At 72.2% G+C, this 115343-nt stretch carries 101 protein-coding genes, 1 tRNA gene and 5 pseudogenes (2 of these 107 running past the window's edge); 77 read left to right on the top strand and 30 right to left on the bottom strand.

Translation table 11 applies throughout. The features are described 5' to 3' along the window. Positions 1–386, bottom strand: the 5' portion of a protein-coding gene (locus tag D9753_RS16905) for an SgcJ/EcaC family oxidoreductase (protein ID WP_240468195.1). It extends 88 nt beyond the left edge of the window; the window shows 386 of its 474 coding nt (coding positions 1–386); its start codon is at positions 384–386; its stop codon lies beyond the left edge, outside the window. Between the two features lie 151 nt (positions 387–537). Here D9753_RS16905 and D9753_RS16900 point away from each other — a divergent pair, with 151 nt between their 5' ends. The 7 genes from D9753_RS16900 (at position 538) to D9753_RS16870 (ending at position 9628) form a co-directional block, all read left to right on the top strand. Next, positions 538–1017, top strand: a complete 480-nt coding sequence (locus tag D9753_RS16900) for a MarR family winged helix-turn-helix transcriptional regulator (protein WP_338057981.1) — start codon at positions 538–540, stop codon at positions 1015–1017. Between the two features lie 48 nt (positions 1018–1065). Beyond that, a complete protein-coding gene (locus D9753_RS16895) occupies positions 1066–1746 on the top strand; it encodes a Crp/Fnr family transcriptional regulator (protein ID WP_121787763.1) in 681 nt (226 codons plus the stop codon). Positions 1747–1873: 127 nt separating this feature from the next. Next, positions 1874–2809, top strand: a complete 936-nt coding sequence (locus D9753_RS16890) for a hypothetical protein (RefSeq protein ID WP_121787762.1) — start codon at positions 1874–1876, stop codon at positions 2807–2809. Further along, the gene (locus D9753_RS16885; protein ID WP_205614178.1) at positions 2806–5238 is read left to right on the top strand and encodes a hypothetical protein; all 2433 of its coding nucleotides are present in this window, start codon (positions 2806–2808) and stop codon (positions 5236–5238) included. Before D9753_RS16890 ends, D9753_RS16885 begins: the two co-directional genes overlap by 4 nt. Continuing rightward, positions 5235–6149: a hypothetical protein gene (locus D9753_RS16880; RefSeq protein WP_205614177.1), complete on the top strand. Its 915-nt coding sequence runs from the start codon at positions 5235–5237 to the stop codon at positions 6147–6149. Before D9753_RS16885 ends, D9753_RS16880 begins: the two co-directional genes overlap by 4 nt. A 134-nt stretch (positions 6150–6283) precedes the next feature. Next, the gene (locus tag D9753_RS16875) at positions 6284–6712 is read left to right on the top strand and encodes a Pycsar system effector family protein (protein WP_163010719.1); all 429 of its coding nucleotides are present in this window, start codon (positions 6284–6286) and stop codon (positions 6710–6712) included. 237 nt (positions 6713–6949) lie between these two features. After that, the gene (locus D9753_RS16870; RefSeq protein ID WP_121787760.1) at positions 6950–9628 is read left to right on the top strand and encodes a type 1 periplasmic-binding domain-containing protein; all 2679 of its coding nucleotides are present in this window, start codon (positions 6950–6952) and stop codon (positions 9626–9628) included. Between the two features lie 37 nt (positions 9629–9665). On the opposite strand, the gene D9753_RS16865 is transcribed toward D9753_RS16870, so the two are convergent. The 5 genes from D9753_RS16865 to D9753_RS16845 all read right to left on the bottom strand — a co-directional run bounded on the left by D9753_RS16865 (position 9666) and on the right by D9753_RS16845 (position 12170). After that, positions 9666–10274 carry an alkaline shock response membrane anchor protein AmaP gene (locus D9753_RS16865; RefSeq protein WP_121787759.1) on the bottom strand — a complete coding sequence of 203 codons (609 nt, stop codon included), beginning with the start codon at positions 10272–10274 and terminating at the stop codon, positions 9666–9668. 28 nt (positions 10275–10302) lie between these two features. Then, complete coding sequence (locus tag D9753_RS16860) at positions 10303–10980, bottom strand: DUF6286 domain-containing protein (RefSeq protein WP_240468194.1); 678 nt, start codon at positions 10978–10980, stop codon at positions 10303–10305. A gap of 52 nt (positions 10981–11032) precedes the next feature. Next, on the bottom strand, positions 11033–11335 hold the full coding sequence (locus D9753_RS16855) for an Asp23/Gls24 family envelope stress response protein (RefSeq protein WP_240468193.1): 303 nt from the start codon (positions 11333–11335) through the stop codon (positions 11033–11035). Between the two features lie 102 nt (positions 11336–11437). Beyond that, the gene (locus D9753_RS16850; RefSeq protein ID WP_163010548.1) at positions 11438–11608 is read right to left on the bottom strand and encodes a hypothetical protein; all 171 of its coding nucleotides are present in this window, start codon (positions 11606–11608) and stop codon (positions 11438–11440) included. Positions 11609–11681: 73 nt separating this feature from the next. Further along, a complete protein-coding gene (locus tag D9753_RS16845) occupies positions 11682–12170 on the bottom strand; it encodes an Asp23/Gls24 family envelope stress response protein (protein WP_121791110.1) in 489 nt (162 codons plus the stop codon). Between the two features lie 155 nt (positions 12171–12325). On the opposite strand from D9753_RS16845, the gene D9753_RS16840 reads away from it, so the two are divergent. The 5 genes and pseudogenes from D9753_RS16840 to D9753_RS16820 all read left to right on the top strand — a co-directional run bounded on the left by D9753_RS16840 (position 12326) and on the right by D9753_RS16820 (position 15817). Then, on the top strand, positions 12326–12916 hold the full coding sequence (locus D9753_RS16840; protein WP_205614176.1) for an RNA polymerase sigma factor: 591 nt from the start codon (positions 12326–12328) through the stop codon (positions 12914–12916). After that, on the top strand, positions 12907–13566 hold the full coding sequence (locus D9753_RS16835; RefSeq protein WP_121787756.1) for a hypothetical protein: 660 nt from the start codon (positions 12907–12909) through the stop codon (positions 13564–13566). Before D9753_RS16840 ends, D9753_RS16835 begins: the two co-directional genes overlap by 10 nt. Continuing rightward, the gene (locus D9753_RS16830; protein ID WP_121787755.1) at positions 13563–13967 is read left to right on the top strand and encodes a hypothetical protein; all 405 of its coding nucleotides are present in this window, start codon (positions 13563–13565) and stop codon (positions 13965–13967) included. Before D9753_RS16835 ends, D9753_RS16830 begins: the two co-directional genes overlap by 4 nt. 187 nt (positions 13968–14154) lie before the next feature. Beyond that, positions 14155–14777 (top strand): annotated as a pseudogene (locus tag D9753_RS16825) (RNA polymerase sigma factor). Continuing rightward, a complete protein-coding gene (locus D9753_RS16820; protein WP_205614175.1) occupies positions 14774–15817 on the top strand; it encodes a CU044_5270 family protein in 1044 nt (347 codons plus the stop codon). Before D9753_RS16825 ends, D9753_RS16820 begins: the two are co-directional and overlap by 4 nt. Positions 15818–15940: 123 nt before the next feature. Here the strand turns inward: D9753_RS16820 and D9753_RS16815 are convergent, their stop codons facing one another. From D9753_RS16815 to D9753_RS37985, 3 genes and pseudogenes are all read right to left on the bottom strand, one after another. Further along, on the bottom strand, positions 15941–17635 hold the full coding sequence (locus D9753_RS16815; protein WP_121791107.1) for a transglycosylase domain-containing protein: 1695 nt from the start codon (positions 17633–17635) through the stop codon (positions 15941–15943). 5 nt (positions 17636–17640) lie between these two features. Then, a complete protein-coding gene (locus D9753_RS37990) occupies positions 17641–17979 on the bottom strand; it encodes a hypothetical protein (protein ID WP_240468532.1) in 339 nt (112 codons plus the stop codon). A 403-nt stretch (positions 17980–18382) separates the two neighbouring features. Further along, a pseudogene (locus D9753_RS37985) lies at positions 18383–18550 on the bottom strand (sigma factor-like helix-turn-helix DNA-binding protein); the annotation flags it as partial. A gap of 406 nt (positions 18551–18956) precedes the next feature. Between D9753_RS37985 and D9753_RS16805 the strand changes: the two are divergent. From D9753_RS16805 to D9753_RS16795, 3 genes are all read left to right on the top strand, one after another. Then, positions 18957–19514 carry a SigE family RNA polymerase sigma factor gene (locus tag D9753_RS16805; RefSeq protein ID WP_121787754.1) on the top strand — a complete coding sequence of 186 codons (558 nt, stop codon included), beginning with the start codon at positions 18957–18959 and terminating at the stop codon, positions 19512–19514. Then, positions 19504–20187: a hypothetical protein gene (locus D9753_RS16800; protein WP_121787753.1), complete on the top strand. Its 684-nt coding sequence runs from the start codon at positions 19504–19506 to the stop codon at positions 20185–20187. Before D9753_RS16805 ends, D9753_RS16800 begins: the two co-directional genes overlap by 11 nt. Positions 20188–20353: 166 nt before the next feature. Next, on the top strand, positions 20354–20941 hold the full coding sequence (locus tag D9753_RS16795) for a hypothetical protein (protein WP_121787752.1): 588 nt from the start codon (positions 20354–20356) through the stop codon (positions 20939–20941). Here D9753_RS16795 and D9753_RS16790 read toward each other — a convergent pair. After that, on the bottom strand, positions 20929–21906 hold the full coding sequence (locus D9753_RS16790; RefSeq protein WP_121787751.1) for a TolB family protein: 978 nt from the start codon (positions 21904–21906) through the stop codon (positions 20929–20931). The genes D9753_RS16795 and D9753_RS16790 overlap by 13 nt on opposite strands. Before the next feature lie 382 nt (positions 21907–22288). On the opposite strand from D9753_RS16790, the gene D9753_RS16785 reads away from it, so the two are divergent. Beyond that, positions 22289–23539 (top strand): serine hydrolase domain-containing protein, encoded by a 1251-nt coding sequence (locus D9753_RS16785; RefSeq protein ID WP_240468192.1) that lies wholly within the window; start codon positions 22289–22291, stop codon positions 23537–23539. A gap of 103 nt (positions 23540–23642) precedes the next feature. On the opposite strand, the gene D9753_RS16780 is transcribed toward D9753_RS16785, so the two are convergent. Next, positions 23643–24110, bottom strand: coding sequence for a DUF5990 family protein (locus D9753_RS16780; protein WP_240468191.1), 468 nt, complete (start codon positions 24108–24110; stop codon positions 23643–23645). Between the two features lie 283 nt (positions 24111–24393). On the opposite strand from D9753_RS16780, the gene D9753_RS16775 reads away from it, so the two are divergent. Further along, on the top strand, positions 24394–25446 hold the full coding sequence (locus D9753_RS16775) for an alpha/beta fold hydrolase (RefSeq protein ID WP_121787749.1): 1053 nt from the start codon (positions 24394–24396) through the stop codon (positions 25444–25446). Positions 25447–25654: 208 nt separating this feature from the next. Beyond that, positions 25655–26212 carry a CGNR zinc finger domain-containing protein gene (locus D9753_RS16770; RefSeq protein ID WP_121787748.1) on the top strand — a complete coding sequence of 186 codons (558 nt, stop codon included), beginning with the start codon at positions 25655–25657 and terminating at the stop codon, positions 26210–26212. Here the strand turns inward: D9753_RS16770 and D9753_RS37980 are convergent. Then, positions 26205–26360: pseudogene (locus D9753_RS37980) on the bottom strand (TetR/AcrR family transcriptional regulator); the annotation flags it as partial. The gene D9753_RS16770 and the pseudogene D9753_RS37980 overlap by 8 nt on opposite strands. A 276-nt stretch (positions 26361–26636) precedes the next feature. On the opposite strand from D9753_RS37980, the gene D9753_RS16760 reads away from it, so the two are divergent. From D9753_RS16760 to D9753_RS16735, 7 genes are all read left to right on the top strand, one after another. Next, entirely contained in the window at positions 26637–27986 is a 1350-nt protein-coding gene (locus D9753_RS16760) for an alpha/beta hydrolase family protein (RefSeq protein WP_240468190.1), read from the top strand. Positions 27987–28281: 295 nt separating this feature from the next. Beyond that, positions 28282–30195 carry a cache domain-containing protein gene (locus D9753_RS16755; RefSeq protein ID WP_240468189.1) on the top strand — a complete coding sequence of 638 codons (1914 nt, stop codon included), beginning with the start codon at positions 28282–28284 and terminating at the stop codon, positions 30193–30195. Continuing rightward, positions 30192–30533 (top strand): HAMP domain-containing protein, encoded by a 342-nt coding sequence (locus D9753_RS37975; RefSeq protein WP_240468188.1) that lies wholly within the window; start codon positions 30192–30194, stop codon positions 30531–30533. Before D9753_RS16755 ends, D9753_RS37975 begins: the two co-directional genes overlap by 4 nt. Positions 30534–30548: 15 nt before the next feature. After that, positions 30549–32012 (top strand): poly-gamma-glutamate synthase PgsB, encoded by a 1464-nt coding sequence (pgsB, locus tag D9753_RS16750; RefSeq protein WP_121787747.1) that lies wholly within the window; start codon positions 30549–30551, stop codon positions 32010–32012. Next, the gene (locus D9753_RS16745) at positions 32009–32491 is read left to right on the top strand and encodes a poly-gamma-glutamate biosynthesis protein PgsC/CapC (RefSeq protein WP_121787746.1); all 483 of its coding nucleotides are present in this window, start codon (positions 32009–32011) and stop codon (positions 32489–32491) included. Before pgsB ends, D9753_RS16745 begins: the two co-directional genes overlap by 4 nt. Positions 32492–32533: 42 nt before the next feature. Next, positions 32534–33613: an NlpC/P60 family protein gene (locus D9753_RS16740; protein WP_121787745.1), complete on the top strand. Its 1080-nt coding sequence runs from the start codon at positions 32534–32536 to the stop codon at positions 33611–33613. Positions 33614–33717: 104 nt separating this feature from the next. Then, a complete protein-coding gene (locus tag D9753_RS16735; RefSeq protein WP_121787744.1) occupies positions 33718–35652 on the top strand; it encodes an ArnT family glycosyltransferase in 1935 nt (644 codons plus the stop codon). An 864-nt stretch (positions 35653–36516) separates the two neighbouring features. Here the strand turns inward: D9753_RS16735 and D9753_RS39355 are convergent. Both D9753_RS39355 and D9753_RS16725 read right to left on the bottom strand, forming a co-directional pair. Beyond that, the gene (locus tag D9753_RS39355; RefSeq protein WP_394346715.1) at positions 36517–37656 is read right to left on the bottom strand and encodes a YaaC family protein; all 1140 of its coding nucleotides are present in this window, start codon (positions 37654–37656) and stop codon (positions 36517–36519) included. A 434-nt stretch (positions 37657–38090) separates the two neighbouring features. Then, positions 38091–38164 (bottom strand) — tRNA-Gly (locus tag D9753_RS16725). A gap of 280 nt (positions 38165–38444) precedes the next feature. Between D9753_RS16725 and D9753_RS16720 the strand changes: the two genes are divergently transcribed. From D9753_RS16720 to D9753_RS16710, 3 genes are all read left to right on the top strand, one after another. After that, entirely contained in the window at positions 38445–38630 is a 186-nt protein-coding gene (locus D9753_RS16720) for a hypothetical protein (protein WP_205614174.1), read from the top strand. Positions 38631–38703: 73 nt separating this feature from the next. After that, positions 38704–39279 (top strand): dCTP deaminase, encoded by a 576-nt coding sequence (dcd, locus tag D9753_RS16715; RefSeq protein WP_121787742.1) that lies wholly within the window; start codon positions 38704–38706, stop codon positions 39277–39279. A 13-nt stretch (positions 39280–39292) separates the two neighbouring features. Continuing rightward, on the top strand, positions 39293–39796 hold the full coding sequence (locus D9753_RS16710) for a phosphoribosyltransferase (protein WP_121787741.1): 504 nt from the start codon (positions 39293–39295) through the stop codon (positions 39794–39796). Positions 39797–39907: 111 nt separating this feature from the next. Here D9753_RS16710 and D9753_RS16705 read toward each other — a convergent pair whose 3' ends face one another. Both D9753_RS16705 and D9753_RS16700 read right to left on the bottom strand, forming a co-directional pair. Then, positions 39908–41032 (bottom strand): Yip1 family protein, encoded by a 1125-nt coding sequence (locus D9753_RS16705; RefSeq protein WP_205614173.1) that lies wholly within the window; start codon positions 41030–41032, stop codon positions 39908–39910. An 87-nt stretch (positions 41033–41119) separates the two neighbouring features. Then, the gene (locus D9753_RS16700) at positions 41120–42604 is read right to left on the bottom strand and encodes an FG-GAP and VCBS repeat-containing protein (RefSeq protein WP_121787739.1); all 1485 of its coding nucleotides are present in this window, start codon (positions 42602–42604) and stop codon (positions 41120–41122) included. A gap of 259 nt (positions 42605–42863) precedes the next feature. On the opposite strand from D9753_RS16700, the gene D9753_RS16695 reads away from it, so the two are divergent. Continuing rightward, positions 42864–43193 carry an antibiotic biosynthesis monooxygenase family protein gene (locus D9753_RS16695; RefSeq protein WP_121787738.1) on the top strand — a complete coding sequence of 110 codons (330 nt, stop codon included), beginning with the start codon at positions 42864–42866 and terminating at the stop codon, positions 43191–43193. A 283-nt stretch (positions 43194–43476) separates the two neighbouring features. Here the strand turns inward: D9753_RS16695 and D9753_RS16690 are convergent, their stop codons facing one another. After that, positions 43477–45771, bottom strand: coding sequence for a (Fe-S)-binding protein (locus D9753_RS16690; protein ID WP_121787737.1), 2295 nt, complete (start codon positions 45769–45771; stop codon positions 43477–43479). 208 nt (positions 45772–45979) lie between these two features. Here D9753_RS16690 and D9753_RS16685 point away from each other — a divergent pair, with 208 nt between their 5' ends. The 7 genes from D9753_RS16685 to D9753_RS16655 all read left to right on the top strand — a co-directional run bounded on the left by D9753_RS16685 (position 45980) and on the right by D9753_RS16655 (position 54114). Then, a complete protein-coding gene (locus D9753_RS16685; RefSeq protein WP_121787736.1) occupies positions 45980–47032 on the top strand; it encodes an MraY family glycosyltransferase in 1053 nt (350 codons plus the stop codon). A gap of 94 nt (positions 47033–47126) precedes the next feature. Continuing rightward, positions 47127–48971 (top strand): molecular chaperone DnaK, encoded by a 1845-nt coding sequence (dnaK, locus tag D9753_RS16680; protein ID WP_121787735.1) that lies wholly within the window; start codon positions 47127–47129, stop codon positions 48969–48971. Continuing rightward, a complete protein-coding gene (grpE, locus tag D9753_RS16675; RefSeq protein WP_121787734.1) occupies positions 48968–49621 on the top strand; it encodes a nucleotide exchange factor GrpE in 654 nt (217 codons plus the stop codon). The genes dnaK and grpE overlap by 4 nt, the downstream gene beginning before the upstream one ends. Before the next feature lie 33 nt (positions 49622–49654). Beyond that, on the top strand, positions 49655–50830 hold the full coding sequence (gene dnaJ / locus D9753_RS16670; protein ID WP_121787733.1) for a molecular chaperone DnaJ: 1176 nt from the start codon (positions 49655–49657) through the stop codon (positions 50828–50830). Between the two features lie 5 nt (positions 50831–50835). After that, on the top strand, positions 50836–51285 hold the full coding sequence (locus D9753_RS16665; protein WP_121791104.1) for a heat shock protein transcriptional repressor HspR: 450 nt from the start codon (positions 50836–50838) through the stop codon (positions 51283–51285). A 431-nt stretch (positions 51286–51716) separates the two neighbouring features. Further along, the gene (locus tag D9753_RS16660) at positions 51717–52823 is read left to right on the top strand and encodes a sugar ABC transporter substrate-binding protein (protein WP_121787732.1); all 1107 of its coding nucleotides are present in this window, start codon (positions 51717–51719) and stop codon (positions 52821–52823) included. 247 nt (positions 52824–53070) lie between these two features. Next, positions 53071–54114: a helix-turn-helix transcriptional regulator gene (locus D9753_RS16655; RefSeq protein ID WP_240468187.1), complete on the top strand. Its 1044-nt coding sequence runs from the start codon at positions 53071–53073 to the stop codon at positions 54112–54114. Positions 54115–54155: 41 nt separating this feature from the next. On the opposite strand, the gene D9753_RS16650 is transcribed toward D9753_RS16655, so the two are convergent. Then, complete coding sequence (locus D9753_RS16650; protein WP_121787730.1) at positions 54156–55166, bottom strand: helix-turn-helix domain-containing protein; 1011 nt, start codon at positions 55164–55166, stop codon at positions 54156–54158. A gap of 300 nt (positions 55167–55466) precedes the next feature. On the opposite strand from D9753_RS16650, the gene D9753_RS16640 reads away from it, so the two are divergent. Then, positions 55467–55802 (top strand): Rieske (2Fe-2S) protein, encoded by a 336-nt coding sequence (locus tag D9753_RS16640; protein WP_121787728.1) that lies wholly within the window; start codon positions 55467–55469, stop codon positions 55800–55802. A gap of 144 nt (positions 55803–55946) precedes the next feature. Here the strand turns inward: D9753_RS16640 and D9753_RS16635 are convergent, their stop codons facing one another. Next, on the bottom strand, positions 55947–56360 hold the full coding sequence (locus D9753_RS16635) for a pyridoxamine 5'-phosphate oxidase family protein (protein ID WP_121787727.1): 414 nt from the start codon (positions 56358–56360) through the stop codon (positions 55947–55949). Between the two features lie 136 nt (positions 56361–56496). On the opposite strand from D9753_RS16635, the gene clpB reads away from it, so the two are divergent. Both clpB and D9753_RS16625 read left to right on the top strand, forming a co-directional pair. Beyond that, positions 56497–59094 carry an ATP-dependent chaperone ClpB gene (clpB, locus tag D9753_RS16630; protein WP_121787726.1) on the top strand — a complete coding sequence of 866 codons (2598 nt, stop codon included), beginning with the start codon at positions 56497–56499 and terminating at the stop codon, positions 59092–59094. A 226-nt stretch (positions 59095–59320) separates the two neighbouring features. Next, complete coding sequence (locus tag D9753_RS16625) at positions 59321–59851, top strand: type III secretion system chaperone family protein (protein WP_121787725.1); 531 nt, start codon at positions 59321–59323, stop codon at positions 59849–59851. A gap of 43 nt (positions 59852–59894) precedes the next feature. Here D9753_RS16625 and D9753_RS16620 read toward each other — a convergent pair whose 3' ends face one another. Continuing rightward, the gene (locus D9753_RS16620; RefSeq protein ID WP_121787724.1) at positions 59895–61079 is read right to left on the bottom strand and encodes a pyridoxal phosphate-dependent aminotransferase; all 1185 of its coding nucleotides are present in this window, start codon (positions 61077–61079) and stop codon (positions 59895–59897) included. 777 nt (positions 61080–61856) lie between these two features. On the opposite strand from D9753_RS16620, the gene D9753_RS16610 reads away from it, so the two are divergent. The 17 genes and pseudogenes from D9753_RS16610 to D9753_RS16530 all read left to right on the top strand — a co-directional run bounded on the left by D9753_RS16610 (position 61857) and on the right by D9753_RS16530 (position 79876). After that, on the top strand, positions 61857–62402 hold the full coding sequence (locus tag D9753_RS16610; protein ID WP_121787722.1) for a DUF2617 family protein: 546 nt from the start codon (positions 61857–61859) through the stop codon (positions 62400–62402). Between the two features lie 79 nt (positions 62403–62481). Then, the gene (locus D9753_RS16605; RefSeq protein WP_121787721.1) at positions 62482–64116 is read left to right on the top strand and encodes a polyamine aminopropyltransferase; all 1635 of its coding nucleotides are present in this window, start codon (positions 62482–62484) and stop codon (positions 64114–64116) included. Positions 64117–64209: 93 nt separating this feature from the next. Then, on the top strand, positions 64210–64992 hold the full coding sequence (locus D9753_RS16600) for an SRPBCC family protein (RefSeq protein ID WP_121787720.1): 783 nt from the start codon (positions 64210–64212) through the stop codon (positions 64990–64992). A gap of 139 nt (positions 64993–65131) precedes the next feature. Further along, the gene (locus D9753_RS16595; protein ID WP_121787719.1) at positions 65132–65920 is read left to right on the top strand and encodes an aldose epimerase family protein; all 789 of its coding nucleotides are present in this window, start codon (positions 65132–65134) and stop codon (positions 65918–65920) included. Positions 65921–65930: 10 nt separating this feature from the next. Then, the gene (pyrE, locus tag D9753_RS16590) at positions 65931–66479 is read left to right on the top strand and encodes an orotate phosphoribosyltransferase (RefSeq protein ID WP_121787718.1); all 549 of its coding nucleotides are present in this window, start codon (positions 65931–65933) and stop codon (positions 66477–66479) included. Between the two features lie 152 nt (positions 66480–66631). Further along, complete coding sequence (gene fbaA / locus D9753_RS16585; protein ID WP_121787717.1) at positions 66632–67654, top strand: class II fructose-bisphosphate aldolase; 1023 nt, start codon at positions 66632–66634, stop codon at positions 67652–67654. Between the two features lie 181 nt (positions 67655–67835). After that, positions 67836–68249, top strand: a complete 414-nt coding sequence (locus D9753_RS16580; protein WP_121787716.1) for a DUF3151 domain-containing protein — start codon at positions 67836–67838, stop codon at positions 68247–68249. Positions 68250–68400: 151 nt separating this feature from the next. After that, positions 68401–69249 carry a tryptophan 2,3-dioxygenase family protein gene (locus tag D9753_RS16575; protein ID WP_121787715.1) on the top strand — a complete coding sequence of 283 codons (849 nt, stop codon included), beginning with the start codon at positions 68401–68403 and terminating at the stop codon, positions 69247–69249. Further along, on the top strand, positions 69242–70426 hold the full coding sequence (gene kynU, locus D9753_RS16570; RefSeq protein WP_121787714.1) for a kynureninase: 1185 nt from the start codon (positions 69242–69244) through the stop codon (positions 70424–70426). The genes D9753_RS16575 and kynU overlap by 8 nt, the downstream gene beginning before the upstream one ends. Positions 70427–70611: 185 nt before the next feature. Beyond that, positions 70612–71535: an alpha/beta hydrolase family protein gene (locus D9753_RS16565; RefSeq protein ID WP_121787713.1), complete on the top strand. Its 924-nt coding sequence runs from the start codon at positions 70612–70614 to the stop codon at positions 71533–71535. Positions 71536–71694: 159 nt separating this feature from the next. Then, positions 71695–72741 carry an alpha/beta hydrolase gene (locus tag D9753_RS16560; protein WP_121787712.1) on the top strand — a complete coding sequence of 349 codons (1047 nt, stop codon included), beginning with the start codon at positions 71695–71697 and terminating at the stop codon, positions 72739–72741. Beyond that, on the top strand, positions 72734–73990 hold the full coding sequence (locus D9753_RS16555; RefSeq protein ID WP_240468186.1) for an acyltransferase family protein: 1257 nt from the start codon (positions 72734–72736) through the stop codon (positions 73988–73990). The genes D9753_RS16560 and D9753_RS16555 overlap by 8 nt, the downstream gene beginning before the upstream one ends. A gap of 10 nt (positions 73991–74000) precedes the next feature. Further along, the gene (locus tag D9753_RS16550; RefSeq protein ID WP_394346714.1) at positions 74001–75386 is read left to right on the top strand and encodes a sensor histidine kinase; all 1386 of its coding nucleotides are present in this window, start codon (positions 74001–74003) and stop codon (positions 75384–75386) included. Continuing rightward, the gene (locus tag D9753_RS16545) at positions 75383–76057 is read left to right on the top strand and encodes a response regulator (protein WP_121787710.1); all 675 of its coding nucleotides are present in this window, start codon (positions 75383–75385) and stop codon (positions 76055–76057) included. The genes D9753_RS16550 and D9753_RS16545 overlap by 4 nt, the downstream gene beginning before the upstream one ends. 114 nt (positions 76058–76171) lie before the next feature. Beyond that, positions 76172–77521, top strand: a complete 1350-nt coding sequence (locus D9753_RS16540; RefSeq protein ID WP_394346713.1) for a sensor histidine kinase — start codon at positions 76172–76174, stop codon at positions 77519–77521. Then, positions 77518–78185 (top strand): annotated as a pseudogene (locus D9753_RS16535) (response regulator). Before D9753_RS16540 ends, D9753_RS16535 begins: the two are co-directional and overlap by 4 nt. Positions 78186–78655: 470 nt before the next feature. Further along, positions 78656–79876 carry a cytochrome P450 gene (locus D9753_RS16530; protein ID WP_121787708.1) on the top strand — a complete coding sequence of 407 codons (1221 nt, stop codon included), beginning with the start codon at positions 78656–78658 and terminating at the stop codon, positions 79874–79876. Positions 79877–79926: 50 nt separating this feature from the next. Here the strand turns inward: D9753_RS16530 and D9753_RS16525 are convergent, their stop codons facing one another. Next, positions 79927–80799: a diacylglycerol kinase family protein gene (locus D9753_RS16525; RefSeq protein ID WP_121787707.1), complete on the bottom strand. Its 873-nt coding sequence runs from the start codon at positions 80797–80799 to the stop codon at positions 79927–79929. 196 nt (positions 80800–80995) lie between these two features. Here D9753_RS16525 and D9753_RS16520 point away from each other — a divergent pair, with 196 nt between their 5' ends. Together D9753_RS16520 and D9753_RS16515 are read left to right on the top strand one after the other, a co-directional pair. Continuing rightward, positions 80996–82279 (top strand): adenylosuccinate synthase, encoded by a 1284-nt coding sequence (locus tag D9753_RS16520; RefSeq protein WP_121787706.1) that lies wholly within the window; start codon positions 80996–80998, stop codon positions 82277–82279. Between the two features lie 86 nt (positions 82280–82365). Next, positions 82366–82593: a hypothetical protein gene (locus D9753_RS16515; protein WP_121787705.1), complete on the top strand. Its 228-nt coding sequence runs from the start codon at positions 82366–82368 to the stop codon at positions 82591–82593. 64 nt (positions 82594–82657) lie between these two features. On the opposite strand, the pseudogene D9753_RS16510 reads toward D9753_RS16515, so the two are convergent. From D9753_RS16510 to D9753_RS16500, 3 genes and pseudogenes are all read right to left on the bottom strand, one after another. After that, positions 82658–83311: pseudogene (locus D9753_RS16510) on the bottom strand (hypothetical protein). A gap of 107 nt (positions 83312–83418) precedes the next feature. Beyond that, positions 83419–84114 carry a GntR family transcriptional regulator gene (locus tag D9753_RS16505; RefSeq protein ID WP_121787704.1) on the bottom strand — a complete coding sequence of 232 codons (696 nt, stop codon included), beginning with the start codon at positions 84112–84114 and terminating at the stop codon, positions 83419–83421. A 163-nt stretch (positions 84115–84277) separates the two neighbouring features. Continuing rightward, entirely contained in the window at positions 84278–85633 is a 1356-nt protein-coding gene (locus D9753_RS16500) for an aspartate aminotransferase family protein (protein WP_121787703.1), read from the bottom strand. 268 nt (positions 85634–85901) lie between these two features. Between D9753_RS16500 and D9753_RS16490 the strand changes: the two genes are divergently transcribed. Continuing rightward, on the top strand, positions 85902–87977 hold the full coding sequence (locus D9753_RS16490) for a serine/threonine-protein kinase (RefSeq protein ID WP_121787702.1): 2076 nt from the start codon (positions 85902–85904) through the stop codon (positions 87975–87977). A gap of 73 nt (positions 87978–88050) precedes the next feature. Here D9753_RS16490 and D9753_RS16485 read toward each other — a convergent pair whose 3' ends face one another. Further along, positions 88051–88800, bottom strand: a complete 750-nt coding sequence (locus D9753_RS16485; RefSeq protein ID WP_121787701.1) for an SLATT domain-containing protein — start codon at positions 88798–88800, stop codon at positions 88051–88053. 265 nt (positions 88801–89065) lie between these two features. On the opposite strand from D9753_RS16485, the gene D9753_RS16480 reads away from it, so the two are divergent. The 7 genes from D9753_RS16480 to D9753_RS16450 all read left to right on the top strand — a co-directional run bounded on the left by D9753_RS16480 (position 89066) and on the right by D9753_RS16450 (position 95503). Next, on the top strand, positions 89066–89407 hold the full coding sequence (locus tag D9753_RS16480; RefSeq protein WP_121791102.1) for a YbaB/EbfC family nucleoid-associated protein: 342 nt from the start codon (positions 89066–89068) through the stop codon (positions 89405–89407). Positions 89408–89480: 73 nt separating this feature from the next. Further along, entirely contained in the window at positions 89481–90080 is a 600-nt protein-coding gene (recR, locus tag D9753_RS16475; protein WP_121787700.1) for a recombination mediator RecR, read from the top strand. Continuing rightward, positions 90073–90735, top strand: coding sequence for a DUF5063 domain-containing protein (locus D9753_RS16470; protein WP_121787699.1), 663 nt, complete (start codon positions 90073–90075; stop codon positions 90733–90735). Before recR ends, D9753_RS16470 begins: the two co-directional genes overlap by 8 nt. A gap of 163 nt (positions 90736–90898) precedes the next feature. Continuing rightward, on the top strand, positions 90899–92170 hold the full coding sequence (locus tag D9753_RS16465; RefSeq protein WP_121787698.1) for an aspartate kinase: 1272 nt from the start codon (positions 90899–90901) through the stop codon (positions 92168–92170). Beyond that, entirely contained in the window at positions 92170–93237 is a 1068-nt protein-coding gene (locus D9753_RS16460; RefSeq protein WP_121787697.1) for an aspartate-semialdehyde dehydrogenase, read from the top strand. Before D9753_RS16465 ends, D9753_RS16460 begins: the two co-directional genes overlap by 1 nt. Before the next feature lie 326 nt (positions 93238–93563). Further along, positions 93564–94247, top strand: coding sequence for a SigE family RNA polymerase sigma factor (locus D9753_RS16455; protein ID WP_121787696.1), 684 nt, complete (start codon positions 93564–93566; stop codon positions 94245–94247). Positions 94248–94390: 143 nt separating this feature from the next. Then, positions 94391–95503 (top strand): hypothetical protein, encoded by a 1113-nt coding sequence (locus tag D9753_RS16450; protein WP_121787695.1) that lies wholly within the window; start codon positions 94391–94393, stop codon positions 95501–95503. 144 nt (positions 95504–95647) lie between these two features. On the opposite strand, the gene D9753_RS16445 is transcribed toward D9753_RS16450, so the two are convergent. Continuing rightward, the gene (locus D9753_RS16445; RefSeq protein WP_205614172.1) at positions 95648–96436 is read right to left on the bottom strand and encodes an SURF1 family protein; all 789 of its coding nucleotides are present in this window, start codon (positions 96434–96436) and stop codon (positions 95648–95650) included. A gap of 191 nt (positions 96437–96627) precedes the next feature. On the opposite strand from D9753_RS16445, the gene D9753_RS16440 reads away from it, so the two are divergent. Next, positions 96628–98433, top strand: a complete 1806-nt coding sequence (locus tag D9753_RS16440; RefSeq protein WP_121787693.1) for a S9 family peptidase — start codon at positions 96628–96630, stop codon at positions 98431–98433. A 255-nt stretch (positions 98434–98688) separates the two neighbouring features. Here the strand turns inward: D9753_RS16440 and D9753_RS16435 are convergent, their stop codons facing one another. Beyond that, entirely contained in the window at positions 98689–100551 is a 1863-nt protein-coding gene (locus D9753_RS16435; RefSeq protein ID WP_121787692.1) for an NAD-binding protein, read from the bottom strand. Positions 100552–100709: 158 nt separating this feature from the next. On the opposite strand from D9753_RS16435, the gene D9753_RS16430 reads away from it, so the two are divergent. Both D9753_RS16430 and D9753_RS16425 read left to right on the top strand, forming a co-directional pair. Next, positions 100710–101729: a permease gene (locus D9753_RS16430; protein WP_121787691.1), complete on the top strand. Its 1020-nt coding sequence runs from the start codon at positions 100710–100712 to the stop codon at positions 101727–101729. Beyond that, complete coding sequence (locus D9753_RS16425) at positions 101726–102436, top strand: TIGR03943 family putative permease subunit (RefSeq protein ID WP_121787690.1); 711 nt, start codon at positions 101726–101728, stop codon at positions 102434–102436. The genes D9753_RS16430 and D9753_RS16425 overlap by 4 nt, the downstream gene beginning before the upstream one ends. Positions 102437–102490: 54 nt before the next feature. Here D9753_RS16425 and D9753_RS16420 read toward each other — a convergent pair whose 3' ends face one another. After that, positions 102491–104542 (bottom strand): NAD(+) synthase, encoded by a 2052-nt coding sequence (locus tag D9753_RS16420; protein WP_121787689.1) that lies wholly within the window; start codon positions 104540–104542, stop codon positions 102491–102493. 193 nt (positions 104543–104735) lie between these two features. On the opposite strand from D9753_RS16420, the gene D9753_RS16415 reads away from it, so the two are divergent. Then, entirely contained in the window at positions 104736–105065 is a 330-nt protein-coding gene (locus D9753_RS16415; protein ID WP_121787688.1) for a hypothetical protein, read from the top strand. Positions 105066–105072: 7 nt separating this feature from the next. On the opposite strand, the gene D9753_RS16410 is transcribed toward D9753_RS16415, so the two are convergent. Continuing rightward, positions 105073–105939 carry a lamin tail domain-containing protein gene (locus D9753_RS16410; RefSeq protein WP_121787687.1) on the bottom strand — a complete coding sequence of 289 codons (867 nt, stop codon included), beginning with the start codon at positions 105937–105939 and terminating at the stop codon, positions 105073–105075. A gap of 47 nt (positions 105940–105986) precedes the next feature. Next, positions 105987–106598: a hypothetical protein gene (locus D9753_RS16405; RefSeq protein ID WP_121787686.1), complete on the bottom strand. Its 612-nt coding sequence runs from the start codon at positions 106596–106598 to the stop codon at positions 105987–105989. Between the two features lie 589 nt (positions 106599–107187). Here D9753_RS16405 and D9753_RS37970 point away from each other — a divergent pair. The 7 genes from D9753_RS37970 to D9753_RS16365 form a co-directional block, all read left to right on the top strand. Then, positions 107188–110232, top strand: a complete 3045-nt coding sequence (locus tag D9753_RS37970; RefSeq protein ID WP_240468185.1) for an NHL domain-containing protein — start codon at positions 107188–107190, stop codon at positions 110230–110232. After that, complete coding sequence (locus D9753_RS16390; protein ID WP_121787684.1) at positions 110225–111877, top strand: polyprenyl synthetase family protein; 1653 nt, start codon at positions 110225–110227, stop codon at positions 111875–111877. Before D9753_RS37970 ends, D9753_RS16390 begins: the two co-directional genes overlap by 8 nt. Beyond that, complete coding sequence (locus D9753_RS37965; RefSeq protein WP_240468184.1) at positions 111874–113184, top strand: hypothetical protein; 1311 nt, start codon at positions 111874–111876, stop codon at positions 113182–113184. Before D9753_RS16390 ends, D9753_RS37965 begins: the two co-directional genes overlap by 4 nt. Before the next feature lie 400 nt (positions 113185–113584). Further along, positions 113585–114100 (top strand): hypothetical protein, encoded by a 516-nt coding sequence (locus D9753_RS16375; RefSeq protein ID WP_121791101.1) that lies wholly within the window; start codon positions 113585–113587, stop codon positions 114098–114100. A 205-nt stretch (positions 114101–114305) separates the two neighbouring features. Continuing rightward, positions 114306–114485 carry a hypothetical protein gene (locus D9753_RS39025; RefSeq protein WP_338057980.1) on the top strand — a complete coding sequence of 60 codons (180 nt, stop codon included), beginning with the start codon at positions 114306–114308 and terminating at the stop codon, positions 114483–114485. Between the two features lie 31 nt (positions 114486–114516). After that, positions 114517–114756, top strand: coding sequence for a hypothetical protein (locus D9753_RS39020; protein WP_338057979.1), 240 nt, complete (start codon positions 114517–114519; stop codon positions 114754–114756). Continuing rightward, positions 114756–115343 carry the 5' end (the start) of a putative T7SS-secreted protein gene (locus D9753_RS16365; protein ID WP_240468183.1) on the top strand. 768 nt of this gene lie beyond the right edge of the window, so 588 of the gene's 1356 nt are visible here — the first part of the coding sequence; the start codon lies at positions 114756–114758; its stop codon lies beyond the right edge, outside the window. The genes D9753_RS39020 and D9753_RS16365 overlap by 1 nt, the downstream gene beginning before the upstream one ends.

Genomic DNA, 115343 nt, shown 5'->3' with positions numbered 1-115343 from the left:
ATCAGCCACCCGCCCGCGCTGTCGCGGTCGCGGACGACCGTGTAGGTGGCGAGTTTGCCCAGCCGCCCGGGCCGGCCCTTGCCGACATCACCGCGGGTGACGACGACGGCGGTGTCGGGGCCGTAGAAGCGGATGTCGGTGATGTCGAGGGTCAGCTCGGTGCCCTTGAGGAATCCGGTGAACAGCGCCTGGTGGGCGCGGCCGATCTCCCCGCCGCCGCGGTAGACGGTGCCGGCGAAGGTCACGTCGGACGCGTCCCGGGCGAAGCACCGGCCGTACGCGGTTCCGTCACCGCGGTTCCACGCCGCGCGGCTCTCTTCGAGGAGGTCACGGATCACGGCCGCATCGCTCTCACGGGTGGGGTCGGCAGGGGTGCGGATGTTCACTTCTTTGCCTCCGGTTCGCTGGAAGGTCCCCACGACGGGTCCCACGGGAACGCTGGCGACGCTCTCCCTGCTCTCCGTGATAACTTCACCGAGAATATCTGCTCAGAAGATGTATCTGCGCCAAGGAAGAGATTAGGGAGAGGAAGAGACCGTGTCAACGCCGCCCAAGCGCCCCGATGCCATGCGCCCCGATGCCGGCCAGGTCTACCGGCGCTACCTGAGCGCGGTCATGCTCCACGGCCACGCGAGCGCCAGAGCGTGCGAACTGGGTGCCACCGACCTGTACGCGCTGAACATCCTCCAGTTGTCCGGACCGATGTCCCCCGGCGAACTGGCCGAACGCACAGGCCTGACGACCGGCCCGACGACCCGGTTGATCGACAGGCTTGAGCAGGCCGGCTACGCCCGCCGCGCACCCGACCCCGGGGACCGGCGCAAGGTCGTCGTGCGGCCGGCCGGCGAACCGGCGGACCTGGACCGCGTCATGACGCCCGCGCGGCAGAAGGTCGGAGAGATCCTCGCCGATTACACGCCGGAGCAACTGGACACCCTCTTCGACTACTTCACCCGCGCCACCCGGGCCTATCAGGCCGCGACGGACGAACTGCGCGACACGAAGCCGAGCCGCTGAGGTCGGCCGATCGCCGATGTGCCCCCGGGATGCAGCATCATGAGGGGCATGACGCTGCATCAGCCCCCACGGCGAAGTCTCCGTGACTTCACCGGGGAAGCGGTCTGGGCCGACATGGTGGAGCGTTCCTTCGAGCGACGGCATCCGGCGGGCAGCGTCCTGCTGCGGCAGGGCGAGCCCGGTACGCACGTGCTCGCCGTCGTGACGGGCGTGGCCAAGGTCATCCGGCAGGAGCGGAACGGTGACCTGTCGCTCCTCGCCTTCCGCGGACCCGGTGAACTGCTGGGGGAGGTAGCCGTGTTGGACGACGGTGTCCGCTCGGCGAGCGTCGAGTCCATCTCCCGGTGCGTCGTGGGCGTCATGGGCAAGGCGGAGTTCCTCGCGTTCGTCGGCAGGCACGGCCTGTTCCCCGTGCTCGTGCGGTACGCCCTCACGCGATTGCGGGAGTCGGACGAGGCCCGGGGCGGCGGCGACGTCCGCACCCGGCTGGCCGCCGCGCTGGTGCACCTGATCGACATCTCGGGCAACCCTCACTCCGCCCACGGCCCGGGTGGCCCCGTGGAGCTGGCGCTGACCCGCCACGAGCTGGCCCAGCACCTGGGGACGTCCCGGAACACCGTCACCGCCGCCCTGAACGACCTGGCGCCCTGTGGTGTCCGCGTGGGACGGAAGCGAATCATCGTCGATGACCTGCCGGCTCTGCGGCTCACCGCCGACCGGGAGGCGTAGGGGAACAGCCGGTGGTAGATGTGGCGTCCGTCACGCCGCTTCCGCACTCCTCGGGCACACGGTCACCCTCCTTCCCGGCAGGCTCGAGGTCGTCCACGACGTACGAAGGCCCACGCGAGGAGTTCCCGTGTCGCACATCGACCAGCCCCACACGCACAGTCGTCCGCTGCCTCCCTATCGCGGGATCCTGGCCGTCGACGCCAAGGACTTCACCGGATACCCGGCCGTGCAGCACGGGCCGATCAGCCGGGCCGTCCCCCAGCTCCTGGAGACGTCGTTCGAACGCGCCGGGCTCGCGGAGGTGTGGAGGGACCGGCGGTTCCCCGACTCCACGGGTGACGGGTACGTGTTCGGATTCGAGCCGGCGGTCATGCCGTTCGTCGTCCATCCTTGGCTGGCCGTCCTCCAGGACGTGCTCACGGAGTTCAACCTGCACTCGGCCGGAGTCGTACGCATCCGCCTGCGGGCCAGCCTCAACATCGGACCGCTGCCCGACACGGGCGACGAGTTCGACGGCAACGGCACGCCGCGCAACGACACCCACCGGCTGCTCGACTCCCGCCCCGTCAAAGCCGTACTGGCGGCGTCGAGCGCCAATGTCACGCAGGTCGCGGCGATCCTCTCGGACCGGTGTTACCAGGACGTGGTGGCGAGCGGGTACACCGGACGCCATCCGGACCACTTCATCGAGGTGCCGGCGACGGTCGAGGGCAAAGCGTTCGCCCAGCGGGCCTGGCTGTACGTGCCCATGCCGTCCGGCAGTCTGTACGACCGTCGTGTGCTGGGCGATCAGGTCATCGACGACCAGGAGAAGCGCCGGCCGGACGGCGACCCCCGGCAGCAGGCGGCCGGCCGGGAGACGACCGCGGCATCCCGGTCGGTGATCAGGGCGGACCGCGGCATCGTCAACAGCGGCACGGTGTACGGCGGTCAGAGCGTCAGCAACCTCGACGTGGGCCGCGACCACATCGGCGGTGACTACGTCCGGGGCAACAAGGCGGGCACGGTCCACGGCAACCAGGGCGACACCGTCCACGGCGACAAGCACGAGGGCGACCGGTGAGCGCGGCCACCGATGAGCCGGCCCCGCCCGGCCGGCGGCCCGCGCTCACCTCCTCCGGGACCACGGCCGCCGCGGGACCGGAAGCCACCCGAGGGGCGGACAGCGGACCGACCCACCGGGCGGACATCGGGCAGGACTCCACGGGCGACGGGAGATCCGCCGAGGAGACACTCGACGACGGCTTCGACGACGGCTTCGGTGACGGCTTCGGTGACGGCCTCGGTGACGGCCTCGGAGACGGCTTCGGAGACGGGCCGCTCGGCGCGCCGGGCACCGACGGCGCGAAGATCACGTATATCCACGCGCCGTACGGCACCGTCAACTCCGGTTCCGTCCGCGGCGGACAGCGCGTGACCAACGGCGCGGGCGCGGCCGGCGCCGGTGGCGGCGGCCCGCGGGTCGTGGCCCATGAGGGTCCTGTCTCGGCGACGGAGATCATGGACGCGGTGAGCGGGTTCGCCGAGCCCGAGTGGTTCCCCACGGCCATGGCGGAACTCGACAGGCGTGTGCTGTTCCTGTCCGGTGAGCCGGGAACCGGCCGCCGGACCGCCGCGCTCAACCTGCTCCACCGCCACACGGGACACACCATGAGCCTGCGGGCCGTCGACAGCGACGAGGACCTCGCGGCCTGGCACCCCACCGACACCGGCACCCGTGGGTACCTGGTGGACGGCCTGTTCCCCGCCCGTCCGCTGAAGCCCGGGACGGTCGGCAACCTGCGGCGTCTGCTGAACGACGCCGACGCACGCATGGTGATCGTGCTGCCCGACGACCCGGTCGTCGTCCGAAGCCTGACGCGTGACCTCCACGTCACGCCTGTGCGATGCACGCCGCCTCCGCCGCGGGCGGTGTTCGAGGCGCGTCTCGAGGCCGAGGTGCCGAACCGGACGGAGCGGGCCCGACTGCTCGCGAACCTGGAGCCCGGCCTGCTGGACGAACTGCTCGCGGGCCGGCTGATGCCCGCGCAGGTCCGCGAACTGGTGGACGCGGTCGTCGGGACCACCGACGGGGGCACGACGGCCGGCGACATCCGTGACCGGCTGAGCTACCTCGCGGAGGAGGAGGTCCCCGACCTCCTGCGAAGCCTTCGCGACGACCCCGACGGCCTCGCCTTCCTCCTGGCGACCTGCGTCTTCGAGGGCCTCGATCACCGCATCGTGCGTGAACAGGCGGAGCGCCTCGTCGACCTGGCCGACGGCCGGCTGCACTCGGTCCTGCCGCAGGGCACCGGTGACCGGCCCGGCACCGGCACCGGCGCGGGCACGAACGCGGGCGCGGGCGGGGAAGCCGGGCAGCAGGGAGTGCCGGGGCCCGACGGGCCCGGAAGCCCGCGGAGGCCGGTGCCCAACCCACGGTTCGTCTTCCGGCGCTCGTTGGACGACCTGCTGCACACGGTGCGGGCGGAGTACGGGGCCAAGGAGTACCACTCGACGCACGGCTACACCTACGTGGTGGAACCGGTGAGGTTCACCCGCCATCGGCAGGGGGAGGCGGTGCTGCGGCACGTATGGCGGGAGTACGGCCGGCTCTCCGGGCTCCTGACGAGCTGGATGGGCGAGGTCAACGGCGAGAGCGACCTGACCCAGCCGGTCGGCCGGGTCATGGGCATGGCGGCCCGGTGGGGCGGCGGGCGCAGGGCTCTGCTGCACATCCGCGAACTGGCCGGGTCCGACCGCGCCACCGGCAGGGCCGTCGCCGCGTACGCGCTGGGCGTGGCCGCCGAGGATCCCGTCCTCGCCGGCGAGGTCAAGTATCGCCTCGCCCAGTGGAGCGTCCAGTCGAGCTGGCAGGTCCGCTGGACGGTCGCGCACGCGTGCGGGACGGGCTTCGGCGCGGCCCGGCCGGATCAGGCGATGCGGCTGCTGCGCAACGTCTTCCGGGGCGAGGGGGACCGGCAGGAGACGACGGTCGCGAAGGTGGTCCGACGCGCCCTGGTGAACCTCTTCGCGACGGGCAACCAGCCCACGGTCTTCGGGCACCTCATCGCGTGGGCCGAGACCGGGGGCAGTGGTGTCGCCCGCCTTCCGCTGGAGGTCTTCCCCCACCTGTTGGCGTCGGGCACCTGGTGCCGGGACCAGCTCCTGGACGACGGTGAGTTCGCCGGCCTCGTGGTGGGTCTGACCCGGCGGGTCATCAACGACCACGAACTGTCCGACCCGATGTGTCGGGCCCTGCTCCTGTGGTGCCGGGGGGCCGCCTGGGACGACCGGCAGAGGACGGCCGTGGAGACGCTTCTGACGGCGCTCGCCCAGGACGTGCGCCATGGTGTCCTGCGCCTCTTCGTCATGATCGACCGGGACGCGGATCCCGGCATCGCCGGACAGCGCATCGCGCGCCGGGCACTGCGCGCCTGGCGCGACGGTGAGCCGCCGGCGTCGTTCCCGGGGCCCGCGCACCGCCCCACGCGACCGTACGGGAGGACACCGTGACCATCGAGAAGAACCACCCCCTGTGCACCCGGGCGCCGCACGCTCCCTGGCGGGAGATCCTCCGGCAGCGCTGGTCCGGACGCCGGGACCGGGCCCTGGTCCTCGTGGCCGTGAACGGGGCCCATCACGTCCTGAGCTCCGGCGGGCCCGGCACGGGAACGGTGGACGACGTCCCGGCACCGAGTCTCTTCGGCGGGTACGACAGCGCCTTCCACGTGGATCTGGCGGAGCGGCCGGCGGCCCAGCCCGTCGCCCTGGCGACTCCGTACGGCACCGAACCGGTGGACGTGCGCCTGCTGTGGTGGGCACACGATCCCGCGCAGGTCGTACGGACCCGGACGACGGACGGCTGGGACGCCGTACGCAGAGACCTCAGCCGGCGCCTGTACGACCTGGCGGACAACTGCGAGGCCGACGGCCAGGCGCTCAGCGCTTCGGCGATGCTGCAGTGCCTCGCAGCGCCGAACGTACTCGACGGCACCGGCCTCACCTACCGCGTCACGGACGTCCAGGCCCGGGACACCGAAGGCGAACTGCGGCTGGGCAGGGCGGCCACCTCCGAGGCACCCTTCGCCTGGACCGCCGACCGCCGGGAGGAGTACCAGTTCTGCCTCCGGACCGTGCGCGACGGGCCGGTCTCCCTCGCGGCGCTGTGGCTCCTCAGGCACCCCGACCAGGTCAGCCAGGTACTGGACTGGTCCGTGCGCCACCAGAACCTGATCCGGCAGGAGACCACGTGGCAGGACGAGGTGGCCGGCCTGCTGGGCAAGCTCTCCGACGAGGAGCGCCAGGAACTGTCCGAGTTGCTGCGTGACCGCCTGCACGCACTCGGACGGCGCGTTCCCGAACAGCGGGACACGTGGACCTACGACGGCGGGCTGGACGGGGCGGCGGACGGGAGGACGCTGTGACGGGCGCCGCCGCCCCCCCTTCGCCGTACCGTCATCGACAACTGCACCGGACGATCCGGCACCGGCACCGCCGGACCGGTGTGCGCGTCCCGGACGCCGGCGGCCCGGAGACCGTGGCGGCGATGGAGCGGTTCATGACGGCGAACCGAACGGAGATCGGGCGGGCGGACACCAAGGCCGCCGTCCTGCTCGGGGTCACAGGAGCCGTGCTCGGCGCCTTCGTCGGGGTCTCCCCGAGCCCCGCGATCCTGCGGTGGAGCGCGGTCGTCACCTCACTCCTGGCCGTCCTCTGCTTCGTGTGCGCCATCATGCCGCGTCACCGGACCGACAGCCGGTACGACGCCGCCGGCCCCGCCTACTTCGGACACATCACGGCGGGGATGGGCAGCCAGAGGCTGAGCCGGGCCTTCGAACGTGCCTCGCGCGATCCCGCCGGCCCGCTGCTGGCCTCGCTGCTGGTCACCAGCGACATCATCCGCAAGAAGTACCGCTGGGTGGAACGGGGCACGTTCCTGCTGGTCGCCGCGCTCCCGCAGTTCGCCGCCGCCCTGTACACCGCATGACCGGGGCGGAGGGGGCGCACGGGGACGGAGCAGAGGGCGCATGCGCGGTCCGTCGGAACGCTTCCGACCACCCGTTGTGACGCCTGCCACACGGAAGGTATCCTCCGACTTCCGCTTCTCGGCTTCCTCCTGTCACTCGCTGCCCCCCTGACTCCGCATGTGGGCGCCAGAGTCGGTCAGGAGCCGGTGCCGATTCCCGGCGTAAGTCGTTCAGGTCGAACTTGGGGGAAGTTCCACATGACCACACCTCTTGGCGACCCCGGATTCCCCAACGAGCAAGCCACCGTCTTCGTGCGGGAGTTCCGGGTGACCGTGGCCCCCACGTACGAGAACCGGGCGAAGCTGGCGACCAGTCCGCCGTTGTTCCTCCTGCGCGTTCCGCGCGCGTCGTACCGGACCGGCGTGGACCGTGTCGTCGCCGCCCTGGCCGGAGCCCTGCGGCAGCGGGTGCCGTTCGCCCACCTGCCGGCCGGGACCGGAGAGGGAGCCGACGCCCGGCTGCTCTCCGCCGGCGCCGGAACGCAGTTGTCCCGCAGCGCTCCCCAGCACATGACTCCCGACCGCTTCCCGCACTTCCACGTCATGTGCGACCTGGTGGGGTACATCAGGTCGCACCCGCAGGAGTGGGCGGACAACGGCAACCAGGAAGCGGAGCTGCGGGCCCACGCCGGTGAGCGGCGGGCCCATCGCGGCGGCGCGTTGGCCTTCACCAGGATGGAGGGCCCGGCTCTCGACGGGCTCGCCGGATTCCTGGCCGGTCTGAGCTGGCTGTCGTTCGTCCAGCTACTTCCGCGACGGATCTGGGCCCGTCACATCTCCCGCAAGGTGATGCGGGCCTGGCTCGGCGCGGAACCGGTGGCCCAGGGCAGCAACAACCTCTTCCGCGTGATGGACCACCTGGCCGCCGAGCGCTCCGTCCAGCTCGTGGACGACGCGGCCCACGAGGAGACGCTCCAGGAGTTCGACTGGCTCCTGCTGCGCGCCCTGCTGGAAGACCTGCGCCGGCCCGCGATCGGCCGCGTCCTGCCCGGCCGGCGCCGCAGAACCAGCCGCCCGGTCCTCTTCCTGGAGCTACCCCCGGCAGGAGAGCCGGGGGCCCGCGCCGCGGAGCGCTTCCTGCGTTCCCTGCGCCGAGCCCGGGCCACCGCCGGGCCGCCGGGCCCGCTCGTCGTCGCCGTGGGCGTCCCGTCCGACGCCCTGCTGCGGGAGCTGGGCGATCCGGCCGAGAGCACGTTCCCGGAAGCGAGTGTGCACCTCGCCGCCGACGGCACCGCCGGCGAACCGCCCGTCCTGGTCACCGTCTCCGGAGCCGATCTGGCGGCGCGCGGCGTGCCCGTTCTGCCCGTCGATCCGAAGACCTTCAGGTTCAGCCGGTACGTCCCCGCCACGATCGTGAGCGGAGTGACCACGCTCGCCCTGCTCACAACGGGACTGCTGCTCCGGCCGGTCGTCTTCCCCCCGCCGCGCGACTGCCTCGGCGGCACCGGATCCGTGGCGGAGTCCGCTCCCACCGAGCCGGTACCGGTGCAGGCCACCGCCTGGTACGAGGCGGCCGTGCGGACCATCGACCAGCAGAACGCACGGGTCGAGCAGTACGCCGCCCAGGGCCGTAGGGTGCGGACGGTCGTCGCCTTCGTGTCCGATCCGCCGACGACCGACGACGAGACGCGCTTCGACGGGACGATCCCGGAGCTGCGCGGCATCGCGATGTGGCAGGAGCGGCTGATCCGTGAGGCCGCCGCCGACGACTCCCTGATACCCCTGCGCGTGGACGTACGCGAGGCGGGAGTCGCCTTCCACGACGCCGAGAGGGAGGCGGACAAGCTCGTCGCGGAGGTGGCCGACGAGAAGAGCGTCCCGGCGTCCGACCGGGTCGTCGGCGTGCTGGGTTTCGCGCAGAGCCGCACCGAGACCCAGGCGGCCCTCCAGGACCTCGGCGATGCGGGCATCCCCACGATCGGCACCACCGCGACCGCCGACGAGATGCTCACCGGCTCCGCCGCACTGACCTACTGGCCGTCCACGCCGTTCAATTCCCGCGAGGCACGGATCGAGGCGGACTTCGCGCGCACGGAGAACATCGTGGCGGAGCCCGGCTTCGAGGACCGCTGCGTCCCGGCCGAGCATGCGATCGTGATCGAGAGCTCCGCGGACCTGTACAGCCACAGCCTGGCCCGCCGGTTCGTCGGCGACTTCGACGGCACGCACCAGGTGTTCGACTTCGACCAGGAGGGCAGGTTCGGCTCCACACCGCTGAGCGGCGCCGTCAGCGAGCACGGCGCCGCCTCACTGGCACGGGCGCTGTGCGACGCGCTGGAGGACGAACCGGACTCGGTGGTGTACTGGTCGGCGCGGGCCAAGGACTTCACCGCCCTCATCAACTCCATGGACACCGCCGGGACGTGCACCTCGCGCGACGTGACGGTCCTCGGCGGCAACGAGCTGACCAACGTGGCGCAGACCGGCGCCTTCGCCAACAAGGACTGGCTGCGCCTGTACTACTCCGCGCACCGGCTGCCGACCGACGATCCGGGCGCGAGCGACAGGACCCGACAGTTCGTGGCCGACTACGACGCCTTCGTGAAGGCCACCACCGCGGGCACCGATCCCTGGCGGCAGGACGGCCACTCCGCGGTCTCGTACGACGCCTTCCACGTCCTGTCCCAGGCGGTGCGCCAGGCCGGACTGGCCGACCCGGACATCGAGCGCAAATCCGTCCTGCTGGTCCTCCAAGCCGGGATCGCCTTCAACGGGGCCACCGGATACGTCTCCTACGACGGCGCCAACGCCCCGCCCCGCGACAAGACCCTGGTCCTGCTGCGCCAGACGGGAGACAGACCGAAGGCGGTCCTCGCCTGCGGCGCCTATGACCAGCACCGGTCGAGCGAGGCCCAGGGCCCGCCCTGCGCGGGCTGATCACCCGCACGCCGGGACCGAACGGCCCGTCCCCTCCTCACTCCACGCGGTGTGGTGTGTGGCGGGCGACCTGGAGGCGGACCACGGTGGGCATGTCGGGGCGGCCGGTGGACCGGCGAGCGGTGCGGAGCGGGCCTTCGCAGAGGGCACCGAGGGTGGCGCCGGGCGCGCCATCGGGGGTGAGGGTGAGCCTGACGTGGGTGCGGGTGCGGGCGGGCCGGCCGGTGATGCGTACGGCCGCGTGCTCGACCCCCGGCAGGGCCCCGGCTTCGGTCGCGATCGCGTCGCTGAGGGCGTGGTCGCGCAGTTCGACGCCCTCCTGCGGTGGTGTGCCGCCGACGGACAGCGCTCCGGGGCGGCGCCGGCCCAGTTGGGCGAGCAGCCACCACAGGGCGAGCGCGGCGACGAGGACGAGCGCGGCGATGACGGCGGCCCACCACCACCAGCCCTGGCCGCTCCAGCGGACCCGGTCGGCGGAGCCGAGCAGGACGTCGTGCCGGGTGGTCAGGGGCCAGCCCGTGGGCGGGACCAGATCGCGTCGCCGGTAGAGGTCGAGCCCGGCGAAGAGGACCAGCAGCCCACCGCCGAGCAGGACCAGTCCGGCGAGGGCCAGCAGAGTGCGGTTGCGTGCGGATCGCGACGCCATGGCGGACTCCCGGTGCTGCGGTTGTCGGTCAGTCGGTGCGTCGCCGCACCCGTACGACGATGCGCGCGGGACGGGCGAGGGCCAGCCGGTCGCGTTCCTCGTCGAGGACGGCGGTGAGGTCGTCCTTCACCTGCCGGGGGTCGCGGAAGCGGACCTCGGCGCGCGCTCTGATGCGGTGACGGCGTACCCGGACGCGCGCCGCGCCGACTCCGGGGACCCGCAGCGCGGCGTCACGCAGCAGGCCGGCGGCGCCGTCGCGGTCCAGGGAGGCCCGCAGCCGCGGGCACTCGGCGGGGGAGCGCTGGGGCAGCCAGCGACGCAGCCCGGGGGTGAGGGCGAGGACGATCAGCCAGACGCCGACGGCGGCGGCCACGGCGGCTCCCGTCAGCATCCACACGTCGTCCACGGAGCGGGTGGCCAGTTCGGCCGCCAGGTGCCGCCGCCAGGCCGCCGCCGGGCGTCCCGCTCGTACGGCGATGACGTCGATCAGCGCCGCGACCGCCGCCACGAGGATCACCGAGGCGACCAGCGCGGCCGGAATACGGCGCGCGGACCACGGCCGGTGGGACCGGTGCCCCGCGTCGCGCCGACCGGACGTGGGGTCCGGCCCGGACACGTCGCGTTCGGGTGGTCCGGGCTCCTTCGTCAGCGGCACCGCGGCGGACGGCGTGGAGTCGCGGCCGGGAGGGCCGGAGGCGGAGGTCATCGCGGGGCCCCTTCCACCACGGCGTGCCCGGTGCGGCGGGCCGCGTGGCCGCTCACCGGACCCGCCCCCGGCTCGTGTCGGCGGCGGTCAGCAGCCGCCGGACGGTGAGGACGACCTCTCCCACGTCCAGGCCGGTCAACTGGGCCACTTTCTCGGCGACGTCCCGCTGGATTTGCTCGCACGCCCGGGGGATGTCGGTGGGGTAGGGCAGATCCATGGTCAGGTGCAGGCGTACCGAACCGGTGCGGACGGCGGCCGAGGCGCTGGGCGCCTCCGGGCTGTCCCGGTCGGGCGGTACGGCGGCGCGCCGGGACTGCGCCGTACGTGCGGCCTGGGCGGCTATACGGGCGACCACCCGGTCCGGGATGACGGTGGCGCCCCGCTCGGCGGGGGGCGGCAGGCCGGCGGCCCGCGCCCGTGGGTCGGACCCCTCGCCGGGGGAATTGGGGGTGGGTCCTCACCGCTGCCTCCGTGGCCGGAGGTCCAGGTCGCCCTGCACGACGAGGCCGACGATCAGCCCCGCCGCCCCCAGGACGAGGACCAGCAGAAATGCCCAGAAGCCACCGAAGTAACCGGCGAAGCCCAGGGCCATGCCGGCCGCGAGGCCCGTCGTTCCTGCGTTCATCATGCACTCACCCGTCTCGCGGACGTACGTCGCCGTCCGCGCGATCACCCGCGCCCGCACGGGGCGCGGTGGTGGATCACCTGACGCGACCCTCCTCCGGTTCGGCCGCCTCCTCCTCGTCCGGGAGATGGACGTCGTCGACGGCGATGTTCACCTCGACGACCTCCAGCCCCGTCATCCGCTCCACGGCGCCGATGACATTGGTGCGTACGCCGCCCGCGACGTCCACGATGGAGACGCCGTACTCGACGACGACGTCCAGGTCCACCGCGGCCTGACGCTCGCCGACCTCGACCTTCACCCCGCGCGTGACGGCCGCGCCTCCGCCTCCGCCGGGGACGCGTTCGCGCATGGCGCCGAAGGCGCGGGACATCCCCGCTCCCAGGTTGAAGATGCCCGGCACCTCGCGGGCGGCCATGCCCGCGATCTTGGCCACCACGCCGTCCGCGATGGTGGTCCTCCCCCGTGTCTCGGCCGGGGCCCCGGCCCCCGTACGGCCCTTCAGCGCACTCACGTCCGCATCCGGCCGGTTGCCCCCGCCGACGCTGGTGATGTTCTCCGTCATGGCGGTCGCCTCGATCGGTAGGTCGGGCACCGGTGCGGCACCCGTCGAACAGTTGGACATGCCCGGCCGCGGCTTCCTCACGCCCATCGAATGTGACGTGCATCACAGGTGGCCTTCCGGGTACTCGACCGGTCCGAGCCTTGTGTGGGGGCGCCATGATCGAACGCGCTGTATCCCCATCGCCGGATCCCGGCCTCTTGGGGCGCGACCTGCCGGACCGGCTGCTGGCCGTACGGGCGGCCGAGGGGGACGAGGACTCCTTCGCCGTACTCGTCCAGCGGCACGGCGGGGCCCTCCTCGCCCTGGCCCGCTGCATGCTCGGCAACCCCCAGGACGCCGAGGAGGCGGTCCAGGACGCCTTCGTCAGCGCGTGGCGGCGGCTGCCGGAGTACCGCCACAGCGCGGAGTTCCGCACCTGGATGTACCGGATCACCGTCAACCGCTGCCTGACCATGCGCCGGCGCCGGCCGCCGCCCCTCTCCCTGGAGACCGTCGTCGAGCCCGCGGCGGGGGACGCCTGGAGCCAGCCCGCCCGGTCCGCCGAGCAGGAAGCGGCCACCGCCGCCCTGTGCCACGCGCTCGCCGAACTGGACGCCGGGCAGCGGCTCTGCTGGATCCTGAGAGAAGTGCAGGGCCTGCCCTACAAGGAGATCGCCCACGTGACGCGGACCAGCGAACAGACGGTGCGCGGCAGACTGTTCAGGGCACGCCGATCCCTGCAGGAGGCGATGGGCCCATGGCGCTAGACGACCCGCACCCGCGGCCTTGCGAACCCCCCGGAGCCGACGGGTCCCGTACCGGCCCGGCCGCCGCCGGCGTTCCCCCGTTCGCGGGTGACGAGGTACTGCCCTGCGGCCGGCTGCTCAGCCGGGTCTGGGAACAGGCCCGCGACGCGGCGCCGGCCGAGGACCCGCACACCGTCTCCTGCCCCCACTGCCGTGAGGCCGCCGAGGGGCTGGCCACGGTGAACGCGGCCACCCGGGCGCTGCGCGCCGAGGTCCCCGGCCTCCACACACTCGCCGACCGCGTCATGAACATCGTCAGAGCAGAGGTACGGCTCGGGCGGCTGCTGCCCCTGGCCGACCCGGACCGGGCCCTGCGCATCTGCGAGAGCGCCGCGGCGAGGGTGCTGCGGCAGGCCGCGGACACGGTCCCCGGCGTCAGGGCCGCGACCTGCCGGCTCGCACCCGAGGGCGAAGGCGCCGACGTACGGGTGACCATGACCCTGGCCGCCGTTCTCGACGGCCCGCTGCCCGACCGGGTCCACCAGGTACGCCGAACGGTCCTCCACTCCGCCGCACAGGACCTGGGTCTCGCCTTGACGGCCGTGGACATCACCGTGGCCGACGTCCTGGAACCGGAGCCGCTCCTCCCGCCCGGCGGTGGTCCGTCATGACCGTCCTCCGCACGACCACCCTCCTCGGCGTCGCGGCCGAGGCGGCCCTCGCGGTTCCCGGCGTGACGGGCCTGCACCCGCGCCTCTCCCGCCGCCTCGCGGCAGCCGCCGCGCCCACCCTGACGGACGCGGCGCCCTACCGCACATCCCCCGAGGCGGGTATCCGCGTCGACCGGGCGCCGGACGGTTCGGGATGGCACATCGAGGTGCGCTGCGCCCTGGCCGAGGGCCGGCGGGCACTGGACATCGCCCAGAACGTCCACGACCGGGTCGGGGCCGCCGTCATCTCCCACCTCGCCACCCTCGACGCCGTGGCCCCGGTCACCGTCGAGGTCACCGTGACCCGCATCGCACCCGGCACGGCGGGGCCCGAGCCGGGCCGCGCGTCACCGGGTCCGTGAAGGAACCCGTACCGTCTCCCGTCGCGATCTTCCCCTGACGGGTCCTGCGGCGAGCCCGGCCCATGGCGTGATCCCCTGACGCCCACGGGCGGTCCCGGAAGCCCCCGGCGGTGTGGCGCGCGCCACAGGAACCGGGCCGGGGCGGCGGGGAGTAAAGAGTGTGAGCCATACAGAACCAGCGGAGTCGTTGCGCGCGCGCATACGGGCAGGGGATCGTGCGGCGTTCGCCGACCTGTACGACCAGTACGCGCCGGGCGGTCTACAGCCATGCCCTGCGGCTGACCGGCAACTGGTCGGAGGCCGAGGAGGCGATGTCCGAGACCTTCCTCGCCGCCTGGCGCACCCGCGAATCGGTGGAACCGGAAGGCGGCTCGCTCAAACCGTGGCTGCTCGGCATCGCCACGCACAAGGCACACAACGCCAACCGCGGTCTGCGCCGACGGCTCGCCTTCCTGGCACGCAGCCCCGAACCCCGTCCGGTCGAGGACTTCGCGGACGAGACGGCCGGCCGGATCGACGACGCCCACCGTCTCGCGGCGGTCCACGACGCCCTGCGCCAACTGCGGCGCCAGGACCGCGAGGTGCTCGCCCTGTGCGTGGGGGTCGGGGCTGGACTACCAGCAGGCCGCCGAGGCACTCGGCATCCCGGTCGGCACCGTGCGCTCGCGGCTCTCGCGTGCCCGGGCGCGACTGGCCCGGATCAGCTCCGGCCGACTCCGCGCCCTGAGAGCGGAACCGCCGGGCGCCCGCGGAGAGATGGAGAGTGAAGCCGCGTTCGCGGCCCTGTTTCTGCAGGAGGAAACCCGATGAACGCCGATAACCCGCCCCACGCCGGCTCCGCCCGGAGTGAGGCGGAGGAACTGCTGGCATCGGCCGGATGGGACCTCTCGCCGAGCCGTCATCTCCATCACAAGGAAGTCCTGATGCAGCAGATCGACAACCGCACCGCCTCCGCTCCGGCACCCCGCCGCCGACGCCTGCGCCCGGCCCTGGTGTTGCCCGTCGCGTCGATGGCACTCGCCGGGGCACTGGTGACCACGCTCTCCGGCGGCGGCCACGGCTCTCCCCCGGCGGCCGGCTCCTCCACCGCCCCCGCCAAGGCCACCACCGCGATCGTCACCCTCGACCGGATCGCCGCCGCCGCCATGAAAACCGACGTGACAGCGGTCGGGGACGGCCAGTTCGTGTACGTCGAGAGCCTGACCCGCGGCAACAAGGGCCACTTCGACGGCCCGGTGAAGCTCGGCGCACTGCACAGGTCGGAAGTGTGGACCGCGCAGACCCCCGGCCCCGTCACCAGGACCGGCTGGCTCCGTGAAACCGGCGAGGACGCCGTCATGCCCGGTGAGGAGGTGCCCATCGAATCCACCGACCCCGTCCGGGTGGGCATCGACCGCCCCACCTACAAGTGGCTGGCCTCGCTGCCCACCGACCCCGGCGCCCTGCTCGAGCTGCTCTACTCCCGGACCAAGGTGGTGGAGGGCGAGTCGAGGGACCAGGCCGTCTTCGGTACGGTCGGCGACCTGCTGCGATCGACGATCATGCCGCCCGCGACCGCCTCCGCCCTCTACAAGGCCGTCGAGAGGATTCCCGGAGTGACCGAGAGCCCCGACGCCGTCGACGCCGCCGGCCGCCACGGCATCGGCATCACCCGTGAGGACGCCGGTTCCGCGACCCGGGATGAGTGGATCTTCGACAGGGACACCCTGACCTACCTCGGCTCGCGGTCGTACATGACCAAGGACAAGGCCAGGGGGATCACGACCGACACGCTCTACGGCATCGACGCCGTCATGGAGCGCGCGGTCGTCGATCGGCACGGCGAGGAGCCCGCCAGGACCGACGGCTGACACCGGCCGCGCAGCGGGTCGGCGACGGCCACCGCGCCGGTGCCCAGGCCGGGAGGCCGGCCGGTCGTCCGAGAAGGCAACGCCGATCACTCAGCACTCGGCCGAGGAGCGGCAGTACTCGACCTACGTGGCGGCGGCCTCCCAGATCCCCGCCGCCACCCGCTGTGCGAACTCGGCCGGCGACGGTCCGTTCGGCAGTCGCGCGGGCACCGTCGTGCCTTTCCTGCCGCCTGCCCGGTCGGCGAACAGCGCGACCGTCAGGGCGAGCCGGTCGTCGTACCCGGAGGTCCACACGGTCCGCCGGGTGGTCCCGCCACCTGCTCCGCCGGTGGTGAACGCCTTCACCGCCGCCGAGCCGACGGCGACGGGCGTCGGCCCGGCCCCCGTCCGTGCGCCCGCCGTCATCGCCTCCTTCTCGTCCAGCACACGCCGTACCTCGGGACGCGCCCGGTAGACGGTGCGGCCCTCACGCGTGATGCGCGCGACGGTGTACGGGGTGGCGTACCTGCCGTCCGCCGCCACCGTCGCGTACGCCGACGCCACGTTCAGCGGAGTAGGCGCCGCCGTCCTCAGCAGTCCGCCCAGCGGCTCGCCCGCCCGCCTCACCTCGTCGAACGGCTCAAGGGCCGTCCCCGCTTCCACCGCCCCGCTCACCGCGTCGTTGAACGGCTGCCGCGCGTAGTCCGAGCCCCCGTACAGCAGCCGTACCGCTCCGTCACCGGGCACGATCCCCACGACGGCGGTGTGCACCCGGACGCCCTTGCCCCCGGGATTCCCCTCGGCCAGTTGCGTGGCACGGTCCTGCGCCGCCAGGTCGAAGGTGGTCGTCACGGTGTAACCGCCGCTCGCGAGCTGGTCCTCGGCGATGCCGAGCCGGTCGGCGGCCTCCTTGGCCGCGATGTCGATCAGGTACTGCCGCTGCCCCTCGGTCTCGCCCGGCGGATAGAACCGGAACGCCGGGAAACGCGCGGCGGCCCGCTGCCTGTCCGTGATGCTCCCGCTCGCCACCATCGCGTCGAGCACCCACTCCCAGCGGTTCTCCAGCTTCGCGGTCACCTTCGGATCGGAGCCCGCCTTCTCGTAGTAGGAGGGGATGTTGATGATGGACGCCAGCGCGGCGCCCTGTGCGACCGTCAGGCTCTTCGCGTCCACGCCGAAGTAGTTGCGCGCGGCGGACTGGATGCCGGCGGCGCCCGGCCCGAAGTACACGGTGTTGAGATAGCCCTCCAGGATCTCGTCCTTGGTGCGGGTGCGGTCCAGTTTGATCGCGATGAGCGCCTCGCGGGCCTTGCGGGACAGCGAATGCTCCGGGCTCAGCAGCGCGTTCTTCACGTACTGCTGGGTGATGGTGGAGCCGCCCTGTGGGTCACCGCCCGTCAGCGTCGCCAGCGCGGCCCGTGCGATGGCCTGCGGCGAGATGCCGCTGTCCGTACGGAAGGAGCGGTTCTCCGCGGCGATCACCGCTTCCTGCACATGCGCGGGAACCGCGGAGAGCGGGATGTCCTGCCGGTCGACCGGTCCGCGCCGGCCCAGATAGGCGCCGTCCGAGTCGAGGAACACGGTGCTCTGGGTGACGGTCTCGGGGTGCGGCTTCGGGATGGTCGTGAAGTGGTACGCCACGACGCCCGCCGCACACAGCGTCGCGATCAGCGTGAGGAAGGCGTAGAACAGCCGGCGAAGTCGCCGGCCCCGGGTGCGCCGGTACCGGGTCCGCAGCGGCGCGCGCCTTCCGCACCGGGGGACCGACTCCCTCCCCTTCCCCGGTCGCCGCACGGTGCGCGCCGTCGGCGGCCCGGCCGTCCCGTCGTTCCCGTTCATGTCCGTCACCACGTGCTGTCCGACCGTGCGGCGATCTTGCCCGAGGCGTCGTACACCGTGACGATCCGCTCGTGCGATCCCGCGTCGAGAAGCATCCGTACGTTCTTCTCGGGCAGCGGCGGGCTCGTGTACCAGACGCCCCAGCCCGGACTTCCCGCCAGGACGAGGACCTTCGCGGTGGCCTTGCCGTCGCCGGTGCCCACCTCGACACGGCCCGGCTCGCCGCCGAGGCCGTGGAAGAGGCCCGACAGGAGGAACCCGCCGTTCACGCTGTCCACCCGCGCGGAGACGCCGGGTTCGTCGAGTGGCCGGTCGCCGCCTGCCCCCGGGAGATGCGTGGGCACCGACCAGTGCCCACCGTCGGCCGTCAGCCACACCCGTATCCCCGGCCCGACGGTCACCCGCTCGCCCGGCGGCCACGACCCGGACCGGGCTCGTCACCGAACGGGCGCCGCCCCCTGCCCGGGCTCGGGGTGTCCCGTCCTGCGCACCGCCGCCCCCGACCCGGTCGGCCGCGAGCAGGGCGGCGGGCACGAGCAGCGCCGCGCAGGCGGCCGAGGCCACGACGAGGCGTCGTCGCCGCATGCGGCCCCCCGCTGCCTGGACATCGGCCAGCGGCACCTCGCAGGGGACGACGTCCCGGGCGGCACGGGCGTACACCTCGCGCAGCCGCCCGGGGTCGCCGCCGGCCGCCTTCAGACCGTGACGGGCACGGGCACGCACCGCGCCTGCCGAGCAGCCCAGCAACTGGGCGATCTCCGCATCCGTCAGCCCCTCCCAGATCCGCAGCACGAGAACCGTCCGCCGCCGCGCGGCCCGCCGCCCGCGCAGCCGGCGCAAGTGGCCCTGCACCAGACAGCGCCGCACGTGGAAGTCCGTGTCGTTGCGCGGAACGCGCCGCCACCGCGCGTACATCCGCACCAGGGTTCTCCGCACCAGTTCCTCCGCCGCACCGGGATCGTCGGTGAGCAGCCGCGCGGTCACGATCAGCCGGGACCAGTGCGTCCGGGCGTACGTGGCGAAGTCATGGCCGGTGGGGAGCACATCGTGGGTCGGTGGCACGTGGACGGTCCTTAGGCTCGGGAACCCCGTCCTGGCCGGACGTACGGGCGTCCGTCCTGGTCGGGTAACTGTTCGGTGTGCCGGTAGGTTGGTCAGCCGACGAGCCGACACCGGTCGAGGGAGAGGGAGCCTGGAACCTCCGCGCGCCGTCTTCCCGGTGGGTTGCGCTTCGCTGGATGCGACCTACGCGACTACGGGACCTGTACGCACGGCGGTGGCGGCCGGGTTGCAAGCAAAGGACAGAGATTTCGGTGGCGGCATGACCGAGGACGAGTTCGACGCCTTCTACGCGGCTGCGTTTCCCCGGCTCACCGGACAGCTCTACGCCTTCACCGGAGACCACGGCGAGGCCCAGGACGTCGTTCAGGAAGCCTTCGTACGAGCCTGGGACCGGCGACAGCGGTTCCTGGCGGACGGTGCTCCCGAGGCGTGGATCCGCACCGTGGCCATGCGGCTGGCGGTGAGCCGCTGGCGGCGCTCGAGGCGCTGGCTGGAACTGGTGCGGCGCACTCCGCCGCCCGACCCCACCCCGGGGCCGAACCCCGAGTACGCCGCGCTCGTGGCCGCACTGCGTGAACTGCCCGAGGCCCAGCGGATGGCGATCGTACTGCACCATTTGTGCGACCTGACTGTGGAGCAGGTAGCCTCCGAGACCCGTGCGCCCGTGGGGACGGTCAAGGCGAGACTGTCCCGGGGACGGGCGGAGCTGGCGAAGCGACTTGCGGGGGACGAGGCCGACGGGCGGCTCGACGAGGCCGACGGGCGGCTCGACGAGGCCGACGGACCGGTCAGGAAGGAGAGCGGCCGTGGCCGATGAACTTTCCTCCGCGCTGCGCGAGTTGGCCGCGGCACAGGAGACCGCTCCGGTCGTCGGCGGCCCCGCGACACGTGCCCGGGCGATGCGCCGCAGGCGCCGCCGCCGTGCCGCCGCGAACCTCGGCGCGGGGACCGCCGCCCTCGCGTTGCTGGGCTTCGCCCTGAGCCTGCACCCCGGCGGGGCCCCGGACCACCCGGCCGGGCACCGGCCCCCGGCCGCGGCCTCCCCGGCACCCTTCCCCAGCACGCTCTACCTGTCCGGTCGCACCCTCACGTTCGACGGCCGGGTGATGCCGGTCCTCTCGGAATCCGGCGCCCTGCGCGGGGCCACGAGCCCGATGACGGTGGTCGCGAAAGATGATCCGGGAGAGCTGAGCCACTACGTGTCACCCGAGGGCCCGACCATAGGCCCCACCGTGGTGAGCGTGCGGTATGTGGTCGAGCTGCGCGACGGGGAGCGCCGGCCGCACTACGTCGGTCTCTTCTCCCCGCAGCTCAAGACCCTGAGCGACGACACCAAAGCCGGCTGGATCGGCCTCGGCGCCGAGGACATCAAGTGGTTCTACGCCCGGGTCCGCCCCGGCGACACCTTCGCGGTGAGAACCGGCACGACGCCGACAGCCACGCCCTCGGCCGCCGCTCCGGCACCGGATGTGGAACACACCGCCAACTGAGACGGGCGGATGCGGAACACAGGGTCGCCCGAGACGGGCGGTCCTTGATGCCTTGAGCAGGTCCGCCATCCGGTGAGAGGCGGACACGGCTGGCGCATGCCTGAACAACCGTCGCGGTGGGCGGCCATGTGGCCGAACATGAGGTGTGCGATTCGATTCCGTTCCCATGCCGGCGACCGTCGAGGCCAGACCTCGTGACAGCCGTGGCTATCCCGTACCCGCCATCACCCCGTGGGAGGGCGACGAACCCCAGTTCGCGCTCACCGACTACGAGCGAAGCGCCGAGTGCGCACGCCGGCGTCTGTGTTCCGTCTGCAACACCCTGATGCCCAAGGGTCCCGTATGGCGGGTGGTCGGCGCCGCGGAGAGTTCCGCGATCCGCGAGGCGCTTGCCGCCGGGCGGCCGTACCGCAACATGGCGGCGACACTGGAGGCTCCGGGGCACCGCGCGTGCATGCTCTACGCCTCGATGGTCTGCCCGTACCTGGCCCGCCCCAACGCGCGGCGGGGGCTGACAGCGGAAAGCCCGGACGACCTGACCGCGCACGTCGTCCGGGGCGCCGTTCGTGGTGAGCTGGGTGCCGTGGTGGGGTTCGCCGATTACGAGTTCGCCGTCACCTCGGCCCAGGTCCTGTTCCGCTTTCTCGACGTGGTCGAGTACCTCCCGCACGACACGGCCGACCAGCATCTGCCGGAGCTCCAGGCCGAACTCGCCCGCGTTGGCGGCCGGTTGGGCGGTGATCAGCCGCGGTAGGCGGGCAGGCCCGTGTGCTCGGAGACCTTGACGAGCTTGCCGAAGCCGTGGGCGGTCTTCGCGATGGTGTACGTACCGGTCGGGGTGCGGAAGGCGATGGTCTTGCCGTTGGGCGACCAGGTGGGCTCGGTGCAGTCGGCGGTGGCGTTGGGGGTGACGTCCTTGACGGTCTTGGTGGAGCCGCCGAAGTCCTCGACGAAGAGGTGGTCGTGCCCGTGGACGGAGCGGACGAAGACGACCTCCTCGTTGTCGGGGGAGAGAGCCGGCTCGGAACCCTTGGTCAGCGCGCCGCCCTGCTGCCGCAGGTAGTCGTCGCGGATGTAGACCTCGCCGGTGTGGGTGTTCTCGTAGACGGCCGAGCCGTAGCTGCCGCCGACATTCGGCCAGGTGTTGCCGGTCTGGGGGACGTTGCCGTCTCCCGGGTCGCCGTTCAGGCTGATCCTGGCCGGCTTGCCGTGGTTGCTGGTGGCCTTGACGCCCTCCAGGACGGTGCTGCCGTGGATCTTGGCCGAGAAGATGAGGTTGTTCTTCGCGGGGATCTGGTTCTCCCGGTCGGCGGCGGTCACCTGCCAGGTGGGGTGGGACCAGGTCTGCCCGCCCGGGTGGCCGGCGACGGTGACGCGGTGGCTGCCGTCGGGGCTGGAGACGACGAGGTCGCCGTGCCCGTCGATGAAGGCGGCCTTGCTGCCGCTGGGGTTCCAGGCCAGGTCACGGACCGTGGTGCCGAAGTCGATCGACCTACCGTCGACCACGACGTGGCGGGTGCCGTTGCTGATGCTGAGTCCCCTGGGCACGGTGAGTGTGTGGGCGGACGCGGCCGCGGCGACCATCGCGGCGCTGCCCCTGGCGTCGCCGCCGGAGGACGGAGCGGCCATCGCGGGGGCGGCCGTGCCGCACAGGGTGAGCAGTGCGGCGGCACCCGTGGTGATGACGGCTGCGGCGCTCCGACGGTTACGAGCGGACATCGAGGTTCCCCCAGAGAGTGAATGACGCTGCGACGAGAGTCTCGCGGGAACCGCCCGCCGTCCCCGGAACCTGAACCGGTCCGCTCGGCCTGCTGTCCTTCGCGACAAGACGGAGTCTTCCGGCAGAGGGTGACGGAGTTGTGCGCTCGCCGTCACAACTGTGCAATAGCGGGTCACATGAGAGAAGAAACATCGGAAAGGGGCGCCGACGCACTGAACCGGCCGGCCTGGGGCAGACGCCGCACACGCAATCAGCTCTCGGGGCCCGGTCAGGGTTCGCTCAGGGACGTTCCCTGATGAGCCGGGCCGTGGGGTTGGAAGAGACTCGTGACCGGGCCGTTCGACCGCCGGTCTCACCCCCACCACTTTGGAGAGCCTCACTGTGAACAGCTCCACCATGCGCCCCCGTTGGTCCACCGTGGCCGCGTCCGGCGCCGTGCTGGCTGCCCTGGCCGCGGGTACGGCCGCGCCCGCCTCCGCCGCCACTCCGGCTCCAGCGCCCGCCGCCGCGACCGGCGCGCCGCTGCCCAGGCTCGACCCGGCCAAGCTCCAGGCAGCCATCGGTGGCCTGCCGGACGCGGACGTCACCGGCGCGTTGCTGCGGATCACCGGTCGCGCAGGCCACTGGTCGGGCACCTCGGGCGTGAGCGATCTGGAGACCGGTCAGGGCGTCCCGCCCGACGCGCACATCCGGATCGGCAGTATTTCCAAGGTCTTCACCGCCACCATCGTCCTCCAGCTCGCCGCCGAGCACCGCATCGACCTGGACAAGCCGGTCCAGCAGTACCTGCCGGGGGTCCTGCCCGCCGACCTCCCGTCCGTCACGGTCGGCCAGTTGCTCAACCACACCAGTGGTCTGCCGCGCGGCGCCTCCAGCGCGGATTTCGGCGACGGCAGCCCCGAGTGGTTCGCCGGCAACCGCCTCAAGAGCTTCACCCCGCAGCAGGTGGTCGACCTGATGGCAGGCCAGCCGATGCAGTTCGCGCCGGGCACCGCGCAGCAGTACAACGGGATGAACTACTACGTCGCCGGCCTCCTGGTCGAGAAGATCACCGGGAACACCTTCGGCCACGAGGCGCGATCCCGGATCACCCGGCCCCTCGGACTGCACGACACCCACGTTCCCGACGCCGACGACCCGCGCCTGCCCGGCCCGCGCTCCCACGGCTACCTGACGGTCACGTCCTCGGACGGCACCACGCGCCCGGTGGACGTCACGGAGCAGAGCCCCTGGCCCTGGGCCGAGGGCGGCATGATCTCCACTCCCGCCGACCTCGACCGTTTCATGACCGCTCTCTTCCGCGGCCGTTTCCTCCCGCCCGCCCAGCAGGCCGAGCTCTTCACCGTCCCCGACGTCCCCAGCTTCCACAGCAGCCAGTGCCGCACCGAGGCCGACGCCGGCCGTGCCTGCATGACCATGGGCATCATGAGGGTGAAGGCCTCCAACGGTGTCGTGGTCTGGGGCAAGACCGGCTCCCGCCCCGGCTACACCAGCGCTGTGTTCGCCACCCGCGACCTCTCCCGCAAGATCGTCTACAGCGTCAACCCGACCAACCTCAACGGCACCGAAATGCGCCACATCCAGCAGATCGCCGCCGCCTCCTTCGGCACCTTGGTCCCGGCCACGAACTGACCCTGCCAAAGGGCCCACACCTCGCGTGAGGCACGGTGTGGTGCGCCACGCGCCCACCGGCCCGGCCGACGAACGGCCCCGGGCCGATGACCTGGGAGGTCTCCTAGCCGGCGCGTGCGGCGGTCCAGGTGATGTGAGGGGGCTCGACTCGTGCGCACAGGGGCCCGCCCTGCGCGTCGGTCAGGCCGAGGCGTCCGACCAGCAGCCCGTCGCGTGCGGCGGCGGCGAGTAGGTCGGCGGGGATGACATCGAGCATGAGCTTGGCGCGGCGGAACATCGTGAAGGTGCCCGACTCGTCGACCGTGCCCCACGACAGGTAGATGAACCGTCGGCCCAGACGATCCTGCACGTAGGGCCCTTCGACCTCGGTGCCGGTCGGCGATGCGCTCGTGGCGCACTCCAGGGTCCATGTCGCGGACGGCGCGTCGCCGGGCTGCGGCTCGAGGAGTTCGGCCGGACGGTCGCGGCGTTGCACGGCGACGTGGATGTTGCCGTAGGCGGGCACTTTGCCGTCGGCAGAGGCGGGGCGAGTGAGGCCGGGCAGGTCGAAGGCGTCGATGCGGATGCGCATAACGGCCATCATCCCGTCTCTTGTGCAGTGGTGCTGCGTCCCCACCCACCGGTCTGGACCGGCCTGACCTTGCGCTCGGCGGCGGCGCGACGCGTGCGTAAGTCACTGGTTCAGGCAGTGGTCTTATGGTGGGTGTCACTAGTCAAGTACTTGCGACAGTACGCGCCAAGTAGACCGCGTCCGGAGTTGGAGCCAAAACGCCGTCACCTGCTTGACCGGTGATGTCACCCGTGGAACAGTCAGTCGTCCACAAGCCGGTGAAGTCGACACACGGAGGATGCGCATGATCAACAGGCGCAGTTTCGGTAAGGCCCTGGGCGTGGGCACAGGCGCGGCCGCCGCTTCACTGGCCGGCCTGCAGGCCGCGTCCGCCACCACCCGGAGCGCATCCGCGGCGTCGGCCGTTCCCACGGCCACTCCCGGCGCGCACGCCACCTTTGCGCGGCCGAAGCAGACAAGGGCCGGCCTGTTGGACGTCGGCTATGCCGAACTGGGCCCCGCCCACGGCCCCGCGGTCATCTGCCTGCACGGCTGGCCGTACGACATCCACAGCTACGTCGACGTCGCCCCACTGTTGGCCGAGAAGGGCTATCGGGTGATCGTCCCGTATCTGCGCGGTCACGGCACGACGCGCTTCCTCTCCGACCGGACGTTCCGCAACGCCCAGCAGTCGGTCATCGCGCTCGACATCATCGCCCTGATGGACGCCCTGAAGATCGAGAGGGCCGTTCTGGCCGGCTTCGACTGGGGCTCGCGCACCGCCGACATCATCGCCGCGCTCTGGCCCCGACGCTGCAAGGCCCTCGTGTCGGTGAGCGGATACCTCGTCACCGATCGCGAGGCCAACCTGAAGCCGCTGGCACCCGAAGCCGAACACGCCTGGTGGTACCAGTACTACTTCTCCACCGAGCGTGGTCGGCTCGCCATGGAGGACAAAACCCTGCGTCACGACCTGACCAGGCTCGTCTGGGACACCGTCTCCCCGACGTGGGACTTCGACGACGCCACCTTCGAGCGCACCGCGGCAGCCTTCGACAACCCCGACTACGCGGCCGTCGTCATCCACAACTACCGCTGGCGGCTGAGCCTCGCCGACGGCGAGCGCGGCTATGACGGACTCGAGAAGCGGCTGGCCGCGCGCCCGACGATCGGGGTACCCACCATCACACTCGACCCCGAGCGCGATCCCTTCACCGCTCCGGGTGCCGGAGCCTCGTACCGGGACAGGTTCACGGGCAAGTACGAGCACCGAACCCTGCTGGGGACCGGCCACAACGTGCCCCAGGAGGCGCCCGCCGCCTTCACCCAGGCCGTCATCGACGTGGACCGCTTCTGACGACACGCCTCACCGCCCCGACTGGTGATCCGACCGCCGCGAACCGAAGGAAGTTCCGCCATGGGAAGCGGGAAGGCCACGGACGGCGCCGCGGCGGCACGCCGTGACGCCGAGGGCTCGGAGAGATCCTTCTCGTGCCTCGCCACCGACCGGGGCCTCTGATTCGGCATTCTTGCCCGATGTGAAAGTCACCTGTCAGAATGGTGACGTGAATCTCGACCATGTCTTCGTCTGCGGAAACCCGGCACTCGACTTCGCCGCGACGCTGCGAGCGCGCCGTTCGGCACGCTTCGAGATGTTCGTGACCCCGGACAGGCTGAACGCTTGGTATGTGGAGTCCGGCATCGTCGACGCGGTCTCGCCCGGCCAGGAGGCCGACGTCGAGCAGGCGACGACCGTACGGGAAGCGATATACAAGCTGGTCGCCGCTCGTCGGCTCGGCGAGCGGTACGACGGAGCGGCGCTGACCGTAGTGAACAACGCCGCACGAAAACCGCCCGCGGTGCCGCAGCTCACTCCGTCGGGGCGATGGACGCAGGCGACACCGGAAGAAGCCCTCTCCATGGTGGCCCGCCGCGCCATCGAGCTCCTGAGCGGGCCGGACGTGCCCCTGCTCAAGGAGTGCGGCAACCCGGAGTGCACCCGCACCTACATCGACCGCTCGCGCGGCATGCGCCGACAGTGGTGCGGGATGGAGTCCTGCGGCAACAAGATCAAGGCGGCCGCGTACCGTGCCCGCAAGAAGAGCCCGACCGCGGCTACCTGACCTCACCCGCCGTCACGCGAAGGTGTTCGATTCCGGTGTCGAGCGCTGCCTTGAGGTGGGCCGAGTCGCCCGTTGACATCATGATGGCCACGCCTCCCTGGACGCCCGCCAGCAGCGCGGCGGCCGTCCGGTCCACATCGAGGTCGGCTTGGGAAGCGACGGCGTCTGCGCAGGCTCTACGGCTCTGACCTGCGCGGATGTCTTCTCCACGGGCGGTCGTGAGGCTCGCGTCGCACCGCTGTTGACCGTAGGTGTCCGGGGCTGATCCGGAGGGTCCGTCGCGACCGCATGCCCCGGGAGCCGGCACCATGCGGGCTCAAGGGATCGTGGCTGGCCGGGCGGGCGAATCCGCCCGCCGCCGCGGCGGTACGGTGTGCGGCAGTCGATCGCGCGTTCTGTGATCGCTGACCAACAAGGGGGTTTCATGAAACACCGCCGCCCGCCCCACTGTCGCAGAGCGATCGCCAGAGCGGTCGGCTCGGCGGGTGCGCTGGCCGTCGCGCTGAGTCTGGGGATGACGCCGGCGGTGGCCGCCGGGAAGACGTCCGACAAGCCTGCGGCCACCGGTTTCTCGGCCGACCAGCCCGACCCGAACACGCCCTTGGCGCCCGAGAACGACGAGGCGCCGCAGCACCACAAGCCCGTACACCCCGAGGCGCTCACGTCCGCCCGGACGGCCCCGTCCGGCCTGCAGCTCACCATGCCCGCGCCGACCGGGCAGAACAGCGTGGGCATGGTCGGCCTGCACCTCGTCGACACGTCCCGTACGGATCCGTACGTGCCCGGCAACAAGCCCCGCGAGTTGATGGTGTCGCTCTGGTATCCGGCCACCGCCACGTCCGGGCACTATCAGGCGCCGTGGATGCCGTCGGTCTCCGGCGCCCACTTCCTCGCCTCGCGCGGGCTGTCGCCGCAGCAGGTGACCCTGCCGAAAACCGCGGGCCATGTCCTCGCCCCGGTGAAGACCAGCCTCGGCAAGCTGCCCGTCCTGCTGTACTCGACCGGGCTGCACTCGGACCGCGCGATGGGCACCGCTCTCGCCCAGGATCTCGCCAGCCGCGGCTACCTCGTCGTCACCGTCGACCACACCCACGACGCCAACGAGGTGCAGTTCCCCGCCAACCGGCTCGAACTCAACAGGATGCCGTCGGGCACCCACTCCTCCGACACGCTCAAGGTGCGCGCGGCCGACATCAAGTTCGTCATCAACGCTCTCGGCAAGATCAGCAGTGGCGGCAACCCGGACGCCGGCCACGCGACGCTCCCCTCGGGGCTGTCGAAGTCGGTGGACACCTCCCGTATCGGGATGTTCGGCTGGTCGCTGGGCGGCGCGGCGGTCGACACCGCCATGCAGCTCGACAAGCGGATCGATGCCGGTGCCAACCTGGACGGCCAGTTCTTCGGGACGGCGCCGAGCAAGGACCTGGACCGCCCCTTCATGCTCTTCAGCTCCGGCGGCCACAACCGGAACAACGACAGCTCGTGGCGCACGCTGTGGTCGCACCTGAAGGGCTACCGGGTCGACATCAAGCTCAAGGGCGCGGCGCACCTGTCGTTCAGCGACAGCGAGTGGATGGTGCCGCAGTGGGCGGGCCTGCTCGGGCTCTCCCAGACTCAGGTCCAGCAGCAGTACGGCACGATCGACCCGAACCGGGCGGTCCAGGTCCAGCGTGTCTACCTCGCCGCCTTCTTCGACCAGGAGCTGCGTCACAAGCACAGCACCCTGCTCGACGGGCCCGCCGGCAAGTACCCGGAGATCTCTTTCGTCCGCTGACCGGACGGCTGACCGGACATCCGAAGGGCCGGGCCTGTTCGCGGGTCCGCCCTTCGGCGCGTGGGAGGGGTGGCGGACCCGCACGGGCCGCCGCCGCACAGGGTCCCGTGTCTCGTACGCCACTTGGGGCGCAAATGTGATGGGCACGTGATCGCAGGGAGCTAGAATGTTCGCATTGTCGAACATTTGGGCGCTCGCGCCGATTGAGGAAGGACCCGCTGCCCTGTCCTCCGCACCCCGGGCGCCGCGCCGACACCGCATCCGCCGCCGCGCCGACATGCCGATGCTTGGCGGGGTGCGCCCGCCGATAGCCTCGATCGTCGTACTCCTGCTGGTGGTCGCCGCCCTGACCGTGATCGGCCTCGAAGGCATCCACACCGCGGGCACCCCGCAGGCCGTGCTGAACGGGGAGCAGCAGATCGCCGCGGACACCGCGCTGTCTCTGCGCACCGCGATCGACGCCGAGGCGGGCACGGTACGCCGTACGGCCGACGCGTACCCGGCGACGAGCACCTCGACCCCCACGACCGCGCTCAAAGCGCTGACCTCTGCCAAGAAGGCGTTCCTCGGCCGTGCGCTGCTCGACGCGCACACCGGGAAACTGCTGGCGACCAGCGGCAGGACCGTGCCGCTGGCCGGGGTGGACGTCGCCAGGACGGCGTCCGGGCACGGGGAGATCCCGCCCCGGCTGGTGACGTCGGGCGGCACACGGCAACTGCTGTACTTCGCCAAGGTCACCCTGCCCGCGCAGCAGGACGATCCCGACCAGGACCAGTACCAGGCCCCGAGCCGGCCCGCCCGGCAGTGGCTGCTGGTGGTCTGCGAGCCGCTCCCCGCCCTCACGGCGTACGGCGACGGGCGCACCGCCGAAGTGCTGGACGCGAGCGGCAAGTCGCTCGCCACCGCGGTCCGTGGCACGGCCTCTCCGGCCGCCGCCCACAACGGTCTGCCCGCGGCTGCGGCGCGCGCGGCGCACAGGTCGGGGAGTGACACCGACGCCTCGGGAAGCCTGCTGGGCGCCACCACCGGCAGCCGGCGCACCGTGGCCGGCTGGGCCCAGGTCGCCTCGGCGACCGGTCCGGGCGAAACCGACGACCTCGGTCTGGTGGTGCTCACCTCCCGCGCGGCGCCCACCACGACCACCGCCGCCGACTACTCGGGCTTCGCGCTCGAGGCGGCCGGGGCGCTGGCCGCGGTCGCGCTGCTGCTCGGGATGGTGCTGTACTTCACCCTGCAACAGCCACTGCTGCGGCTGTACCTGTCCGCCGGCCGTCTGGCCCGGGGCGCGACCGGGGACGGGCCGGCCGCGCCGGCGGAGCTGTCCCGGCCGGTTCCGGTACACGGCTTCGGTGAACTGGCCAGGATCGGGCGGGCCCTGGACTCACTGCGCGGGCAACTGCTCGGCGAGAGCGGCCCGCGGGAGTTCCCGGCCCGGCGCGGACCGGGTTACCGGGCGCTGGCCGTGGCCGGCGTGGTGGTGGTGGCCTGCTGGTCGATGCCGATGATCTTCGTGCTGAACCGGGCGGACACCGCGACCGCGGTTCCGGCTCCGGTCCTCGCCGACCAGCAGGCGCGCACCGAGATCGCGACGAACCGGATCCGGCAGTCCCTCGACCGGTCGTACACCGACCTGAGCGAGGCGGCCGCGAGCCTGCCGGGCCGGAGCCGGGACGCCCAGACCGAGGTTCTGCGCAAATCCCTCGCCGACCACAAGCAGTACCGCTCGCTGTATCTCCTGGACCGCTCGGGCGGCATCACGCTGAGGGTGGGCGGCACACCGCTGCGCACCCTCGTCCACGTGCCCGGCGGCGGTGGGATCACCACCGTCAACACCTCGGGCCGGATACCGGCGATCGCCGCCTACGCGCAGGTCCGGGCCGGCAAGGGCAAGGCCCCGGCGGCCGGGGTGGTGCTGTTCGGCGAGATCGACGTGAAGGCGCTCAACTCCATTCTCCCCAGGCCGAAGCTGGGCAGCGTCTGGGTGACGGACCGCGACGACAAGGTGCTGGCGGCGAGCGTGGGCTACCGCGCCTTCCAGTCGCTGCCCGACTCCGGCCTGACCCGTCTCGCCCGCGCCACCCAGGGGCGCCCCGGGGACCACGGGCACCGCGACCTCGGCGGTGCACAACACGTCCTCCGGCCCATCGGTCGACCGCCGCGCCGCTGGCGCAGAGCGGCCCGACGGCCCGCCTCGGCTGGCACGTGGTGACCGCGGAGCCCGCGGCGGCGCTCCAGATCCCCGCGGTGCAGGCCGAGCAGCGCACCATGCTCGCCGGCATCCTGGGCCTCGCCGCGGGCGCGGCCGGCCTTGGCTGGCTGCATGTCGTGGTGGTCCGGCCGCTGCGCGCGGTCGCCGTGCTCGTCGAGCGGCTCGCCGGCGGAGACCGCCGCACCGTGCTGCATCCGGTCAACCACGACGAGATCGGCTCGGTCACCCGCAGCCTGGAGCTGGTGCGCCAGGCCCTGGCGGAACGCGACCGGGCGGCCAGATCAGGCCAGGCCGCCGGGCCCTCCCGGCCCCCGCGTGAGAACACCCTCCAGCGGTAGAAGGACGGAATCGGCGTGCTCTTCCTCTATGTCATCGTCCTGCTGTGCTGCGCCGCTCTGTGGATCGCCGGAATCCTGGAGCAGCGGCGGCACTTCGCCTCGCTGGAGCAGATACCCACGCGGGTGCTGGTCAACGGCATCCGCGGCAAGAGTTCGATCACCCGGCTGTGCGCGGGCGCGCTGCGCGGCGGCGGCCTGGTCACGGTGTCCAAGACCACCGGCACCGCGGCCCGGTTCATCCATCCGGACGCCACCGAGGAGCCGGTGTACCGCAAGTTCGGCATCTCCAACATCGTCGAGCAGATCGGCATCGTACGGCGGGCGGCGACCTACCGGCCGGACGCGCTGGTGATCGAGTGCATGGCGGTGATGCCCGCGCTGCAGGAGATCAACCAGGAGAAGCTGATCCGTTCCACGATCGGCGTGCTGTGCAACGTCCGCGAGGACCATCTGGAGGAGATGGGGCCGACGCTGGACGACGTCGCCCGCTCGCTCTCCCGCTCGATGCCGGTGGGCGGGGTGTGTGTGACGGCGGAGAAGGACCGGCTGCACATCCTCCAGGAGGAGGCCGACAAGCGGAACTGCCGGCTGATCGCGGTCGATCCGGAGTCGGTGACCGACGCCGAACTGCGCGGCTTCAGTTGGTTCACCTTCAAGGAGAACGTGGCGATCGCGCTCGCCGTCGCCGAACTGCTCGGCGTGGAGCGGCAGACCGCGATGCAGGGCATGTGGGACGCGCCGCCCGACCCGGGCGTGCTGTCCGTGGAGCGCTACGTCACCCACGAGGGCAAGCGGCTGCGGTTCGCCAACGTCTTCGCGGCCAACGACCCCGAGTCGACGCTGATGAACGTCAAGCAGCTGGAGGATCTGGGCGCGATCACACGGCCGATCGGCGTGGTCATCAACTGCCGCCCGGACCGGGTGGAGCGCAACGGCCAGATGGGCACGATCGTCCCCGACCTCGCCGCCGAGACGGTGTTCCTGATCGGCCACCCGACCAAGAGCGCCCGCGACGCGATCCCGGACGGCTTCACCGGGCGGGTGGTGGATCTCGGCGGCGACCGCCGGGAACCCGAGGAGCTGACCGCCGCGATCCTCGCGGAACTCGGCCCGGATTCCTCGCTGGTGGCGATCGGCAACATCCACGGCCAGGGCGAGCTGTTCCTGGAATGCCTCGCCGAGCTGCCGCTGGACGAATCCGAGGACCCGCTCGACGCCGTTCCCGACGGCGACGGCCTGGACCAGGAGACCATGCAGATCGCCCTACCCCGGCCGCGGGTCTCGGTGGCAAGGCCGCCCGAGCCGGAGCCGTATAGCTGGGTGGCGCCTCTGGAGACACCGACGTACGCCTTCCGCGTCCCGGAGCAGCGCGAGCTCGCCCGCCGGTTCGCCGACCGCCAGGGCCGGCCCGACGACCAGAGCACCGCGGACTACCCGCAACACTCCTACGATCCGTCCCAGTCCACGAGGAACCCGTGATCCCCGCCAACCTCAACGCACAGACCGCCGCGCTCGGGATCGCCCTCGGGCTGGTCTTCTCGCTCGTCTGCTATCTGACCACCAACCTCTCCCCCGGGGGCATGATCACCCCGGGCTGGATCGCCCTCACGCTCGTCACCGACGTGCGGATGGCCGGGCTGATGGTCGTTGTAGCGGCGGGAACGTACTTCCTGATGAAGCTGGTGCAGCGCACGGTGATCCTCTACGGCAAGCGGCTGTTCGCCGCCATCGTGCTGTGCGCGGTGCTGATGCAGACCACCGTGATGCTCACCCTCAGCCACGAGTTTCCGCTGCTGTACACGTCACAGACCCTTGGCTTCATCGTCCCCGGCCTGGTCTCCTACCAGATGGCCCGTCAGCCGCTGGCGGCCACGGTCATCTCGACCACGGCGGTGACCCTGGCCACCTACGTGGTGCTCGTCGCCGGTCTGTTGATCGGGGCCCTGCCCACCGGCTGACCCGCTCACCCCTCTCACCCCACAGTCCCAGGAGGATCGGCCATGCACTCCGCACCTGACGGCAGGCGAAGCGGCCCGACTCGCCGCGCCGTGTTCCGGACGATCGCGGGCGTGGCGGCCGCCGGGGCGGCGGGCGGGTACGCCTGGGACCGCCTCGGGCACGGCAGCCACGACAACGGCGGTACGGCAGGCGCGGGCTCCGGCCCGAGCGCCCGGCCCACCGGGCCCCACACCTTCGAGCGGCTGTCCGCCCCCGGCCGCACCGTGGTCCGCGCCGGCGACGGCGGCACGCTCGCCACTTTCACCGACGGCGCCCGTACGGCCGTACTCACCGGGCCCAGCCGCACCTTCAGCGAGCCGCGCACCACCGAGGCCAAGGTGACCACGGACGCCTGGGTGCGGGTGCTGCCGCACGCGTGGCAGCAGGGCATGGAGAAGTCCGCCTGGTTCGAGGGCTGGTTCCGCAAGGCGCTCGTCGACAGCAGCCCGGACGTCTTCGCCGTGGCGTTCCAGTACAGCAGCGCCGGGGCGCCCGACAAGCACAACGCTGCCGGCGTGCGCTACGCGGGCACCGCGCACTTCGGCCCGCGCAATGCCGAGGTCAACAACCCGCTGGACTTCGCCTTCCACGACGAGCAGTCCGACTTCTACGACTATCTGGGCACGGACTGGACCTTCCCGGACGGCACGCGTGTGCAGCCGGAGAAGGCCCGCTACGGCGATGTCGACTGCTCCGGCTTCCAGCGTCTGGTGTGGGGCTACCGCATGGGCATCCCCCTGCACAACACCAACGCCCGGGGCACCGGTCTGCCGCGCCGCGCCTTCGCCATCGCCGCCTACGGTCCCGGCCGCCTGGTGATCCCCCACACCGGCAGGCAGCAGGCCACCGACCTGGGCGTCCTGCAACCCGGCGATCTGGTCTTCTTCGCCATCATCAAGGACCGGCCGGACTTCATCGACCACTGCGGCATGTACATGGGCCTCGACGACCAGGGCCGGCACCGCTTCTACTCCAGTCGCTCCGCCGCCAACGGCCCCACTCTGGGTGACCTGTCGGGCCGCTCACTGCTGGACGGCACCGACTTCTACGCCCGCGGCTTCCGGGCGGCCCGCCGCCTGTGACTCCGCCGCGTTCGCTCGATGTCGCCGCGTGTGACTTCGCCGCGTGCGATGTCGCCGCGTGTGCACCGCCGCTTCACCTGACCTGCTGACCGAGGACCACTGCCATGACCGCCATCCCCGCCGCCCAGCCCACCGGAGCGCAGCAAGCCCGCCGGGCGGCGACCCGCCGCTCCGGCCTGCCGGAGGACGCCCCGCGCTGGGAGCGCCCGGCGCTCGCCGCGGTGCTGGCCGTCGCCGCGGTGCTGTACTCCTGGGGCATCGGGCAGGCCGCGCTCCACCCCTTCTACGGTGCGGCGATACGCTCGATGGCCGGCAGCCGGCGTGCGTTCTCCTTCGGTGGGCTCGACGCCGCTGGTTCGATCAGCATCGACAAGCTGCCCGGCGCCTTCTGGCCCGACGCCGTCTCCGTCTGGCTCTTCGGCCCGCACACCTGGGCGGCCGCGCTTCCGCAGGTCGTCGAGGGCGTGCTCACCGTCTGGCTGTTGCACCGGATCGTACGGGCCTGGGCCGGTCCGTTCGCCGCGCTGATCGCCGCGCTGGCGCTCACCCTCACCCCGGTCACCGTGGCGCTCAACCGTGCCACCATCCCGGACACCGCGCTCACCCTGCTCCTGGTGGCGGCCGCCGGAGCGCTGCAGAAGGCGGTGCGCACCGAGCGGCTGCTGCCACTGATCACCTGCGGGATCTGGGTCGGACTCGCCTTCCAGGCGAAGATGCTGCAGGCGTGGCTGGTGCTGCCGGTCTTCGCCACCGTGTACCAACTCGTCGCGCCGGGAACGGCGTTGAAGCGGGCTGTGCGCGTCCTGCTGGGCGGTGCGGTCGCGCTGGCGGTCTCCTGCTCCTGGATGCTGATCGCCTGGGTGACACCGGCAACCGACCGCCCGTACTTCGACGGAACGTCCGACAACAATCCGTTCGCCCTGGTCTTCGGCTACAACGGCTTGAGCCGTTTCAGCAGCGATCCCACCGCGTTCGGCGCCGTCCCGGGCACCGCCGCCAGCCGCACCACCGGCAACACCGGCTGGGACATGCTGATCAACCACACGGTCGGCCCGCAGGTCGCCTGGCTGCTGCCGCTCGCTGTGGTCGCCGCGGTCCTGGGCGTCGTCCGGCGCGCCGGACGACCGCGAACCGACCTGCCGCGCGCGGGGTTTCTGATGTGGGGTGGCTGGCTGGCCGTGCACATCGTGGTGTTCAGCGTCTCCAACGGCAACCACGCCTACTACACGGCCGTCATCGCCCCGGCGCTCGCCGCGCTGGCCGGCGGCGGGCTCGCGCTCTTCCGAGCGGAGTACGAGGCGAAGTACGAGCCGGAGCAGGAGGCGGAGTACGAAGCGGCCGGCCGGCGGCACATGGCGCTGCCGACGGTGATCGCGCTGACGGTGGCGTGGGCGCTGATACTCGACTGGCCGACCCGATTCCTCTCCTGGCTGCTGCCGGTCGCTGTGATGCTCGCGCTGTGCGGCGTGGTGGGCCTGTGGAGCCGCGGGCCGCGCACCTCCCCACGGATGATCCACGCCGCCCTCGCCGCCGGGATCGCGGCCACCCTGGTCGTACCGGCCGGCTGGGCCGTCTCCAGCCTCGACCCGCTCTACGCGGGCGCCGCCACCTCTCCGATGGCCGGTCCGGTCGGCAAGTCGTACAACGAGCATCACCGTCACGCTCCGCGGAGGGCAGGGCTCGACCGGCCCAGCGCCCGCGACACCGCCCTGCTCGACTACCTCACCACGCACCGCCACGGCGAGAAGTACCTGCTCGCCACCCAGGCCGCCTACACCGCCGAGCCCCTACTGCGCGCGAAGTCCGAACCCATCCTCGTCATGGGCGGCTTCACCGGCAGCACCCCCTTCCCGACCGCCCGGCAGCTCGGCGGCCTCGTCACCGCCCACCAATTGCGCTATGCGCTGCTCACCACCCAGCGCCCCACCACTCCCGCCACCACCTGGGTGAAGTCCCACTGCACCCGCATCCGGCCCACCGCCTACGGCCTCCGCACCGACGGCAGCTTCACCCTTTACGACTGCGCCCGCCCGAGGTGAGGCGACGCCCGCCCGGTCAGAGCCCCGGCCCTTTTCGCTGTCCCCGGTGATCACCTGGGCCAACGGACCACGAGTTCCGGATGGTCGGTGCCGGGTGCCGGGTGCCGGGTGCCGGTGCTGCCCGTGCCCGGAGTGCGCGTGGTGTGGACAACAAGCAAGTCCCAGGCCGCTGACCCGGGGCTCCGATAAGAGCGGGTGACGAGAACCGAACTCGCGCTGTCAGCTTCGGAAGCTTGGGTACTTGGGTCGCGCCTACCCTCTTGACCTGAGGCGGAGCGCCCCGGTTCCCAGCCTGCCCACCGCTTCGGTACCCGCTATTGCCCGTGGTTCCCCACACAACCTGGCACGCATCTGGCACGGCCGTCCTGGACAGGACTGTTGACCCGCTTTGAGCACTCGCGGCGAGTGGTCCATGTACGCTCGGTGCGTCGTCAGTTGAGACTAGGGGCAGGAGTTGGGGGTTCGATTCCCCTTGCGTCCTTCCTCGTCCTCGCTTCGGCCGCGTAGGCACTGAGGTTCGCTGCACTGGTCCTAGGAAGCACTACGCCAGGTAACGCAACTGCCCGCGCTACTCGAAGGGAGAGCGCCATGAGTAAAATGCGAAAGTCACTTGAGGCCGTTCTGATGGTGGCCGCGGCGGTCGCAGAAGGTTCCGCAGACTGGTCTGCTGCTTCCTGTCTGAGCTGACGACCGGAAGGGCCTTGATGCCGACCTCCGGCATCAAGGCCCTCGCTGTGTCTTAGGTGACGCGACTTGGGTAGCTGCGATCATTCCGGCGGCTGTCACTGTGGTTATCCGTTGTTCCCCGCTCGATTTGGCACGGTCCTGGAGGTTGGAAACGGCTCCCTGTCCGGCTTTACTTGCCTACTCGGGGGCTTGTTTCTCGCCTTTCTTTGTCAGTGGCGACTTGTGACGAAAATCAGCGATCATGGAACGGCCGATTTCAGAGAAAGTTCTGTATTCTTTCCTCTTGTATTTCTCCTCTTCGTTCGCGCGCGCTTGCCGCCTCTCGTGATCGCTTAGAGGGCACTCACTCATTATCTCTAGGGCCAAAGTGGGTACTGCGTCAAGTGCTTCATCCAACAAGTACTCAATAGGGACTGCTTGTTTGCTTGCGTCGACGTTTACAGTAGTCGCCCACGCTGCAGGTTCATAGCGCGCCAGCATGGAAAGTACGTATAGAACCGCCCACCATGTAAGGAGCGGATGAAGGGGGAGGGAATTTCCAGTAAGTGCTGGAAAAGCCATCGAGCGCCCGCGATATCGCGTCCCATGCAGCGCGGCAAAGCCACCTGCGGCGTACTTGCGTAGAGGGTTCAGGTAGATTTGACCATCCAGGCCGCCTCTTGGAGACCCTAGAAAGCTGGACTCCTGCAAGCCTTCTAGAGGCCACACTGTTGGATACCGCTTGAGGAAATTTCCGAGCGAGGGTAGCCCTCTTGGGACTCCAGTTAGCGCAAGTGCACGCGGTGGACCAAAGTCACCCCAGTCCTCGCGCGTACGGTCTGCACCTTCTGAAATTTCCAAGGCTGGGTAATGTTCGCCATCGGATAACCTGCGCCCTCCCATTTCGGGGATAGAGTCCCATACCTCAGAGAGTTGCACTGGAGTGGGAAGTGACGGGGAGTCTAGAAATCGGGCTAGTTGAGTAAAGGCGCCCTTGCCCTGATCGCGAACCGTGAGTCTGCCGATATCCCCTTGTGCGGCGGCTTGGGATATCCCTGGTACTCTGATTCCATGACCGGAAAGTTGCCAATCCTCGGGAGAGGGGCACCTGTCGACATGTGTTGCTGCCGCAATAGCTCTTCCCATCTGGGAAAGGCCGTAAAAAATAAGTACGGGGCGAGTTTCGTATCCGACTGCTTCTGCCGCCCTAAAGTATTGTTCTGACTGCTCCAGTGAGGCAGAAAAAACTTCCTTTCTCCTTCCGCTGTTCCTGACAGGAGCAGGTGGGGCAGAACGTAAGGAACGTAGAGATCTCCACGTCTGCTGAATATCCTTCATCTGCCCTCCAGGTCGCTCTGCACTCGCCCCATGATTGCCGGTCTCCGTTGGCCTGTCGATAGGTTTGCGCGCTTCTCAAATAGTGTTGCAGCATCTCGCTCGGGATGGAGCCTCTGTTAAGGCAACCGCAACCCCAGTTGCTCTCCGTGTCGCGCTGCCGGCTGCTCGTGCTCCTGGCGACCTTCACCACTCCGCGGTTCGGGGAGCTGACGGCCCTGCGGTGCCGGGACGTCGACCTGGAGGGGCTGACGGTCACCGTTCGCCCGACGAGCGACAGGAAGAGGTCGCCGCCGGCCTCGATGCGACCGTACGGAAGGCGCGGGCCGCCGCAGCCAAGCAGGTGCCCGACAGGCCTTCTGGCACGGATCTGGCGCGCGGCGAGTGATCGTCAAGCACAGCAAAAAGGCCCGGGTCGCTGACCTGGGCCTTAATCATGGAGCGGGTGACGAGAATCGAACTCGCGCTCTCAGCTTGGGAAGCTGATGTTCTACCATTAAACTACACCCGCGTAAGTACGGACGGGCCCGTGTGGGGCCGGTGTCCGACGCTCGCTCACCTTACATCATCGCGGAGCCCCGGTGTCGGCAGGTCAGGGGTTTGAGTCGGGCGTGGGCTGGGATACGGCTACGGGCGACCCGAGTTGGGGCGTACCGTTGCGGACCGGCGGTGGGGTTCGGCGGGGCCGGAGTGCCGCCTGGAGAGTCGTCTCTTTGATCCCGTAATGTGGCTTTTGTCGTCCGGGCAGCGAGGCCGGACGCGGCTCTTGGGGAAGGGACTTGAGGGACTTGATGGAACGCACCGTTGTCCGATGCGCGGACGGGCACGTCTTCAGCACCGCTTCGTTCCCGATGCAGCAGGCCGGGCGGCTCGGCCCCGGCCGGCTCGTGCGGTGCCCGCGCTGCGCCCGGCTCCGCAGCGCCGTTCCGGTCGTGGTGGAGCAGCGGCAGATGGCGGTGACGCAGAACGCCTCGTAGCCGGGGCGTCACAGCAGGCGCGCGGAGCCGTCGTGATTGTCGTGGCTCCGCGCGGCTTGCGTATCCTCGCTACGTGCTTCTCTCAGACAAGGACATCCGGGCCGAGATCGACGCCGGGCGGGTACGGATCGATCCCTACGACGAATCCATGGTGCAGCCGTCGAGCATCGACGTACGGCTGGACCGGTACTTCCGGGTGTTCGAGAACCACCGGTACCCGCACATCGACCCCTCCGTCGAGCAGGCGGACCTGACGCGGCTGGTGGAGCCCGAGGGCGACGAGCCGTTCATCCTGCATCCCGGGGAGTTCGTGCTGGCGTCGACGTACGAGGTCATCTCGCTCCCCGACGACCTGGCCTCGCGGCTGGAGGGGAAGAGTTCGCTCGGCCGGCTGGGGCTCGTCACGCACTCCACCGCCGGGTTCATCGACCCCGGTTTCAGCGGGCACGTCACCCTGGAGCTGTCCAACCTGGCCACGCTCCCCATCAAGCTGTGGCCGGGGATGAAGATCGGGCAGCTATGCATGTTCCGGCTGACCTCGCCGGCCGAGTCGCCGTACGGCAGCGAGCGGTACGGGTCCCGGTACCAGGGGCAGCGCGGGCCGACCGCCTCGCGCTCCTTCCTCAACTTCCATCGGACCCAGGTGTGAGGGCGACGACGACATGAGTGACGCAGACGTGCGGGAGAACCTGACCTACGAGCGGTTCGGGTCCGCCATCCGTGAGCTGGCGCAGACCATCGCCGACGACGGGTACGAGCCCGACATCGTGCTGAGCATCGCGCGCGGCGGCGTCTTCGTCGCCGGCGGGCTCGCCTACGCCCTGGACTGCAAGAACATCCATCTCGTGAACGTCGAGTTCTACACCGGTGTGGGCACCACCCTGGAGATGCCGGTCATGCTCGCGCCCGTGCCGAACGTGATCGACTTCTCCGACAAGAAGGTGCTGATCACCGACGACGTCGCCGACACCGGCAAGACGCTGAAGCTCGTACGCGACTTCTGTCTCGACACGGTCGCCGAGGTGCGCTCCGCGGTGGTCTACGAGAAGCCCCACTCCCTCGTGAAGTGTGAGTACGTGTGGAAGCGTACCGATGACTGGATCAACTTCCCGTGGAGCGTCTTGCCGCCCGTGGTGAAGCGGGCCGGGCAGGTTCTCGACGCCTGAGTCGCTGCCGCTGCGGCGAGTCCCGCCGTCCACGCGGCGAGTCCCGCCACGCGCGCGGAAGAGCCCCTGGCGATGTGCCGGGGGCTCTGTCGTGTGCGGATGGTCAGGCGGTCAGAACGTGCCCAGCTTCACGATCGACAGCAGCGCGACCAACTGGATCGCCGAGGCGCCCAGCGCCTTCGGCCAGGGCAGGTCGTGGGAGCGGGAGACCATCAGGGTCAGCAGGGCGCCCGCGCCTATCCAGGTGGCCCAGCCGAGGATCTGGACGAAGCCGGCGTCGCCGCCGAAGAACATGGCGAAGATCAGGCGGGGTGTGTCCGTGAGGGCCGTGATCAGCATGGACAGGCCCACCGTGGGCTGCCAGGCGCCGTCGCCCCCGAGCTGGCGGGCCAGGGTGTGGGTGACCACGCCCAGGACGAACAGGCCCAGCACCATCACGACGGCCGTCATCAGCACGATCGGCACCGCGTTGGACAGCGTCGCGCTGATCGCGTCCGCGCGGGCGCCGTCGAAGCCGAAGACGGCGAGCAGGCCGTAGAGGAAGGTCACGACGAGGGCGGGGACCCACATGGTGTAGTCCCGCATGCGCAGGAAGGTGTCGTTGGGGGAGAGGACGATCCCCCGCAGCAGTTCCTTCCAGTGCAGGGGCGGGCCGAGCGGCGCGGCGGGTGCGGCGGGCGAACCGGCGTGGTAGGTCGCGCCCTGGGTGTAGCCGGCGGCCTCGTCGACGGAGAACGCCTGGGTGTGGCCCGGGTTGTCGGCCGCGTAGGGGTCGTGTCCGCCGTGGCCCTGGCCCGGGTGGCCGTCGTCGCCGAAGTACTCCGGCCCGTCGTCGGCCGGTCCCGGATAGCCGTACTGCTGCCCGGCCCGTGGGTACTGCTGCCCGGTCTGTGGGTACGGCTGTCCGGCTTGCGGGTACGGCGGCTGGGGCGCCGACGGGTAGCCGTACGAGGGGCCGCCGCCCTGCCGTCCGCGCGGCGGCTGGCCGTGCGGCGGCTGGCCGTACGGCGACTGGCCGCGGGACGGCTGACCGTGCGGCGGTCCCCCGGCCTGAGCGGGGCCGCGTCCGCGTCCGTACGGCGGTCCCTGCGGCGCCTGTTGTCCTTGGGGGGTGCGGTTGTTTCGGCCCCCGCGTCCGATCCTGAATCCAGCCACGTCATCGAACGTACCCGGTCTGGGCGGCCGACGTGCCGGGCCCGGCGGTCCGGGCCCGGCTTTGCGGCCGACCTGTGACATCCCCTAAGGGACCGTCAGCAGGACAACCAGGGGTTCTTGGGGGCTTCACCGGTACGTGCCCGGTCCCCGGCCCCCCGTGGTGGTGGGTCAGTCCGCGAAGGCGGCGCTGAACTGCGGGGTGCCGGTGGCCGAGACGCCGACGGTGGACGCGCCGACGGCACGCGAGCCGGTCGTGGTGATCCTCGTGCCGTCGGACGGCAGGTAGGTGACCGCGCCGTCGCCGCTGTTCTCGTACGAGCCGATCACCAGGTCGGCCCTGCCGTCGCCGGTGACGTCGTCGAGCTTGACGTCGGCGCCGAACAGGTCGGACTTCTCGTCGCCGCCGGGGACGCCCGCGGAGTCCTGGGAGAAGGCCTGGGTGCCGGAGGCGGTGTTCACGCCGGACGCGGAGCCGTACAGGACGGTGACGCTGCCGGTGTCGGGGACGCCGTCGATGTCCTCCTGCGGGCTGCTGACGACGAGGTCCTGGCAGCCGTCGCCGTTGATGTCGCCGAGGTCCAGCTCCCAGCCGAAGGCGTCGCCCTTCTCGGAGGCGCCGGGCACGTTGCCGGTGTTCTGGGTGATACCGGTGGTGGCGGCGGGGCCGGACGCGGAGCCGTAGGTGACGTTGACCTTGCCGCCGGTCGCGGAGTCCGGGATGGCCGTGCCGTCGCTGGTCCTGGTGTCCCAGTCCGCGCCGCTGACGATGTCGCCGAAGCCGTCGCCGTTGATGTCGCCGATGGCGGTGATGATGCCGGCCTTGAGGGCCTTGGCCGAGGCGCCGCTCAGGCCGCCGGTGGTGCCCGGCAGCCAGTAGTTGGTGTTCCAGCCGTACTGCGTCTTGGTCTCGTAGCCGTCGACGACGAGGTCGGTGCGGCCGTCGCCGTTGATGTCGCCGGCGGTCAGGTTCAGCGGTCCGTAGGGGCAGTCGTTGGTGCCCGACCGGATCGGCGGCTTGACGGTGGTCCGGCTGCCGTAGCCGCCGGAGGTGGTGAAGCCGCCCTTGTACAGGTACAGGGTGCTGGCGGAGCTGCCGACGACCAGGTCGGCCCTGCCGTCACCGTCGAAGTCGCCGGCGGCCAGGTTCTGGCCCCAGTAGTCGTGGGAGGAGGCGGCCGGGTCGGGCACGTCGATGCCCTTGCCGGTCAGGCCGGCGCTGGAGCCCCAGAGGATGGCCAGGCCGCCGCCGCTGGTGTCGGTGCCCACCTTCTCGTCCGGGGTGCCGACGGCGAGGTCGTCGTAGCCGTCGCCGTTGAAGTCGGCGTACGCCAGCTCGGCGCCGAAGAAGTCGCCGGCCTCGGCGGTGCCGGGGACGCCGGAGGTGTTCTGGCTGATGGTGGTGCGCTTGGCGGAGGAGACGCCGGTCGGGGTGCCGTACAGGACGACGAGCTGTCCGGCGTTCTTGTGGCCGCTGACGTAGGCGCCGGCGGCCGCGGCGGCGATGTCGCCGATGCCGTCGCCGTTGAAGTCGGCCTTGGCGACCTTGGCGGAGTCCGCGGCGACGGCGGGGGAGGCGGCGAACGTGAGCAGACCGCCCGTCAGCGCGGCGGCGACGGCCGTCACGAGGGCCGGTCGCGGCTGGTGCGTGTGCATGCGTTCTCCTGCGGCATGCGGGGGACGCCTGGCGGGGCATCCGCAGTTGATGGGGTGCGTCCGTCCGTGTTCATCGCGGGTTGTTCCGCGGTTCACGGGCGGTCGGCGATCAGGAGACCCGCCGTGCGGCACAAGGGTTGTACGTGTGTTCGGTAACGGTATGGGATCGCCGTGACGGGTGGGGCGAAGGGGGCGAGGGGTGGGCGCGCCCGCGACGCCGTCTTCCCGTGCGGGCCGGGGCATGGTCCAGGATGGGTCCATGAGCGTAGTGAAGATCAACGTGCTGACCGTGCCCGCCGAGCAGCGGGAGACGCTGGAGAAGCGGTTCGCCTCGCGGGCCCACGCCGTGGAGAACTCCGACGGCTTCGAGTGGTTCGAGCTGCTGCGGCCCGTCGAGGGCACCGACCAGTACCTCGTGTACACGCGCTGGCGTGACGAGGAGTCCTTCCAGGCGTGGATGGAGGGCCCGATGAAGTCCGCGCACCAGGGCGGCGGCGAGGGCGGCGGCGAGCGGCCCAAGCCGGCGGCCTCCGGGTCGACGCTGTGGTCGTTCGAGGTGGTGCAGCAGGCGGGCGCCAAGAACGCCTGACCGGCCGGCCGGGGGCGATACGACCGTCCCCGGCCGACCAGGGCCGATACGACCGTCCGTCGGGTTCCTGGTTACGACCGTCCGTCGGGTTCCCGGGTCACGACCGCCGGTCGGGTCCCTGGTTACGACCGCCGGTCGGGTCCCTGGTTACGGCCGCCGGTCCAGTCCCGGGGCACGGCGGCCGTCCCCTTCCTGGGCGGGGGTGACCACCCCGCACACGACGACACCCCCTGCCTGTGCGGGTCAGGGGGTGTCGCCGGGTTCCGGCAGGGGCCGGGGGCCGTTACTTCACCGGCTCCGGCTCCGGCTCGTTCGCCGAGTCGGCCGTGCCCGCCGGGGGCTCGTCGTCCGGGACCGGGATCCGGACGGAGTCCAGCAGTAGCTGGGCGACGTCCACGACCTGGATGGACTCCTTGGCCTTGCCGTCGTTCTTCTTGCCGTTCACGGAGTCCGTGAGCATGACCAGGCAGAACGGGCAGGCGGTGGAGACGATGTCCGGGTTGAGGGACAGGGCCTCGTCGACGCGCTCGTTGTTGATGCGCTTGCCGATGCGCTCTTCCATCCACATCCGGGCGCCGCCGGCGCCGCAGCAGAAGCCCCGCTCCTTGTGGCGGTGCATCTCCTCGTTGCGCAGGCCCGGGACCTTGCCGATGATCTCGCGCGGGGGCGTGTAGATCTTGTTGTGGCGGCCCAGGTAGCACGGGTCGTGGTACGTGATGATGCCCTCGACCGGGGTGACCGGGATCAGCTTGCCCTCGTCCACCAGGTGCTGGAGCAACTGGGTGTGGTGGATGACCTCGTAGTCGCCGCCGAGCTGCGGGTACTCGTTGCCGAGCGTGTTGAGGCAGTGCGGGCAGGTGGCGACGATCTTCTTCGCCGACCTGGGCTTCCTGGACTCCGCCGTGACCTTGCCGTCGTCGTCCAGCTCCTCGCCGAACGCCGTGTTCAGGGCCATGACGTTCTCCATGCCCAGCTCCTGGAACAGGGGCTCGTTGCCGAGACGGCGGGCGGAGTCACCGGTGCACTTCTCGTCGCCGCCCATGATCGCGAACTTGACGCCCGCGATGTGGAGGAGTTCGGCGAAGGCCTTGGTCGTCTTCTTGGCGCGGTCCTCCAGGGCGCCGGCGCAGCCGACCCAGTACAGGTACTCGATCTCGGTGAGGTCCTCGATGTCCTTGCCGACGACCGGGACCTCGAAGTCGACCTCCTTGGTCCACTCCAGGCGCTGCTTCTTGGCCAGGCCCCAGGGGTTGCCCTTCTTCTCCAGGTTCTTGAGCATCGTGCCCGCCTCGGACGGGAACGCGGACTCGATCATCACCTGGTAGCGGCGCATGTCGACGATGTGGTCGACGTGCTCGATGTCGACCGGGCACTGCTCGACGCAGGCGCCGCAGGTGGTGCAGGACCACAGGACGTCCGGGTCGATGACGCCGTTCTCCTCGGCGGTGCCGATCAGCGGGCGCTCGGCCTCGGCGAGGGCGGCGGCGGGGACGCCGGCCAACTGCTCCTCGCTCGCCCTCTCCTCGCCCTCCATGGTCTTGCCGCCGCCGGCCAGCAGGTACGGGGCCTTGGCGTGGGCGTGGTCCCGGAGGGACATGATGAGGAGCTTGGGGGAGAGCGGCTTGCCGGTGTTCCAGGCGGGGCACTGCGACTGGCAGCGGCCGCACTCGGTGCAGGTGGAGAAGTCGAGCAGGCCCTTCCAGGAGAACTGCTCGACCTGGGAGACGCCGAAGACGTCGTCCTCGCCGGGGTCCGCGAAGTCGATCGGCTTGCCGCCGGAGGTCATCGGCGCCAGGGCGCCGAGGGCGGTGGAGCCGTCGGCGTTGCGCTTGAACCAGATGTTCGGGAACGCCAGGAAGCGGTGCCAGGCCACGCCCATGTTGGTGTTGAGCGACACCGTGATCATCCAGATCATGGTCGTGCCCAGCTTGATCATGGCGGCGAGGTACGTGAGGTTCTGGAGCGTGGTGAGGCTCAGGCCCTTGAAGGCGAGGACCAGCGGGTACGAGGCGAAGTAGGCGGCCTCGTAGTGGTCCACGTGGTGCAGGGCGCCCTCAAGGCCGCGCAGGGTGTAGATCGCCAGGCCGATGATGAGGATGACGTACTCGACGAAGTACGCCTGGCCCATCTTCGAGCCCGCGAACCGGGACTTGCGGCCGGGCCGCGAGGGCAGGCTCAGCAGGCGGATGACGATCAGCGTCGCGATGCCGAGGGTGGTCATCGCGCCGATGAACTCGATGTACAGCTCGTACGGCAGGAAGCCGCCGAGGACCGGGAGGGTCCAGTCGGCCTGGAAGAGCTGTCCGTAGGCGTTGATGATGGTCGGCGGCAGCGTCAGGAAGCCGATGGCCACGAACCAGTGGGCGACGCCCACGATGCCCCACCGGTTCATCCGGGTGTGCCCGAGGAACTCCCGGACCAGGGTCACGCTGCGCTGGTAGGGGTTGTCGGTCCGGGTTCCGGCGGGGACGGGCTGGCCCAGCTTGAAGTGCCGGACGAACTGGCCGATGGCACGGGCGAGCAGCGCGACGCCGACCACGGTCAGGACCAGCGACACGATGATCGCGGCGAGTTGCATGGGGGCTCCTGAGGCGGCCTCGAATTAACCGAGCAACATTACTAAGCGGTAACTTATGCAGTCCGTCTGAGACTACCCCCATCATCCGCCGGGACGCAGCAGGGTGAGGGGTGATCTGGGTCGCTGAGGGTGGCCTGCGCCGCGTTCCCCCGGCAATCCGATCGTGTTATTCATCCCGGATTGCTACATTCGCCCCTACCTTAGAGCCGTGCTCTACGGGATCGCCGCCGCAACAGCAGCCCTGCTTCTCGCCGCCGTGCTGGCGGCGCTGCTCCGGGTGCCCGCGCTGCGGCTGGGCCTCCTCGACCGGCGCCGGCAGCGCCCCCTGCCGGTGCTGGGCGGGCTCGCCGTCGTGGTCGTCACCTGTCTGGTCGCCTGGATGGGGGAGTGGACCCGGGTCGCCCCGCTCGGCGACGGGGTGGGGAGGCTGCTGGCCGCCGCCGCCGCGGTCGCCCTGCTCGGCCTGGTGGCCGACGTCTGGCGGCTGCGCGCGCGCGTGCTCGTCGCCGGTACGGCCGTGGCGGCGGCCTGTGTGGTGCCCTACGACGAGACGGGCGTGCCGGGCGGCATGCTCGCCGTGGGCTGCGTCGTGCTCGCCTCCCTCGCCTTCAAGGGCCTCGACCACGCCGACGGCCTGGCGGGGACGGTCGGGGTGGTCACCGCGTTCGGCGCCGGGGCCTGCGCCGCCGCGGAGGTGATGGACGGGCTCGCCGTACTGCTGAGCGTGTTCGCCGCCGCCCTCACCGGTTTCCTGATGCACAACTGGCATCCCGCGCGGGTGGGCATGGGTGCGTGCGGATCGCTGTTCACGGGGTTCCTGCTGTCGTCGTCCGTGGTCTTCACGCGCGCGGGGTACGCGCTCGGGCCGAGCGCGGCGGTGGCGTTCTGCCTCGGCGCGGTCGCCGCCGCCGACGCCGTCCTCGTGGTCCTCGCCCGGCTCCTGGCCCGGCACCCGCTGCTGCGCCGGCGCCCGGACCACCTCGCGCACCAACTGCGCCGGATCGGGCTGACCCCGCAGGGATCCGTCGTCCTGCTGGGGGCAGGCTCCTTCTCGGCGGTGCTCGTCGGGGTGCTCGTCCACACGGGGTGGACGGGTGACGGAGCCGTGCTGTGGGTCGCGGGCGTGTCGCTGCTCGCCGTCCTGGTGCTGCTGCGCGTCCCCGTCCAGCCGCCCCGGCGCGGGCCGCGCGTACCTGTGCAGCCGCCCCGGCGCGGGACATCCACGCAGGTCACGGGACACATGCGCGTAAGGAACGGATAAGACTTGAGTCTTATTGACTCAGGTCTGTTGACCCATCGCGTCTCCTCGTGCACACTTGAGTCTGTTCCACTCAAGTCAGCTGGAGGAATCAACCATGGCACGTGCGGTCGGCATCGACCTGGGCACGACTAACTCCGTCGTCAGCGTTCTGGAGGGCGGCGAGCCCACCGTCATCACCAACGCAGAGGGCGCCAGGACCACGCCGTCCGTCGTCGCCTTCGCGAAGAACGGTGAGGTGCTCGTCGGCGAGGTCGCCAAGCGCCAGGCGGTCACGAACGTGGACCGGACCATCCGCTCGGTGAAGCGTCACATGGGCACCGACTGGAAGATCCAGCTCGACGGCAAGGACTTCAACCCGCAGCAGATCTCCGCGTTCATCCTTCAGAAGCTGAAGCGTGACGCCGAGTCCTACCTGGGTGAGAAGGTCACGGACGCGGTCATCACCGTCCCGGCCTACTTCAACGACTCCGAGCGTCAGGCCACGAAGGAGGCCGGCGAGATCGCCGGCCTGAACGTCCTGCGCATCGTCAACGAGCCGACGGCGGCGGCGCTGGCGTACGGCCTCGACAAGGACGACCAGACGATCCTCGTCTTCGACCTCGGTGGCGGCACCTTCGACGTGTCCCTCCTGGAGATCGGCGACGGCGTCGTCGAGGTGAAGGCCACCAACGGTGACAACCACCTCGGTGGTGACGACTGGGACCAGCGTGTCGTCGACTACCTGGTCAAGCAGTTCCAGTCCGGTCACGGCGTGGACCTGTCCAAGGACAAGATGGCTCTCCAGCGCCTGCGCGAGGCGGCGGAGAAGGCCAAGATCGAACTCTCCTCGTCCACCGAGACCTCGATCAACCTGCCGTACATCACCGCGTCGGCCGAGGGCCCGCTGCACCTGGACGAGAAGCTCACCCGCGCCCAGTTCCAGCAACTGACGGCCGACCTGCTGGAGCGCTGCAAGACGCCGTTCCACAACGTCATCAAGGACGCCGGCATCCAGCTCGGCGAGATCGACCACGTCGTCCTGGTCGGCGGTTCCACCCGTATGCCCGCCGTCGCCGAGCTCGTCAAGGAGCTGACCGGCGGCAAGGAGGCCAACAAGGGTGTGAACCCGGACGAGGTCGTCGCCATCGGCGCCTCGCTCCAGGCCGGTGTCCTCAAGGGCGAGGTCAAGGACGTCCTGCTGCTCGACGTCACCCCGCTGTCCCTCGGTATCGAGACCAAGGGCGGCATCATGACCAAGCTGATCGAGCGCAACACCACGATCCCGACCAAGCGCTCGGAGATCTTCACGACGGCCGAGGACAACCAGCCGTCGGTGCAGATCCAGGTCTACCAGGGCGAGCGCGAGATCGCGGCCTACAACAAGAAGCTCGGCATGTTCGAGCTGACCGGTCTGCCGCCGGCGCCGCGCGGCGTCCCGCAGATCGAGGTCTCCTTCGACATCGACGCCAACGGCATCATGCACGTCACGGCGAAGGACCTCGGCACCGGCAAGGAGCAGAAGATGACCGTCACCGGCGGCTCCTCGCTCCCGAAGGACGAGGTCGACCGCATGCGCGAGGAGGCCGAGCGCTACGCGGAGGAGGACCACAAGCGCCGCGAGGCCGCCGAGGCCCGCAACCAGGGCGAGCAGCTCGTCTACCAGACCGAGAAGTTCCTCAAGGACAACGAGGACAAGGTCCCCGGCGAGATCAGGACCGAGGTCGAGGCCGCCGTCGGCGAGCTGAAGGAAGCCCTCAAGGGCGAGGACACCGGCGAGATCCGCTCCGCCACGGAGAAGGTCGCCGCCGTCTCGCAGAAGCTGGGCCAGGCGCTGTACGCCGACGCCCAGGGCGCCCAGGCCGCCGGTGGCGCGTCCGCCGGTGCCGGTGAGGCCAAGGCCGACGACGACGTCGTCGACGCCGAGATCGTGGACGACGAGCGCAAGGACGGTGCCGCGTGACGGAGGAGACCCCGGGTTTCGAGGAGAAGCCCGACGTCCCCTCCGGCGCCACCCCCGACGACGCCGAACCGAAGGCCGCTCCCGATGAGGGAGCGGCCCCGGCCGGGGACGTAAGTGCAGATGCAGGCCTGGTGGCCGAGCTGGACCAGGTGCGTACGGCGCTCGGCGAGCGCACGGCGGACCTCCAGCGCCTCCAGGCCGAGTACCAGAACTACCGCCGCCGCGTCGACCGGGACCGGGCCGCGGTCAAGGAGATCGCCATCGCGAACCTCCTGACCGAGCTCCTGCCCGTGCTCGACGACATCGGCCGCGCGCGGGAACACGGCGAACTGGTCGGCGGCTTCAAGTCGGTGGCCGAGTCGCTGGAGACCGTCGCGGCCAAGATGGGCCTCCAGCAGTTCGGCAAGGAGGGCGAGCCCTTCGACCCGACGATCCACGAGGCCCTGATGCACTCCTACGCGCCGGACGTCACCGAGACGACCTGCGTGGCGATCCTCCAGCCGGGGTACCGCATCGGCGAGCGCACCATCCGCCCCGCGCGGGTGGCCGTCGCCGAGCCGCAGCCCGGCGCGCAGACCGTCAAGGCGGAGGATGCCGAGGAGACCGCGGCGGCCGACGACAAGGAGAGCGGTGGCCCGGACGAGGGCTGACGTGAGGACCCGGGGGAAGGAGGGACGTCGAGGATGAGTACCAAGGACTTCATCGAGAAGGACTACTACAAGGTCCTCGGCGTCCCCAAGGACGCCACCGAGGCCGAGATCAAGAAGGCGTACCGCAAGCTCGCCCGCGAGTTCCACCCGGACGCCAACAAGGGCAACGCCAAGGCGGAGGAGCGCTTCAAGGAGATCTCCGAGGCGAACGACATCCTCGGCGACGCCAAGAAGCGCAAGGAGTACGACGAGGCACGCGCCCTGTTCGGCAACGGCGGCTTCCGCCCCGGGCCGGGCGCGGCCGGCGGCTCCTTCAACTTCGACCTGGGCGACCTGTTCGGCGGCGGAGGGGGCACCACCCAGGCCGGCGGCTTCGGCGGCGGCATCGGTGATGTCTTCGGTGGCCTCTTCAACCGCGGCGGCACCGCGGGCACCCGTACCCAGCCCCGGCGCGGCCAGGACGTCGAGTCCGAGGTCACGCTGAGCTTCACGGAGGCCATCGAGGGCGCCACGGTGCCCCTCAGGATGTCCTCCCAGGCGCCCTGCAAGGCCTGTTCGGGCACCGGCGACAAGAACGGCACACCGCGCGTGTGCCCGACCTGCGTCGGCACCGGGCAGGTCGCCCGGGGCTCGGGCGGCGGCTTCTCGCTCACCGATCCCTGCCCCGACTGCAAGGGCCGCGGCCTGATCGCCGAGCACCCCTGCATGGAGTGCAAGGGCAGCGGGCGCGCCAAGTCCTCCCGCACGATGCAGGTCCGCATCCCGGCGGGCGTCACCGACGGGCAGCGCATCCGGCTGCGCGGCAAGGGCGCGCCCGGCGAGCGGGGCGGCCCGGCGGGCGACCTGTACGTGGCCGTGCACGTCGGCGAGCACCCGGTGTTCGGGCGCAAGGGCGACAACCTCACCGTCACCGTGCCGGTGACGTTCGCGGAGGCGGCCCTCGGCGGTGAGGTGCGGGTGCCGACCCTGGGCGGTCCGCCCGTCACCCTGAAGCTGCCCCCCGGCACCCCGAACGGTCGTACGATGCGGGCGCGGGGCAAGGGCGCGGTCCGCAAGGACGGCACCCGCGGCGACCTGTTGGTCACCGTCGAGGTGAGTGTCCCGCAGGACCTGTCGGGGAAGGCTCGTGACGCACTGGAGGCGTATCGCGAGGCGACCGCGGGCGAGGACCCGCGGGCGGAGCTGTTCGAGGCCGCGAAGGGAGCTTGAGAGTGATGGACGGCCGTCGGCGCAACCCCTATGAACTGACCGAGGAGACCCCGGTCTACGTCATCTCGGTGGCGGCCCAGCTCTCCGGACTCCACCCGCAGACGCTGCGCCAGTACGACCGCCTGGGCCTCGTCTCGCCGGACCGCACCGCGGGCCGGGGCCGGCGCTACTCGGCCCGTGACATCGAACTGCTCCGCCAGGTGCAGCAGTTGTCGCAGGACGAAGGCGTCAACCTGGCCGGCATCAAGCGCATCATCGAACTGGAGAACCAGGTCGCCGCGCTCCAGTCCCGCGTCGCGGAGCTGGAGTCGGCCCTGGACGGCGCGGCGACGGCCATGCGGCAGCGCGAGGCCGCCGTGCACGCCTCCTACCGGCGCGACCTGGTGCCGTACCAGGAGGTCCAGCAGACCAGCGCGCTGGTGGTGTGGCGGCCCAAGCGGCAGCAGCAGGACTGAGCTGAGCGGACCGAGCGGCGGCCGGCAGGACCGGACGTGGCCGACAGGGGCCGGCGGGAGCGATCCCGCCGGCCCCTTCCGTGTGCCCGGCGGCGTCGGCGCCCCGCCCGTGACGGCCTTGGATCTGGCTGGGTTTGTTCGCTCTCCTGATCGAGTCGATGTGCGTCCCGGACGTCCTCGATCACGGGACGTAGCGGACCGGGCAGGTTGTACGGAACTTTGCCGACGCGTGAACTCCCCTTGGATGAAGGGTCCGTAAAGGGCATTTGAAGGGGGTTTCGCGGAACCTCCACAGGGTCACCTGTGCGTGGCGTTGCGCACTCGTTAAGTGATTCTTCTTGACGCCGGGTAGGGCCTCCGCGTTGTCTTTTCAGACACCTGGGTCGTATTGCAGCACCCACGTCCGGAACGCACCTGAAGTGAGCCCTCGCATGCGCCGTATCGCCATATCCGTGGCCGCGTCCACGATGACCCTCTCGCTCGCCGGCTGTGGCGTGCTGAACGCGACGGGGGACGGAGCGAGCGCGAGCCCGACCAAGGGCAACGACATCACCGTGGGCCTGCTGCTTCCCGAGACGGCCAACACCCGCTACGAGAAGTTCGACTACCCCATCATCAAGGACAAGGTGGCCGAACTCACCAAGAAGCAGGGCAAGGTGGAGTACGCCAACGCCGACGCGAGCGCCACCCGCCAGGCCGAGCAGCTCCAGAACATGATCGACGACAAGGTCGACGTCATCCTGCTCGACGCCGTGGACGCGCACGTCATCGCCCCCGGGGTGAAGAAGGCCAAGGACGCGGGCATCCCGGTCATCGCCTACGACCGCCTCGCCGAGGGCCCGATCGACGCCTACGTCTCCTTCGACAACGAACTCGTCGGCGAGGTGCAGGGCCGCACCCTGCTGGAGGCGCTGGGTTCGGGCGTCGACACCTCCGACAAGATCGTCATGATGAACGGCTCGTCCACCGACCCGAACGCCAAGCAGTTCAAGGAGGGCGCGCTCTCCGAGCTGAACGGCAAGGTGGACATCGCGGCGAGCTTCGACACCGTGGGCTGGAAGCCGGAGAACGCCGAGACCAACATGGCCAAGGCGATCGCGCAGATCGGCAAGGGCAACATCGCCGGTGTCTACTCCGCCAACGACGGCATGGCGGGCGGTGTCATCAAGGCCCTGAAGGCGGCCGGCGTCACCGCGCTGCCCCCGATCACCGGCCAGGACGCGGAACTGGACGGCGTCCAGCGGGTCGTGAGCGGCGAGCAGTACATGAGCGTCTACAAGTCCTACCCGGACGAGGCCGCCGCCGCCGCGCAGATCGCCGTCACCAAGATCCAGGGCAAGGACATCCAGTTCGACGCCCTCACCCAGGACCGGGTCGACAGCCCCACCGCCAAGGGCATCCCGTCCAAGCTGGTCCAGGTGAGCGCGCTGACCAGGAAGACCGTCAAGGGCACCGTCATCGAGGACGGCATCTACAGCGTCGAGGACATCTGCACCGCCAGGTACAAGGCGGCCTGCGCGGCGATCGGCCTGAAGTAACGGCGACGCCCCCGAGCCGTACGGCCGCCGGCCGTGCGGCTCGCCGGCATGTCACCGCCGCGGGTGACGGCCCCGCAGTGCCGACCGCACCAGCAGCTTGTTGCGGGGTGAGGCGCGGAGCACGGGAAAAACCCGGGCAGAGCGGCCTGTTCCGGCGTCCGGTGTCCGGGGAGCCGTGTTGCGGACCCGGTCGGCGCCGCGCATAGTTGCGCTGCGGAAGGGCAGCACACCGGGGGTGGAATGGGCGATGGCCGGGCACGGGACGGAGGAACATCCTCACGGTGCCGACCGGCTGTGCGAGGCCGGGGATCGGGTGTATTCCCGGGCCGTACGCCGGGGACGGGTGCCCCGCACGGACGCCGGGCCGGTGCCCTGCCTGCTGGAACTGGCCCTGCTGCACCCGGACCCCGATGACATGGACTGGCTGGTGCCGACCTCCCCGCAGGAGGTCATGACCCGGCTGCTGCGCGGGGTCCACGACGAGGTCAGCGCGAGTCAGCGGCGGGTGGGCTCGGCGGTGGCCGCCTTCGAGTGGTACGCGGGCCTGGGCCGGCAGCCGCAGCCCCTGACGGCGTCCGCCGAGGGCAGCGCCATCCGGGTGCTGGACGGGCTCTCCCGCATCCAGGCCGCGATGGACGAGGCCACCGAGGCGTGCACCACCGAGGTGCTCACCGTGCAGCCGGGCGGCATCCGGCGCGAGGCCGAGCTGACCGAGGGACTGCACCGGGCGCTGGCCCTGCGCGGCCGGGGCGTGCGCATGCGGGACCTCTACACGCACGTGGCGCGGCACGGCCAGGGGCTGCTCAACTACCTGGAGCTGATGGGTGACACGGTCGAGGCCCGCACCCTGGACGAGGTCATCGACCGGCTGATCCTCTTCGACCGCACGGTGGCCTTCATCCCCGCCAACACCGACCGCACGATGGCCCTGGAGCTGCGTCACCCGGCCCTGGTCGAATATCTCGTGACCGTCTTCGAACGCCTGTGGCGGCTGGCGATCCCGCTCACGGCCCCGCTGCCCGACACGGGGATCGAGGGCATCTCGCACCGCGAGCAGTCCATCGCGGCGCTGCTCGCCGAGGGCCACCAGGATGCGGTGATCGCCGAGCGGCTCGGCATCAGCGTGCGCACCTGCCGGGCCCATATCGCCCGGCTGTCGGAGACGCTGGGCGCGGCGAGCCGTACCCAGCTCGGCGTGCGCATCGCCCAGGCGGGCCTGGACGGCCTCAGGCGCCCCGCCCCGACCACCGCCCTCACCGGTTCCGACCGGGAGTCCCCGAGGGCGCGCTGAGGCGGGCGGACGGTGTCCCCGGGCGGACCCGGGGGCAGGCCTCACTGGTCCCGGTCGAGGATGCCCGACTGGGCGATGAGGTAGCCGAGCTGGGCGCGGCTGCCGCTGCCGAGGGCCTGGGCCAGTTTGGCGATGTGGGCCCGGCAGGTGCGCACGTTCATGCCGAGGCGGCGGGCGATGGCTTCGTCCACGTGGCCCTCCACCAGGAGCTTGGCGATGGAGTGCTGGATGTTGGTGATGCCGTCGGCGGCGGTCTCGTAGGGGGCGCCGGCGCTCAGCGGGACCGCCCGGTCCCACATGAACTCGAACACCTTGATCAGGTAGCGGACGAGACCCGGGTGGCGCAGCTCCAGGGCGACCTGCTGGTCGTCCCGCGTGGGGATGAAGGCGACGGTCTCGTCGCAGATGATGAGGCGCTCCACCAGTTCGTCGATGGTGCGGTACTCCGCCTTGCCGTTGGTGAGCTGGGCCACGTACGCCAGCTTCTCCGGGTTGTACCGCGCGGTGTGCTGATACAGCGTCCGGATCTTCACACCACGTTCGATCAGCGGCCGGTCGCGTTCCAGCCCCCGCAGCAGGCTGCGCTCGGAGTAGCGGTTGCTCGGCTGGACCGTGAGCACCTCGGCCTGGCACTGGGCCGTGGCCAGGTTCAGCGCCGCGTTGATGCGCTCCCCGCCCTCCAGCACCGTGATTGAATCGGTGGTCGCGGTCATGTGGCTGCTGAGAGCCATGAACGGCTCGAAGACGTCGGCCAGTTGGATCGACAGCCGCCGGCGCTCGGTGATCTCGCGCTCCAGGGGGCTGAGCCGCTGGGCCAGCGCCACGGGCGCAGGTACCGGACGGAGCCATTCCGGATCGTCGGGATCGGGGTGCAGAAGGGCGAACTCCAGCAGGCACGGGGCGGATTCCGCCTCGGCGCGGGCGACGCGTCCGGCACGCAGCGCGTCGGCGTAGAGACGGGCCCCTTGCTCGCACATCTCCGTCACAGCATGGGGATGTGCAGCTTTAGTCTGATTCGTTGCCAAATCTCCACCCCCCAGGGTCCTGAACATGCAGGAACATGATGCATTGATTATGTGGCCACGACGTGCCCGAATGAGCCATCGTCGTACCCGACGGGGGAAGAGGGGACCTTCAAGTGAGGACGAAGCCGACTATGGGTAAGAGACTGCTTCGCTCGATACTTGTCGCCGCCTTCTCCGTTGTGGCGGCCGCGGGAGCGCTGGGCGGCCTCACCGGTGAGAAGAGCGACGCTCGAGCGGACACCAGCTGGCCGTCGGTGGCCACGACTACCGTGGTCGCCAGTGATACCAGTTGGCCGGTGATTCACACGGATGCTGTGAGGAGCTGACGTGACGACCCCGCCAGACGACCGCTCCTTCCGTCGCGAGATGGCCACCGCCTACCGCTCCGGCTGGCACTTCATCGACCTGGTCACCGCCATCCCCCACAGCGGTGACTCCCTGATGGTGCCCGTGTTCGGCGAACCGGTCGTCGTCACGCGGGACGAGGACGGGGACGTGCGGGCGTACCGGTGTCTGCGCAAGCCGCGTGGTGCGCCGCAGCCGGTGCGATGCGCCATCCGATACGGAATGATCTTTGTGAACCTGGACCAGCGCGACCACCGGCTGTGCGAGCCGCCGGAGACCGACCTGAGGACCATCTCGGCCACCCCCCGCAGTGCCTGACGCGATTCCCCCGTCGTAACAGATCGCTCAGGCGCTTCCCCCCGCAGCGGCGTCACCGTGACCTGAACACGGTGACGCCGCTGTAATTTCCGGGGGTTTCTCCGGGTACGGGCGCCCTCGACGGTGGCCGGAACCAGCCGTTCCTCAACCGTGCCCCAGCGCCCGCTCGACCTCGATCTCGATGACCACCCGGGACGGGTTCGGGCCCGGCGTCCGCCGGTAGCGCTCGGCGTACCGCCGCTCCGCCTCCCCGACCCGCTCCGGCTCGGTCCGCACGTGCGCGCGCCCCTCCAGCGTGGCCCAGCGCCGGCCGTCCACCTGGCACACCGCCACCCGCGCCCCGTCGGCCCCGGCGGCGAGCACGTGCGCCGCCTTCGCGCTGGACCCGTTCGTGATGACCCGGGCCAGCCGCGCCCCGGGGTCGTACGTCACCCCGACCGGTACGACGTGCGGACTGCCGTCCGGTCGCAGGGTCGTCAGCGTGCACAGATGCCGCTCCCGCCAGAAGGCGAGGTACGGCTCGTCGGGGGAAGCCGGGTCTACGGAGTACGAGGACATGCGGGAAACCTAGCCGACCCGGGTACACCTCTTGCCTTGAGTGGAATAGACTCAACTTTGTGCACGTTGGTTGAGGCAGGACCGTCGCGCTGGGAGAGGCGGTCGTCGCGATGACGCCGAGGAGGAGAACGGACACGTGGACGCCGAGCTGACCAACAGGAGCCGGGACGCGATCAACGCGGCGAGCAGCCGCGCCGTGACCGAGGGGCACCCGGACCTCACCCCTGCCCACCTGCTGCTGGCTCTGCTCCAGGGGCAGGACAACGAGAACATCACCGACCTGCTCGCGGCCGTCGACGCCGACCAGGCCGCCGTACGCTCCGGCGCCGAACGCGTCCTCGCCGGCCTGCCCAGCGTGACCGGGTCCACCGTCGCGCCGCCGCAGCCCAACCGCGAGCTGCTGGCCGCGATCGCCGACGCCGGCGAACGCGCCCGAGCGCTCGGTGACGAGTACCTGTCCACCGAGCACCTGCTCATCGGCATCGCCGCGCAGGGCGGCGCGGCAGGGGACGTGCTCGAGAAGCAGGGCGCCGACGCCAGGAAACTGCAAGAGGCCTTCCAGAAGGCCAGGGGAGGACGCCGCGTGACCACCGCCGACCCGGAGGGCCAGTACAAGGCCCTGGAGAAGTTCGGCACCGACTTCACCGCCGCCGCCCGCGAGGGCCGGCTGGACCCGGTCATCGGACGGGACCAGGAAATCCGGCGGGTCGTGCAGGTGCTCAGCCGCAGGACCAAGAACAACCCCGTGCTCATCGGCGAGCCCGGCGTCGGCAAGACCGCCGTCGTCGAGGGGCTCGCCCAGCGGATCGTGAAGGGCGACGTGCCCGAGTCGCTGAAGGACAAGCGGCTGGTCGCGCTGGACCTCGGCGCGATGGTGGCCGGCGCCAAGTACCGCGGCGAGTTCGAGGAGCGGCTCAAGGCCGTCCTCGCCGAGATCAAGGACTCCGACGGGCAGGTCATCACCTTCATCGACGAGCTGCACACCGTCGTGGGCGCCGGCGCCGGCGGGGACTCGGCCATGGACGCGGGCAACATGCTCAAGCCCATGCTGGCCCGCGGCGAGCTGCGGATGGTGGGCGCCACCACCCTGGACGAGTACCGGGAGCGGATCGAGAAGGACCCCGCCCTGGAGCGCCGCTTCCAGCAGGTGCTGGTCGCCGAGCCGAGCGTCGAGGACACCATCGCGATCCTGCGCGGCCTCAAGGGCCGGTACGAGGCCCACCACAAGGTGCAGATCGCGGACAGCGCGCTGGTGGCCGCCGCCACCCTCTCCGACCGGTACATCACCTCCCGCTTCCTGCCGGACAAGGCCATCGACCTGGTGGACGAGGCCGCCTCCCGGCTGCGCATGGAGATCGACTCCTCGCCCGTCGAGATCGACGAACTCCAGCGCGCCGTCGACCGGCTGAAGATGGAGGAACTGGCGATCGCCAAGGAGACCGACCCGGCCTCCGTGGCCCGCCTGGAGAAGCTGCGCCGCGACCTCGCCGACAAGGAGGAGGAGCTGCGCGGCCTCACCGCCCGCTGGGAGAAGGAGAAGCAGTCCCTCAACCGCGTCGGTGAGCTGAAGGAACGCCTCGACGACGTGCGCGGGCAGGCCGAACGCGCCCAGCGCGACGGCGACTTCGACACCGCCGCCAAGCTGCTCTACGGCGAGATCCCGCAGCTCGAGAAGGAGCTGGAGGCCGCCTCCCAGGCCGAGGAGGAGGTCGCCCGGGACACCATGGTCAAGGAGGAGGTCGGCTCCGACGACATCGCCGACGTCGTCGCCGCCTGGACCGGCATCCCGGCCGGCCGCCTGCTGGAGGGCGAGACGCAGAAGCTGCTGCGCATGGAGGAGGAGCTGGGCAGGCGGCTCATCGGCCAGGGTGAGGCCGTACGCGCCGTGAGCGACGCCGTACGGCGCTCGCGGGCCGGGATCGCCGACCCCGACCGGCCCACCGGGTCCTTCCTCTTCCTCGGCCCCACCGGCGTCGGCAAGACCGAACTCGCCAAGGCACTCGCCGACTTCCTCTTCGACGACGAGCGGGCCATGGTCCGCGTCGACATGTCCGAGTACGGCGAGAAGCACAGCGTGGCCCGGCTCGTCGGCGCGCCCCCCGGGTACATCGGCTACGAGGAGGGCGGCCAGCTCACCGAGGCGGTGCGGCGGCGCCCGTACAGCGTCGTCCTGCTGGACGAGGTGGAGAAGGCCCACCCCGAGGTCTTCGACATCCTGCTCCAGGTGCTGGACGACGGGCGCCTGACGGACGGTCAGGGCCGCACGGTCGACTTCCGCAACACCATCCTGGTACTCACCTCCAACCTGGGCAGCCAGTTCCTGGTCGACCCGCTGCGCAGCGAGACGGAGAAGAAGGAGCAGGTGCTGGAGGTCGTCCGGTCCTCCTTCAAGCCGGAGTTCCTCAACCGCCTGGACGACCTGGTCGTCTTCTCGGCGCTGACCAAGCCCGAGCTGGAGCGGATCGCCCAGTTGCAGATCGAGCGGCTGGCCAGGCGGCTGGCCGAGCGCCGGCTCACGCTGGAGATCACCCCGCCGGCGCTGGCCTGGCTGGCGGAGGAGGGCCTGGACCCGGCGTACGGCGCCCGCCCGCTGCGCCGCCTGGTGCAGACCGCGATCGGCGACCGGCTCGCCAAGGAGATCCTGTCCGGCGAGATCAAGGACGGCGACACGGTCCGCGTGGACCGCTTCGAGGACGGGCTGCTGGTCGGCCCCGCCACCGGCAAGACCCTGTAGGGCCGCTCACGGTCCCCTCTCCCGGAACGCCGGGAGAGGGGACTTCCACGTTTCGGCGGGCGTGCGGGGTTCACTCGGACCGGCGTACGGGCGCACCCCCGCGTCACCGCCCACGGCACCCCCTGCCGGATCATGTCCGCCACGGGCTGACAGGCCCCGTCAGGGCTTGCCACCCCCCTCCCCGCATGGGGGAGGATGGCGGCATCCGCATGAAGGGAAAAACACGGTGAGCATCGACCCGTCCTCGATTCCTAATTTCGGGGGCCAGCCCGAACCGCAGCCCCAAGGACCGGCGGGCCCCGTCCTCCCGGATCAGGACCTGGTGAAGCAGCTCCTCGAGCAGATGGAGCTGAAGTACGTCGTCGACGAGGAGGGTGACCTCGCGGCGCCGTGGGAGCAGTTCCGCACCTACTTCATGTTCCGCGGGGAGGCCGAACAGGCGATCTTCTCGGTGCGGACGTTCTACGACCGCCCCCACCCGATCGACGAGAAGCCGCAGCTTCTGGAGTCCATCGACGACTGGAACCGCCGCACCCTGTGGCCCAAGGTGTACACCCACACCCATGACGACGGCACCGTCCGCCTGATCGGCGAGGCCCAGATGCTGATCGGCACGGGCGTCGACATCAACCACTTCGTCTCCTCCACGGTCAGCTGGGTGCGGGCCGCGATCGAGTTCGACAAGTGGCTGGTCGAGCAGCTCGGCCTGGAGCAGGAGGTCGACGAGGCGGAGAAGCCCGAGGACGACGGGGAGTAACCCGGTCCGTGGGGTCCGGGGGCGGCGGCCCCCGGACCTCGGCTCACATGGCCCGCAGCCGCTCCACCGCCTCCCGCAGGACCTCCTCCCGCTTGCAGAACGCGAACCGCACGAAGGGCGCCCCGGCCTCCCGGTCGTCGTAGAAGACCGCGTTGGGGACGGCCACCACGCCCGCGCGCTCGGGCAGGGCGCGGCAGAAGGCGAACCCGTCCTTCTCGCCGAGGGGGCGGATGTCGGCGGTGACGAAGTAGGTGCCGGCGGGCCGGAACACCCCGAAGCCCGCCGCGGTCAGCCCCTCCGTCAGGATGTCCCGGCGGGCCAGCATGGTGCGGCGGTACTCCTCGAAGTAGGAGTCGGGCAGGGCGAGGGCCTCGGCGATCGCGTACTGGAAGGGCCCCGAGGCGACGTACGTCAGGTACTGCTTCACCGTGCGGACCGCGCCGACCAGCTCCGGCGACCCCGTCACCCAGCCCACCTTCCAGCCGGTGAACGAGAACGTCTTGCCGGCCGAGCCGATGCCGACCGTGCGCTCGCGCATCCCGGGGAACCCGGCGAGCGGCAGGTGCTCGGCGCCGTCGAAGACCAGGTGCTCGTACACCTCGTCGGTCACCACCAGCAGATCCCGCTCCACCGCCAGCTCGGCGATCGCGGCGAGTTCCGCGCGGGTGAGGACCGTGCCGGTCGGGTTGTGCGGGGTGTTGAGCAGCAGCAGCCGGGTGCGGCCGGTGACGGCCGCGCGCAGCTCGTCCAGGTCCAGCCGGAAGTGTCCCTCGTGCGGTCGCAGCGTCACCGGCACCCGCGTGCCGCCGGCCATCGCGATGCTCGCCGCGTACGAGTCGTAGTACGGCTCCAGGGCCACGACCTCGTCCCCGGGCTCGACCAGCGCCAGCAGCGCCGCCGCGATCGCCTCCGTCGCGCCCGCGGTGACCAGCACCTCGGTGCCGGGGTCCCAGGACAGGCCGTACCGGCGCTGCTGGTGCGCGGCGATCGCGGCGCGCAGTTCGGGGACGCCGGGGCCCGGCGGGTACTGGTTGCCGCGGCCGTCGCGCAGCGCCCGTACGGCCGCCTCCCGGACCTCCTCGGGCCCGTCCGTGTCCGGGAAGCCCTGGCCCAAATTGATCGACCCGGTCGCCACGGCGAGCGCCGACATCTCGGCGAAGATCGTCGTCCCGAACGCGGCGAGCCGGCGGTTGAGGTAGGGGCGTGCGCTGGAGGTCATGGCGGTCATCCTCCGCCCAAGCTCTGGACTTCCTCAACTGTGCTTTGCGCGCGGACCGGGGTGGGCATCTCCCGGTCACCGCGCGAGACGCGGCAACGGCGAGGCGCCCACGGGGGGCCGCTTCGGGGGAACGGAAGGAGGGTGACGCCATGGTCATCGGCATCATCCTGGTGGTGGCGGCGGTTCTTGTCAGCGCACGGGTGGCGAGTCGCAACCGCCAAAACCGGCAGGCCGGGCTGTCGCTCGGCAAGGGCGGCGGGCGCGGCCGGCCGTCCCGCTCGTCATCGGCATCGTCGTCATCGTCCTCCGACGGCGGCAACACCAGTTGGTGGGCGGGCGGCCTGGGCGCGGCCTCCGGGTCGGACGGCGGGCACCACGGAGGTCACTCCTGCGGCGGCGGCCACTCCTGTGGCGGGGGATCGTCGTGCGGCGGCGGCGGGGGCGGATGCGGGGGAGGCGGCTGACACGGGGCAGAGCTTCCGGAAGCGGGGGGAACCGCATCCGGGCCGCACCCGGACGCCCGTCGGATACGAACATCCGGCGGGCGTTCGCCCGTTCCGGTCGCGCGCCCGCCGCACGGCCATGGTTGAACAGTTGAGCTGTTGAGCCCCCCGGGGGATGGAAACCCGGCGGAGTTGGGTAAAAACGCTGTGGCGTCACCACAGTTCGTGGTTCTCTCTACAACGCCGACGCAGCCCCTCGGCGTCCCCCTGGCCCCCCTGCGGCCGGGCCGACCGGACTGACAGGCCGATCTCCCTCCTCCTTGCGCGTTAGCGGAGCCGACCCATGCTCACGACCCTGAACACCTCCTACACCGATACACGGGCTGCCGACCTCGCCTGGGCCCTGGGACGCGAACCGCTGCCCGCCCTGGCCACCCTCGACCTCGAACTCACCGGAGCCAAGCTCCAGTTGCGCCTGCTCGGCGCGTCCCACCAGATCCTCCTCGAGGAGCGCCGCAGTAGCTGCTCGGAGACCGTCGCCTGCATCCCCGGCTCCAGCACCCCGCTGCCGGTGGGCGTCGCCAAACGCGTCGGCGACTGGGAGTACGAGTTCGCCGCCCGCGTCGAGGTCCTCCCGCCCGGCTCCTTCGAGGGCCGCGCCCAGGAACTGCTGGCCCTCGTCTGCGACCATCCGCACGGCCTGGCCGGCGTCTTCCCCGGCAGCCCCCACGCCTTCACCGCGATGCTCGCCCAGCGCCACGAGGGGCAGGTGCACTGGCGCACCTGGCACGCCTACCCGCAGGACGGGCAGCTAGTGGCCACCCGGACCCGGGTCGGTGCCCGGACGGCGGCGGGACGGCCGGGCAGGGACCGGTCCCGGGCGGCATAAACCCGAAATCCGTCAACTGCCGTCAGATCCACACGTGTGGGTGACGAGGCGTACCCATTGTGTGACGTAACGTCGCAATGTGATCGAAACGCACACCCCCGCGCCCCCGGGCGCCCCGCCCGCCCGGACGGGCCCCGCGCGGCTGCCCGTCCGGCCCGGCACCGGGCGGTTCCTGGTCCTCGTGTGCGTGTTCGTCTGCGCGGCCTGCGGGCTGGTGTACGAGCTGGAACTCGTCGCGTTCGCCTCGTACCTGACGGGCGACTCGGTCACCCAGGCCTCCGTCGTGCTGTCCGTCATGGTGTTCGCCATGGGCATCGGCTCCCTCGGCGCCAAACGGCTGCGGCGGCACGCGGCCGCCGGGTTCGGCGCGGTCGAGTCGGCCCTGGCCCTGGTCGGCGGATGCAGCGCCATGGCGCTGTACGCCGTGTTCGCCTGGACCGGCGGCTGGGGCGGCATGTGGGCCGGCGGCCCGCGCTGCCTGCTGGTCGCCCTCTCCCTCATCATCGGCCTGCTCATCGGCGCCGAGATCCCCCTGCTCATGGAGCTGACCCAGCGCATCCGCCGGCAGGACGCGGGCGGCGCCGTGGCCGACCTGTTCGCCGCGGACTACGTCGGCGCCCTCGTCGGCGGCCTGGCCTTCCCCTTCCTGCTCCTGCCGTACCTGGGCCAACTGACCGGCGCGCTGCTCACCGGCACGGTCAACGTGGTCGCGGGCGGCGCCCTCGTCCTCGGCCTCTTCCGCCGCGACCTCACCCGCCGCGCCCGCTGGACCCTCCTCCTCGCCGGCCTCCTCGTCCTCGGGATCCTCGCCACCGCCGCCGCCCTCAGCGGCGACTTCGAGCGGGCCGCCCGCCGCGCCGTGTACGGCACGGACGTCCGGGCGGCCGTGCGGACCGGCGTCCAGGAGATCGTCCTGACCGGCGGCACCGGCGGCACCGGCGGCCGGCCCCTCGGCCTCTACCTCGACGGCCGGCTCCGGGCCGGCGGCCGGGACGAACCCCGCTACCACCAGGCCCTGGTCCACCCCGCCCTCGCCGGCCCCCACGCGCGCGTCCTGGTCCTGGGCGGCGGCGACGGCCTGGCCGCCCGCGAGGTGCTGCGCCGGAGCGGCGTCCACCGCGTCGACGTCGTCGAACTCGACCCCGGCCTGGTGGACCTCGCCCGCCGCGACCCCGGCCTGTCCGCCGCCAACGGGCACGCCCTCGCCGACCCGCGCGTCCACGTCACCACCGCCGACGCGCTCACCTGGCTGCGGGAGGCCCAGGGACCGGCGTACGACGTCGTGATCGCCGACCTCCCCGGCCCCGGCGTCACCGCCGGCACCAAGCTGTACTCCCAGGAGTTCTACGGCCTCGTCCGCCGGGTCCTGGCCGCGGACGGCCGTCTGGCGGTGCACGCCGGGCCCGTCACCGGCCGGCCCCGCGCCTTCTGGACCGTCGCCGCGACACTCCGTGCGGCCGGCTTCGCCACCTCGCCCTACCGGGTCCCCGGCGACGGCTCCGGCCCCGCGGCCGGCCCCGACCGCACCTCCGGCGCCCCGCACGACTGGGGCTTCCTCCTGGCGGCACCGGGCCGCACCCCACCAGCCCTGCGCCCGGGCCCCGGTCACCCGCCCAGCCCGGCCCTGGCAGCCCTCGCCTCCGACGCCGAGGCGGCGGAACGCACCCGCGTCGGCGGCCTGCGGGCGTCGACCCTGCTCCGTCCACGGTACTGAGAGCCGGCCGGGGCGGACGGGTTCCGCGAGCGGGGGTGATGCCTGTGGCGGAGCCGGGTGCGTATCCGTGGGGACTGGGTAGGCTCACCGGACATGGAGCACCAGGTCTTCGTCCCGGTTTCCGCCGAACGGCTCAGGGCGGCGCTGGCCGACCCCGCGCGCGTCGCCCGGGCGGTTCCCGGACTGCAGCAGGACGCCGGTGCCGCACCGATCGCCGGCCGGCTGAAGCTGCGCGTCGGCGGACACTCCGTCACCTACCGGGGCGCGCTGCGGGTGACGGCCCGGGCGGACGGCACGTACGCCGTCGACGCTGAAGCGGGCGAGGCCCGCGGCGACGGATCGGTCAGACTCGCCCTGACCCTGCGCCTCGCGGACGGCGACGGCGGCTGCACGGTCACCGTACGGGGCACCGCGGACGCGGACGGCCGCATCACGGAACTGCCGTCGGAGGCGGTGACCTCGGCGGCGACACGACTGCTGAACCGCTTCGTGGCCGCCCTGGCGACGGACGGGGCCCAGGAGCCGGAACCCGGCGCCGGGGTCCGCGGGTCCCGGTACGAGGCCGAGGTGCCCGCCTCGTCGCCGGTTCCCGGCGCGGACGACGAACCTGGCGGCGACGACGCGTGCCCCGACCGCCTCACCGACGACTTCACCGACACCGGTGATCCGCCGGCCGAGGCCGCGCACGCCCGCCGGACGATGATCGGCCGCAGCGCCGAGGAGGTCGACCACGCCCCGCCGCGCGGCCGCTACGCTCCCGTACCGGCCCCCCAGACCATTGCCGGCAACCCCGCCCTGCGCTGGGCGGCCCCCGCCGCCGCTCTGGCCCTCGCCTCGGCGGTCGTCCTGACCCGCGCCCTCCGCAAACGCCGCTGACCCGCGCCGTGGGTGAGCGCCGTCGGCCCGCGCCGTGCGCCAGCGTCGCTGACCCGCGCCGTGCGCGACCCGTGCCGTGGGTGAGTGTCGCCGAGTCGCTCGGGCGTGCCCTCTTGATCGCCCCAGTAGGGTCGGTCCCGTGAGCGACGAAGACATCACGCTGACCGCGGGCGACGCGGAAGTGAGCGTAAGACCCGGCAACGGCGGCCGGATCGGCGGACTCCGGATCGGCGGTACGGAGCTGCTGCGGCAGGGCGAGCGCTACGGCTGCTTCCCGATGGTGCCCTGGTGCGGCCGGATCCGGGAGGGCCGCTTCCTGGACGGCGCCACCCTCCGCCGGATGCCGCTCAACGCCCCGCCGCACGCCATCCACGGCACCGCGCGCGACGGCGCCTGGCGCACCGCGCGCGTCACGGAGAACGAGGCGGTGATCACGTACGAGCTGACCGATCCCTGGCCGCACACCGGCCGCGTCACCCAGATCGTCGCGCTCGCCGAGGACGCCCTGACGCTGACGGTGTCCGTCGAGACGTACGACGACTCCTTCCCGGCGCAGATCGGCTGGCACCCGTGGTTCCACCGGAACCTCGGCGGCGAGGACGTGCGGCTGGACTTCACGCCCGCCTGGCAGGAGGAGCGCGGTGACGACCACCTGCCCACCGGCCAGCGCGTCGATCCGAGGCCCGGCCCCTGGGACGACTGCTTCGGCATGCCGGACGGCGTCGGCGTCACCCTCACCTGGCCCGGGCAGCTTGAGCTGGCGGTGACCAGCCGGGAGAAGTGGGTGGTGGTCTACGACGAGCAGGCCGAGGCCGTCTGCGTGGAACCGCAGACCGGCCCGCCCAACGGCCTGAACACCCACCCGCGCCTGGTCACCCCGCTGGAGCCGCTGGAGGCGACGACCACCTGGAGCTGGCGGCGCCTTTAAGCTGGCTGCCATGACGGACGTACGTGGCGCGCTGCTTCAGCAGATCAAGGACAAGGCCGTGGTGCACGGCAAGGTGACTCTCTCCTCCGGTCTGGAGGCCGACTACTACGTCGACCTGCGCCGCGTCACCCTCGACGGCGAGGCCGCCCCGCTGGTCGGCCAGGTGCTGCTGGACCTGACCGCGGACCTGGAGTTCGACGCGGTCGGCGGCCTCACCATGGGCGCCGACCCGGTCGCCGCCGCCATGCTGCACGCCGCCGCCGCGCGCGGGCGCACGCTGGACGCGTTCGTCGTCCGCAAGGCGGCGAAGGCGCACGGCCTGCAGCGGCGCGTGGAGGGCCCGGACATCGCGGGCCGCCGTGTGCTCGTCGTCGAGGACACCTCCACCACCGGCGGCTCCCCGCTGACCGCCGTGGAGGCGGTGCGCGAGGCCGGTGCCGAGGTCGTCGCCGTCGCGACCATCGTGGACCGGGCGACCGGCGCGGCCGAGAAGATCCAGGCCGGCGCGGGTGTTCCGTACCGTTTCGCCTTCTCGAAGGATGAACTGGGTCTGGACTGACGGACCGGTATGACCTGGACTTGGCCGGGGTGCCCACCATCGCGCCGGCGGGCACGTCGTGTCTGGAAGGATGGGGCCGACGATGACGTCGCACCCCAGGTCTAGGTCAGGGCCGTAACGCAGAATCCACCCGCAACACAAGGAGCGGACAGATGCCCATCGCAACCCCCGAGGTCTACAACGAGATGCTCGACCGGGCGAAGGCAGGCAAGTTCGCCTACCCGGCCATCAACGTCACCTCGAGCCAGACCCTGAACGCGGCGCTGCGCGGTTTCGCGGAGGCGGAGAGCGACGGCATCGTCCAGATCTCGACCGGTGGTGCCGAGTTCCTCGGCGGCCAGTACAGCAAGGACATGGTGACCGGCGCGGTCGCGCTCGCCGAGTACGCCCACATCCTCGCCGAGAAGTACCCGGTCAACATCGCCCTGCACACGGACCACTGCCCGAAGGACAAGCTCGACGGGTACGTACGCCCGCTCATCGCGCTGTCGAAGAAGCGCGTGGACGCCGGCCTCGGCCCGCTGTTCCAGTCGCACATGTGGGACGGCTCGGCCGAGACCCTCGCCGACAACCTGGAGATCGCGCAGGAGCTGCTGGAGCAGGCCCGCGCCGCGCACATCATCCTCGAAGTGGAGATCACCCCGACCGGCGGCGAGGAGGACGGTGTCTCGCACGAGATCAACGATTCCCTCTACACCACGGTCGACGACGCGATCCGCACCGCCGAGGCCCTGGGGCTGGGCGACAAGGGCCGCTACCTGCTGGCCGCCTCCTTCGGCAACGTGCACGGCGTGTACAAGCCGGGCAACGTCGTCCTCCGCCCGGAGCTGCTCAAGGAGCTGAACGAGGGCGTCGCCGCCCGCTTCGGCAAGGCGTCCCCGTTCGACTTCGTCTTCCACGGCGGCTCCGGCTCCACCGAGCAGGAGATCCAGACCGCGCTGGAGAACGGCGTCGTGAAGATGAACCTCGACACGGACACCCAGTACGCCTTCACCCGTCCGGTCGTCGACCACATGTTCCGCAACTACGACGGCGTCCTGAAGGTCGACGGCGAGGTCGGCAACAAGAAGGCCTACGACCCGCGCACCTGGGGCAAGCTGGCCGAGGCGAGCATGGCCGCGCGCGTCCTCGAGGCCACGCAGCACCTCCGCTCCGCGGGCAACAAGATCAAGTAAGCGGGTACCCCCCGGTGGGCCCGGCGGCCGTCACGGCGCCGGGCCCTGCGCCTGCCCGCCCCCGCGCCTGCCCTCTGCCTGCCCGGCCCGGGCCCTCCGTCTGCTCCGCCCCGGGCCGCTCACCTTCCCGGCATCCGGCCCGGGCGCCGTCGGCCGTGTCCGCGTGCGCGAGACTGAACCCATGACGATTCACGAGAACCTCCTCGGCGGCCCGCCCCCCACGCACCTCCCGGACGATCCGGAGCCCCGCCGGCTGCTGGCGGACGGCACCGCGCCCGCCGACGTCGCCGCGCGGTACCCCACCTCCTCCCTCGCCTGGGCCCAGTTGGCCGACGAGGCGTTCGAGCGGGGCGCGGTCGTGGAGTCGTACGCCTACGCCCGTACGGGTTACCACCGCGGTCTGGACGCCCTGCGCCGCAGCGGCTGGAAGGGACACGGCCCGGTGCCGTGGGAGCACGAGCCGAACCGCGGCTTCCTGCGGGCCCTGCACGCCCTCGCCCGCGCCGCCGGGGTCATCGGTGAGCAGGACGAGCACGAGCGCTGCGCGAAGTTCCTGGAGGACTCCTCGCCGACGGCGGTCCGCACGCTGGGCTGACCCCGGGTGCGACCACCGGTGTGGCCCGTCCGGCAGCGGACGGGCCTTGCCGTTTCCGGGGGGAATGCGGAGGATGCGGTGTGGGGACCGGGGCCCCCGTGCCGGCATCGGCAGGGGCGGACCGCTACCCGGAGTAACACAGGAGACAGCGATGTCCCACCAGGCTCACCCCCCTTCCGAGGCCACTGAGCCCGAGACCCCGCATCTCGACTTCGCGGGTACGACGCCGTACGAGGACTACGTCAAGGCGGACGTGCTCACCCATCTCCAGCACACCCTCTCCGACGACCCCGGAGAGATGGTCTTCCTGGTGACCACCCAGGTCATGGAGCTGTGGTTCACGGTCCTCGTGCACGAGTGGGAGACCGCCGCGAAGGCGCTCCGCTCGGACGACGTGCCCACCGCGATCGCCGCGCTGAAGCGGTCCGTGCGCGAGCTGGAGGCGCTCAACGCCTCCTGGAAGCCGCTCGGCCAGCTTACCCCCGCGCAGTTCAACAGCTACCGGAGCGCGCTCGGCGAGGGCTCCGGCTTCCAGTCGGCGATGTACCGGCGCCTGGAGTTCCTGCTCGGCGACAAGTCGGCGTCCATGCTCGTCCCGCACCGCGGCGCCCCGCGCGTCCACGCGGAACTGGAGAAGGCCCTGCACGAGCCGAGCCTGTACGACGAGGTCGTCCGGCTCCTCGCGCGCCGCGGCCACGCGATCCCCGACTCCGTGCTGCACCGCGACGTCACCCGGCGCTACGAGCCGTCGGAGGCCGTGGAGACCGCCTGGGCCGCCGTCTACGCGGACGACGAGAGCGACGAGATCGCCCGGCTGGGCGAGGCGCTGACGGACGTGGCCGAACTGGTGTGGCGCTGGCGCAACGACCACCTCGTCGCCACCCGGCGCGCGATGGGCGCCAAGGCCGGCACGGGCGGTTCGGCCGGCGTGGCCTGGCTGGAGAAGCGCGCCCGCAAGAACGTGTTCCCCGAGCTGTGGACGGCGAGGTCCCATGTCTGAGCTGCGCCTGCTCGCGGAGAAGCTGGACGCGGCGGACGAGCTGGCCCCGCTGCGCGACCGTTTCGTCCTCGACGACGTGGTCTACCTGGACGGGAACTCGCTCGGCGCCCTGCCCGCGCACGTACCGGGCCGGGTCGAGGACGTGGTCCGCCGCCAGTGGGGCGAACTGCGGATCCGCTCCTGGGAGGAGAGCGGCTGGTGGACGGCGCCCGAGCGGATCGGCGACCGGATCGCCCCGCTGGTCGGCGCCGCCCCGGGCCAGATCGTCGTCGGCGACTCCACCAGCGTGAACGTCTTCAAGGCGCTCGTGGCGGCGGCCCGCATGGCCGGCGAGGACCGCACCGAGATCCTGGTCGACGCCACGACCTTCCCCACGGACGGCTACATCGCCGAGTCGGCGGCCCGCCTGACCGGGCGCACCCTGCGCGCGGTCACCCCGGCGGAGGTGCCGGGGCTCCTCGGCGGCCGTACGGCGGCGGTCCTGCTCAACCACGTCGACTACCGCACCGGCCGCCTGCACGACCTGCCCGGGCTCACCGCCGCGGTCCACGCCGCCGGCGCCCTCGCGGTCTGGGACCTGTGCCACAGCGCGGGCGCGCTGCCGGTGGGCCTGGACGAGCACGGGGTCGACCTGGCGGTCGGCTGCACCTACAAGTACCTGAACGGCGGCCCGGGTTCACCGGCGTACCTGTACGTGCGCGGCGCGCTCCAGGACCGCTTCGACTCCCCGCTGCCCGGTTGGAACTCCCACGCCGACCCCTTCGGCATGAGCCCGGCCTACGCCCCGGCACCTGGCGCTGCGCGCGGCCGGGTCGGCACGCCGGACATCCTCTCCATGCTGGCCCTGGAGGCCGCCCTGGAGGTCTGGGACGGGGTGTCCCTCACCGCGGTCCGCGCGAAGTCCCTCGCCCTGACGGACTTCTTCCTGCGGTGCGTGGCCGAGTACACCGGGCCGGGGCGGACGGAGTGCGTGACACCCGGACGCCACGAGGAGCGGGGCAGTCAGATCGCCCTGCGCTGCCCGGACGCCGGCGAGGTCATGAAACGCCTCGTCGAGCGCGGGGTCGTCGGGGACTTCCGCCACCCCGACGTGCTCCGGTTCGGGTTCACGCCGCTGTACGTGGGCTTCCGGGACACCGAGCGGGCCGCGCGCATCCTGGCGGAGGTGCTGGCCTAGGGAACGGGACGGGGCGGGACGGCCGGACCTCGTCACCGGCCGGCCCGCCCCACCGCACCGGGTGCTCCTCACCGGGCGTGACATCTCGGTATCCCCGCACGTCACCGGCCTGATACCGTCCCCGCCAACGGCCGGCCGCCCCCGCCCGGTCCGCCGATCCCGTTCCGTCGCTGAGAGGTTGGAGCATGCCGGACGACGCCGCCGCAGCCCGCGCCGCCGCCGAAGAGGAGTCGGCCTTCTCGCACCCTGCGGTCGACCCCGACGTCACGGCCGCCTACGGTGACCACCCCGACCAGGTGATCGACTTCTACGCCCCGCGCCCCGGCGCGGGGTCCGCCGCCTCCCCGGCCCCCCTGGTCGTCGTCCTGCACGGGGGTGCCTGGCGCGCCCGCTACGACCGCCGGCACATCACCCCCTTCGCGGACCACCTGGCCCGCCGGGGCTTCGCGGTGGCCAACGTCGAGTACCGGCGCGGTGGCCGGCCCCTGATCCCCGCACAGGACGCCGGGACGCGCGAGCCGGATGCCGAGGACGGGGACACGCCTCCCGCCGGCCGCTGGCCCGACACCCTCGACGACATCGCGGCGGCCCTGGACGCCCTCCCCGCCCTGGTCCACGAGGCGCTCCCGCAGGCGGACACGGGCCGTACGGTCCTCACCGGCCACTCGGCGGGCGGCCACCTGGCCCTGTGGGCGGCGGCCCGCCATGTCCTCCCCGCGGACGCCCCCTGGCGCACCGGCGGGCCGGCGGCGCTGCGCGGAGTCGTCGCGCTCGCGCCGATCGCGGACCTGGAGGTGGCCGAGAAGCTCGGCGTCTGCGGGCACGCGTCCCGGCAACTCCTCGGCGGCAACGCCGTGTTCGCGGAACGCCGGGCCTACGCGGACCCCGTCCTCCTCCTCCCGACCGGCATCGCCACGACCCTGGTCCAGGGCCGCGCGGACCTGGTGGTGCCGCCGGCGGTCGCCGAGTCGTACGCCGAGGCCGCGGCGAAGGCGGGCGAGGTCGCCGGGCTGACGCTCCTGGCTGACGTGGGCCACTTCCCGCTGATCGACCCGGCGGCGGACGCCTGCGCGGTGGTGGCGGAGGAGATCGCCCAGCTCGCCTGGTGACACACCCGCTTCCCACGTAGGGGCCGGCCCCGGTCATACCCGTAGTACCTGAGAGCTACGGCGCCGAACAGCTCCCTGGCGGGACGCCGACGACGGTCCTCCCCTCCTAACTTCCTTCTCGGACAAGCCCGATGGCCGGGCCCCGAAAGGAAGCCACCCATGGGGCAGCCCCACACCGACGTCCCGCGCCCGCCGGTCCCGGATCCCACCGGCGTCCCCCGACCACCGGCACCGCTCCCGCGCCCGGGAGCACGCCGCGCCCGGCGGCGCGCTCTGCTCCCCCTGCTCCTCACCGCCGGGCTCGTCGTCCCCCTCGCCGGGGCGGCCCGGCCGGACATCCCCGCTCCGGCTCCCGCCGTCCTCACCCGCCTCACGCCGGCAGCCCTCCCGTCCGCGTACGAGGCGAACCGGGCCGACGCCGCCGAGGCGGCCCGGATGGCCGCCGCGCACGGGGACACACACCGTGCCGGCGCCGAACGGGCCCTGGCCGCCCCCACCCGCCGGCTCCTCTCCTTCGACGGCCGGGGTCCGGGCCTGGCCACGGAGGTCCTCGGCGACCTGGTCCACGCCGACCGGGTGGCGGTCCTCGTGCCCGGCTCGGACACCTCCCTGGACACCTACGCCCGCTTCCACCGGGCGGCGGCGTCCCTGTACGCGGACCTCGGGCACCGCGCCCCCGCCGGCGCCCGCGTCGCGGTCGTCGCCTGGCTCGGCTACCGGACCCCGGCGACGATCGGTACGGCGGTGGCGACCCCGGACCGCGCCGACCGGGCGGCGCCCCGCCTGCGGGCGCTCGTACGACGGCTGCGGGCCCTCACCCCCGCCCGGACCCGCGTCGCCCTCCTCTGCCACTCCTACGGCTCGGTGGTCTGCGCCCGCGCCGCCACGGGCCTGGACGTCGACGACATCGCCCTCGTCGGCAGCCCCGGCACCGGCGCCGACACGGTCGCGGGCCTGCACACGCCCGCCCGTGTCTGGGCGGCCCGCGGCAGCGACGACTGGGTGGCGTACGTCCCGCACGTCCGCGCCGACCTCCTGTTCACCACCGTCGGCTTCGGCACCGACCCGGTCTCCCGCGCCTTCGGCGCCCGGGTCTTCGACGCGGCCGGCGCCGACCACAGCGGCTACTTCCGCCCGGGCTCGGCCGCCCTCGCCAACCTGGCCCGGATCACCCTCGGCAGGGGTCCGGAGGTGTCCCGTGGCTGAGCCCGCCCCGCGCGCCCGTGCCCCGCGCCGCGCGCTGCACGCGATCCGCCGGGGTGCCCGGCGCGTGGACGCGGCCACCCCCGCCTCCCGCGACCGGGCGGTGGACGCCCTGCGGGCCTTCGCGATCCTCGGTGTCGTTCTCGGCCACTGGCTGGTCACCGCCCTGGTCGCGGAGGACGGCGCGCTGCACACGGCGAGCCCGCTGCAGCACCTGCCGCGGCTGACCCCCCTCTCCTGGGCGTTCCAGACGCTGGCCGTGTTCTTCCTGGTCGGCGGCCATGTGGCGACCCGCGGCCTCGTCTCGGCCCGCGCCCGCGGCGTGCCGTACGGCGTCTGGCTGCGCACCCGTCTGACGCGACTGCTCCGGCCGGTCGCCGCGCTGCTCGGCCTGTGGGCGGCGGCGGCGACGGTCCTGCTGCTGAGCGGCACCTCCCTCGTCACGCTGCACACGCTGGTGAAACTGGCCCTGTCACCCCTGTGGTTCCTGCTGGTCCTCGTAACCCTGACGGCGGCCACCCCGCTGGTCGCCCGCCTCCACCCGCTGTGGCCGCTCGCCGTCGTCCTGCACGTGGACGTTCTCCGCTTCGGCCTGCACCTCGGCCCGTCCTGGCTGGGCTGGGTGAACCTGGCGGCGGGCTGGCTGGTCCCGTACACCCTGGGCGCGGCCTGGGCCCGCGGCGAGCCGGTGACCCGCCGCGCCGCCTGGACCCTGCTGCTCGGCGGTACGGCGGCCACGGTCGCGCTCGTCCTGTGGGCGGGCTATCCCGCGTCCATGGTCGGTGTGCCGGGCGCCGCGGTGTCCAACCTCGGCCCGCCGACGCTGGCGGCCGTCACCTTCGGCGTGGCCCAGTGCGGTCTGGCCCTGCTGCTGCGCGACCGGCTGCGCTCGGTGATGCGCCGCCCATCGGCGTGGGCGGGGGTCGCGCTGGTCAACCTGTCCGCGATGACGGTCTTCCTGTGGCACCAGACGGCGCTGTTGGTGACGACGGTCGCCACCCTCCCGGCCGGTCGCCTGCCGGGCCTGCACACGCTGCCCGACGGCGCCGCCTGGGTGGCGGCCCGGCTCCTCTGGCTCCCGGTCTTCGCCCTGGTCCTGGGCGTGTGCCGGACCGCGTTCCACTCCCTGGAGGAAGGGGCCCGCCGCCCCCGTCCGGGCCGGGGCACGCCGGGCGCGCGGAGACGCTCGCGGGTGGTGCGGGTGCACCGGGACACGGACCGGGAGGCCGCGCGGGTGGGGCGCCGTGTCTAAGGTGGGGCGCGTGAGGGGAACGGGGGGCCGCCGGGTGTCCGTGGTGCGCACCGGCTGGATCCGGCGCTGGCCGCGGAACCTGCGTGCCGATCTGTGGACCGTCCGGCCGGATCCGCTGCCCCTGTCGGTGTGGCTGCGCTGGCTGCCGCACGGCCTGCTGTGCCTGGCCGCGTTCGGGGTCACGCTCGGCGATGCGGCACAGCTCAGGGACAACGGGCACCTGGGTGCCTGGCCGGCTTTCCTGGTCGCTCTCGCGTCGGGCTGCGCGGTCGTCCTCGCGCTGCGGCGGCCCGTCGCGGGCTGGTGGCTGTCCATGACGAAGACCCTGGTGGGTGCCGTCGCGGTCCACGGGAAACTGGGCAGCGTGTCCGGGGTGGCGTTCACCTGGCCCTGGACCGCGGCCGGCATCATCGCGCACCTGCTCGTCCTGCTGCTGCTCGCCCTGCGGGTGCGGACCCGGGCGGCGGTCGAGGCGCTGGCCCTGACCGCGCTGCTCACCTACCTCCTGGAGGCCGGGTGGGGCGGGGCGCACCACCAGTCCACCGGGGTCGTCACGGTGGTGCTGTCCACGGTCGTCGTGGTGCTGGGCAGCGCCCTGCGCGGCCGTCGGGAGGCCCGCGCCCAGCTCGTCGAGCAGACCACCCTCACCGCCGGGGAACGGGCCCGCCGCACCTTGCTCGAGGAGCGCAACCGCATCGCGCGGGAGCTGCACGACGTGGTCGCGCACCACATGTCGGTCATCTCCATCCAGGCGCAGGTGGCCCCGCACCTCGTCGAGCGGCCGCCGCGGGAGCTGGTCGAGAACCTCGCGGGCATCCGGCAGAACGCGCTGGAGGCGCTCACCGAGCTGCGCCGGGTGCTCGGCGTGCTGCGTTCGGAGAACCCCGAGGACCCGTACGGGCTGGGGCACCCCGGCAACGGGGCGGCGCCCCACGCCCCCCAGCCCACGCTCGACCGGCTCGACGCGCTGATCGAGAACACCCGCGCGGCGGGCCTGGACGTGACCTGCGAGGTGACGGGCAAGGTCCGGCCCTACGCTCCGGGGGTGGAGCTGTCGGCGTACCGGATCGTGCAGGAGGCGCTGAGCAACGCCCTGCGGCACGCGCCGGGCTCCCGGGTGCGGGTGGAGGTCGCGCACCTCCGGGGCGGGGTGCGCCTGGCGGTGACCAACTCCCGTCCGCGGCACCCCGGCCCGCCCTCCACGGGCGCCGGGCACGGGCTGCTCGGCATGCGGGAGCGGGCGGCGATGCTCGGCGGCACCGTCACGGCGGCCGGAACCCCGGCCGGCGGCTTCGCCGTGGCGGCCTTCCTCCCCCGGGACGGCACGCCGTCCGCGCCCCCGCCCGGCCCGGCCCCGATCCCCTCCCCGTCCCCGTCAGGAGAACCGACCGCATGACGAGCGGCTCCATCCGCGTACTCATCGCCGACGACCAGCAGATGGTCCGGCAGGGCTTCACCGTGCTGCTCGACACGAAGCCGGACATCGAGGTGGTCGGCCAGGCGGTGGACGGCCGGGACGCGATCGCCCGGGTCGCCGAACTGTCCCCGGACGTGGTCCTGATGGACATCCGCATGCCCGAACTCGGCGGCATCGAGGCGACCCGCCGCATCACCGCGGACCACCCGGGCATCAGGGTCCTGATGCTGACCACCTTCGACCTGGACGAGTACGTGTACGAGGCGCTGCGCGCGGGGGCCTCCGGTTTCCTGCTCAAGGACGCCTCCGCCGACCAGCTCGCCGAGGCGGTGCGGGTGGTGGCGGCCGGCGACGCCCTGCTCGCCCCGGGGATCACGCGCCGGCTGATAGCGGAGTTCTCCCGGCTGGACGGCTCCCCGCGGCCCCCGCTCAGGCAGCGCGTGGGCGAACTGACCGACCGGGAGACGGAGGTGCTGGCGCTGATCGCGCAGGGCCTGTCGAACGCGGAGATCGCCGGGCGGCTCGTCGTGGCCGAGCAGACCGTGAAGACGCACGTGGGCCGGATCCTGGTGAAGCTGGGGCTCAGGGACCGCACCCAGGCGGCGGTCTTCGCCTACGAGTCCGGCCTGATCCGCCCCTCCGGCTACTGACCCACGCCGGGCCTGCCGCCCCCGCTCCCGGCCTCCGTAGTACTTCAGGCGGACCCCCGAGAACCCCCCTCACTGCTGACGACCGCGCTCCCGCCCGCGCCTACCGTTCTTCTCGTGACCGAGACGACGTATACGCAACCGATGAGGCCGTCCGTGTCCGGCAGGCCGCGCAGCCCGGAGTTCCGGCTGGTCGTGGACGCTCTGCGCGGGCTGTGGCAGGACCTGTTCCGCGACGCCTTCGCCTACCGTCCGCTGCCCTCCGCGGCCGTGGACGGCCCGCTGACCCGCCACCTGTCGGGCCGGCCGCGGGCGTACGCGGTCTGGACACCGCACGCGCTGGTGGTGGCCGGTGCGCTGGTGGCGCTGCTCGTCGGGGCGGTGAACACGGCCGTCGGCGGGCCGTCCGTCCTCGGTGGACTGCTCGCCGCGGCCCCGGTCCTGCTGACGCTGGTGCGCCCGGTCGGCGCGTTCTGGCTGTCGCTCGCGGCGACCGGCGTCGTCAACGTCCTCGGCAGCAGCAGATGGGGGAGCTGGCCCTGGCTGCCGGGCAGCTTCGTGTCCCATCTGCTGGTGCTCACGATCGTGGCGGCCCGCACCCGCCCGCGCACGGCGGCCTGGATGTGGGCGCTGACCGGCCTGTACGGCGTGTGGACCGACGGCATCTTCGGCTGGGAGCACGACGGCACCGACGTGGGCCCGATGCTGGTGGTCTCCGCGTTGGTCCTGCTGGTCGTAGCCGTCCGGCAGATCCGCCGGCAGGCCCAGCGGGAGGTGACCGCGCAGCGGACGGCCACCGCGGCGGAGCGTTCGCGGCGCACGCTGCTGGAGGAGCGCACGACCATCGCCCGCGAGCTGCACGACGTGGTCGCCCATCACATGTCGGTGGTGGCCATCCAGGCGGAGGCCGCGCCCTACCGGGTCCAGAACCCGCCGCCGGAGCTGGAGAAGGCCTTCGTCACCATCCGGGAGAACGCGGTGGCGGCCCTGACCGAGCTGCGCCGGGTGCTGGGCGTCGTCCGCGCGGAGGACTACGAGGCGCCGGACGCCCCGCAGCCCACCCTCGCCGACCTGGACGGGCTGCTCGCCAACGTCCGGGCGGCCGGGCCGGACGTGACCCGGACGGTGACCGGCGCGGTGCGGGAACTGCCGCAGGGCGTGGAGCTGTCGGCGTACCGGATCGTGCAGGAGGCGCTGAGCAACACGTTGCGGCACGCGCCGGGTGCGGACGCGCGGGTCGAGATCGCGTACGTCCTCGGCGGCCTGGGCCTGCGCGTCGTCAACGACCCGCCGCCGGCCCCGCACCTCGTCAAGGCCTCGCCCGGCGCCGGACACGGCATCACGGGCATGCGGGAGCGCGTCTCCATGCTGAACGGCGAGATGACGGCGGGCCCGACGGCCGACGGGGGATACGAGGTGACGGTGTTCCTGCCGGTGCCGGCGGCCGTGAACGAGGGTGAGGCATGACGATCCGCGTACTGGTCGCCGACGACCAGATGATGGTGCGCGAGGGCTTCTCGGTCCTGCTGAACGCGATGCCGGACATCGAGGTCGTCGGCGAGGCCGTCAACGGCCGGGAGGCGGTCGCCGAGGTGCGGCGGCTCGCCCCGGACGTGGTGCTGATGGACATCCGCATGCCCGAGCTGAACGGCATCGAGGCGACCCGCGAGATCGTGGCCGCGGACGCGGCGGCGAAGGTGCTCGTGCTGACCACGTTCGACCTCGACGAGTACGTGTACCAGGCACTGCGGGCGGGGGCCTCCGGCTTCCTCCTGAAGGACGCCTCGGCCCGGCGGCTGGCCGACGGCGTCCGGGTGGTGGCGTCCGGCGAGGCACTCCTCGCGCCCACGGTCACCAGACGGCTGATCACCGAGTTCTCCCGGCTGTCCGAGGCACCGCGTCTGATGCCGGCGGCGCGGGCGGCGTACGGGGACCTGACGGAACGCGAGACTGAGGTGCTCTGGTCCTGATCGCCCAGGGCCTGTCCAACGCGGAGATCGCCGAGCGGCTGGTGGTGGCGGAGTCGACGATCAAGACCCATGTGAGCCGCGTCCTGGTGAAACTCGGCCTCAGGGACCGCACCCAGGCGGCGGTGTTCGCGTACGAGGCGCGACTGGTGACGCCCGGCTGACGCGACCCGCCCCGCCCGCCCGCCCGCTCCGCTCCCCACCACCCCGCCCGGCCGGAGGCCCCGCCTGCCCGAGACCGCGCCTGCCGGAGGCTCCCCCCGGACGGAGGCGGCGCCTGCCGGAGACCCCGCCTGACTCGAAGCCGCGCCTGGCCGCTGGCCGAAAGCTCCGCTTGCCCCGGAGCTCCCCCTGGCCGGAGGCCCCGCCTGGCCCGAAGCCGCGCCTGGCCGCTGGCCGAAGGCCCCGCCTGGCCGCTGGCCGGAAGCCCCGCCTGGCCCGGAGCTCCCCCCTGGCCGGAAGCCCCGCCTGGCCCGGAGGCCGCGCCCGGGCGGAGGCCGCGCCCGGGCGGAAGCCGCGCCCGGGCGGAGGCCGCGCCCGGGCGGAGGCCGCGCCCGGGCGGAGGCCCGAAGCTCCGGCTGGCCGGAAAACGTCGCCCCTGGTCAGACGCCGCTGCACGCGTTAGCGTCCCCGCATGGCAGGCCCCACCGACCTCGCTTTCGACCCCTGGGACCCGGCGTTCGTCGCGGACCCGTACCCGGCCTACGCGGAGCTGCGGGCGCGCGGCCGGGTGATCCGGTACGAGCCGACCGACCAGTGGCTGGTCCCCCACCACACGGACGTCTCGGCGCTGCTGCGCGACCGCCGCCTCGGCCGCACCTACCGCCACCGTTTCTCGCACGAGGAGTTCGGCCGCAACGCACCGCCACCGGAGCACGAGCCGTTCCACACCCTCAACGACCACGGGATGCTCGACCTGGAGCCGCCGGACCACACCAGGATCAGGCGCCTGGTGTCGAAGGCGTTCACCCCGCGCACGGTGGAGCGGCTGGAGCCGTACGTGCGCCGGCTGGCGGACGACCTGGTCGCCGGTCTCGTCCGGGAGGGCGGCGGCGATCTGCTGACGGACGTGGCGGAACCGCTGCCGGTCGCGGTGATCGCCGAGATGCTGGGCATCCCGGAGGCGGACCGGGGGCGGCTGCGCCCCTGGTCGGCGGCCATCTGCGGGATGTACGAGCTGAACCCGGCGCGGGAGACGGCGCAGCGGGCGGTACGGGCGTCGGCGGAGTTCTCGGACTACTTGCGGGAACTGATCGCGGCCCGCCGGGAGAAGCCGGGGCAGGACCTGGTCTCCGGGCTGATCGCGGCCCACGACGAGGGCGAGCGCCTCACCGAGCAGGAGATGATCTCCACGGTGGTCCTGCTGCTCAACGCCGGCCACGAGGCCACGGTCAACGCCACGGTGAACGGCTGGTGGGCCCTGTTCCGCAACCCCGGCCAGGCGGCGGCCCTGCGCGCCGACCACAGCCTGGTCCCGGCCGCGGTCGAGGAGCTGCTGCGCTACGACACCCCGCTCCAGCTCTTCGAACGCTGGGTCCTGGACGACATCGAGATCGACGGCACCACGATCCCCCGCGGCGCGGAGATCGCCATGCTCTTCGGCTCCGCCAACCACGACCCGGCCGTCTTCACCGACCCCGGCCGCCTGGATCTCACCCGCGAGGACAATCCGCACATCTCCTTCAGCGCCGGCATCCACTACTGCATCGGCGCCCCGCTGGCCCGCATCGAGCTGGCCGCGTCCCTGTCGGCGCTGCTCCGGCAGGCCCCCACGCTGGCCCTGGCGGCGGAACCGGAACGCAGCCCGAACTTCGTGATCCGGGGTCTGCGGGGGCTGAGCGTGGAGATCCGCTGACCCGGCCCGCGTGACACGGCGCGCCGGGGCCGGGGAGGGCCGGCGCGGGGTCAGACGTCGGTTATCGCCGCCGGACCGCCGGCGAGGGCGTGGCGGGGCAGCACCAGCCCCCACGCCCCCTCCTGGACCCGCCAGGTCCGCCGCCGTACCGGCCCCGCCACCGACGTGTCCGCCCGGTAGCGGAAGTCCGCCCCGGTGACCGTCACCGTGCGGCCGGAGGTCAGCAGGGGAGTCGCCGCCGCGCCCACCGACAGCGGGCGGACCTCCACCTCCGCCACGCCGCGGGAGCCCGGGACCACCGACACCGTCTCCACCGGCTGGTCCAGGTCCACGACCGTCTCGCCGTCGACCTCCACCCGCAGCCGCGTGGGCCCCGGGGAGGGCACGGCGGAGAGACGGAGCGGACGCGCTGCCAGGGGGCGGACCAGGGAGCGGAGCCAGGGCGGGCCCACGGAGACGTGCAGCGGCTGGGCGGCGGTCACACGCATCGGCGCCGGCGGAATGCCCAGCGCGCCCAGCACCACCCCGTCACTGTCGTCCACCAGCAGGTCCAGCCGCCGTTCCGCGCCGTCCAGCACGGCCCGCGCCGCCGCCACCGTCCCGCCGGGCACCCCGAGGGACTCGGCGAGCGTGCTGTCGCCCACCGGCACCACCGACAGGGCGCACCCGGCCAGCTCGCGCTGCCGGTGCAGCAGGGCGACGGTCCGCACCAGAGCCCGGCTGTCGCCGATCACCACCGGCCGCCGCGAGCCCCTTCGGCCCAGTGCGCGGGCGAATTCGTCGGGCCCCTCCGGCAGACACACCTTGGCCGCCGCACCCGCGCTGAGCACGTCTTTCGCGATCCGCACGGACTCTCCGTCCGTCTGCCGTGCCGCCGGATCGATGATCACCAGCAGCTGATCGGACGTCGCGAAAGTCGCCACCTCGGTCCTGCCTCGCTTCCTCGGGTAGCATCTTTGTGCAAGAGCCCCTTGCGCTATTGCGCCAGGGGCTTCGTCTATTCCGGGGCATCCGGTCCGACGGTCGGCGACCAACGGCGGTCGCTGTGGCACGCGGCGGTGAACCTTACGCCCACGCCCCCGACCTTGGACATGCCCCGCCCGGAAGGGGTGTACGCGCGTGCCCGCACTTGTGCTGCTCGGTGCTCAGTGGGGTGACGAAGGCAAGGGAAAGGCGACGGACCTGCTCGGTGGCTCCGTCGACTATGTGGTGCGATACCAGGGTGGCAACAACGCCGGCCACACGGTGGTCGTCGGCGACCAGAAGTACGCACTGCACCTCCTTCCTTCCGGAATCCTGTCGCCCGGCTGTACGCCGGTCATCGGCAACGGTGTCGTCGTCGACCCGTCGGTCCTGCTCTCCGAGCTGAGCGGTCTGAACGAGCGTGGCGTTGACACGTCCAAGCTCCTGATCAGCGGTAACGCGCACATCATCACGCCGTACAACGTGACCGTCGACAAGGTGACGGAACGCTTCCTCGGCAAGCGCAAGATCGGTACCACCGGCCGCGGCATCGGCCCGACCTACGCCGACAAGATCAACCGCGTGGGCATCCGGGTCCAGGACCTGTACGACGAGTCGATCCTCACCCAGAAGGTGGAGGCGGCCCTCGACGTCAAGAACCAGATCCTCACCAAGCTCTACAACCGGCGGGCCATCGCCGTCGACCAGGTCGTCGAGGAGCTGCTGACGTACGCGCAGAAGCTCGCGCCGTACGTCGCCGACACCGTCCTGGTGCTGAACCAGGCGCTGGAGGACGACAAGGTCGTCCTGTTCGAGGGCGGCCAGGGCACCCTCCTGGACATCGACCACGGCACGTATCCCTTCGTCACCTCCTCCAACCCGACCGCGGGCGGCGCCTGCACCGGTGCCGGCGTGGGCCCGACGAAGATCAGCCGGGTGATCGGCATCCTCAAGGCCTACACGACCCGCGTCGGCGCCGGCCCGTTCCCCACGGAGCTGTTCGACGCGGACGGTGAGGCGCTGCGCCGCATCGGCGGCGAGCGGGGCGTCACCACCGGCCGTGACCGCCGCTGCGGCTGGTTCGACGCGGTCATCGCCCGCTACGCGACCCGCGTCAACGGCCTGACCGACTTCTTCCTCACCAAGCTGGACGTCCTGACCGGCTGGGAGCAGATCCCGGTCTGCGTGGCGTACGAGATCGACGGCAGGCGCGTCGAGGAGCTGCCGTACTCCCAGACCGACTTCCACCACGCGAAGCCGGTCTACGAGAACCTGCCGGGCTGGTCCGAGGACATCACCGGGGCGAAGTCCTTCTCCGACCTGCCCAAGAACGCCCAGAACTACGTCAAGGCGCTGGAGGAGATGTCCGGCGCCCCGATCTCCGCGATCGGCGTGGGCCCGGGCCGTGACGAGACGATCGAGATCAACTCGTTCCTCTAGCCACCTCACGACAGCGCCCGCCGTTCCGTCCCTCCGGGGCGCGACCGGCGGGCGCTGCCATGTGGTGCACGGTGCACAATCGACATATGGGCGTCCACCGGAACGCACGATGCCGGGGCCCGTACGGCGGTGAGGGCCACCGGGCCGGCGGCACGGACTGCTCCGACCCCGCCGTCTTCGAGATCGCCCGCCACGACAGGCCGCCCCTGCCGGTGTGCCCGGTGCACCTCGGTCCCGCGCTGCTGATGGCGAGCGGGGTGCTGTGGCCCCCGGTGATCCACCTCATCGGCCGCGTACCCGGCCTGCGGCCGTGACGGCCCGCCGGCGCGGTCGGAGCCGCCGCCGTGGGCAGGGGCGCCGCGCCCCGGGTGGCGTGCCTCAACTGAACACGATCATCGAGCCCTGTGCCAGTGAGCGGGTCGCCGCCGCGTGCAGGCCCAGCCAGACGTGGCGTTCGCGGGCGAAGGGGCTGGGGTCGTAGGGGGCGGGGACGGCCGGCTCTCCTCCAGTTCCGTCGGGCCGGCCGGCGGGGTGGGCGGCGCCGGCGGGTTCGCCGGGTCGATGCCGATGACCGGGGCGACGTGCTGGAGTTCGCGCAGGAGGGTCTGGGAGCTGCCCAGCGGCCCGCCGCCCGCGAGGAGTTCGTCATTGGACAGCGGGTGCGGGAAGTCCACGGGGACGTACGCGCCCGCGTGGTCGTAGTGCCAGACCAGGTGCGACTGCTGCGCGGTCGTCTCGAACATCTCCAGCAACTGCTCGTAGTCGCCGCCCAGTTCGTCCCACCGGGGTCACCGGCAGGCCGCAGACCTGGAGCAGGTGGGCGCGGCGCAGGAAGTGCAGGGCGTCGTAGTCGAATCCGGCGACCGGGGCGACGTCGCCGGACAGACCCGGCATGTACTGGTACACCGGCACCGGCGGCAGGCCGGACTCGGCCAACGCCTTGTTGTACTGCGCGAGTTCCTCGGCGAAAGGGTTGTCCGGGGTGTGGCACAAGACGTCCACGAGCGGCACCAGCCACAGGTCACAGGCCAAAAGAGGCTCCTCGCATCGGCAGCGCGGGTCACGCACGACAGCAGGTGGTCAGGGCAGGGTAGTGCGTCCGGCCCCGGGGCGGTTCCCCCGCTGGCCGTACCGGTCACCTACCCGTCGGCCAGGCGTTCCAGCAGTGCCAGCGCGTGGGCGTTCGAGGCGGCCACGATCGCGCGGGCGGCCCCGGCCTCGCGCCGGGCCAGCGCGTCGACCAGATCGGTGTGCCCGGCCCAGAGCCGGCCGCGCAGGTCGGGGAGGCGGAGCAGGTGCTGCACCGCGCAGACCCAGGAGCGCACCCGCAGGCGGTGCAGGAAGTCACCGAGGTAGGGGTTGCCGAACAGGGCGCTCAGCTCACGCCAGAACCGCAGGTCGTAGCCGACGAGGACCGTGAGGTCCCCGGCGGTCGCGGCCCGCTGGGCCTCCTCGCCGCGGCGGCGCACGGTGGCCAGGGCGGCGGCCGTGCGGGGGTCGTCCGGCGGGGTGCGGAAGGCGGGGTGGTCCGCGACGAGGGCCTGGAACATGCCGTCGGTGACCAGGCTGCGGGCCTCGATCATGTTCCGGTGGTCGGTGAGCGAGTACTCCGGCACGCGGAAACCGCGATGCTGGTCAGCCTCCAGGATGCCCTGCGCCGACAGGTCGACCAGCGCCTCGCGGACGGGGGTGGCGGAGACGCCGTACTGGTCGGCGATCTCCTTGACGGTGAACGCCCGGCCCGGGCGCAGCCGCCCCGCCAGCACCTCGTCCCGCAGCGCGTCCGCGATCTGCTGGCGCAGGGTGCTGCGCGTCACGGCGCCGGTACCGGGCATGGTCCGTGCCTCTCCTCACAGGTCCGGGGTGACGTACTCGTACGCATACGCGATCGACGCGCGTACGTATCACTTACGAGCACGTCACCTTACGCGTTCGGACCCGCCCGGCGGCAGCCTCGGTGCCGTCACCCCCCGTTCACGGCGGCACGGCGGCCCGGCGTCACACCGTGTACTCGTCGGCCACGCTCAGCGCGGCGTCGAGCGCGGCCAGGCCCTCCTTCAGCTCGGCCTCGGTCACGTTGCAGGGCGGCACGACATGCGTGCGGTTCATGTTCACGAACGGCCACAGGCCGTGCCGCTTGGCGGCGGCTGCGAACGCGGCCATCGGGGCGTTGGCCTCGCCGGTCGCGTTGTACGGCACCAGCGGCTCGCGGGTCTCCCGGTTCCGCACCAGCTCCAGCGCCCAGAACATGCCGACGCCGCGCACCTCGCCGACGCTCGGGTGCCGGGCCGCCAGCGCGGCGAGGGCGGGGCCGACGACCGTCCCGCCGAGGTGCCGCGCGTTCTCGACCACGCCCTCGCGCGCCATCACGCCGATCGTGGCGACGGCGGCGGCGCAGGCCAGCGGGTGACCGGAGTAGGTGAGGCCGCCGGGGTAGGGGCGCTTGCCGAAGGTCTCGGCGATCCGCTGCGAGATGGCCACACCGCCGAGCGGGACGTAACCCGAGTTCACCCCCTTGGCGAAGGTCATGAGCTCGGGTACGACACCGGCCAGGTCGGCCCCGAACCACTCGCCGGTCCGGCCGAACCCGGACATGACCTCGTCCAGGACGAAGACGATCCCGTACGTGTCGCACAGCTCGCGGACCCCGGCCAGATAGCCGGGCGGCGGGACCATGATCCCGGCGGTGCCGGGGACGCTCTCCAGGACGATCGCGGCGATGGAGGCGGGCCCCTCGAAGCGAATGGTCGTCTCCAGGTGCTCCAGCGCCCGCGCGCACTCCTGCTCCTCGCTCTCGGCGTAGAAGCGGGAGCGGTAGAGGAACGGCGCCCAGAAGTGGACGACACCGGCGCTGCCGCTGTCGGAGGCCCAGCGGCGCGGGTCGCCGGTGAGGTTGACGGCCTGCTGGGTGCCACCGTGGTACGAGCGGTAGGCGGAGAGCACCTTCGGGCGGCCCGTGTGCAGCCGGGCCATGCGCACCGCGTGCTCGACGGCGTCCGCGCCGCCGTTGGTGAAGAAGATCCTGTCCAGGTCGCCGGGGGTCCGCTCGGCGATCAGCCGGGCCGCCTCCGAGCGGGCCTCGACGGCGAACGCGGGCGCGAAGGTCGTCATCCTCGCGGCCTGCTCCTGGATCGCCGCGACGACCTCCGGGTGCTGGTAGCCGATGTTGGTGAAGACGAGTCCGCTGGTGAAGTCCAGGTAGCGCGTGCCGTCGTAGTCCCAGAAGTACGACCCCTCGGCGCCGGCGACGGCGAGCGGGTCGATGAGGTCCTGGGCGGACCAGGAGTGGAAGACGTGCGCGCGGTCCGCGGCCTTCACTGCGGCGCCGGCGTCGGGGCGGGGCTGAGGGGTCATGCGGCCGAGGGTAAATGTCCGCGATGCGGAAGGGGTATCGGCGTCCTGTTCCGTGGACAAGGGCAATTCGCGACAGGTTGTCGACAGGCCGGGCCGGTGGCGGGGCCGCGGACGGCCCGGACGGCCCGGACGGCCCGGACGGCCCGGACGGCCCGGACGGCCCGGACGAGCCTGTTACGCAACCGTAGACAGCGGCCCGCGCCCGCCGCCGCACCCTCCGCACTATTCTCGGGCTGTTGCGACCTATGGGGGGAAGGGCGGCGCGGGGATGGAGAAGCTGGGACCGGGGGACCCCCAGGGGATCGGGTCCTACCGGCTGCTGGCGCGGCTCGGCGCGGGCGGCATGGGGCACGTGTATCTGGCCCGGTCGGAGCGGGGACGCACCGTCGCCGTGAAACTCGTCCGTGCCGAACTGGCCGAGCAGGAGGAGTTCCGGGCACGGTTCCGCCAGGAGGTGCGGGCTGCGCGGCGGGTAGGCGGGTACTGGACCGCGCCCGTGCTGGACGCGGACACCGAGGCGCCCGTGCCGTGGGTGGCGACCGGGTACGTGGCCGGGCCGAGCCTCCAGCAGGTCGTCGGGCACGACCACGGGGCGCTGCCCGAGCGGTCGGTGCGCATCCTGGCGGCGGGGCTCGCGCACGCGCTGAAGGACATCCACGCGGCGGGGATCGTGCACCGGGACCTGAAGCCGTCGAACGTGCTCGTGACCATCGACGGACCGCGCGTGATCGACTTCGGCATCGCGCGGGCCCTGGAGACGGCCACCGCCGCCGGGGAGGGGCTGACCCGGACCGGGTCGCTCGTCGGGTCGCCCGGGTTCATGGCGCCCGAGCAGGTGCGCGGGGACCGGATCACGCCGGCGTGCGACGTGTTCTGCCTCGGGTCCGTGCTGGCCTACGCGGCGACCGGGGCGCTGCCCTTCGGGAGCGCCGACAGCGGGGTGCACGCGCTGATGTTCCGGATCGCCCAGGAGGAGCCGGACCTGACAGGCGTGCCGGAGGGGATCGCCGACCTGGTCCGGGACTGCCTGCGCAAGGACCCGGGGGCCCGGCCCTCGCTGGACGCGATCCTGGAGCGGACCGGGGCTCACGACACGGTGGCCGACGGACGGTCCCGGGACCCCTGGCTGCCCGGTTCGCTGGTCGCGCAGCTAGGACGGCACGCCGTGCGGCTGCTGGAGGTGGAGAGCCCGGAAGGCGGCCCGGGACCCTCGTCGTCCGACGCGGGTGCGGGTGGCGTGGGCACGGGTCCGGGAACGGCGGCGGACGGTTTCCCCCTGGCGCCGCCCCCGCGGGCAGCGGGGGCACCCGACGGGCGTGCCGACGGTGGCCGGGCGCCCTCCGTGGGTGCCGGTGCGTCGCCCGAGCACGCCGCCGTGTCCGACGGCGTGCCGGTACCGCCCGGTGGACCGGTGCCCGGCGGGGGTGCCGGACATCTGCCCACCGCCGTCTCCGCCCCGAAGCCACCGCCCGGCACGCCGCCGGCGCCGCCCGGCTTCGGGCCCGTACCCGGCGCGTACGGGCCCGCGCACCCCCCGCAGCAGCACCGCCGGCAGGAGCACCCCCAGCAGTACCCGCCGCAGTATCCGCAGCAGCGCTCCCAGCAGCCCCCGCAGCGGCACCCCGGGCCCGCCGCCTACGGGTACCCGCACCAGTCCGGCGCCGGGGCCTGGGGCGGGGCGCCCCAGCCGTACAACCCGTACGCCGACGGGCTCGGCCACACCCCGCCGTACGGGCCGACGGCCGTCGGGGTGCCGGGGGAGACGGAGCGGCGCAGCGGGCGGTCCACCGCGCTGCTCGTCGTGGTCGCCCTGGTCGTCGCGCTGGGCGCGGGCGGCACGGTGTACGCGCTGATGAAGAACGGCAGCGGTACCGACGGCAAGGGGGGCACGGCCGGCCCCGTCCCCACCGTCACGTCCGCGCCCCCGGCCACCTCAGGGGCCCCCACGCCGGCCACCTCGGCGCCCTCGGCGTCCACCTCCACGGCGGGGGCGGTCCCGGACGCCTACCTGGGCTCCTGGCGGACGACCATCGGCAACGCCGACGGCTCCCACACCCGCGAACTCACCATCCGGCAGGGCGCGGTGGGCGACGCCGTGCTGTCGCTGGTCGCGGACGGACCCACCGACGGCGGCGGGACGTACCACTGCGTCTTCGAGGGCACGCTCGCCGCGGAGCCCGGTGCCGGCGGGCCGCTGGAGATCGGGCCCTCCACCGTCACCAGCGGTGCGCCCGCCTCCTCCTGCTCGCCCGGCGAGGCCACCGAGGTCACCCTGCTGCCGGACGGACGCCTGGAGCGGTCCAAGGCGAACGGCGGGGAAAGCCTGACGTACGGCAAGGAGTGACCGGGGCGGGCTCCGCGGCCGGGGCGGTGAGAGGGCGTGATGCCCGGCGCGGTGCGCCTCGGGAGCGGGGTGCCTAGCGCGGCTCGGGTGGGCGCTGTCTGGGCATGTTGGGCCGGCTGCCGTTCGCCGGCGGCAGGGGGAAACGGCCGCCGGGACCCCCGGTCTCCTGCCGCGGCACCGACGTCACCGCCGTCTGGATCCCCAGCGGTACCGAACCCGTGCGGAACTCCACCATCCAGTCGGTCGTCTCCGTGCGCACCAGCTCGGTGACGTCCTCGGAGAACCGCCGCAGCACCGACAGGCACCGCTCGGCCGCCTCGCTCGCCGTCCCCTCCGCCGGTCCCAGCACCTCCCGCACGGACTCCGACGCCCAGTCGAACTGGAGCGACTGGAGCCGCCGCTGCACCGCCTGCGCGGTCGCCACGTCCCTCATCCAGCCCGACGTGACCCCGAAGAACCGGTCGACCCCGGCGCAGGAGGCCGCGAGCAGCAGGGCCAGACAGCCCCAGGGGGCGATCCCGCCGGCCACCCCGGTGAGGTCGAGCAGGGGCAGCGCCGCCCCCACCACGGCCCCGGCCGCCGTGCCCGTCCGCAGCACCCGCGCCCCGCGCCGCTTGCGGACCCGGTCCCGCAGGTACCACGCGGCCGTCTCCAGCGCCCGGCCCTCCACCCACCGGTACAGCTCGTCCAGCCGTTCGGCGGGTTCCGCCCAGTCCCCGAGCGGGAAGGCCCGCCCGGTCAGGTCGCCCGGCCGCAGCCCGGCCGCGCCCTCGCCCCGCCCGTCCTGAGGCGGACCCTCGGGCTGCATCTCCGGCTGACCCACCCGGCACTCCCAACTGATCACGACCGGTCACATAGCGTGACATGCCCTGCCGACGCGCGGCCACCTTCCTATCGTCCGACGGGTGGCGGGGAGGGGGCTTCCCCGGCTTTTCCGCCCGGAAGTGCGTCTTGATCAGGTAGAGGACTCCCGTAGTTCTCACTCGAAAGAGTGGCGGGGCGATGGTCGCGTGGACCACGTAGGCTCAGTCACGACGGAGAAAGAAGACGTCGAGAAGGACGTCGGAGAAGACGGCGAGGAGCTGATCGTGATCCCCGGTGGCCAGCCCAACATGCAGCAGTTGCTCCAGCAGGCCCAGAAGATGCAGCAGGACCTCCAGCAGGCGCAGGAGGAACTCGCGAACACGGAGGTCGACGGGCAGGCCGGTGGCGGTCTGGTGCGGGCCACCGTGACCGGTTCCGGGGAGCTGCGCGCGCTGCGGATCGACCCGAAGGCGGTGGACCCGGAGGACACCGAGACCCTCGCCGACCTGGTCGTGGCGGCCGTACAGGCGGCCAACGAGAACGCGCAGTCGCTCCAGCAGCAGAAGCTCGGCCCGCTGGCGCAGGGGCTGGGCGGCGGCAGCGGCATCCCGGGCCTGCCGTTCTGACCCCGCCGCCTTCCGCGCGAAGGCGGGTGCCGACTACCGTACGTACCGAAAGGTCTCCAGGAAAGGCAGTCCGTTGTACGAAGGCGTGGTCCAGGACCTCATCGACGAACTGGGGCGGCTGCCCGGCGTCGGTCCCAAGAGCGCGCAGCGGATCGCCTTCCACATCCTCCAGGCGGAGCCGGCCGACGTGAAGCGGCTCGCGCAGACGCTCCTGGAAGTGAAGGCGAAGGTCCGCTTCTGCGCGACGTGCGGCAACGTGGCGCAGGAGGAGCTGTGCAACATCTGCCGTGACGCGCGTCGCGACCTCTCCGTCATCTGTGTGGTGGAGGAGCCGAAGGACGTCGTCGCGATCGAGCGCACCCGCGAGTTCCGGGGCCGCTACCACGTGCTCGGGGGCGCGATCAGCCCGATCGAGGGTGTCGGTCCCGATGACCTGCGTATACGAGAACTTCTCGCGCGGTTGGCCGACGGGACGGTCACGGAACTGATCCTTGCCACGGACCCCAATCTGGAGGGCGAGGCCACGGCGACGTACCTTGCCCGCATGATCAAGCCCATGGGCCTGAAGGTCACCGGCCTGGCCAGCGGCCTCCCGGTGGGTGGCGACCTGGAATACGCGGACGAGGTGACCCTCGGCCGCGCCTTCGAGGGGAGACGACTCCTAGATGTCTGACGCCACACTGCACGCCTCGGCGCAGAACCCGGACGACTTCGTGGTCCAGATCGCGGACCAGGTCGAGAGCTTCCTGGTGGCCGTCACGGAGGTGGCGAAGGGCGACGAACCCGGCTCGACGGTGCCCTTCCTCCTCCTTGAGGTCTCCCAGCTCCTGCTGGCCGGCGGCCGGCTGGGCGCCCACGAGGACATCGTCCCCGACGACCGCTACGAGCCCGACCCGGGGCCCGAACCGGACGTGGACGGCATCCGCGAGAACTTCGCCCGCCTCCTGGACCCCGTCGACGTCTACTCCGAGGTCTTCGACCCGTACGAGCCCCGCAAGGCGCCGGTGCCCGGCCGGATCTCCGACGACCTCGCGGACATCATCACCGACCTGCGGCACGGGATGGTCCACTACCGCGCGGGGCGCACCACCGAGGCGCTGTGGTGGTGGCAGTTCTCGTACTTCTCCAACTGGGGACCGATGGCCTCCGCGGTGCTGCGCGCCCTCCAGTCCGTCCTGATCCACGTCCGCCTGAACCAGCCCCTGGAGGAGCTGGACGGCCTCGACACCGACCAGGCGAACCTCGGCGACGAGACGCTGGAGTTCGAGGCGGGCCGGGTGATGGCCCAGGAGATCGGCGATCCGCTGGGCATGCGTCCGACGACGTAGCCGTCCGGCGCGGCTGTGAGCCCGGGCACGTTCCGAGTGCCGGGCGGCACGCCGGGCAGGTGCGGTGGCGGGCGTCCGGCGTCTCACCATGCGGGAGAACGGTGGTGGGATACGGACGCTCGGTAAACTGAGCCGACACAAACGAACCGAGCGAGGAGCGCACGTGGGCCTTGTCGTGCAGAAGTACGGAGGCTCCTCCGTAGCCGATGCCGAGGGCATCAAGCGCGTCGCCAAGCGGATCGTGGAAGCGAAGAAGAACGGCAACCAGGTTGTCGTCGTCGTTTCCGCGATGGGCGACACGACGGACGAGCTGATCGATCTCGCCGAGCAGGTGTCTCCGATGCCTGCCGGCCGGGAGTTCGACATGCTGCTGACCGCCGGAGAGCGGATCTCCATGGCCCTGCTGGCGATGGCGATCAAAAACCTGGGCCACGAGGCGCAGTCCTTCACCGGCAGCCAGGCGGGTGTCATCACCGACTCGGTCCACAACAAGGCCCGGATCATCGACGTCACCCCGGGCCGGATCCGCACCGCGCTGGACGAGGGCAACATCGCGATCGTCGCCGGTTTCCAGGGCGTGAGCCAGGACAAGAAGGACATCACCACGCTGGGCCGCGGTGGGTCCGACACGACGGCCGTGGCGCTCGCCGCCGCGCTCGACGCCGAGGTCTGCGAGATCTACACCGACGTCGACGGCGTGTTCACCGCCGACCCGCGCGTCGTGAAGAAGGCGAAGAAGATCGACTGGATCTCCTTCGAGGACATGCTGGAGCTGGCGGCCTCCGGCTCCAAGGTGCTGCTCCACCGCTGTGTGGAGTACGCCCGCCGCTACAACATCCCGATCCACGTCCGGTCCAGCTTCAGCGGACTCCAGGGCACGTGGGTCAGCAGTGAGCCGATTGGGGACAAGCAGGTGGAGCAGGCCATCATCTCCGGTGTCGCGCACGACACCTCCGAGGCCAAGATCACGGTCGTCGGTGTGCCGGACAAGCCGGGTGAGGCCGCCGCCATCTTCCGGACCATCGCCGACGCCGCCATCAACCTCGACATGGTCGTGCAGAACGTGTCCGCCGCCTCCACGGGCCTGACGGACATCTCCTTCACGCTGCCGAAGACAGAGGGCCGCAAGGCCATCGACGCGCTGGAGCGCAACCGCTCCGGCATCGGTTTCGACTCGCTGCGCTACGACGACCAGATCGGCAAGATCTCCCTGGTCGGCGCCGGCATGAAGACCAACCCGGGTGTCACCGCCTCCTTCTTCGAGGCGCTGAGCAACGCCGGTGTGAACATCGAGCTGATCTCGACCTCCGAGATCCGCATCTCGGTCGTCACCCGCGCCGACGACGTGGCGGAGGCCGTCCGCGCCGTGCACACCGCCTTCGGGCTCGACTCCGACACCGACGAGGCCGTCGTCTACGGAGGCACCGGCCGCTGATGGCGCTGACCGGCAAGCCGACGCTCGCGGTCGTGGGAGCGACCGGGGCCGTCGGCACGGTCATGCTCCAGATCCTGTCCCAGCGGGCGGACATCTGGGGTGAGATCCGACTGATCGCCTCCCCGCGCTCGGCCGGCCGCAAGCTGGCCGTGCGCGGAACGGAGACCGAGGTGACGGCCCTGTCGGAGGACGCCTTCGACGGGGTCGGCGTCGCGCTGTTCGACGTCCCCGACGAGGTCGCCGCCGTGTGGGCACCGGTCGCCGCCGCGCGTGGTGCGGTCGTCGTCGACAACTCCGGCGCCTTCCGCATGGACCCGGACGTGCCCCTGGCCGTACCCGAGGTCAACCCGCACACCGTGCGGTCCCGTCCGCGCGGGATCGTCGCCGGCCCCGGTTGTACGACCCTGACGATGATCGTCGCCCTGGGCGCGCTGCACGCCGAGTTCGGGCTGCGCGAGCTGGTGGTGTCGTCGTACCAGGCGGTGAGCGGGGCCGGGCGGGCCGGGGTGGAGACGCTGCGGGCCCAGCTTTCCCTGGTGGCCGGCACCGAACTGGGCACCAAGCCGGGGGACGTACGGCGGGCCGTCGGGGACGGCACCGGGCCGTTCCCGGAGCCGGTCGCGCTCAACGTCGTCCCGTGGGCCGGATCGCTGCGGGAGGACGGCTGGTCGTCGGAGGAGATGGAGATCCGCGACGAGTCCCGCAAGATCCTCGGACTGCCGCGGCTGCCGGTCGCCGTGACCTGTGTGCGAGTGCCGGTGGTCACCACGCACTCGCTGACCGTCCACGCCCGCTTCCAGCGCGAGGTCGGCGTCGACGGTGCCCGCGAGATCCTCGCCACCGCGCCCGGTGTCGTGCTCTGCGACGACCCGGAGGCCGGCGAGTTCCCCACGCCCGCCGACGTGGTGGGCACGGATCCGACCTGGGTGGGCCGGGTCCGGCGGGCCCTGGACGACCCGACCGCGCTCGAACTCTTCGTGTGCGGCGACAACCTGCGCAAGGGCTCCGCGCTCAACGCGGTGCAGATCGCGGAGCTGATCGCGGCGGAGCCGCCCGGCCGCGGTTAGCCCCGCTGCGTAGGATCTGTGTGCGAAGTGTGGCCGGGTACATGGTCTTGACCACCTGAACCGGTCTCTCCTCGCGACAGAGGATTTGCCTCCCCGCTCCCCGCAACCGTACGGAGGGCGGGGAGCGTCTTTGCGGTCACCCTTGCGGGACCTGGGGGCGTGATGATCCTGGCGTGGGGACGCCGTGGTCGGGGCGTGGGGACGCCCGTTCATATGGGACATAAGGGAAGAGCGGGTCGCATGACGGCACTTGAGGCACCGTCGGTTGTCGCACATGTGACGCCCGGCACGTACAACCTCCGAGGGGGGGAGCGTGTCCAACTGGCGTGGCAGAGGTACTCGAACTCAGTGTGGCCCGCACCGGCACGGCCCTGCGGCCGCCCCGTGCGGCGCTCAGGCCCCGCACGCCCGGCGGCATGCCGGTGATCGCGCCCATGCCCGCAGCGCGGCCGGCCCGCATACCCAGTCAGCGTGACGGCGCCGAGGAGACCGGGACCGCCCCGGCGACCGTGGCCGCCGGCACGACCGTCGATCACCTCACCGAGACCTACCGGGCGCACTACCGCTCCCTGCTCGGCCTCGCCGCTCTCCTCCTCGACGACACCGCCTCCTGCGAGGACGTCGTCCAGGAGGCCTTCATCCGCGTCCACTCCGCCCGCAAACGCGTCCGCGACCCCGAGAAGACCCTGGCCTACCTGCGCCAGACGGTCGTCAACCTCTCCCGGTCCACACTGCGCCGGCGCATCCTCGGCCTGAAGCTGCTCTCCAAGCCGATGCCCGACATGGCGAGCGCGGAGGAGGGCGCCTTCGACCAACTGGAGCGCCGTGACCTCATCAAGGCGATGAAGGGGCTCCAGCGCCGCCAGCGCGAGGTGCTCGTGCTGCGCTACTTCGCGGACATGACCGAGGTCCAGGTCGCCGAGACCCTCGGCATATCCCTGGGCTCGGTCAAGGCCTATGGCTCGCGGGGCGTCGCCGCGCTGCGGGTGGCCATGGAGGCATCGGCATGACCGACCACGCCGAAGGGGGCGAACCGCATGACGGTCACTCCCACGAACGTCACTCCCATGAACGTCACGAGCCCTACGCCTGGCACGAGCCGACACAACGGCACGGGCAACAGCACACGCCATCGCACGCTGGGAACGGAACTGTGAACCACGGCCCCGAAGACAAGGGCCCCGAGGGGTCCGGCCCCCGTCCCGACGGGCCCGCCGACGGACCCGACGGACCCGAAGGACCGGACGCGCCGGGCTCCGACGAACTGGCCCTGCGCCGGCTGCTGCACTCGGCGGTCGACGACATCGAACCGAGCACCGGCACCCTGGACCACCTGCGCCGGGCCGTGCCCGCGCGGCGCGCCCGCAAGCGGCAGGCCGTGGTCGGCGTGGCCGCGGCGGCCCTGTTCATCGGCACCGCGATCCCCGCCCTCGTCCACGTCTCGTACGCCGGCGGCTCCGATCCCAACACCGCCATGGCCGGCCAGTCCTCGCAGGCGCAGGGCGGCACCGGCCGGAGCAAGGACAAGGGCGGCGACAAGGGCGGCAGGAAGGAAGCCGGCGGCGCGACGGCCGAGCCCGGCAAGGCGCCCGGCAAGCACGGCGAGAAGACCAAGGGCCCACGCACCGGCGGCGGTTCCACCGGCGGCGTCAACCCCCCGGCCACCGCCACCCCGGGCGTTGCCCTGTGTACGGCGGCCCAACTGGGCTCCGCCACCGGCACCGCCGACGCGCCCGACACGACGGGGGTCGTCTACGGCGTCTTCCGCGTCACCAACGTCTCCGGCACCGCCTGCACGCTCGGCGGTCCGGGCACCGTCACGTCCCTGGCGCAGGGCGCCGCCGACCCGGCCAAGACCACCTCCGCCCGGCATGTGGCCGGGGACGCGGCGGCCGCCCTGCCCGACCCGTCCCTGGAGGTCTCCGGGCTGATCCTCCAGCCCGGCGCGGCGTACGAGGAGAAGTTCGCCTTCGTGCCCTCGGAGACCTGCCCCACCACCGGCGGCGACAGCGGCACCGGCGGCACCGACACGGGCGAGCCCACGCCGGATCCGACGCCGACCCAGGACGCGGGCGCCGCCGGCGGGACGACCGACCCCGGCACCTCGGTGGGCACCACCCCCCAGCTCGTCACCGAGGACGGCACGGCCGAGGGCAGCATCCTGGTGACCCACACGGCGGCACCGGGTTCCCCGACGGCCACGGCGACGGTGTCCGGGGCGTGCGCAGGGACGGTCTACTACACCGGGGTGCTGGCCGGGGCGTGACGCGCGGCGGGCGGAACGGCCGGCCACGACGGCACCCCGAGCACGGGCGGCGGGCGTTCCCGCCCCTGCCCGGCACCCGTCCCGGCGTCGGTCAGCCGCTCCGGCCCGGCACCTGCTGCTGCCGGGCACCCGTCCCGGTGTCCGTCAGCCGCTGGTCACCGGTGCCGGGTGTTCCTCGGTCACCAGGCCCAGCTCGGCGTCCCGCTGGGCCTCCACCTCGCGCCGCAGCAACCGGAACCACATGAACACCACGAACCCCGCGAAGACGAACCACTCCCCGGTGTAACCGAGGTTCTGGAACGCCTTCAGGTCCAGCCCCGTACCGTCCGGCGCGCTCGCGGGCACCGCCTTCATCCCCGCGTCACCGCGGTCCAGCGTGACCCACGCGTCGTACAGCCGGTACGGCACCAGGTTCACCAGAGCCGCAGAGCTGATCATCCCGGTCTGCCCCGCCGGCAGCCCGCCCTGCGCGCCGACCCCGTTGCTCCCGGGCGTCTCGGACGCCTGCAACGCCCCGGTGACGGTCACCTCGCCCCGGGGCGGCGCTGGCGCCTTCGCGGGGTCCGCCGTACCCGGCAGCCACCCCCGCACCACGGGCAGCGCCTTGCCGGAGCCGGTCCGCAGCAGGGTGAGGACATAGAAACCGCTCCTGCCGTCCAGCTCCCGCCCCGGCACCAGCAACTGCTTGCCGTACCGCCCGCTCGCGCCGACCCGCCGTCCCGCCGTGCTCTTGTCGACGGGCAGCATCGCGGCCAGCGGACGCGCGGCCTCATGTCGGCCGGACGCGACCTGCTCGGTCACCGCACGGTGGTCCTGGACCCGGTCCTCGAACCGGCCCAGCTGCCACGACCCCATGAAGACGCAGAACGGGATGGCGAGCAGCACGAAGACGTTGATGCCCCACCAGCGGGGTGTCAGCAGAAACCGGTACACGCCCTCCACGGTACGGCGCCCGCCCCGGTGCCTCGGCCGCGGGTCGCCTCATGTCCGCGTCCGGGCGCTCCGGCCCCCGGGGCGGTCGCGGAGGCGCCGGGACGTCCACGGCCGGAAGTTGTCCACAGGCTGGGTGCACCCGGCGCCCACATGTCGTCGCGACCAGGCAGTATGGGCGCATGACTGGGGCGATGAGTGAGAGCAGGACGCCGGACACGACGGACATGCCGGACTGGGAGAAGCGGTTCCGGGCACCGCGCGTGTCGCTGCCCGACTGGGCGGAGGACGCGCCGGACCGCTCCCTGTTCGTGTCGAACGCGACGGGGACGTACGAGCTGTACGCGTGGGACCGCGCGACGGGCGGGCAGCGGCAGGCGACGGACCGGCCGAACGGCACGACGGACGGCGTCCTCTCCCCGGACGGCACGTGGATCTGGTGGTTCGACGACAAGGACGGCGACGAGTTCGGGATCTGGCGCCGCCAGCCCTTCACGGGCGGCCCCGACGAACCGGCCGTGCCCGGTCTCGACCCTTCCTACCCGGCCGGCCTGGCCCTGTCCCGGGACGGCCGCACGGCGGTCGTCGGCCGCTCCACGGACGAGGACGGCACGACGGTCCACCTGGCCCGTGAGGGCGGGGAACCGGTCGAGATCTACCGGCACCGCGAGTCGGCGGGCGTCGGCGACCTCTCCCGCGACGGCTCCCTCATCGCCGTCGAGCACACCGAGCACGGCGACGCCATGCACGCGGCGCTGCGCGTCCTGCGCCCGGACGGCACGACGGTCGCCGAGCTGGACGACACCCGGGGCGGCACCGAGGAACTGGGCCTGGAGGTCCTGGGCTTCGCCCCGGTCGACGGCGACACCCGGCTGCTCGTCGGGCACCAGCGCCGGGGCCGCTGGGAGCCGCTCGTCTGGGACGTGGCGACGGGCGAGGAGACGGACCTGGCCCTGGACCTGCCCGGCGACGTCAGCGCCGAGTGGTACCCGGACGGCTCGGCCCTGCTCGTCGCGCACGGCTTCGAGGCCCGCAGCGAGCTGTTCCGGTACGACCTGGCGTCCCGCGGGCTGACCCGCATCCCCACCCCGCCCGGCACGGTCTCCGGCGCGACGGCCCGCCCCGACGGCAGCGTGGAGTACCTGTGGTCCTCGGCCGCCGAGCCGCCGGTGGTGCGGTCCACGGCCGGCGGGGTCGTGCTGGACCCGCCGGGCATGGCGTGCCCGCCGTCGGTGACCGTGGAGGACGCGTGGGTGGAGGGCCCGGGCGGCCGCATCCACGCCCTGATCCAGAAGCCGGCCGGCGCCACGGGCCCGCTGCCCACGGTCTTCGACCTGCACGGCGGCCCGACCTGGCACGACAGCGACTCCTTCGCGGCGGGCCCGGCCGCCTGGGTCGACCACGGCTACGCGGTCGTCCGGGTCAACTACCGCGGCTCCACCGGCTACGGCCGCGCGTGGACCGACGCCCTCAAGCACCGGGTCGGCCTGATCGAGCTGGAGGACGTGGCGGCGGTGCGCGAGTGGGCGGTCTCCTCCGGCCTCGCCGACCCGGCCCGCCTCGTCCTCACCGGCGCCTCCTGGGGCGGCTATCTCACCCTGCTCGGCCTCGGCACCCAGCCCGACGCCTGGGCGGTGGGCATCGCGGTGGTGCCGGTCGCGGACTACGTCACCGCGTACCACGACGAGATGGAGGCCCTGAAGGCGATGGACCGCACCCTGCTGGGCGGCACCCCGGAGGAGGTCCCGGACCGCTTCGAGGCGTCCTCCCCGCTGACCTACGTCGACCAGGTCAAGGCCCCGGTCTACATCTCGGCGGGCGTCAACGACCCACGCTGCCCGATCCGCCAGATCGACAACTACGTCAAGCGACTGGAGACGCGCGGCGCGGCCCACGAGGTGTACCGGTACGACGCGGGGCACGGCTCCCTGGTGGTGGAGGAGCGGATCAAGCAGGTGCGGCTGGAACTGGACTTCGCGCAGCGGCACCTGACGCCGTAACGCACCTTCCGCCCACCCGACTGCCCGCCGCTCGGCCGGGTGGGCGGCCGGGCCGGGTGCGGGAGCGAAGGCCGGGGACGAGGGATTGGGGCCGAAGGCCGGGCGGACGAAGGCCGGTGCCCGGGCCGACGTCCGGGTCGGACGAAGGCCGGGGAGCCGGGGCCGGGGCCGGGGTCGGGGCCGAGGACAGGAACGGGGCCGGGGAGCCGGGGACGGGTGAGCGCAGGCCGCGCCGCCCGGCCCGCCGGCGGGGGCTCACCGTAGTTCCGCGAGTCCCCGGCGGGTGGCGGCGACCACCACCCGGTCCCCCTTCTCCAGCACATGCCCGGACGGCGTGCCGGCCCGCCCCAGCAGCGCCAGCACCCGCCAGGACCCGGCCCGGAACGCCTCCCGCACAGTCCGCCCCTCCAACTGGGGATGCCCGTCCACGTCGACGGCGGCGAACAGCAGCACCCTGCGCTCCACGGCGACGGCCCCGAGCACCTGCCGTCCGAGCATCGCCCCCGCGAACGCGGGTGCGGCCAGGTGGGTGACGCTCCGGCTCCGGGTCAGCGCCTGCGGGTAGGCGGCCCGCAGGGTGCGGTACACCGCGGTGGCGAAGTCGTCGTCGTACAGCCGCAGGACGACGCGCAGGTCGGGCCGTACGGTCCGCGCGTACAGCGCCGCCTCCAGGTTGGTGGTGTCCGCGCTGGTCACCGCGAGCAGCGCCTGCGCCCGGTGGATCTTGGCGGCTTCCAGGACGCCTTCCTGGGTGACGTCGCCGAGCACCACCGGCACCCGCAGCCGGCGCGCGGTGGCGAGCCCCCGTGCCTCCGGGTCGGCCTCGACGCACACCACGGGGACGTTCAGTTCCCGCAGCCGGGTCAGCACCCGGGTGCCGATCTTGCCGAGCCCCAGCAGCACCACGTGCCCGCCGAGACCCCGGGGCGGCTTGCGCAGGGTGGAGGCCGTGCGGAAGGTGCCGAACGCCTCCAGCGCGGCGGCCAGCAGCAGCGGTAGGAGCAGCAACCCGACGAAGGCGGAGAGGAGTTGGAGGAGCTGCCGGCCCAGGGGTGCGCGCAGGGCCGGCTCGTCGATGGCGAAGAGGTCGAGGAGGGTGACGTAGAAAGCCCGCAGCGGATGGATGCCGGTCACCAGCCACAGGGCGACGGCGAGCGCCACGACGCATCCCACCAGACCGGCCAGGGACCAGCGCAGCCGGCGGGAGAACAGCGAGGCGAGCGGCGGTACGCCGGTCACGCCGCGGGCGGGCGTGGCGGGGTCCGTGCCGCCCGTGACGGACACCTGTTCCAGCACCACCGCCTGCCGGCCGGCGGCCTGCCGGACCTCCTCGTCGTCGGGCAGCAGCCGGGGCTGCTGCTCGCCGCCGCCGTCCGGTCCGTCGGTACCGGCCCGGTCCCCGCCCGACAGCAGGGCCAGGGTGCACAGCCCGGAGTCGGCGTCCGGTCCCTCCGCGGACAACGGCCGTTCCACGGCCCGCAGCAGCAGACCCTCGGCCTGGACGACCTTGCTGGTGCCGGCGACGGCGGTGGCGGCCAGCGCGGGCGCGGCGGTGTCGGCGTCGGACAGCACGGTGGTGGAGGCCTCCAGGCCGCCGTTCCTGCCGCCCGCGCCCGCCAGCCTCCCGTCCGCGTCGCCGGTGGCGGCCAACGCGGCTGCCTGGTCCAGGAGTTCCTCGACGTGCTGGCCCAACCGCCGGTTGTAGAGCCGCAGGACGAGCCGCAGCCGCGGGTTGAGCCGGCGGGCGGTCAGCGCGGCACGGATGTTGGTCTCGTCGTCGTCGTACACGAGGGCCAGGGCGGTGGCGCGGGCCACCCCGGCCTCCGCGAGCACCGCCTCCGTCAGTTCGAAGGCCTCCAGCACGCCCTCGGCGTCCGGGCGGTGTCCGGCGGCGGGGCCGGCGGGCTGCCCCGCCCCGCCGGTCCGGCCCACGGAGCCCACCGCGGCACTGACCATGCGGTCGAACAGGGCCGCCGAAGCGGCTCGGGCCCGTCCGACCACCGGGGGCCGGACGGTGCGTTCGTTCGGCGGCACCACGAGGGTGACCTGCTCGCCGTAGACCCCGCGCAACTCGGCGGCCAGCCGGTGCGCGAGCCCGTCGTCACCGCACACCACCATGTGTGCCGCCGGGAGACCCGGCCCCCCTTGATACGGAACGCTCGCCACAAGGGGAAAGACTGCCCCAAGGAGTTGAGTGGTTCCAGCAATGCCCTGAACACCCGTGCGGGGATGCGCGTACCGAGGGGGAGGCAGAGCAGCAGCCGGAGGGAACACCCGTGGCCATCACCGAAGACGCCCCGCCCGGCGCGGACGTCGACCGTCCCGGGCCGCCGCCGGACCACGAGGGCCGGCGGCTCAGCTCCCCGCTGCTGCTGACGCTGATCCTGCTGGGGGCCGTCCTCGCCCAGTCCCCGATCCGCGGCCTGCTCGGCACCCCGCTGATGCAGAGCTGGATGACGGTGTTCGTGGCCGTGACCGTCCAGGCGCTGCCGTTCCTGGTCCTCGGCGTGCTGCTGTCGGCGGCGATCGCGGTGTTCGTCCCGGCGTCCTTCTTCGCGCGCGCCCTGCCCCGCCGTCCCGCCCTGGCGATCCCCGTGGCGGGGCTCGCGGGCGCGGTCCTGCCGGGCTGCGAGTGCGCGTCGGTGCCGGTGGCGGGTGCCCTGGTCCGCCGGGGCGTGACCCCCGCCGCCGCGCTCGCCTTCCTCCTCTCCGCGCCCGCGATCAACCCGGTCGTGCTGACCGCCACGGCCATCGCCTTCCCCGGGCACCCGGAGATGGTCGTCGCCCGGTTCGCGGCGAGCCTGCTGGTGGCCTGCGCGATGGGCTGGCTCTGGCAGCGGCTCGGCCGCACGGACTGGCTGCGCCCGCCGGCCCACGGCACGCACGAGGGCGCCACCCGGGGCGAGGCGTTCTGGGGTGCGGTCCGGCACGACGTCATGCACGCCGGCGGGTTCCTGGTGCTCGGCGCGACGGCCGCGGCCACGCTGAAGGCGGCCGTGCCGGCGACCTGGCTGCGCGAGGCCGCGGGCAACCCCCTGGTCTCGGTGCTCGCTCTGGCCGTCCTGGCCGTCCTGCTGTCCATCTGCTCGGAGGCGGACGCGTTCGTCGCGGCGTCGCTCACCCAGTTCTCGCCGACGGCCAAGCTGGTGTTCCTGGTGGTGGGCCCGATGATCGACCTCAAGCTGTTCGCGATGCAGGCCGGCACCTTCGGCCGTACGTTCGCCCTGCGCTTCGCCCCCGCCACCTTCGCGCTGGCCGTCATCGGCGCCGTACTGACCGGGGCGGTGCTGCTGTGAACCGCCAGGCCCAGGCGGCCGTCCTGTTCCTGCTCGGCGCGGCCCTGCTGCACGCGGGCGTCACCGACCTGTATCTGCGCTACGTCAAGGCGGGCCTGCGCCCGCTGCTGCTGGCCTCGGGCGCGGTGCTGATCGCGGTGGCGCTGGCGACGGCCTGGTACGAGCGCCGCCGCCACCGGCGGACCCGGGCCGACGCGCACCCCGAGCCCCGCGTCGCCTGGCTGCTGCTGCTCCCGCTCCTCGCCCTGATCCTCATCGCCCCGCCGGCCCTCGGCTCCTACAGCGCCCTGCGCTCCGGCACGGCCCTGCAGAAGTCGTACGCCTACGGCCCGCTGCCCGCCGGCGATCCGGTCCCGCTGTCCTTGGTGGACTACGCCTCCCGCGCGGCCTACGGTCACGGCCGCTCGCTGCACGGCCGCGCGGTCCGCGTCACCGGCTTCCTCGCGCTGGACAGCGCGGGCCGGCCCTACCTGGTCCGCATGGCCCTGAACTGCTGCGCGGCGGACGCCCAGCCGGTGAAGATCGCCCTCACCGGGGCCCTGCCGCCGGTCCTGCGGCCGGACGCCTGGCTGGAGGTGACGGGCACGTACACCCCCCGCCTGATCCACGACCCGGTCAACGGCGGCCCGGTCCCGTACCTGCGCGTCACCGCGGCACGGCCGGTCCCGGCCCCGCACGACCCGTACGACGAGACCTGGAACACCTGAACGGCCCCCGCCGCCCCCCCACCGGCCGGCCCCGCGTCCGAGGTGTCCCTCCGCCTACCGGCCGGCCCCCGCGCTGTCGAAGTCGAAGCGGTCCAGATCCCGCAGCCACGCCTCGGCGTTGCCGTCGGACGGGGCCCGCCAGTCACCGCGCGGGGAGAGGGAGCCGCCCGCCGAGACCTTCGGCCCGTTCGGCATGGCCGAGCGCTTGAACTGCGAGAACGCGAAGAAGCGGCGGCAGAACACCTCCAGCCAGTGCCGGATCTCCGCCAGGTCGTACGCGACCCGCTTGGCCTCGGGGAAGCCGGGCGGCCAGGCGCCGGACTCCGGGTCGTGCCAGGCGTGCCAGGCCAGGAAGGCGATCTTGGAGGGCCTCAGGCCGTAGCGCAGCACCTGGAAGAGGGTGAAGTCGTGCAGCGCGTACGGTCCGATCCTGGACTCGGTCGACTGCATCTCCTCGCCCGGGACCAGCTCCGGGCTGATCTCCGTATCCAGGATCGCGGCCAGCACCGCGCCGGTCTCCTCGTCGAACTGGCCACTGCCGATCACCCAGCGGATCAGGTGCTGGATGAAGGTCTTCGGGACGCCGGAGTTGACGTTGTAGTGGCTCATCTGGTCGCCGACGCCGTACGTGGACCAGCCGAGCGCCAGCTCGGAGAGGTCGCCGGTGCCCAGCACGATGCCGCCGCGCTGGTTGGCCAGCCGGAACAGGTAGTCCGTGCGCAGCCCGGCCTGCACGTTCTCGAAGGTCACGTCGTACAGCGGCTCGCCGGAGGCGAAGGGGTGGCCGATCTCCCGGAGCATCAGCCGCGCGGTCGGCGTGATGTCCAGTTCGGCCGCGGTGACGCCGAGCGCCCGCATCAGCGTGTGGGCGTTGTCCTTGGTGTGGTCGCTGGTCGCGAAGCCGGGCAGGGTGAAGGCCAGGATGTCGCTGCGCGGCCGGCCCGCACGGTCCATCGCCCGGGCGGCGACGATCAGCGCGTGCGTGGAGTCGAGGCCGCCCGACACCCCGATGACGACCTTGGGGCCGCCGATCGCCGCCAGCCGCTGCTGGAGCCCGGCGACCTGGATGTTGTAGGCCTCGTAGCAGTCCAGGGCGAGCCGCTCGGGGTCGGCCGGTACGAACGGGAACCGCTCGACGCGCCGCCGCAGCCCGAGGTCGGTGACCGGCGGCTCCAACCGGAATTCGACCGTCCGGAAATCGCCGGTCCGTGCCCCGTGGGTCCGGCGGTTGTCGTCGAAGGTGCCCATCCGCTGCCGCTCCTGGCGCAGCAGGTCGAGGTCCACGTCGGCCACCGCGTACTGCTCGTCGAGCGGGAACCGGTCGGTCTCGGCCAGCAGCACCCCGTTCTCGAAGATCATGGTCTGTCCGTCCCAGGACAGGTCGGTGGTGGACTCGCCCAGTCCGGCCGCGGCGTACACGTACGCGGCGAGGCAGCGGGAGGACGCCGAGCGGCACAGCAGCTTGCGGTCCTCGGCCCGTCCGATGGTGATCGGGCTGCCGGACAGGTTGAGCAGCACGGTCGCACCGGCGAGCGCGGCCTCCGCGCTCGGCGGCACCGGCACCCACATGTCCTCGCAGATCTCCGTGTGCAGCACCAGCCCGGGCACGTCCTCGGCGGCGAACAGCAGATCCACCCCGAACGGCACGGACGCGCCCCCGACGCGGATCGTCCCGCCCCGCTCGTCATGCCCGTCGGCGAGCTGCCGGCGCTCGTAGAACTCCCGGTAGGTCGGCGGGTACGACTTCGGGACGACACCGAGGATCCGCCCGCGGTGCACGAGCACCGCGCAGTTGTAGATCCGGTTGCGATGCCGCAGCGGGGCGCCGACCACCAGCACCGGCAGCAGCTCCGCCGACCCGGCCACGACCGTCGCGAGCCCCGCCTCGACCTGGTCCAGCAGCGCGTCCTGGAGCAGCAGGTCCTCTATGGAGTACCCGCACAGGCCCAGCTCCGGGAAGACGGCGACGGCGACGCCCTCGTCCGCGCACCGGCGCGCCTGCCGCAGTACCGCCTCGGCGTTGGCCCGCGGGTCGGCGATGACGGTGTGGCCCGTACACGCGGCGACACGCGCGAAACCGTGCTGATAGATCGACCAGAAGTTCAACGGGACATCCCTCGTGACTGAACAGACCGCAGCGGCGAAGCGTTGCTCCAACACCAAAAGCCTAATTCCCGCTGCACGGCCACCCCACCGCGGATCACCACCCGGGGGGGCGCCGGTAGAGGGGCCGAGGAGCGCTGCCTCGGCATCATCCGCTCCGACGCGCGCATCCGCTCCCGGGATCCTGACCTGGCTGATGATGCCGCTGGCGATCGTCATGGCCTGGCCCTGGTTCCGCTGGCTGCCCCGGCCGGTCCTGACCCGCGCCAGGACCGGCCGGGGCACCCGGCAGGCCGGCGCCGAGGTCTCCCCCGGCGCCGGCGCGTCCCCCTCCGCTCCCTTGGCGGCGCCACCTGCCGCCGTGCCCGGGCCGGCGTACGTCACGGCGGATCCCCGGGACGAGAGCCCCTCCGCCACCGGCAGTACGGGCCCCGGCGGTCACCTCGACCCCGTGCACCACCGCCCCCGGCCGGGAACTCATGCCGGGGGCGGCACACTTCCCCGGCGACCCGGGCCCCTGCCGTGACCGTTCCCTACGGCGTTCCGGACTTGTTGAACCCCTTGTCGAGGTACGGGTGCTGGTCCACGACGAAGCCGTCGTCCGCGACGAGGCGGGCGATGCCGCCCTGGTCCCGCCAGACCTCCCCGGAGGAGTTGAAGGAGAACCCGCCGTACTGCTGGTGGGTCTCGTTCGTGTAGACCCGGTAGCGCTGGCCGGGCTGGATCACCGTCCCCGGGGGGAAGGGGAAGGAATACCCGGTGGGCTTGCACTGCACGGCCCAGCCGGTCAGGTCCTGCGGCGCGCCGCCCTTGTTGTGGATCTCGACGTACTCGTCGGCCTGCGCCGGTCCGGTGCCCTGGTATCGCAGACCGGAGATGACCACGTCGGGCTCGTCGAACGCGAACGCGCAGACCACCTCGGCGAAGTTGATGCCGCCCTCGGGGCTGCGGAACTGCTGGACGATCTGACCGCCCCGCTTGAACCCGCTCAGGACCGCCCGGTACTGCTTGCCGTCGATCGTGACCGGCTGCGGGTGCACGAAGGTCTGGAGGTCGACCAGATCGTCGTCCGCGGGGCTGGAGTTGGTCGTGTTGGGTGTCTCGTTGTGGTGGAAGCTGAAGCTCAGGTCGGTGGTGCTGCCGTCCTCGAACATGACGTTGATGGTCAGGTGGACGTCGAACACGCTCGGGGTGACGTTCGTGGGGACGTTGCGGTGCACGAAGGTGCCGATGACGAACTCGGTGCCGTCGAGCTGGACGTCCGCGGCCGCCCCGCGGAACTGGTAGCCGCTCTGGGAGTTGTTGCTGCCCCACCTGATGTCCGCGGTGCCCAGGCCGTCGAGCGGTGAGACGGCCGGAGTGGTGGAGGGAAAGACGCCGGAGGTGACGACGGTGGTCATGATGTCTGCTTCCTGCTCTCGTGGTCCTCGGTCCTCGGTCCTCGCCCTCAGTCCTCGTCCTCGATGACCTCGGCCTTGAGCTTGGCCGGCGGCGCGGTGCCGATCTGGGCGACGCCGTCGGTGCGGCGGCCGGGCGTGGCGCCGTCGGCGGCCTCCAGGCCGCAGGTGTAGACGAGGCAGTCCTTGTCGTCGCCGGTCGTGTTCAGGTGCACGTGGTAGGTGAAGGTCAGCGTGCGCCCGTCCTGGCTGACCTCGGCCCGGACAGGGGGCAGGTTGCCCCGCGTCGTCTGGTCCATGCGCTTGTACTGGGCGCCCACCACCCCGTTCCAGCGGAACCCGGTGGGCGCGGTGAAGACGTGCTCGCGTTCACCGGCGTCGACCGTCTCGCTCCAGTTCGGCGTGCGCACACAGACGTTGACGGTGGTGCCGAGGCCCCCGGGGGCGTCCTCGACGCCGCCCTCCTGCCAGATGACCAGGTCAAGCTTCTGCGCGCGTCCCTGTTCGTAACCCCAGTCGTAACCGTTCGCGTACTGGTCCTTCTCGCCGCGCGCACCGTCTCGCGGCGGGTCGGCGTAGGGCCGCCCGGCGAGAGCGTCGGCGCGGCCCTGCTCCTCGCCCCGCTTATAGGCTTCCTTCTTGGCCTGCACGTCGGTGGTCATCTCCGCGTTCCTCCTGGGACTGTGATCGAAGCATGTGACGAAGGGGGACGTCCGGTGCGGGAGCCCCGGACGGCGGGCGGTGCCCGCCGCACCGCACGGCGCGTGGTCCACCAGTTGCGGGACGCCATGGGGAGCGGCGTCCGGAAGGCAGAGGACGTGAGGCAGGACGCCGCCCGCGGCTTCGGGCGGGGCGTTCGCGCGGGCATCACGGCACGCACCGGGCCGTCTCGGGGGAATCGTTAGCCCGGCTCCGCGGGCGGTATGCCGCCGTTCCGCCGTTCGAGAATGCCGGATCGATTCTGCGTCACTTGTTCGAGTGGACTTGAGGCACGCGGGAGTGCGACGGGGGAGTGCGGGCGTACGAACCGCGACGGCCCCGAGCCGCACCGGAGGCGCAGGCGCCCCCTGATGCCCGCCGCCCCCGCTCACCGCCCACTCCGGTGGACCCCGTTGCCGCCCGCCGCCCGCGGCCGCTCCCTCGTGCGGGTGGAGCGCTCGGTCGCGCCGCTCCCGCGGGACCGGTCCGGCCGGTATGCAGGGGAGTGCCAACGACGGCTCGGAAGGAGACCGACATGCGGGAGACGAGGCCGTGGAAGTGGAAGGGGGCGGACGCCACCGGGGCCACACCGCGCCCGTGCCGGGTGGTGACGGCATGACGGCCGGGGCCCCGGCCCGCCCGGACGAGCGGGCGGCTCCGGACGCGGACGGCCCGCTGGGCACCGTCGCGGGGAACGGCACCGCCGGATTCTCCGGGGACGGCGGGCCCGCACCGGCAGGACAGCTCGCCTTTCCCGCGGCCGTGGCCGTGTGCGGCGGTGCGGTCTTCGTCGCCGACCACGCCAACCACCGGGTACGCCGGATCGACGGCTCCGGCACGCTCACCACGGTCGCCGGTGACGGGCTGCGGGGTTTCGCCGGGGACGGCGCGGACGCGACGCGGGCCCGCCTGGGCTTCCCGGCCGCCCTGGCGGTCGCCCCGGACGGAGGCGTCCTCGTCGCCGACGAGACGAACCACCGGATCCGCCGGATCGACCCGTCGGGTGTCATCGACACCGTCGCGGGGGACGGCTCCCGAGACGGCGGCGATGGCGACGACGGGAACGGCGACGGCGGCCCCGCCGACCGGGCCCGGCTGGACGCCCCCTGCGCCGTGGCCGTCGACGGCACCGGATCGCTGTACATCGGCGAGGCGGGCGGTCGCAGGGTGCGCAGGATCGGCGACGACGGCGTCATCAGCACGGTCGTCGCGGCATCCGGACGGTCCGGTGGCCCCGGTACGGCCCACGCCGGCGAGACGTTCCTGCCGGCGGGCCTCGCGGTCGACGCGGCCGGGCGACTGTACATCGCCGACCCGGCGGGCCGCCGGGTGCTGCTGCTGGGCACGGACGGGACGCTCCGGATACTGGCGGGGCCGACGGGTGCGGGCACCGACGCCGGCACCGATGCCACGGCCGTCGACTGGAACGCACCGTGCGCGGTGGCGGTCGACGGCCAAGGGGCGGTCTACGTCGCCGACATGAACGCGCACCGGGTGTGGCGGCTGGCCGACGGAGCCGCCAGGGTCGTCGCGGGGCCCGCGGGGACCGCGGGGCGCGATCCGGCGGCCGGTGAGGTGGGGAGCAGGGGCACCGCTGCCACGGCCGACACGACCGGCACCCCCGACACGACCGGTACAGCCGATACGGTCGTCGGCACGGCGCTGGCCTATCCGTGCGGTCTCGCCATGGACCCGGCCGGCCACCGGCTGCTCGTGGCGGACAACTTCCACCACCGGATCGTCGCGCTCCCCCTCACCACCACCCCGGCCACCTCTTCCGGGGCGGAGGAACCGGAGCCTCAGCACAACCCGCAGCCCACACCAGCTCCCCCACCGGCCCCGTCCGCCCCGCCCGCACGGCTGCTGGTGCGTCAGGAGGTCGGTGTCGAAGTCCCCCGAGGCGGCGACGAGTTGCTCCACGTACGGGTCTCGTCCGCCGATCCGTGGACCCCGGGACGGGTGGAGCACCACTTCAGGGCCCCGACGGGCTTCGTCTTCGACGGCCGGGCGACCAGCGCGTATTACCGCGAGGATCGCACGGTGCTCCCTGGCGGGGGCACCGACGGCGACCGTGCGGGACGACGGCAGATCGCTGGCCGTCACGGACGAACCCCGGCTGAACACCCGGGAGCATCCGGCGGCGGCCCTGGTCTACACGCTCGGCATCCGGGCCCTGGCCGACGCCGAGCCGGGCCGGTACACCGACGGCCGGGCGGTGATCTCGGGCCGGCCCGAGGTGCGCCTGAAGGCGAGCGTGCTGGCGGACGACGAGTAGCACCGGCGGAAGCGAGGAAACGCGGGGGCACGTACGAGACCGTGAGCCGTCTGTGGCGGCCCGTCCGCCACAGACGGCTCACGGGTGGCCGGGACCCGGCCGCCCGCCGCGCGGCGCTTGCGACGGTGACGGCCCCAAACCCCCAATACGGAAGTAAACGTTTCTCTGCTCCCAGCTCACCCGCTCGAAGGTCGCAGATTGCGACATTACGGATGCAGTGCGTTAGCGTTCGAAACGTGTCCACGCCCACCCTTCCCAGGCTCGGGCCCCCGGGTCCCTTCCCGCACGCCCCGCTCGCGCATCCACTCGACCGGAAGTGGCTGCACTACGCCTTCCTGTCCCGGTGCGGCCGGCAGGCACTGATCGCCAACCTGTCCGTCCTGGGATCCGCCACCGGCCAGGTCTACGCCGACCCGGGCGCTCCGGCCACCGGGCGGCGCAGCGGCACCGGCACGGCGGCCGAGGGACAGCACATGGCGATCCTGCTCGTCCACGCGGAGGGGCACGGCTGGAGCGCGACACAGTTCAACGCCGACCAGCCCGAACTGCCGTGGTCGGCCTTCCGGTGGCCGCATCCGCACGGCCGGCCCGGCGCGTTCCGGGTGGCGGCCCGGTCGGCGGCGCCCGCGGCCGACGTACGGCTGACCCGCACCAGCAGGCCCTGCACCTCGCAGTGCGCGCCGTTCGGCGACGACGAGCACCTGCGGTGGCAGTCGGAGCCCGGGGTCCTGGGAACCGGCACTCTGCGGCACGGCGACGGCACGGTCACGGAGACGGACCTGCTGGGCTACCACGAACGGGTACGCGGTCGCTGGTCCTGGCCCACGCTCGGCGGCTGGGTGTTCGGATTCGTCAACGACCCGTCCGGGCCGGCCGACGCGGCCCCGCCGTCGGCGGTGGTCTTCACCCTGATCCAGCCCGAGCGCCCGGCGGACGCGGCCAACGGGTCGGTGATGCTGTGGAGTCAGGGGCGCGTGATCCGTCACTTCCCCCGCCGCAACCTGCGGGTCGCGGTCAGCGGCAGCCTGGACCGCGACCGCGTGGCGATGGTGCCGCCGCTGGCGGACACGCTGGGCACCCCGCCGACGGCCGCGGTGCCCGGCCGGCTGCTGATCACCGCCCGGCTCGGCGACGACTGTCTCGTCCTGGACTTCCGCTCGCACACGGCGGGCCGGATCGCCAACCCGTCGGAGACGAGCCTGCACCCGTTCAGCGTGCACGAGACCCTCGGCCCGTTCACCGTGGAGGGCCGGGTCGGCGGACGCCCTATCGCCTTCCGTGCCGAGGGCATCGTGGAGTTCGCCGGGGGCGCCCATGACTGAGACCGCCCCCGCTCTCACCGGTGCCGGCCTGCTGGACGAGACCGTGGCCGCCCTGTCCGACCGGGCCCCGGCCGTCCTCGCCGCCGCCGCCGACCACCTGCGCGGCATCCGGCTCGGCCTGCACTTCGACGACGGCAGCCACGCCACGCTCACCGCGCGGCACAGCCGTCTCGTCGTACACCAGGACCGCTGCCCGGATCCCGACGTCGAGGTCGCCTTCGACAACCGGGCGATGAACCTGCTGTTCGACCTCCAGCGCCCGCCCGTCGACCAGGTGCTGTCCGACAGCCTCGACGTCCGCGGCTCCCAGGACGACACCCTCGCCGTGTGGCGGGCCTTCACACTGCTGTCCCAGCGCGCGGCGGGCCTGCGCAGCATGCAGGAACTCTGGGGCGCCTACCGCGAACAGGCCCCACAACTGTGGGGCAGCGCGGCCCCCGCCGCCCCGGAGCCGGCCGCCGACCCGGTCGACTGGACGGCGCTGGACTTCCTCGCCCGGCGCGCTCCCGAGGACGCCCCCGCACCCCTCGTACTGGTCGGCGACACCACCGTACGGGCGCCGCGCATGCTCTGGGACGGCCGCACCAGCACCAGTTGGACGCTGGAGGACACCGTCCGCGACGCGGACCTGATGGAGACCATGCGCCGGTGCCGGGCCCGCACCGGCGAGGAGATCGAACGGCTGCTGCCGGACCGTGAGCCGCGTGCCGAGCTGTACGACCTGATGCGCTCCTACCCCGCCCGCCAGGGCAAGGGCCTGCGGCCCACCCTGACCATCGCCGCGTGCGCAGCGTTCGGCGGACGCCCCGACGACGCCGTACGCGCCGCCGCCGCACTGGAGCTGTTCCACAACGGCTTCCTCGTCCACGACGACATCGCCGACGAGTCCACGCACCGGCGCGGCATGCCCACCATGCACGAGGAACACGGGCTGGGCCTGGCGGTCAACGTCGGCGACGGGCTGAACCTGCTCGCCGTCGACGCCGTCCTGTCCAACCTCGAGACGCTCGGCCTCGCCCGCACCCTCGGCCTCATCCGCGAGGCGGTCCACATGTGCCGGGAGTCCATCGAGGGCCAGGCCATGGAACTGGGCTGGATCCGCCACGAAGTCGTCCCCGAGGCCGACGACGCCTACTTCACGATGAGCACCAAGAAGACCGGCTGGTACACCTGCATCAGCCCGTGCCGCATCGGCGCCGTCTGCGCCGGCGTGACCGACCCGGCCGTACTGGGCCGGTTCGACGAGGCGTTCCGCCTGATCGGCATCGCCTTCCAGATCCAGGACGACATCCTGAACCTGGTCGGCGAGGAGGCCCTCTACGGCAAGGAACCCCTCGGTGACCTGCTCGAAGGCAAGCGCACGGTGATGCTGATCCATCTGTTCCGCACCGCGCACGCCTACGAGCGCCCCCGCCTCCTCGACGTCCTGCGGCAGCGCCGTACCGACAAGACCCAGCAGCACGCCGAGGAACTCCTCGCCGCCATGCGCCGGCACGGCTCCATCGAGTACGCCACCGCACTCGCCGACCGGCTCGCCGCTGAAGGCATCGCCCGCTTCGAAGAAGACCTCCAGGTCATCCCCGAGAACGAAGGCAAAGCCGTGCTGCGGCAGATCGCCCACTACGTCACCTCGAGGCCACTGTGAACCCCACCACGAGCACCCACCCGACGGCCGACCCCACCCCCACCGGCCCGCTCACCCCCACCGACCACCGGGCCTTCGCCTTCCTCGGCCAGATCAACGGCTCGCTGCGGCAGTGCCTGTGCACCCTGGCCCGGCACGGCGTGGCGCTGCGCCGCGACACCCCCGACCGCGCCCGGCTGCTCCTCGACACGGTCCGGCCCTGGCCCCTCTACAAGGGCGGCCAGTTCCTGTTCGACCTGATGGAGTGGGAGGACCTGATGGTCGACGGCGACCCCCCGCCCGTGCTGCCCGCCGAGCGGATCGTCTCCGCCGCCACCTTCCCGGTCCAGTGGCTGGCCGCCGCCACCTCCGAGGCCCCGGCCGCGACGAGAGCCGTCCCCGGCCAGCGCACCGCCGCCGCCCTCGACCTTCCCCTGCGCGTGCTGGCCACCACCGCCCGCACCGCCTTCCTGGGCGCCGCACAGGACCTCACCGACCTCCTCGGCACGTCCGCCCCCCGGGGCCGGAGCGGAGGACGACACCGAACACACCACCACACCCCCGCCGTCCCCCACCCGGACCACCGCCCCCGAACCACCGCCCCTGGAGGCGGGGTTCTACCTCTACGAGGACGTCATCCTCGGCACCCTCGCGGTCCTGGGCCCGCTCCTGTCCGACCACGCCCCTTCCGAGGAGACCCCCTCCGAGGAGACGCCCTCCGAGGACGCCCCCTCCGCCTGACGCGTGGCGCCCGTCTCGCCCCCCACAGGTCACGAGCGGAGCTGCCCGCGCCCCCCGAGCCCGCCACCGGCGGATCCGCCCAAGCGGACACACCCATCCACAGAAGGGAAAAACCCATGGCCACGCAGACCCACGCCCCCGTCCAACCGGGGTCCGAGAACAAGCTGTACATCCTCCAGCAGGGCATCGTCGAGGACGCCCCGGGAGGAGTCCCGGCCCACCTCAGCTTCGGCGTCCTCAGCACCGTCCCCGACCCGGTGAACCCCGGCGACATCACCTTCACCCTCAAGGCCCCCACGGGCTTCGTCTTCACGGGCTGGCTGTCCTGGGCCTACCACGATGTCAACACCCTTCAGGCCAAGGGCAACATGCAGACCACCCAGGGCACCCTGGGCAACCAGGGCCGCACCCTGTCCTTCACCCACAACCCGTACCTCTCCACCAACCAGGAGTGCATCGGCTACGCGGCCCAGGTCACCGCCACGGACGGCGCGACACCGGGCCGCTACACCGACGGCGAACTCCGCGTGGGCGCCGCGAACCCCGTCAAACTCAAGGGCCGGGTCCTCGACCCCGACGAGGACTGACCCCCACCCCGCCGGTGGCTCCACCCCCGGAGCCACCGACGGGACATGCGACACGCGCGTGCCGGTGAGCGTTGAGGGCAGAGCTCGCCACATCCTGTACAAGCTGGGCCTGGGGTGGCCGGAGGCCGACTCCGGCAAACTGCGGGACGCGGCGAAGGCCTGGCGCACGTTCGCGATCCCACACCACATCAGTGATCAGCGAACGGACAGACGCATCCGATCAACTGGGCAACCCATCAAAGAGACACGTCCAGACTGCCGCGTGGCACGGACCTGACCATGAGGAGCTTCGCTCTCGATCATGGCTCGTTGACCCGTCGCCCGGTGTGTAAGGGCGGGGAATCGGGGCCTCGTAACCCGTCGTTGTCTCCGCCGACGCGCCGATGTGATGATGGCGACCATGTTTCACCACGGGGAAGACAGTACGGCAAACTCGCACAAACCGAGATCCCGCCTGTCCGATTACGTGGACATGGACGTCCCGGCACCGGCTGAGCCGGCCCCGCAGCCGGCTGCCGGGGATCCCGAAGCGGACGCGGGCAGGAAGCGGTTCGCGGAGTTGCTGGACAAGTTCCGGCGTACGGCGGTATTGGTGCCGCTGGGCGAGGCGGACCGCCCGGACCATGAGCGGGGGTTGTTGACCGCCGATTTGAACGGCGTGCGGTTCATCCTGGCTTTCTCCGATGGGCAGGCGCTCGCGCGTTACGCACAGGCGCGGGGCGAGTTCGCCCGGGAGTGGACGTATCAGACGATCCTGGGGGCGCGGCTGCTGGATGTGGCGGTCCCGGCCGCCGGAGTGCCCTGTGGGGTGGCGCTGGACTGTGCGGACGGGCCGGACGGGATGGTGTTCCCACCGGTGCGAGGCGTCGTACCCGACGAAGCGGCGGTGGACTTCGAGACGGGGGAAGTGGCATGACCAGCGGTGGGGGCAAGAACCTCAAAGCGGATGGGCTCGCTCTGATCGCAAAAGGCCTGACGGAGGCCCTTGGCGAGTTGAAGGAGCTGGGCATGGTGGGCGAGGCCGGGGCCGGGCGCGGGTTCTCCGACATCGCCCTGACCGGGCTCGAACTCGGCCACGAGGGGTTGACGGGTGAGTTCAAGTCGTTCTGCGAGCGCTGGGAGTGGGGCGTGCGATCCCTGATCAACGAGGGCAACGGGTTCGCCGAGAGACGGGTCTGTCGGCGGGCACGTACTACGAGACCGATCAGTACATCGAGGGCAGCTTCAAGGTCGTCACCAACTCGGCCATCGGTAATCCGTACGCCTCCGAGGAGGACGTGGAGAAGATGGGCTGGGGCTGACATCGCGAAGTCCGGTCCCTACGGCGGCAACGTGGACTACAGCAAGGAGTCCTTCGACAAGGCGCTGGCCAACAGCGGACAGGCATGGAAGGACACCGGCCGGGACGTGATGACCTCGCACACGGTCGGCCCGCTGGGCCTCAACCCCGAGAATCTGCACGACGCGCTCGGCATGTCGGACCAGGAGTACGGCCATTTCCTGGACGACACCTTCGGTCCCTCTCCTGAGGAGCGGGCCAAGGCGGCCGAGCAACCGGGCGCTGAAGGCTGATGGGACTCGGAGACCTCACCAACTCGCTTCTGGGCGGCGCGGAGGACCTCTACGACGCGGGCAAGAAGAAGCTCGGTGAGGGCGTCGACTGGGCCACGGACAAAGTGGGCGAAGGCCTGGACAAGGTCGGTGCGCACGATTGGGCCGACAGTGTGGAGGACTGGGGCGACGAGGTCGCCTCGGACCTGGGCGCCACCCCCGGCGAGCAGCAACTCGGTCAGACGGAGGAGGCCAACGAGCTCGTCCACGGCAATCCGGACAGGATTCGCGAGAGTGCCAGGCACCTGAAGGACTTCCACGGAGCCTTCGACAAGGTGAGTACCGGGCTGAGGAAGGTCGACTCCTCCGGTTGGCAGGGCGACGGCGGTGACGCGTTCCGGAAGAAGTTCGGCGTACACCCCGCCGAGTGGGCACGGGCGTCTGAGGCGTGCGACGCGGCGGCGAAGGCGCTGGAGTCGTACGCGGATACCGTCAAGTGGGCACAAGGTCAGGCCAAGGAGGCCGTGGAGCTCTACAAGAAGGGCGTCAAGGCGTCCAAGGACGCGGTCGACGCGTACAACAAGAAGGTCGACGCCTACAACGCCAAG

The sequence above is a fragment of the Streptomyces dangxiongensis genome (assembly GCF_003675325.1).
In the GTDB taxonomy this organism is placed as follows: Bacteria; Actinomycetota; Actinomycetes; order Streptomycetales; family Streptomycetaceae; genus Streptomyces; species Streptomyces dangxiongensis.
This window is presented reverse-complemented; position numbering and strand designations above follow the sequence as displayed.

Coding starts and splice junctions, on each gene's coding strand:
- D9753_RS16835 (WP_121787756.1), top strand. CDS start 12,907: ATGGCGCTAGACGACCCGCACCCGCGGCCTTGCGAACCCCCCGGAGCC.
- D9753_RS16410 (WP_121787687.1), bottom strand. CDS start 105,939: ATGACCACCGTCGTCACCTCCGGCGTCTTTCCCTCCACCACTCCGGCC.
- D9753_RS16850 (WP_163010548.1), bottom strand. CDS start 11,608: ATGATGAACGCAGGAACGACGGGCCTCGCGGCCGGCATGGCCCTGGGC.
- D9753_RS16870 (WP_121787760.1), top strand. CDS start 6,950: ATGACCACACCTCTTGGCGACCCCGGATTCCCCAACGAGCAAGCCACC.
- D9753_RS16575 (WP_121787715.1), top strand. CDS start 68,401: ATGTCCCACCAGGCTCACCCCCCTTCCGAGGCCACTGAGCCCGAGACC.
- D9753_RS39355 (WP_394346715.1), bottom strand. CDS start 37,656: ATGAAGGATATTCAGCAGACGTGGAGATCTCTACGTTCCTTACGTTCT.
- D9753_RS16705 (WP_205614173.1), bottom strand. CDS start 41,032: ATGTCACAGGTCGGCCGCAAAGCCGGGCCCGGACCGCCGGGCCCGGCA.
- D9753_RS16895 (WP_121787763.1), top strand. CDS start 1,066: ATGACGCTGCATCAGCCCCCACGGCGAAGTCTCCGTGACTTCACCGGG.
- D9753_RS16375 (WP_121791101.1), top strand. CDS start 113,585: ATGTTTCACCACGGGGAAGACAGTACGGCAAACTCGCACAAACCGAGA.
- D9753_RS16515 (WP_121787705.1), top strand. CDS start 82,366: ATGGGCGTCCACCGGAACGCACGATGCCGGGGCCCGTACGGCGGTGAG.
- D9753_RS16875 (WP_163010719.1), top strand. CDS start 6,284: ATGACGGCGAACCGAACGGAGATCGGGCGGGCGGACACCAAGGCCGCC.
- D9753_RS16780 (WP_240468191.1), bottom strand. CDS start 24,110: ATGCGCATCCGCATCGACGCCTTCGACCTGCCCGGCCTCACTCGCCCC.
- D9753_RS16610 (WP_121787722.1), top strand. CDS start 61,857: ATGCTCACGACCCTGAACACCTCCTACACCGATACACGGGCTGCCGAC.
- D9753_RS16695 (WP_121787738.1), top strand. CDS start 42,864: ATGAGCGTAGTGAAGATCAACGTGCTGACCGTGCCCGCCGAGCAGCGG.
- D9753_RS16620 (WP_121787724.1), bottom strand. CDS start 61,079: ATGACCGCCATGACCTCCAGCGCACGCCCCTACCTCAACCGCCGGCTC.
- D9753_RS16735 (WP_121787744.1), top strand. CDS start 33,718: ATGACCGCCATCCCCGCCGCCCAGCCCACCGGAGCGCAGCAAGCCCGC.
- D9753_RS16580 (WP_121787716.1), top strand. CDS start 67,836: ATGACGATTCACGAGAACCTCCTCGGCGGCCCGCCCCCCACGCACCTC.
- D9753_RS16805 (WP_121787754.1), top strand. CDS start 18,957: ATGACCGAGGACGAGTTCGACGCCTTCTACGCGGCTGCGTTTCCCCGG.
- D9753_RS16560 (WP_121787712.1), top strand. CDS start 71,695: ATGGGGCAGCCCCACACCGACGTCCCGCGCCCGCCGGTCCCGGATCCC.
- D9753_RS16435 (WP_121787692.1), bottom strand. CDS start 100,551: ATGGTGGTGTGCGGTGACGACGGGCTCGCGCACCGGCTGGCCGCCGAG.
- pyrE (WP_121787718.1), top strand. CDS start 65,931: ATGACGGACGTACGTGGCGCGCTGCTTCAGCAGATCAAGGACAAGGCC.
- D9753_RS16720 (WP_205614174.1), top strand. CDS start 38,445: ATGGAACGCACCGTTGTCCGATGCGCGGACGGGCACGTCTTCAGCACC.
- D9753_RS16530 (WP_121787708.1), top strand. CDS start 78,656: ATGGCAGGCCCCACCGACCTCGCTTTCGACCCCTGGGACCCGGCGTTC.
- D9753_RS16390 (WP_121787684.1), top strand. CDS start 110,225: ATGACTGAGACCGCCCCCGCTCTCACCGGTGCCGGCCTGCTGGACGAG.
- D9753_RS16700 (WP_121787739.1), bottom strand. CDS start 42,604: ATGCACACGCACCAGCCGCGACCGGCCCTCGTGACGGCCGTCGCCGCC.
- D9753_RS16665 (WP_121791104.1), top strand. CDS start 50,836: ATGGACGGCCGTCGGCGCAACCCCTATGAACTGACCGAGGAGACCCCG.
- D9753_RS16710 (WP_121787741.1), top strand. CDS start 39,293: ATGAGTGACGCAGACGTGCGGGAGAACCTGACCTACGAGCGGTTCGGG.
- D9753_RS16830 (WP_121787755.1), top strand. CDS start 13,563: ATGACCGTCCTCCGCACGACCACCCTCCTCGGCGTCGCGGCCGAGGCG.
- D9753_RS16690 (WP_121787737.1), bottom strand. CDS start 45,771: ATGCAACTCGCCGCGATCATCGTGTCGCTGGTCCTGACCGTGGTCGGC.
- dnaJ (WP_121787733.1), top strand. CDS start 49,655: ATGAGTACCAAGGACTTCATCGAGAAGGACTACTACAAGGTCCTCGGC.
- D9753_RS16790 (WP_121787751.1), bottom strand. CDS start 21,906: ATGTCCGCTCGTAACCGTCGGAGCGCCGCAGCCGTCATCACCACGGGT.
- kynU (WP_121787714.1), top strand. CDS start 69,242: ATGTCTGAGCTGCGCCTGCTCGCGGAGAAGCTGGACGCGGCGGACGAG.
- D9753_RS16860 (WP_240468194.1), bottom strand. CDS start 10,980: ATGACCTCCGCCTCCGGCCCTCCCGGCCGCGACTCCACGCCGTCCGCC.
- D9753_RS16840 (WP_205614176.1), top strand. CDS start 12,326: ATGATCGAACGCGCTGTATCCCCATCGCCGGATCCCGGCCTCTTGGGG.
- D9753_RS16415 (WP_121787688.1), top strand. CDS start 104,736: ATGATGCCGCTGGCGATCGTCATGGCCTGGCCCTGGTTCCGCTGGCTG.
- D9753_RS16865 (WP_121787759.1), bottom strand. CDS start 10,274: ATGGCGTCGCGATCCGCACGCAACCGCACTCTGCTGGCCCTCGCCGGA.
- D9753_RS16740 (WP_121787745.1), top strand. CDS start 32,534: ATGCACTCCGCACCTGACGGCAGGCGAAGCGGCCCGACTCGCCGCGCC.
- D9753_RS16775 (WP_121787749.1), top strand. CDS start 24,394: ATGATCAACAGGCGCAGTTTCGGTAAGGCCCTGGGCGTGGGCACAGGC.
- D9753_RS16815 (WP_121791107.1), bottom strand. CDS start 17,635: ATGAACGGGAACGACGGGACGGCCGGGCCGCCGACGGCGCGCACCGTG.
- D9753_RS16655 (WP_240468187.1), top strand. CDS start 53,071: ATGGCCGGGCACGGGACGGAGGAACATCCTCACGGTGCCGACCGGCTG.
- D9753_RS16565 (WP_121787713.1), top strand. CDS start 70,612: ATGCCGGACGACGCCGCCGCAGCCCGCGCCGCCGCCGAAGAGGAGTCG.
- D9753_RS16405 (WP_121787686.1), bottom strand. CDS start 106,598: ATGACCACCGACGTGCAGGCCAAGAAGGAAGCCTATAAGCGGGGCGAG.
- D9753_RS16820 (WP_205614175.1), top strand. CDS start 14,774: ATGAACGCCGATAACCCGCCCCACGCCGGCTCCGCCCGGAGTGAGGCG.
- D9753_RS16545 (WP_121787710.1), top strand. CDS start 75,383: ATGACGAGCGGCTCCATCCGCGTACTCATCGCCGACGACCAGCAGATG.
- D9753_RS16845 (WP_121791110.1), bottom strand. CDS start 12,170: ATGACGGAGAACATCACCAGCGTCGGCGGGGGCAACCGGCCGGATGCG.
- D9753_RS16440 (WP_121787693.1), top strand. CDS start 96,628: ATGAGTGAGAGCAGGACGCCGGACACGACGGACATGCCGGACTGGGAG.
- D9753_RS16660 (WP_121787732.1), top strand. CDS start 51,717: ATGCGCCGTATCGCCATATCCGTGGCCGCGTCCACGATGACCCTCTCG.
- D9753_RS16760 (WP_240468190.1), top strand. CDS start 26,637: ATGAAACACCGCCGCCCGCCCCACTGTCGCAGAGCGATCGCCAGAGCG.
- D9753_RS16635 (WP_121787727.1), bottom strand. CDS start 56,360: ATGTCCTCGTACTCCGTAGACCCGGCTTCCCCCGACGAGCCGTACCTC.
- D9753_RS16600 (WP_121787720.1), top strand. CDS start 64,210: ATGGAGCACCAGGTCTTCGTCCCGGTTTCCGCCGAACGGCTCAGGGCG.
- D9753_RS16460 (WP_121787697.1), top strand. CDS start 92,170: ATGGCGCTGACCGGCAAGCCGACGCTCGCGGTCGTGGGAGCGACCGGG.
- dnaK (WP_121787735.1), top strand. CDS start 47,127: ATGGCACGTGCGGTCGGCATCGACCTGGGCACGACTAACTCCGTCGTC.
- D9753_RS16500 (WP_121787703.1), bottom strand. CDS start 85,633: ATGACCCCTCAGCCCCGCCCCGACGCCGGCGCCGCAGTGAAGGCCGCG.
- fbaA (WP_121787717.1), top strand. CDS start 66,632: ATGCCCATCGCAACCCCCGAGGTCTACAACGAGATGCTCGACCGGGCG.
- D9753_RS16490 (WP_121787702.1), top strand. CDS start 85,902: ATGGAGAAGCTGGGACCGGGGGACCCCCAGGGGATCGGGTCCTACCGG.
- D9753_RS16795 (WP_121787752.1), top strand. CDS start 20,354: ATGCCGGCGACCGTCGAGGCCAGACCTCGTGACAGCCGTGGCTATCCC.
- D9753_RS16505 (WP_121787704.1), bottom strand. CDS start 84,114: ATGCCCGGTACCGGCGCCGTGACGCGCAGCACCCTGCGCCAGCAGATC.
- D9753_RS16470 (WP_121787699.1), top strand. CDS start 90,073: ATGTCTGACGCCACACTGCACGCCTCGGCGCAGAACCCGGACGACTTC.
- D9753_RS16650 (WP_121787730.1), bottom strand. CDS start 55,166: ATGTTCAGGACCCTGGGGGGTGGAGATTTGGCAACGAATCAGACTAAA.